The organism is Streptomyces peucetius (assembly GCF_025854275.1).
Lineage (GTDB): Bacteria > Actinomycetota > Actinomycetes > Streptomycetales > Streptomycetaceae > Streptomyces > Streptomyces peucetius_A.
Window position 1 is genome coordinate 5870155 of record NZ_CP107567.1, and the last position, 115343, is coordinate 5985497.

The 115343-nt window shown below is 69.8% G+C and carries 86 protein-coding genes, 1 tRNA gene and 3 rRNA genes (2 of these 90 only partly in view); 55 read left to right on the forward strand and 35 right to left on the reverse strand.

The window, feature by feature from the left end:
- From infB to OGH68_RS26995, 6 genes are all read left to right on the forward strand, one after another.
- Nucleotides 1-1643: the 3' portion of a translation initiation factor IF-2 gene (infB, locus tag OGH68_RS26970; RefSeq protein ID WP_264247581.1), read on the forward strand. It extends 1435 nt beyond the left edge of the window; the window shows 1643 of its 3078 coding nt (coding positions 1436-3078); its start codon lies beyond the left edge, outside the window; its stop codon occupies nucleotides 1641-1643.
- 138 nt (nucleotides 1644-1781) lie between these two features.
- Nucleotides 1782-2075, forward strand: a complete 294-nt coding sequence (locus tag OGH68_RS26975) for a DUF503 domain-containing protein (protein WP_264247582.1) — start codon at nucleotides 1782-1784, stop codon at nucleotides 2073-2075.
- A gap of 27 nt (nucleotides 2076-2102) precedes the next feature.
- Nucleotides 2103-2540 (forward strand): 30S ribosome-binding factor RbfA, encoded by a 438-nt coding sequence (gene rbfA / locus OGH68_RS26980; RefSeq protein WP_264247583.1) that lies wholly within the window; start codon nucleotides 2103-2105, stop codon nucleotides 2538-2540.
- On the forward strand, nucleotides 2537-3436 hold the full coding sequence (gene truB / locus OGH68_RS26985; RefSeq protein ID WP_264247584.1) for a tRNA pseudouridine(55) synthase TruB: 900 nt from the start codon (nucleotides 2537-2539) through the stop codon (nucleotides 3434-3436). The genes rbfA and truB overlap by 4 nt, the downstream gene beginning before the upstream one ends.
- A gap of 213 nt (nucleotides 3437-3649) precedes the next feature.
- Nucleotides 3650-7309: a serine protease gene (locus tag OGH68_RS26990; protein WP_264247586.1), complete on the forward strand. Its 3660-nt coding sequence runs from the start codon at nucleotides 3650-3652 to the stop codon at nucleotides 7307-7309.
- Between the two features lie 41 nt (nucleotides 7310-7350).
- A complete protein-coding gene (locus OGH68_RS26995) occupies nucleotides 7351-8307 on the forward strand; it encodes a bifunctional riboflavin kinase/FAD synthetase (protein ID WP_264247587.1) in 957 nt (318 codons plus the stop codon).
- Nucleotides 8308-8806: 499 nt separating this feature from the next.
- Here the strand turns inward: OGH68_RS26995 and OGH68_RS27000 are convergent, their stop codons facing one another.
- The 9 genes from OGH68_RS27000 to eccE form a co-directional block, all read right to left on the reverse strand.
- Nucleotides 8807-9850, reverse strand: coding sequence for an ABC transporter ATP-binding protein (locus OGH68_RS27000; RefSeq protein ID WP_264247589.1), 1044 nt, complete (start codon nucleotides 9848-9850; stop codon nucleotides 8807-8809).
- On the reverse strand, nucleotides 9805-10788 hold the full coding sequence (locus tag OGH68_RS27005; protein WP_264247590.1) for an ABC transporter ATP-binding protein: 984 nt from the start codon (nucleotides 10786-10788) through the stop codon (nucleotides 9805-9807). The genes OGH68_RS27000 and OGH68_RS27005 overlap by 46 nt, the downstream gene beginning before the upstream one ends.
- Nucleotides 10785-11747, reverse strand: a complete 963-nt coding sequence (locus OGH68_RS27010) for an ABC transporter permease (RefSeq protein WP_264247591.1) — start codon at nucleotides 11745-11747, stop codon at nucleotides 10785-10787. Before OGH68_RS27010 ends, OGH68_RS27005 begins: the two co-directional genes overlap by 4 nt.
- Nucleotides 11744-12796 carry an ABC transporter permease gene (locus tag OGH68_RS27015; protein WP_264247592.1) on the reverse strand — a complete coding sequence of 351 codons (1053 nt, stop codon included), beginning with the start codon at nucleotides 12794-12796 and terminating at the stop codon, nucleotides 11744-11746. Before OGH68_RS27015 ends, OGH68_RS27010 begins: the two co-directional genes overlap by 4 nt.
- Before the next feature lie 3 nt (nucleotides 12797-12799).
- Nucleotides 12800-14677 (reverse strand): ABC transporter substrate-binding protein, encoded by a 1878-nt coding sequence (locus OGH68_RS27020; protein WP_264247593.1) that lies wholly within the window; start codon nucleotides 14675-14677, stop codon nucleotides 12800-12802.
- A 199-nt stretch (nucleotides 14678-14876) separates the two neighbouring features.
- Nucleotides 14877-17984 carry an SCO5717 family growth-regulating ATPase gene (locus tag OGH68_RS27025; RefSeq protein WP_264247594.1) on the reverse strand — a complete coding sequence of 1036 codons (3108 nt, stop codon included), beginning with the start codon at nucleotides 17982-17984 and terminating at the stop codon, nucleotides 14877-14879.
- Between the two features lie 444 nt (nucleotides 17985-18428).
- Nucleotides 18429-18662, reverse strand: coding sequence for a DUF397 domain-containing protein (locus OGH68_RS27030; RefSeq protein ID WP_264247595.1), 234 nt, complete (start codon nucleotides 18660-18662; stop codon nucleotides 18429-18431).
- Nucleotides 18663-18861: 199 nt separating this feature from the next.
- Nucleotides 18862-19578 carry a hypothetical protein gene (locus tag OGH68_RS27035; RefSeq protein ID WP_264247596.1) on the reverse strand — a complete coding sequence of 239 codons (717 nt, stop codon included), beginning with the start codon at nucleotides 19576-19578 and terminating at the stop codon, nucleotides 18862-18864.
- On the reverse strand, nucleotides 19578-20912 hold the full coding sequence (eccE, locus tag OGH68_RS27040; protein WP_264247597.1) for a type VII secretion protein EccE: 1335 nt from the start codon (nucleotides 20910-20912) through the stop codon (nucleotides 19578-19580). The genes OGH68_RS27035 and eccE overlap by 1 nt, the downstream gene beginning before the upstream one ends.
- A 182-nt stretch (nucleotides 20913-21094) precedes the next feature.
- On the opposite strand from eccE, the gene eccB reads away from it, so the two are divergent.
- The 7 genes from eccB (at nucleotide 21095) to OGH68_RS27075 (ending at nucleotide 28443) form a co-directional block, all read left to right on the forward strand.
- Nucleotides 21095-22621 (forward strand): type VII secretion protein EccB, encoded by a 1527-nt coding sequence (gene eccB, locus OGH68_RS27045; protein WP_264247598.1) that lies wholly within the window; start codon nucleotides 21095-21097, stop codon nucleotides 22619-22621.
- 24 nt (nucleotides 22622-22645) lie between these two features.
- A complete protein-coding gene (mycP, locus tag OGH68_RS27050; protein WP_264247599.1) occupies nucleotides 22646-23908 on the forward strand; it encodes a type VII secretion-associated serine protease mycosin in 1263 nt (420 codons plus the stop codon).
- 191 nt (nucleotides 23909-24099) lie between these two features.
- Nucleotides 24100-24534 (forward strand): hypothetical protein, encoded by a 435-nt coding sequence (locus OGH68_RS27055; protein ID WP_264247600.1) that lies wholly within the window; start codon nucleotides 24100-24102, stop codon nucleotides 24532-24534.
- Nucleotides 24535-24540: 6 nt separating this feature from the next.
- Nucleotides 24541-26331: a hypothetical protein gene (locus OGH68_RS27060; RefSeq protein WP_264247601.1), complete on the forward strand. Its 1791-nt coding sequence runs from the start codon at nucleotides 24541-24543 to the stop codon at nucleotides 26329-26331.
- Between the two features lie 25 nt (nucleotides 26332-26356).
- Complete coding sequence (locus tag OGH68_RS27065) at nucleotides 26357-27625, forward strand: S8 family serine peptidase (protein WP_264247602.1); 1269 nt, start codon at nucleotides 26357-26359, stop codon at nucleotides 27623-27625.
- 102 nt (nucleotides 27626-27727) lie between these two features.
- A complete protein-coding gene (locus OGH68_RS27070; RefSeq protein ID WP_264247603.1) occupies nucleotides 27728-28075 on the forward strand; it encodes a WXG100 family type VII secretion target in 348 nt (115 codons plus the stop codon).
- 65 nt (nucleotides 28076-28140) lie between these two features.
- Nucleotides 28141-28443: a WXG100 family type VII secretion target gene (locus tag OGH68_RS27075; RefSeq protein WP_264247604.1), complete on the forward strand. Its 303-nt coding sequence runs from the start codon at nucleotides 28141-28143 to the stop codon at nucleotides 28441-28443.
- 167 nt (nucleotides 28444-28610) lie between these two features.
- Here the strand turns inward: OGH68_RS27075 and OGH68_RS27080 are convergent, their stop codons facing one another.
- The 7 genes from OGH68_RS27080 to eccCa all read right to left on the reverse strand — a co-directional run bounded on the left by OGH68_RS27080 (nucleotide 28611) and on the right by eccCa (nucleotide 41338).
- On the reverse strand, nucleotides 28611-30695 hold the full coding sequence (locus OGH68_RS27080) for a serine/threonine-protein kinase (RefSeq protein ID WP_264247605.1): 2085 nt from the start codon (nucleotides 30693-30695) through the stop codon (nucleotides 28611-28613).
- A 23-nt stretch (nucleotides 30696-30718) separates the two neighbouring features.
- A complete protein-coding gene (locus tag OGH68_RS27085; protein ID WP_264247606.1) occupies nucleotides 30719-32911 on the reverse strand; it encodes a protein kinase domain-containing protein in 2193 nt (730 codons plus the stop codon).
- 345 nt (nucleotides 32912-33256) lie between these two features.
- Entirely contained in the window at nucleotides 33257-33868 is a 612-nt protein-coding gene (locus tag OGH68_RS27090) for a hypothetical protein (protein ID WP_264247607.1), read from the reverse strand.
- Nucleotides 33865-36141, reverse strand: a complete 2277-nt coding sequence (locus OGH68_RS27095) for a DUF6571 family protein (protein ID WP_264247608.1) — start codon at nucleotides 36139-36141, stop codon at nucleotides 33865-33867. The genes OGH68_RS27090 and OGH68_RS27095 overlap by 4 nt, the downstream gene beginning before the upstream one ends.
- 16 nt (nucleotides 36142-36157) lie before the next feature.
- Nucleotides 36158-36652, reverse strand: coding sequence for a hypothetical protein (locus tag OGH68_RS27100; protein ID WP_264250317.1), 495 nt, complete (start codon nucleotides 36650-36652; stop codon nucleotides 36158-36160).
- A 59-nt stretch (nucleotides 36653-36711) separates the two neighbouring features.
- Entirely contained in the window at nucleotides 36712-37293 is a 582-nt protein-coding gene (locus OGH68_RS27105) for a hypothetical protein (RefSeq protein ID WP_264247609.1), read from the reverse strand.
- A 76-nt stretch (nucleotides 37294-37369) separates the two neighbouring features.
- Nucleotides 37370-41338 (reverse strand): type VII secretion protein EccCa, encoded by a 3969-nt coding sequence (eccCa, locus tag OGH68_RS27110; protein ID WP_264247610.1) that lies wholly within the window; start codon nucleotides 41336-41338, stop codon nucleotides 37370-37372.
- A 274-nt stretch (nucleotides 41339-41612) separates the two neighbouring features.
- On the opposite strand from eccCa, the gene eccD reads away from it, so the two are divergent.
- The 6 genes from eccD (at nucleotide 41613) to OGH68_RS27140 (ending at nucleotide 48712) form a co-directional block, all read left to right on the forward strand.
- Entirely contained in the window at nucleotides 41613-43112 is a 1500-nt protein-coding gene (eccD, locus tag OGH68_RS27115; RefSeq protein WP_264247612.1) for a type VII secretion integral membrane protein EccD, read from the forward strand.
- 153 nt (nucleotides 43113-43265) lie between these two features.
- Nucleotides 43266-43553: a 30S ribosomal protein S15 gene (rpsO, locus tag OGH68_RS27120; protein ID WP_189889852.1), complete on the forward strand. Its 288-nt coding sequence runs from the start codon at nucleotides 43266-43268 to the stop codon at nucleotides 43551-43553.
- Nucleotides 43554-43884: 331 nt separating this feature from the next.
- Nucleotides 43885-46101, forward strand: coding sequence for a polyribonucleotide nucleotidyltransferase (locus tag OGH68_RS27125; protein WP_264247613.1), 2217 nt, complete (start codon nucleotides 43885-43887; stop codon nucleotides 46099-46101).
- Entirely contained in the window at nucleotides 46098-47477 is a 1380-nt protein-coding gene (locus tag OGH68_RS27130; protein ID WP_264247614.1) for a M16 family metallopeptidase, read from the forward strand. Before OGH68_RS27125 ends, OGH68_RS27130 begins: the two co-directional genes overlap by 4 nt.
- Before the next feature lie 21 nt (nucleotides 47478-47498).
- Nucleotides 47499-48251, forward strand: a complete 753-nt coding sequence (gene dapB, locus OGH68_RS27135; RefSeq protein WP_264247615.1) for a 4-hydroxy-tetrahydrodipicolinate reductase — start codon at nucleotides 47499-47501, stop codon at nucleotides 48249-48251.
- 8 nt (nucleotides 48252-48259) lie between these two features.
- On the forward strand, nucleotides 48260-48712 hold the full coding sequence (locus OGH68_RS27140; protein ID WP_264247616.1) for a tetratricopeptide repeat protein: 453 nt from the start codon (nucleotides 48260-48262) through the stop codon (nucleotides 48710-48712).
- An 85-nt stretch (nucleotides 48713-48797) separates the two neighbouring features.
- On the opposite strand, the gene OGH68_RS27145 is transcribed toward OGH68_RS27140, so the two are convergent.
- Entirely contained in the window at nucleotides 48798-49343 is a 546-nt protein-coding gene (locus OGH68_RS27145) for a hypothetical protein (RefSeq protein ID WP_264247617.1), read from the reverse strand.
- Between the two features lie 149 nt (nucleotides 49344-49492).
- Nucleotides 49493-49732 carry a hypothetical protein gene (locus OGH68_RS27150; RefSeq protein WP_264247618.1) on the reverse strand — a complete coding sequence of 80 codons (240 nt, stop codon included), beginning with the start codon at nucleotides 49730-49732 and terminating at the stop codon, nucleotides 49493-49495.
- Nucleotides 49733-49998: 266 nt separating this feature from the next.
- Between OGH68_RS27150 and thyX the strand changes: the two genes are divergently transcribed.
- The 7 genes from thyX to OGH68_RS27185 all read left to right on the forward strand — a co-directional run bounded on the left by thyX (nucleotide 49999) and on the right by OGH68_RS27185 (nucleotide 59661).
- Nucleotides 49999-50739: an FAD-dependent thymidylate synthase gene (gene thyX / locus OGH68_RS27155; RefSeq protein WP_264247619.1), complete on the forward strand. Its 741-nt coding sequence runs from the start codon at nucleotides 49999-50001 to the stop codon at nucleotides 50737-50739.
- A gap of 219 nt (nucleotides 50740-50958) precedes the next feature.
- On the forward strand, nucleotides 50959-51858 hold the full coding sequence (gene dapA / locus OGH68_RS27160) for a 4-hydroxy-tetrahydrodipicolinate synthase (protein WP_264247621.1): 900 nt from the start codon (nucleotides 50959-50961) through the stop codon (nucleotides 51856-51858).
- A gap of 163 nt (nucleotides 51859-52021) precedes the next feature.
- Nucleotides 52022-53707 carry a ribonuclease J gene (locus OGH68_RS27165; RefSeq protein WP_264247622.1) on the forward strand — a complete coding sequence of 562 codons (1686 nt, stop codon included), beginning with the start codon at nucleotides 52022-52024 and terminating at the stop codon, nucleotides 53705-53707.
- Between the two features lie 537 nt (nucleotides 53708-54244).
- Nucleotides 54245-55772, forward strand: a 16S ribosomal RNA gene (locus OGH68_RS27170).
- A gap of 288 nt (nucleotides 55773-56060) precedes the next feature.
- Nucleotides 56061-59185: ribosomal RNA gene (locus OGH68_RS27175) — 23S ribosomal RNA — on the forward strand.
- Between the two features lie 96 nt (nucleotides 59186-59281).
- A 5S ribosomal RNA gene (gene rrf / locus OGH68_RS27180) occupies nucleotides 59282-59398 on the forward strand.
- Together the 16S, 23S and 5S rRNA genes with 1 tRNA gene alongside form the textbook arrangement of a ribosomal RNA operon.
- Before the next feature lie 190 nt (nucleotides 59399-59588).
- A tRNA-Thr gene (locus OGH68_RS27185) sits at nucleotides 59589-59661 on the forward strand.
- Between the two features lie 90 nt (nucleotides 59662-59751).
- Here the strand turns inward: OGH68_RS27185 and OGH68_RS27190 are convergent.
- Nucleotides 59752-62406, reverse strand: a complete 2655-nt coding sequence (locus OGH68_RS27190; RefSeq protein ID WP_264247623.1) for a SpoIIE family protein phosphatase — start codon at nucleotides 62404-62406, stop codon at nucleotides 59752-59754.
- Nucleotides 62407-62673: 267 nt separating this feature from the next.
- On the opposite strand from OGH68_RS27190, the gene OGH68_RS27195 reads away from it, so the two are divergent.
- The 10 genes from OGH68_RS27195 (at nucleotide 62674) to OGH68_RS27240 (ending at nucleotide 77171) form a co-directional block, all read left to right on the forward strand.
- Nucleotides 62674-68136: a HAMP domain-containing protein gene (locus tag OGH68_RS27195; RefSeq protein ID WP_264247625.1), complete on the forward strand. Its 5463-nt coding sequence runs from the start codon at nucleotides 62674-62676 to the stop codon at nucleotides 68134-68136.
- A 274-nt stretch (nucleotides 68137-68410) separates the two neighbouring features.
- Nucleotides 68411-69094: a two-component system response regulator gene (locus tag OGH68_RS27200; RefSeq protein WP_264247626.1), complete on the forward strand. Its 684-nt coding sequence runs from the start codon at nucleotides 68411-68413 to the stop codon at nucleotides 69092-69094.
- 129 nt (nucleotides 69095-69223) lie between these two features.
- On the forward strand, nucleotides 69224-71956 hold the full coding sequence (locus OGH68_RS27205; RefSeq protein ID WP_264247627.1) for a DNA translocase FtsK: 2733 nt from the start codon (nucleotides 69224-69226) through the stop codon (nucleotides 71954-71956).
- A 190-nt stretch (nucleotides 71957-72146) separates the two neighbouring features.
- Nucleotides 72147-72965 (forward strand): helix-turn-helix domain-containing protein, encoded by an 819-nt coding sequence (locus OGH68_RS27210; RefSeq protein WP_264247628.1) that lies wholly within the window; start codon nucleotides 72147-72149, stop codon nucleotides 72963-72965.
- Between the two features lie 74 nt (nucleotides 72966-73039).
- A complete protein-coding gene (gene rimO / locus OGH68_RS27215) occupies nucleotides 73040-74536 on the forward strand; it encodes a 30S ribosomal protein S12 methylthiotransferase RimO (RefSeq protein ID WP_264247629.1) in 1497 nt (498 codons plus the stop codon).
- Nucleotides 74533-75198, forward strand: coding sequence for a CDP-diacylglycerol--glycerol-3-phosphate 3-phosphatidyltransferase (gene pgsA, locus OGH68_RS27220; RefSeq protein ID WP_264247630.1), 666 nt, complete (start codon nucleotides 74533-74535; stop codon nucleotides 75196-75198). The genes rimO and pgsA overlap by 4 nt, the downstream gene beginning before the upstream one ends.
- Entirely contained in the window at nucleotides 75195-75704 is a 510-nt protein-coding gene (locus OGH68_RS27225) for a CinA family protein (protein WP_264247631.1), read from the forward strand. The genes pgsA and OGH68_RS27225 overlap by 4 nt, the downstream gene beginning before the upstream one ends.
- 109 nt (nucleotides 75705-75813) lie before the next feature.
- Nucleotides 75814-76197 (forward strand): helix-turn-helix domain-containing protein, encoded by a 384-nt coding sequence (locus OGH68_RS27230; RefSeq protein WP_264247632.1) that lies wholly within the window; start codon nucleotides 75814-75816, stop codon nucleotides 76195-76197.
- 162 nt (nucleotides 76198-76359) lie between these two features.
- A complete protein-coding gene (locus OGH68_RS27235) occupies nucleotides 76360-76830 on the forward strand; it encodes a Dps family protein (RefSeq protein ID WP_264247633.1) in 471 nt (156 codons plus the stop codon).
- 101 nt (nucleotides 76831-76931) lie between these two features.
- Nucleotides 76932-77171: a hypothetical protein gene (locus OGH68_RS27240; protein ID WP_264247634.1), complete on the forward strand. Its 240-nt coding sequence runs from the start codon at nucleotides 76932-76934 to the stop codon at nucleotides 77169-77171.
- Here the strand turns inward: OGH68_RS27240 and OGH68_RS27245 are convergent.
- From OGH68_RS27245 to OGH68_RS27255, 3 genes are all read right to left on the reverse strand, one after another.
- Nucleotides 77119-77883: an SDR family NAD(P)-dependent oxidoreductase gene (locus tag OGH68_RS27245; RefSeq protein ID WP_264247635.1), complete on the reverse strand. Its 765-nt coding sequence runs from the start codon at nucleotides 77881-77883 to the stop codon at nucleotides 77119-77121. The genes OGH68_RS27240 and OGH68_RS27245 overlap by 53 nt on opposite strands.
- 67 nt (nucleotides 77884-77950) lie before the next feature.
- Complete coding sequence (locus tag OGH68_RS27250) at nucleotides 77951-78754, reverse strand: Fpg/Nei family DNA glycosylase (protein ID WP_264247636.1); 804 nt, start codon at nucleotides 78752-78754, stop codon at nucleotides 77951-77953.
- A 49-nt stretch (nucleotides 78755-78803) separates the two neighbouring features.
- Nucleotides 78804-83429, reverse strand: coding sequence for an ATP-dependent helicase (locus OGH68_RS27255; protein WP_264247638.1), 4626 nt, complete (start codon nucleotides 83427-83429; stop codon nucleotides 78804-78806).
- 101 nt (nucleotides 83430-83530) lie between these two features.
- Here OGH68_RS27255 and OGH68_RS27260 point away from each other — a divergent pair, with 101 nt between their 5' ends.
- From OGH68_RS27260 to OGH68_RS27270, 3 genes are read left to right on the forward strand one after another with little or no spacing between them, the layout of a single operon-like run.
- Complete coding sequence (locus OGH68_RS27260) at nucleotides 83531-84403, forward strand: helix-turn-helix domain-containing protein (RefSeq protein WP_264247639.1); 873 nt, start codon at nucleotides 83531-83533, stop codon at nucleotides 84401-84403.
- A 10-nt stretch (nucleotides 84404-84413) separates the two neighbouring features.
- Complete coding sequence (locus OGH68_RS27265) at nucleotides 84414-85379, forward strand: AzlC family ABC transporter permease (RefSeq protein ID WP_264247641.1); 966 nt, start codon at nucleotides 84414-84416, stop codon at nucleotides 85377-85379.
- On the forward strand, nucleotides 85376-85684 hold the full coding sequence (locus OGH68_RS27270) for an AzlD domain-containing protein (protein WP_264247642.1): 309 nt from the start codon (nucleotides 85376-85378) through the stop codon (nucleotides 85682-85684). The genes OGH68_RS27265 and OGH68_RS27270 overlap by 4 nt, the downstream gene beginning before the upstream one ends.
- Nucleotides 85685-85749: 65 nt before the next feature.
- Here the strand turns inward: OGH68_RS27270 and OGH68_RS27275 are convergent, their stop codons facing one another.
- Nucleotides 85750-86691, reverse strand: coding sequence for a hypothetical protein (locus OGH68_RS27275; RefSeq protein WP_264247643.1), 942 nt, complete (start codon nucleotides 86689-86691; stop codon nucleotides 85750-85752).
- An 80-nt stretch (nucleotides 86692-86771) separates the two neighbouring features.
- On the opposite strand from OGH68_RS27275, the gene OGH68_RS27280 reads away from it, so the two are divergent.
- The 3 genes from OGH68_RS27280 (at nucleotide 86772) to OGH68_RS27290 (ending at nucleotide 89345) form a co-directional block, all read left to right on the forward strand.
- Complete coding sequence (locus tag OGH68_RS27280) at nucleotides 86772-86966, forward strand: DUF3046 domain-containing protein (RefSeq protein WP_264247644.1); 195 nt, start codon at nucleotides 86772-86774, stop codon at nucleotides 86964-86966.
- Nucleotides 86967-87451: 485 nt separating this feature from the next.
- Nucleotides 87452-88651 carry an AI-2E family transporter gene (locus OGH68_RS27285; protein WP_264250319.1) on the forward strand — a complete coding sequence of 400 codons (1200 nt, stop codon included), beginning with the start codon at nucleotides 87452-87454 and terminating at the stop codon, nucleotides 88649-88651.
- 247 nt (nucleotides 88652-88898) lie between these two features.
- Nucleotides 88899-89345: an SRPBCC family protein gene (locus OGH68_RS27290; protein ID WP_264247645.1), complete on the forward strand. Its 447-nt coding sequence runs from the start codon at nucleotides 88899-88901 to the stop codon at nucleotides 89343-89345.
- A gap of 238 nt (nucleotides 89346-89583) precedes the next feature.
- Here OGH68_RS27290 and OGH68_RS27295 read toward each other — a convergent pair whose 3' ends face one another.
- Nucleotides 89584-90525 carry an aminoglycoside phosphotransferase family protein gene (locus OGH68_RS27295; RefSeq protein WP_264247646.1) on the reverse strand — a complete coding sequence of 314 codons (942 nt, stop codon included), beginning with the start codon at nucleotides 90523-90525 and terminating at the stop codon, nucleotides 89584-89586.
- 317 nt (nucleotides 90526-90842) lie between these two features.
- Here OGH68_RS27295 and recA point away from each other — a divergent pair, with 317 nt between their 5' ends.
- Nucleotides 90843-91967: a recombinase RecA gene (recA, locus tag OGH68_RS27300; protein WP_264247648.1), complete on the forward strand. Its 1125-nt coding sequence runs from the start codon at nucleotides 90843-90845 to the stop codon at nucleotides 91965-91967.
- Nucleotides 91968-91970: 3 nt separating this feature from the next.
- Nucleotides 91971-92543, forward strand: a complete 573-nt coding sequence (gene recX, locus OGH68_RS27305) for a recombination regulator RecX (RefSeq protein WP_264247649.1) — start codon at nucleotides 91971-91973, stop codon at nucleotides 92541-92543.
- Nucleotides 92544-92563: 20 nt separating this feature from the next.
- Here the strand turns inward: recX and OGH68_RS27310 are convergent, their stop codons facing one another.
- From OGH68_RS27310 to OGH68_RS27330, 5 genes are all read right to left on the reverse strand, one after another.
- Nucleotides 92564-94171, reverse strand: a complete 1608-nt coding sequence (locus tag OGH68_RS27310; protein ID WP_264247651.1) for an FAD-dependent monooxygenase — start codon at nucleotides 94169-94171, stop codon at nucleotides 92564-92566.
- A 186-nt stretch (nucleotides 94172-94357) separates the two neighbouring features.
- On the reverse strand, nucleotides 94358-95263 hold the full coding sequence (locus tag OGH68_RS27315; RefSeq protein ID WP_264247652.1) for an amino acid ABC transporter permease: 906 nt from the start codon (nucleotides 95261-95263) through the stop codon (nucleotides 94358-94360).
- Nucleotides 95260-95928 carry an amino acid ABC transporter permease gene (locus OGH68_RS27320; protein WP_264247654.1) on the reverse strand — a complete coding sequence of 223 codons (669 nt, stop codon included), beginning with the start codon at nucleotides 95926-95928 and terminating at the stop codon, nucleotides 95260-95262. The genes OGH68_RS27315 and OGH68_RS27320 overlap by 4 nt, the downstream gene beginning before the upstream one ends.
- 74 nt (nucleotides 95929-96002) lie before the next feature.
- Entirely contained in the window at nucleotides 96003-96845 is an 843-nt protein-coding gene (locus tag OGH68_RS27325; protein ID WP_264247655.1) for a glutamate ABC transporter substrate-binding protein, read from the reverse strand.
- 70 nt (nucleotides 96846-96915) lie between these two features.
- Nucleotides 96916-97698: an amino acid ABC transporter ATP-binding protein gene (locus OGH68_RS27330; protein WP_264247656.1), complete on the reverse strand. Its 783-nt coding sequence runs from the start codon at nucleotides 97696-97698 to the stop codon at nucleotides 96916-96918.
- A gap of 288 nt (nucleotides 97699-97986) precedes the next feature.
- Between OGH68_RS27330 and OGH68_RS27335 the strand changes: the two genes are divergently transcribed.
- The gene (locus tag OGH68_RS27335) at nucleotides 97987-98691 is read left to right on the forward strand and encodes a response regulator transcription factor (protein ID WP_264247658.1); all 705 of its coding nucleotides are present in this window, start codon (nucleotides 97987-97989) and stop codon (nucleotides 98689-98691) included.
- Nucleotides 98692-98706: 15 nt separating this feature from the next.
- Nucleotides 98707-100104: a sensor histidine kinase gene (locus OGH68_RS27340; RefSeq protein ID WP_264247660.1), complete on the forward strand. Its 1398-nt coding sequence runs from the start codon at nucleotides 98707-98709 to the stop codon at nucleotides 100102-100104.
- A 40-nt stretch (nucleotides 100105-100144) separates the two neighbouring features.
- On the opposite strand, the gene OGH68_RS27345 is transcribed toward OGH68_RS27340, so the two are convergent.
- Complete coding sequence (locus OGH68_RS27345; RefSeq protein WP_264247661.1) at nucleotides 100145-101149, reverse strand: TAXI family TRAP transporter solute-binding subunit; 1005 nt, start codon at nucleotides 101147-101149, stop codon at nucleotides 100145-100147.
- Nucleotides 101150-101425: 276 nt separating this feature from the next.
- On the reverse strand, nucleotides 101426-102097 hold the full coding sequence (locus tag OGH68_RS27350; RefSeq protein WP_264247663.1) for an FMN-dependent NADH-azoreductase: 672 nt from the start codon (nucleotides 102095-102097) through the stop codon (nucleotides 101426-101428).
- A gap of 125 nt (nucleotides 102098-102222) precedes the next feature.
- Between OGH68_RS27350 and OGH68_RS27355 the strand changes: the two genes are divergently transcribed.
- Nucleotides 102223-103173, forward strand: coding sequence for a LysR family transcriptional regulator (locus OGH68_RS27355; RefSeq protein WP_264247664.1), 951 nt, complete (start codon nucleotides 102223-102225; stop codon nucleotides 103171-103173).
- Between the two features lie 39 nt (nucleotides 103174-103212).
- Here OGH68_RS27355 and OGH68_RS27360 read toward each other — a convergent pair whose 3' ends face one another.
- The 4 genes from OGH68_RS27360 to OGH68_RS27375 all read right to left on the reverse strand — a co-directional run bounded on the left by OGH68_RS27360 (nucleotide 103213) and on the right by OGH68_RS27375 (nucleotide 108044).
- A complete protein-coding gene (locus tag OGH68_RS27360; RefSeq protein ID WP_264247665.1) occupies nucleotides 103213-103713 on the reverse strand; it encodes a nuclear transport factor 2 family protein in 501 nt (166 codons plus the stop codon).
- 13 nt (nucleotides 103714-103726) lie between these two features.
- Nucleotides 103727-104671 carry an NAD-dependent epimerase/dehydratase family protein gene (locus OGH68_RS27365; protein ID WP_264247666.1) on the reverse strand — a complete coding sequence of 315 codons (945 nt, stop codon included), beginning with the start codon at nucleotides 104669-104671 and terminating at the stop codon, nucleotides 103727-103729.
- Nucleotides 104668-107493: a non-ribosomal peptide synthetase gene (locus tag OGH68_RS27370; protein ID WP_264247667.1), complete on the reverse strand. Its 2826-nt coding sequence runs from the start codon at nucleotides 107491-107493 to the stop codon at nucleotides 104668-104670. Before OGH68_RS27370 ends, OGH68_RS27365 begins: the two co-directional genes overlap by 4 nt.
- 152 nt (nucleotides 107494-107645) lie before the next feature.
- On the reverse strand, nucleotides 107646-108044 hold the full coding sequence (locus OGH68_RS27375) for a 4'-phosphopantetheinyl transferase family protein (protein WP_264247668.1): 399 nt from the start codon (nucleotides 108042-108044) through the stop codon (nucleotides 107646-107648).
- Between the two features lie 808 nt (nucleotides 108045-108852).
- On the opposite strand from OGH68_RS27375, the gene OGH68_RS27380 reads away from it, so the two are divergent.
- The 8 genes from OGH68_RS27380 to OGH68_RS27415 all read left to right on the forward strand — a co-directional run.
- The gene (locus OGH68_RS27380) at nucleotides 108853-109632 is read left to right on the forward strand and encodes a helix-turn-helix transcriptional regulator (RefSeq protein ID WP_264247669.1); all 780 of its coding nucleotides are present in this window, start codon (nucleotides 108853-108855) and stop codon (nucleotides 109630-109632) included.
- Nucleotides 109633-109721: 89 nt separating this feature from the next.
- Nucleotides 109722-110516, forward strand: coding sequence for a LuxR family transcriptional regulator (locus OGH68_RS27385; protein WP_264247670.1), 795 nt, complete (start codon nucleotides 109722-109724; stop codon nucleotides 110514-110516).
- A gap of 204 nt (nucleotides 110517-110720) precedes the next feature.
- On the forward strand, nucleotides 110721-111644 hold the full coding sequence (locus OGH68_RS27390) for an ACP S-malonyltransferase (protein ID WP_264247671.1): 924 nt from the start codon (nucleotides 110721-110723) through the stop codon (nucleotides 111642-111644).
- Nucleotides 111645-111676: 32 nt separating this feature from the next.
- Entirely contained in the window at nucleotides 111677-112429 is a 753-nt protein-coding gene (locus OGH68_RS27395; protein ID WP_264247672.1) for a thioesterase II family protein, read from the forward strand.
- Nucleotides 112426-113190, forward strand: coding sequence for an IclR family transcriptional regulator (locus tag OGH68_RS27400; RefSeq protein ID WP_264247673.1), 765 nt, complete (start codon nucleotides 112426-112428; stop codon nucleotides 113188-113190). The genes OGH68_RS27395 and OGH68_RS27400 overlap by 4 nt, the downstream gene beginning before the upstream one ends.
- A 121-nt stretch (nucleotides 113191-113311) precedes the next feature.
- The gene (locus OGH68_RS27405) at nucleotides 113312-113566 is read left to right on the forward strand and encodes an acyl carrier protein (protein ID WP_264247674.1); all 255 of its coding nucleotides are present in this window, start codon (nucleotides 113312-113314) and stop codon (nucleotides 113564-113566) included.
- 32 nt (nucleotides 113567-113598) lie between these two features.
- Entirely contained in the window at nucleotides 113599-114861 is a 1263-nt protein-coding gene (locus OGH68_RS27410) for a beta-ketoacyl-[acyl-carrier-protein] synthase family protein (protein ID WP_264247675.1), read from the forward strand.
- Nucleotides 114858-115343: the start of a beta-ketoacyl-[acyl-carrier-protein] synthase family protein gene (locus tag OGH68_RS27415; RefSeq protein ID WP_264247676.1), read on the forward strand. The gene runs 666 nt beyond the window's last position; 486 of the gene's 1152 nt are visible here — the first part of the coding sequence; the start codon lies at nucleotides 114858-114860; the stop codon falls past the right edge of the window. The genes OGH68_RS27410 and OGH68_RS27415 overlap by 4 nt, the downstream gene beginning before the upstream one ends.

The following is a 115343-nucleotide window of genomic DNA, read 5'->3' on the forward strand; positions in this document are numbered from 1 at the left end:
GTGACGAGATGAACTACACCGTCCAGATCGTCAGCCCGGAGGAGGAGGACCGCGAGCTTCTCGAGTCCTTCGACATCGAGTTCGGCGAGGACGAGGGCGGCGACGAGGCCCTGGTCTCGCGTCCGCCGGTGGTGACCGTCATGGGTCACGTCGACCACGGTAAGACCAGGCTGCTGGACGCGATCCGCAAGACGAACGTCGTCGCGGGCGAGGCCGGCGGTATCACGCAGCACATCGGTGCGTACCAGGTCGCGACCGAGGTCAACGGCGAAGAGCGGGCCATCACCTTCATCGACACCCCGGGTCACGAGGCGTTCACCGCCATGCGTGCCCGTGGTGCGAAGTCCACCGACATCGCGATCCTCGTGGTCGCGGCGAACGACGGTGTGATGCCCCAGACGATCGAGGCGCTGAACCACGCCAAGGCGGCCGAGGTGCCGATCGTGGTCGCGGTCAACAAGATCGACGTCGAGGGTGCCGACCCGACCAAGGTGCGTGGTCAGCTCACCGAGTTCGGTCTGGTGGCCGAGGAGTACGGCGGCGACACCATGTTCGTCGACATCTCCGCCAAGCAGGGTCTGAACATCGACTCCCTGCTGGAGGCCGTGGTCCTCACCGCGGACGCCTCGCTCGACCTGCGGGCCAACCCGGAGCAGGACGCGCAGGGCATCGCGATCGAGGCCCACCTGGACAAGGGCCGCGGCGCCGTCGCGACCGTCCTCGTCCAGCGAGGCACGCTGCGCGTCGGTGACACGATGGTCGCCGGTGACGCGTACGGCCGGGTCCGCGCCATGCTCGACGACAAGGGCGAGAACGTGGAGATCGCGGGTCCCTCGACCCCCGTTCTCGTGCTCGGTCTCACCAATGTCCCGGGCGCGGGCGACAACTTCCTGGTCGTCGACGAGGACCGTACGGCCCGTCAGATCGCCGAGAAGCGCGCCGCCCGTGAGCGCAACGCCGCGTTCGCCAAGCGCACCCGCCGGGTGTCCCTCGAGGACCTCGACAAGGTGCTCAAGGCCGGCGAGGTCCAGCAGCTCAACCTCATCATCAAGGGCGACGCGTCCGGTTCGGTGGAGGCTCTCGAGTCCTCGCTGCTCCAGCTCGACGTCGGCGAAGAGGTCGACATCCGCGTGCTGCACCGCGGCGTGGGTGCGGTCACCGAGTCGGACATCGACCTGGCGATGGGCTCCGACGCCATCGTGATCGGCTTCAACGTCCGCGCGGCCGGCCGTGCCTCGCAGATGGCGGACCGTGAGGGCGTCGACGTCCGGTACTACTCGGTGATCTACCAGGCCATCGAGGAGATCGAGGCGGCCCTCAAGGGCATGCTCAAGCCGGAGTACGAAGAGGTCGAGCTCGGCACGGCGGAGATCCGCGAGGTCTTCCGCTCGTCCAAGCTGGGCAACATCGCGGGTGTTCTCATCCGCTCCGGCGAGGTCAAGCGCAACACCAAGGCCCGGCTCATCCGCGACGGCAAGGTCATCGCGGAGAGCCTCAACATCGAGGGTCTGCGTCGCTTCAAGGACGACGTCACCGAGATCCGCGAAGGCTTCGAGGGTGGTATCAACCTCGGAAACTTCAACGACATCAAGGTCGACGACGTCATCGCGACGTACGAGATGCGCGAGAAGCCGCGAGGCTGACGCACAGCACGTCCGGGGCCGGTCGGCGGAAGTATTTCCGTCGATCGGCCCCGGCCGTTGCGTGTACCGTTTGAGTGTCCCTGCCAAGCAGCCGCGGCAGGGCCCCAGACCCCGAACCGGCGGGACATCCGGACATACATGTATGTGGGGACACTGTCCTTCGACCTGCTTCTCGGCGACGTACGGTCGCTGAAGGAGAAGCGTTCCGTGGTCCGCCCCATCGTCGCCGAGCTCCAGCGGAAGTACGCGGTGAGCGTGGCGGAGGTGGGCGGCCAGGATCTCCATCGCCGGGCCGAGATCGGCCTGGCCGTGGTGTCCGGCGACACCGGGCACCTCACTGACGTACTCGACCGGTGCGAGCGCCTCGTCGCCGCCCGGCCCGAGGTGGAACTGCTGTCCGTCAGGCGCAGACTCCACAGCGACGAAGACTGAATGCAAGGCAAAGAAGGAGACGGACCAGTGGCCGACAACGCGCGGGCGAAGAAGCTGGCGGACCTCATCCGGGAGGTGGTCGCCCAGAAGCTGCAGCGCGGCATCAAGGACCCTCGCCTGGGAACGCACGTGACCATCACGGACACCCGCGTCACCGGCGACCTGCGGGAGGCCACGGTCTTCTACACGGTCTACGGCGACGACGAGGACCGGGCCAGTGCCGCGGCGGGTCTGGAGAGCGCCAAGGGCGTCCTCCGCTCCGCGGTCGGTGCGGCGGCGGGCACCAAGTTCACGCCGACCCTCACCTTCGTGGCCGACGCGCTCCCCGAGAACGCCAAGACGATCGAGGACCTCCTCCACAAGGCGCGGGCCTCCGACGCCAAGGTCCGCGAGGCGTCCTCCGGCGCCACGTACGCGGGCGAGGCCGACCCGTACCGCAAGCCCGAGGACGAAGCCTCGGAATGACACAGCGCACCGCACCGCCCGACGGCCTTGTCATCGTCGACAAGCCGTCGGGCTTCACTTCGCACGACGTCGTCGCCAAGATGCGCGGGATCGCCAGGACCCGCCGCGTCGGACACGCGGGGACGCTCGACCCCATGGCCACCGGTGTGCTCGTACTCGGCGTCGAGAGGGCCACCAAGCTGCTCGGACACCTCGCGCTGACCGAGAAGGAGTACCTCGGCACCATCAGGCTGGGGCAGAACACCGTCACGGACGACGCGGAAGGCGAGGTCACCTCCTCCGCCGACGCGTCCGGCGTCACCCGCGAGGCGATCGACGCGGGCGTCGCCGAGCTCACCGGCGACATCATGCAGGTGCCGTCCAAGGTCAGCGCCATCAAGATCGACGGCAAGCGGTCGTACGCGCGGGTCCGCGGCGGCGAGGAGTTCGACATCCCCGCCAGGCCGGTCACCGTCTCCGCGTTCCGCGTCCACGACGTCCGCGCGACGACCACGGACGACGGTCTCGCCGTCGTCGACCTGGTGGTCTCCGTGGTCTGCTCCTCCGGCACCTACATCCGGGCGCTCGCCCGCGACCTCGGTGCCGGTCTGGGCGTCGGCGGCCATCTGACGGCCCTGCGGCGCACCCGGGTCGGCCCGTACGGCCTGGACGCGGCGAAGACGCTCGACCAGCTCCAGGAGGAGTTGACCGTCATGCCCATCGCCGAGGCGGCCGCAGCGGCGTTCCCCCGCTGGGACGTGGACGAGCGGCGGGCCAAGCTGCTCACCAACGGGGTACGGCTCGACATGCCGGCGTACGACCGTGCGCCGGTGGCGGTCTTCGGGCCGGACGACCGTTTCCTGGCGCTCGTGGAGGAGCGGAACGGCAAGGCCAAGAGCCTCGCCGTCTTCGGCTGAGGCGCACCGGCCGCCCCGCTGTGCTCGTCGCGGGACGGCCGGCCCCCACCGGCCGCCCCGCGTCCCCCTCGTTTCCCCCGGAGAGGGTCTATCCATTGCGGACCCTTGATTCACCCCTTCGAGCAGGCGCTCGGAGTGAACGGGGGGTGCACTGGGGGGCGCGTTCGGCATGAGGCTTCTCCCACTGATCATCTTCGACCTAACGTCGTCGGCATGGGACGCGCTGACCTGGCAGGTTTGGTACGGATCTGCGATCCGGCCGGCCGACCGTACGGCACCGGCTTCGTCGCCGACGACATCGGCACGGTCGTGACCGGCCACGACGTGATCCACGCGCTGCCCCGGCCCTTCCTGCTGCCGCTGGACGGCGACGGCCCCGCCGTCGAGGCCGTCACCGTCACCCTGCTGCCCGACCACGGGCTCGCCCTGCTGCACACGGACGGCCTGCGGCTCCCGCCCCTGCCCATCGGGGCGCGCGAACGTGTGGAGCCCGGTACGTATGTGCGCCTCGCGGCGGGCGGCTGGCGCGAGGCGCGGGTGCTCTCCGCCGACCGCGGCGTGCTGGAGCTCGCCATCGGCACCGACGGCAGCGACGCCCTGCGGCTGGCGGGCACCGCCGCCGGCGGGCCGGTGCTCGACGCCGCGACGGGCGCGGCCCTGGCCGTGCTCGCCGCCCCGCCCCCGCCGGGCGCCCCCACGGCAGCCCTCGCACGGCCCCTGGGCACGGCCCGGTCGGCACCGCACACCGCCCTGCTGCGCAGAAACGCCGCGACCGCCCCCGCCTACGGGCAGGACCTGAACCTGGCGGCGGTACTCGAGCTGACCGCCACCTCGCTCGGCCGGGCCGGCGCCCCCGACGACGACTGGCCGCAGCCCGTCCGACGACCCGAGGTGGAGCGGGAGTTCGCGGCCTTCACCGGACCGGGCGGCACCGGCCCCGTGCTCGGCCTCGTCGGCGCACCCGGGACCGGCCGGACGACGGAACTCCGCGCCCTCGCCGCCCGCCGCGCCCACGGCCCCGAACCGGCCCCCACCCTCTGGCTGCGCGGCGCCGACCTGCGCACCGGTGACACGTCCGTCGCCGACGCCGTCGCGCGCGGCCTGCGCGACGCCGCCCGGATCCTCGCCGTACCGGAGCGGCAGACGGGACCCGACCCGGCAGCGCGCCTGGCCGCGGAGGCGGGGCGGCCGCTGCTGGTCGTCCTCGACGGCCTGGAGGAGATCGAGCCGGGGACGGCACGGGCCCTGCCGGAATGGACATCGGCCACGGTGGACTGGCTGCTCCGCACGGGCGCCCGGCTGGTGATCTCATGCCGCCCCGAACACTGGGACAAGGCCGGAGCGCTCTTCCCGCCAGGTGCGCTGCACCGCCCGACGACGCTCGCGGCCGGTTCCGGACGCGCCGGCGCGGTCGGGGCGCCGGGCGGCCTTGCGGCGTCTGCGCCGCGGGGCGCCGGGCACGGCCCGCGGCACGGCGACGGGGGGCGGCGCGCGGGCGCGGGCCCTGGCGGCGGGGGGCCGGACCGGGCCGTGCCGGTGCCGCCGTCGCAGTCGCCCTTGCCGGAGGCCGAGGTGCCCGTCGGCGTCGTCCCCGGGGTCGGCCGGCCGGGGCGGCACGTGACGGCCGGTGCGGCCGGCGTCGCGGAGCCGGAGCAGTCACCGGTCTGCGACAGTCCTCGCAGCCTGCCTCCCCGGACGCCGTCCCCGCCCGCGCTGAGCCTCGGGGACCTCACCGCCGAGCAGGCCCGCCTGGCACGCGAGCGGTACGGCCTCGCGGCCGGCGCCGTCGCGGCCGGCGACGAGCGGCATCCGCTGGTCCTGCGGCTGCTCGCGGAGGTGCGCCGGGCCGCGCCCGGCGCACCTTCCGGCAGGCCGGGCCGCGCGGACGTCTACGGCGCATACCTGGACCTCCTCTGCCTGCGGATCGCGGTCCGCATCACCGCCGCAGGCGGCTGCGCGACCCCGGGCGCCGCCGTCCGCCGGCTCGCCGCCGCGGTCGCCCGGCGGACCCACGAGGCCGCGCGGCGCTGCCTGGGGCCCGGCCACGGGCGGCTCGACCGCGCGGCGTTCGAGGAGCTCTTCCCGTGGGCGGGCGGCTGGGCGTCCGCCGTCCTCACCGAGGGCCTGCTGGTCCCGGCGGGCGACGGCTACCGCTTCGTGCACGAGGAACTGTCCGACTGGCTCCAGGGCGCGCATCTCGACCTCGACGCGGCTCTGCACTCCCTCGTGCAGCGCGCACCCGGCGAGGAAGGCCCGGCCGTGCCCCGCCATCGCATCGGCCCCGTCGTCCAAGGACTACTGCTGCTCGGCCGGGAGCACGGCCCGCACCACCTTGCCTCCAGGCTCTCCCGACTCGTCGACGCGCTCGACGATCCCAGTGCCCCCGAAGCCCACTGGTGGGCCTTCGTACTCCTGCGCGAGGTCCTGTCCCGTGTGCCGGACGCCGAACCGTATCTCGCCGTCCTGCACCGGCTCGCCGAGCGCCCGGACGGCGCGTACCCGCCCGGCTTCTGGGCCCGATTGCCCCTCGGCGACCCGAGCAGACTCGACCTCCTGCGGAGACTCGTCCCCACCGACCCGCCCCCCACCCCGGCCGCCGACGCGCCCGCCGGGCCCCGCCACCTGGAGCTCGCCGACGAACGGCTGACGGCCGCCCCCAGGGCCGTACAGCCGCTGCTGTGCCGGTGGTTCGACGACGAGACACCCCTGGCCGCAGAGGCCGACGCCGCCGTGCGCCCCACCGTGGGAGCCGCCGCCCAGGCACTGCTCTACGCCCGGCACGGGCTCGCCGCCGACGACCTCACCGAGGCCCTCGCCGACACCCCGCACCCCCGGGCCGCCGAACTCCTCTGCGCGCTCGCCGAGGACGCGCCGTCCGCGATGTGCCGGGCCGTCGACCGCTGGGCCCGCGACCCCCGGCCCGGGCGACGGGCGGCAGCCGCCGCCTACGCCGCGCTGATCACGACCTCCGACGCGGCCGACCGGGGCCTGCTCCGGCGCGCCGCACGCGCGCTGCTCGCCGGGACCCGGGACGCCTACGGGCCCGCGCTCACCGTCCTGGTCCGCGACCCGGTCAGCAGGGACCGCCACCTGGAACGCGCCCTGGAGCTCGTCGCGACCGGCGACCCACGCCTGCCCGTCGGCGCGCTCGCCGAAGCGGTGTCCAGCCACCCCGGCCCCGTCCTCGCCGCCCTCCGGACCCGTCTGCTGCGACCGGGGCACGAGGCCGACGCGGAGGAGATCCTCACCACACTCGCCCGGGCCGCCACCACCTCCGCCACCGCCCGCCGGGCCGCCGCCCTCGTGTGCGAGTTCGTCGACCACCGCCCCGACGGCGGGGCCCACGCCGCCGCGTACGTCCACCACCGCCTCGAACACGGACCCGACGGACGGGACGTCCTCTTCCCGCTCGTCACCCACCTCGTACGAGGACGGCCGGCCCGCGTACGCATCTCGCTCGCGACCGTCCTCGCCGCACCGGGCAGCCCGGCCTCCCGCCCGCTGCGGGCCGAGCTGCTCGACGTACTGCTGCGCTACGAGCAGTACGAGGCCCGTGACCTCGCCGTCCTCGACGCCCTGCTGCACGCCGCGGCGCACGGCAGCGGCGCACAGGACGAGGAGTGGACCCGGGCACTGGTGCACCGCACGGGCCTGGTGCTGGTCCGTACCGCCGCAGGCGCGGCCTGCTTCGACCGTCGGCTCACCGAGCTCGCCCGCGAGGTGCCCGCCTTCGCCGTGCTGATGGCCCGCTGGCCGGCCGTGGATCCGCAGGAATGGGCCGCCGTGGCGGCCTGCCGGTCCCTCGGCACACGAGCCGGTCCGGTGCCGATGCCGACCGGGAGCCTGGGGCATGGCAGTCTTAGACCTGCGTAATCGGCAATCACGTACACGGGTTCGGGCGAGGAGCGGTCACAGTGCAGCGCTGGCGTGGCTTGGAGGACATCCCCCAGGACTGGGGACGCAGCGTCGTCACCATCGGCTCCTACGACGGGGTGCACCGCGGGCACCAGCTGATCATCGGACGTGCCGTGGAGCGGGCGCGGGAGCTCGGTGTGCCCTCGGTCGTCGTGACCTTCGACCCGCACCCCAGCGAGGTCGTCCGCCCGGGCAGCCACCCGCCGCTCCTCGCGCCCCACCACCGGCGCGCCGACCTGATGGCCGAGCTCGGCGTGGACGCGGTGCTCGTGCTGCCGTTCACGAGCGAGTTCTCGAAGCTCTCACCGGCCGACTTCATCGTGAAGGTACTGGTCGACAAGCTGCACGCGCGTGCCGTCATCGAAGGCCCCAACTTCCGCTTCGGCCACCGCGCGGCGGGCGACGTCGCCTTCCTCGCCGAACTCGGCTCGACGTACGACTACGACGTCGAGGTCGTCGACCTGTACGTGCGGGGCGAGGCGGGCGGCGGCGAGCCGTTCTCCTCGACCCTGACCCGCCGGCTGATCGCCGAGGGCGACGTCGAGGGCGCCTCCGAGATCCTCGGTCGCCCGCACCGCGTCGAGGGCGTCGTCGTGCGCGGCGCCCAGCGCGGCCGCGAACTCGGCTTCCCGACGGCGAACGTGGAGACCCTGCCGCACACCGCGATCCCGGCGGACGGCGTGTACGCGGGCTGGCTGACGGCGGCCGGCGAACGCATGCCGGCGGCGATCTCGGTCGGCACGAACCCCCAGTTCGACGGCACGGAGCGCACGGTCGAGGCGTACGCGATCGACCGCGTGGGGCTCGATCTGTACGGGCTGCACGTGACGGTGGACTTCCTGGCGTACGTGCGGGGCCAGGAGAAGTTCGACACGATCGAGTCGCTGTTGGTGGCGATGGGGGACGACGTGAAGAAGTGCCGCGAGCTGACTGCGGCGTACGACGCGGGCCGCTGACGCTTTTGGGCGGGGCCCGGTCCGTGTGGGCCTCGAGCGTGACCTGCTCCGGGCGCTTCCCCCGGCCCGTGCGCGCCGTGCGGTCTCGGGCCCGGCGACGCGGTCCGCCGCGCCTGGCACCGTGGGCGGCTGTTCCCCCACCCCGCCCCTTCCCGCTGTACCGATGTGCGGGGCTCCGCCGCGTGGCGGGCTCCGCCCGGCCCCGGCCCCGGCCCCGCGCGGTGCTGACGGGGGCTCCGCCCCCGAACCCCCGCGCCTCAAACGCCGGCGAGGCTGGATTTCGCTCCCGCGTCTCGATCGTCGGCGAGGCTGGAATTGCCCGCCGGGGCTGATGTGCCGCGCATCGGCACATCAGCCCCGGCCGGCGTTTGAGGCCACCGCGCGAAGCGCGGTACCGGGGCACGGGGCGGAGCCCCGAACGGGGTCCGGGGGCCGAGCCCCCGGTTTCGGGAAGGGGCGGGGTGGGGGAACGGCCCCGCGCAACGGGCGGGGCCGGGGGTCAGGGGGAGGCCGTCGCCCAGTGGCACGCGACCTGCGAGGCATGTGCGTTCGGCAGGACCGGCAGGTCGCGGGAGCGGCACAGGTCCGCCACGCCCGCCTCGTCCGCCCGCCCCGACGACAGGACCTGGCAGCGGGCGTGGAAGCGGCAGCCCTCCGGGATACGGGACGGGTCCGGCGGCTCGCCGGTGAGGACCACCGGGGTGCCTTCCGACTCCGGCAGGACCGACAACAGCGCCTGCGTGTACGGGTGCTGCGGCGACGTCAGGACGTCCTCCACGGGCCCCGACTCCACGATCCGCCCCAGGTACATCACCGCCACCCGGTCCGCGATGTTCCACGCCAGGCCCAGGTCGTGCGTCACGACCAGCGCGGACAGGCCCAGTTCGTCCCTCAGCCGCAGCAGCAGTGCCAGGATCTCGCCGCGTACGGACGCGTCGAGCGAGGCCACCGGCTCGTCGGCGACGATGAGCTCCGGCTGGAGGACCAGCGCGCCCGCGATGACGACGCGCTGCCGCTGACCGCCGGAGAGCTCGTGCGGGTAGCGGAGGAAGAAGCGTTCGGGCGGACGCAGACCGGCCCGGGACAGCGCCTCGGCGACCGCCGTCCGCTCGTCACCCGCGTAACCGTGGATCCGCAGGCCCTCCGCGACCGCGTCGTACACGGTGTGCCGCGGGTTGAGTGATCCGCTCGGGTCCTGGAGCACGAGCTGCACCCGCTTGCGGTACGCCTTCAGCGCGCGTGAGCCGTGGCCGAGGGGCTGCCCGCCGAAAGTGACCTGCCCGGAGGTGGGGGTCACCAGGCCGAGGAGCGAGCGCGCGAGTGTGGTCTTGCCGCAGCCGGATTCGCCGACGAGGGCGACGATCTCGCCCGCACCGATGTCGAGGTCGACGCCGTCCACGGCGCGTGCCGGCGCCCCGCCCCTGCGTCCCGGGAAGGTGACGTGGAGGCCGGCGGCGGACAGCAGGGGAGAGGTGGTGGTCACGACGGGCTCCTGTGTCACAGCTGCTTCTCCGTTCCTGCCGCCGCGCCCACCAGCACGCATGCCGCCCGATGTCCCTCGCCCGTGGCGACCAGCGCCTGGTCCTGCTCGGAGCAGGTGTCGAGCGCGACCGGGCAGCGCGGGTGGAACGTGCAGCCCCCGGGCAGCGACGAAGGGTCCGGCGGGTCGCCGGGGAGGCCGCGCGGCGCCCGGCGCGACGCCGGGTCGCCGATACGGGGGAACGCGGCGGACAGTGCCCGCCCGTAGGGGTGTTCGGCTCTGTCGTAGACGGCGCGGGCCGGGCCCTCCTCGACGACCCTCCCCGCGTACATCACCGCGAGCCGGTCGCAGGTGTCGGCCAGCACCCCCAGATCGTGGCTGATCATCAGCAGGCTGATGTCCTGCTCGGCGACCAGCTGCTCGATCAGCCGCAGGATCTGGGCCTGGATCATCACGTCGAGCGCGGTCGTCGGTTCGTCGGCGACGATCAGCCGCGGATCGCAGGCGAGGGCCATCGCGATCATGACGCGCTGCCGCTGCCCGCCGGAGAGTTCGTGCGGGTAGGCGTCGGCGCGGGCCGCCGGCAGCCCCACGTGCTGCAGCAGTTCGCCCACGCGCCGTTTCGCTTCCGCGGGGGTGGAGCCGCGGTGCAGCAGGATCGGCTCGGCGATCTGGTCGCCGACGCGGTGCACCGCGTTGAGCGAGTGCATCGCGCCCTGGAAGACGATGGACGCGCCCGCCCACCGTACGGCTCGCAGTCGCCCCCACTTCATGGTGAGGACGTCCTCGCCGTCGAGCAGGATCTCGCCGGTCAGCTTCGCGGAGGAGGGCAGCAGCCGCAGCAGCGCCAGGGCCAGCGTCGACTTGCCGCAGCCGGACTCACCGGCGACGCCGAGCTTCTGCCCGGCGGCCAGGGACAGGTCGACGCCGCGTACGGCGGGCACGGCTCGTGTCCCGGAGCCGTAGGTCACATGCAGGTCCTTGACCTCGAGCTGACTCAACGCGCCACTCCCAGCTTCGGGTTGAGCACGGACTCGATGGCCCGCCCGCACAGGGTGAAGGCGAGCGCCACGAGCGCGATGGCGATTCCGGGCGGAGCGAGGTACGACCAGTGTCCGGAGGACACCGCGCCCGCTTCCCGAGCGTCCTGGAGCATGCCGCCCCAGGAGACGACGGTGGGGTCACCGAGACCGAGGAAGGCCAGCGTCGCCTCCGTCAGGATCGCGCTGGAGATGCCGAGCGTGGTCTGCGCGAGCACCAGCGGCATCACGTTCGGCAGGACGTGGCGCTTCATGATGTGGCCGTGTCCGCCGCCGAGGGCCTTGGCGCGCTCGATGTAGGGCCGCGACTCGACGGCGATGGTCTGTGCCCGTACGAGCCGCGCGGTGGTGGGCCAGCTGGCGATGCCGATGGCCAGGATGACCGTCCAGATGTTGCGTGACATCACGGTCGCCAGCACGATCGCCAGCACCAGCGAGGGCATGACCAGGAACCAGTCGGTGATCCGCATCAGTACGGTGGAGAACCAGCCGCCGTAGTGGCCCGCGATGATTCCGACCAGCGTGCCGATGGCCACGGACAGTGCGGCGGCCAGCAGCCCCACGGTGAGGGAGATGCGCGCCCCCCACACCAGCAGCCCGAGCAGCGAGCGCCCGAACTGGTCGGTGCCGAGCAAGAATTCGCTGCTCGGTTTCTCCATGGCCGTGCCGGGCGCGTTGGTGACGCTCTGCACGTCGCTGCCGACGAGCAGGGGCGCGGCGAGCGCCGTCAGTGCGATGAGCGCCAGTGCCGCGAGGCCGAACAGCCCGGCGCGGTGCGTGCGGTACGAGCGCCAGAAGCGGGCCACCGAGTGGCGGCGCCGCTCCCGGGCCAGGGACCTCGCGGTGCGAGCGGGCTCGGCGGTGGGCCCGTCCTGGGGCGCGGGCGTCTTCGTCGTCGGCGGCGTCGGTGTCGTCGTCATCGGCCCACCCGGGGATCGAGCAGCGGATACAGCAGGTCGGCGAGGAGGTTCATAATGATCATCGCACCGGCGAAGACCACGAACAGCCCCTGCACGAGAGGCAGGTCGGGCACGCTGAGCGCCTGGTAGAACAGCCCGCCGAGGCCGGGCCAGGAGAAGACCGTCTCGACCAGGATCGAACCGGCGGCGACATGGCCCAGGTTGATGAACACCATGGTGACGGTCGGCAGCAGCGCGTTCGGTACGGCGTGCCGGCGGCGCACCACGTCGTCACGCAGGCCCTTCGCCCGTGCCGTCGTCAGATAGTCGCTGCCCATCTCGTCGAGCAGCGAGGAACGCATGACCAGCAGCGTCTGCGCGTATCCCACCGCGACGAGGGTGAGGACCGGCAGCACCATGTGGTGCGCCACGTCGACCACGTACGCGAAGCCGGTCTCGTTGCCCGACTCCATGCCGCCGGTCGGGAACATCCCGGGGACGGGACCGACGCCGACGGAGAAGGTGATGATGAGCAACAGCCCGAGCCAGAAGCCCGGCACGGACCACAACGTCAGGGCCACGCCCGTGTTCAGCCGGTCGCCCAGGCTTCCGTGCCGCCACGCCGAACGGGTGCCGAGCCAGAGCCCGATGGCCGAGTAGACGACGACCGCCACCCCGGTGAGCAGCAGCGTCGCCGGGACCTTCTGGGCGATCAGGTCGCCGACGGGGGCGTGGAACTGGTACGACATGCCGAGGTCGCCCGTCAGGGCGCTTCCGCAGTAGTCCGTGAACTGCTGCCACATCGGCTTGTCGAGGCCGAACTGCCTTCGCAGCGTGGCCATCTGCTCCGCCGACGTCGGCACGCCATGGGTCATGGCCTTCACCGGGTCGCCGGGGATGATCCGGAAGAGGAAGAAGCTGGTGACGAGGACGGCGAACAGGGAGACCGCCGCACCGCCGAGCTTGCCCGCCACATAGAGGAGATAGGCGCGTACGTTGCCGCCGCCCGCGGCGCGGGCCTCGGAGGCCCGCGCCACGGCGGTCGTGCCGGTCGTGCTTGTGGTGCTCATCGACTATTCACGGTCTTCCGCGGTGGAACGGCGACGCATCGCGACGAACAGCCCGAGAGCGGCGGCGAGGACGACGGCCGCGCCGATCCCGACGACCACACCCATGGAGGAGCCGCTGTCGGAACCGCCGTCGGCCGCGGCCGGCTCGGCCGACCACCAGCTCCAGTAGCCGTCCTGACCGTAGATGTTGCCGGCCGCCTCCGGCATCGTCGTGATGGACTTGATCTGGTCCGTACGGTACGCCTCGACGGCGTTCGGGTACGCGAGGACATTCATGTAGCCCGTGTCGTACAGCCGCGACTGCATCTGCTTGACCAGGTCGGCGCGCTTGGCCGGGTCGTACTCCACGGCCTGCTTCGCGTACAGCTCGTCGAACTGCTTGTCGCAGATGAAGTTGTCCGTCGCGCCGGTGTCCTTGGGCGTGGCGGGCAGGGCCGCGCAGGTGTGGATCGACAGGACGAAGTCCGGGTCCGGGTTGACGGACCAGCCGTCGAAGGCCAGGTCGTAGTCGCCCTTGAGCCACGGGTCGGAGACGTTGTCGAGGCACTCGACCTTCAGCCCGATGCCGAGCTCGCCCCACCACTCCTGGAGGTACTTGCCGATCGCCTTGTCGTTCGGGTCGGTCGCGTGGCACAGGATGCGGAAGTCGAGCGGCTTGCCGTCCTTGCCGACGCGCTTGCCGCTGCCGTTCTTCTTGTAGCCGGCCTCGTCGAGGAACCGGGCGGCCTCCGCCGGGTCGTACGCGATCTTCTGGCTCGCCTCGGGCTTCCAGAAGTACGACTCGAAGCGCGGCGGGATGTAGCCCTCGCCCTCGACGGCGTGGCCCTGGAAGACCTTGTCGACGATCGTCGCCCGGTCGGTGGCGTGGAACAGTGCCTTGCGCACGGCCGGGTCGAGCAGCGCCTTGTGTCCGTTGCCGAACTTCTTGCCGTCCTTGGACTGCGCGCCCGGGTTGGTGGCGAGTGCGAAGAAGCGGCGGCCGGGAGCGTCGTTGACCTTGATGTTCTCGGCGTTCTTCAAGGCATCGGCCTGGGCCGGGGTGAGGCCCTGGACGAACGACACCTCGCCCTTCCGCAGGGCGGCGACCGCGGCGTCACCGTCCTTGTAGTACTTGAAGACCAGCTCGTCGAACTTGGGCGCCCCGCGCCAGAAGGTCTTGTTCGGCTCGAGCTTCAGATACTGGTCGACCTTGAAGTCCGTGATGACGAACGGGCCGTTGCCGACGATGGGGAACTGCTTGTCGTTGTTGAACTTCGAGAAGTCGCCGACCTTCTCCCACACATGCTTCGGCACGATGGGGACGTCGAGCGCCGTCATCGTGGCCTGAGGCTTCTTCAGCTCGATGACCAGTGTCTTCGGGTCCGGCGCGGTGACCTTCTCGAAGTTGGCCGTGAAACTGCCGTTCGCGGTGGCCGCGTTCGGATCGGTCATCATCTTGTTGAACGTCCAGGCCGCGTCCTCGGCGGTGGCCGGCTTGCCGTCCGACCACTTGGAGTTGTCGCGGATGGTGAACGTCCACGTCAGCTTGTCCGGCGACGACTTCCACTCGGTGGCGAGACCCGGGATCGTGTGGCCGTCCTTGGGGTCGTAGGCGGTGAGGTACTCGTAGGCCAGACGGTGGATGGAAGTGCTCACCAGACGCTGGGCCAGGAACGGGCTCAGCGAGTCGATGCTCTGCGACACGGCGACGGTCAGGACCTGCTTGCCGTCGCCCTCTGCGGCCGCTCCCTTCGCCGTCTGCGCCCGCGCCTGTGGCTGCGCCTGGGCCTGGGGGACCACGGAGCCCGCCATCACCAGTGCGGAGGCCACGGCGCCAGTGGCCAGGACCAATCGGAAGCGGGGACGTTGCCGGGTGCTCTGGGGTGTTGCCGTTGTGACCATGGACAGTGACCTCGCGTCATTACTCGCACGGAGAGGGCGGGTTGGTGATCTCAGGTTCGCCAGCTGGTGAAGCGAAGGTTTATCAGGGTGGTCATGCCGCGTCAACGGCCGCTCAAACCCCGTGTGGGCTGCGGGAATGCGACGAGGACCCGCACCGGTGAGCCGGTGCGGGTCCTCATTGGTTCAGACCTCTGTCGCTCTACTGCTGAGGGGCTGGCGGCGCCTGCGGAGGCTGCTGCTGCGGCCAGCCGGCCGGCGGGAAATGACCGGGCGGAACCTGACCCTGCGCATCGGGTCCGCCGGCTCCCGGAGGCGGCGGACCGGCGGGGTTCGCCGGGGGCTGCGCCTGGGAGGGAGGCGGCTGCTGCTGCCATCCCTGCGGCGGGTATCCCTGCTGCGGCCCGCCGTACGGGGGCGGCGGCTGCTGAGGATGCTGCGGGGGATAGGGCTGATGCGGCTGCTGAGGGTGTTGCGGATGCTGAGGCTGAGACGGATACGGCTGCCCCGGCATCGGCTGCCCGGGCTGTTGCTGTCCGTGTTGTGGCTGGCCCTGCCACGGCCCCTGACCGTGGCCCGGCATCGGCGGCGCGGCCTGCGGCGGCGGGTTGCCGTCCGCCGTCCAGAGCCCCTGCTGCTGCTGGGCGCGCACGAAGTCCTCCGCGATCATTGCGGAGAGGTTGAAGTACGCCTCACGGGTCTTGGGCCGCATCATGTCGAGGTCGACCTCCGCGCCCGCCGCGAGGTGCTCGTCGAACGGCACGACCACCACGCCGCGGCAGCGGGTCTGGAAGTGCTGCACGATGTCGTCGACCTTGATCATCTTGCCGGTCTCGCGGACACCGGAGATGACCGTGATCGAACGCTGCACCAACTCCGCGTATCCGTGGGCGGACAGCCAGTCCAGCGTCGTCGACGCGCTGCTCGCGCCGTCGACGGACGGCGTCGAAATGATGATCAGCTGGTCGGCGAGGTCCAGCACCCCGCGCATCGCGCTGTAGAGCAGGCCCGTGCCCGAGTCGGTGAGGATGATCGGGTACTGCTTGCCCAGCACGTCGATCGCGCGCCGGTAGTCCTCGTCGTTGAACGTCGTCGAGACGGCCGGGTCCACGTCGTTGGCGATGATCTCCAGACCGGAGGGCGCCTGCGAGGTGAAGCGGCGGATGTCCATGTACGAGTTGAGATACGGGATCGCCTGGACCAGGTCACGGATGGTGGCCCCGGTCTCGCGGCGCACCCGGCGGCCCAGGGTGCCGGCGTCCGGGTTGGCGTCGATCGCCAGGATCTTGTCCTGCCGCTCCGTGGCCAGCGTCGAGCCCAGCGCCGTGGTCGTCGTCGTCTTGCCGACACCGCCCTTGAGGGAGATGACCGCGATCCGGTAGCAGGACAGCACCGGCGTACGGATCAGGTCGAGCTTCCGCTGCCGCTCGGCCTCCTCCTTCTTGCCGCCGAGCTTGAAGCGGGCGGCGCCGGAGGGGTTACGGCTCGACTTGGGCTTCTGCTTGTTGTTGCGCAGCAGCCGGTCGGAGGACAGCTCGACGGCCGCCGTGTAGCCGAGCGGAGCGCCCGGCACCGAACGCTCGCGCTGGTCGTGCGTGACGGGCGTGGGCCAGGCCCCGCCGGTCCGCGGGTCGACGGGCGGACCGGGCGTCTGGGGCTGCCAGGGCTGTCCCGGCTGCTGCCCGCCCTGCTGTTGAGGGATCTGGGGCGGCTGGCCCTGCGGCGGCTGCCCCTGGGGCGGCTGGGCGGCCTGCGGGGGCAGCGGCGCGGGCGGTGCGCCTGCGCCGGGCTGTCCGGGCTGCTGTCCCGGCTGCGGGAAGCCGTAGCCCCCTTGCGGGGCCGCGGCGCCGGGGACGGGCGCCCCGGGCACGGGCTGTCCGGGCTGCTGCCCGGAGCCGGCCTGCTGCTGCGGGAAGCCGTAACCACCCTGCGGCGCGGGTGCACCGGGGACGGGCGCGGCCGGCGGCAACGGCGCCCCGGGTACGGGCTGTCCGGGTACGGCGGGACCGGCCTGCTGCGGGAAGCCGTAGCCGCCCTGGGGCTGGCCGGGGGCGGCCTGCTGCGGGAACCCGTAACCACCCTGGGGCGCGGGCGCGGGCGCAGTTGCGGCGGGGCCGGTGGGCTGCCCGGGCTGTTGTCCCGGCTGGGGGAAGCCGTAGCCGCCCGGCTGCCCCGGTGCCTGCGCGGCGGGGTCCGCACCCGGCGCTGCGGATGCCGGCCACTGCGGCGCGGCCGTCGGAGCGGCCGGCTGGAACTCCGGCGGGAGCGGCGGCAGTCCGCTGCCCTGCGCGGTCGGCGCCCAGGGCTGACCCGCAGTGGGGGAGTCCTGGGGCTCCGCGGGAGCCGGCGGGACGTCGTGAGGGGCGTCCTCGGAGGCGGGAGCCGCGGCGTCGGCGGGCTCGTCGTCCGCGGCGGGATCCGTGCCCGCAGCGGCGCCCGGGTGAGGCGCGTCGGCGCTGTCGTCGGTGCCGGTGTCGGTGCCGGTGTCCCGGTCGTGTGCCGAGGCCTCGCCGGACGTGCCGAGGGGCGCGGGTCCAGGTGCCGCGTCGCCGCCGGAGCCACCTGAGGTGTCAGAGGTGTCGGAGTCGGCAGAGCCGTCCACGCCGCGGCCGGCGTCACCGGCCTCGCCGTCACCGTCCGCGCTGCCGTCCTCGGACGCGGCGTCGTGCGACCCTTCCGCGGACCCGCGAGTCTCCGTCTCTGCGTCCGTACGGGACTCCGGGGCCGGATCCGTCTCCCCCCGGGCCTGCGTTCCTTCGGTGGAGCCGTCCGCCCCGCCCGCCTCGGCCGCGGTCCGCTCGGCGATCTCACGCTGCAGCGCGCCGGGGGAGAAGCGCATGGTGGCGCCGCTCTCCACGTCACCGCCGCCCCCGAAGGACTGCCACGACAACTCCGGTTCCTCCGGCGCCGCGGACGCGTTCGCGGGCTCCGGAGCCGCGGTCGGCCCGGGGACCTGCTCCGCATCCGGTGCGGGCGCGGGCGCCGGTACGGCCGGAGGCACGGCGGCCGCGGGTTCCTGCGGCGTGGAGGGCGCCGGTGCGGACGGCGCCGGCGTGGGCGTCCAGTTCGGCTCGTAGCCGCTCCCCGCCGGAAGTCCCGGCACGGCCACGGGCGCACCCTGCGGCGGAGGTGGCACAGGCGCCTGCTGTCCGGTGCCCCCGCCGGAGGTGTCGCCCGCCGCGTTCTGCGTGTACCAGGCAGGCGGGGTGTAGTCGATGGTGAACTCACCCGTCATCTCTGCGGGCTCCGCGTCGGACTCGTCGACGGGAATGTTCCAGCCCCCGTGGATGTCGTCCCGATCGCCGTTCACTTTGCCTCCTGGTGTGGTCGAGCACCCTTGTGCCGTCGTGGGTGGGGGCCACCGCCTTCTTCGGATCGGCCCGGCTCTCCCCCTGGGACGCGGCCGGCATGCGCGCAGGTTCTTCCGCCGTGCCCCGACCCACCCTAATCGCCGACCACGCCACTACGGCAGGCCCGTCCGGCCGTCGGCCGCTGTCCCGTACATCACGCCTTGCCCCCAGGTGACCCGCGTACACCGGAGAGTCAGAAGTCCGGCGGGGCAAACCGGCACACACCGAACGGAACCGTCCCGCCCGGTCCGCCCGCCGGGCGCTCCCCAACGATCCGGTCTCGGCGCCGGTGGCCACCTACCGCGCGACGGCATCCGGCCGGGAAACGCCGAGGCCGGAAACCGTGCCCGTGGGCCAACGGCTTCCGGCCTCGCAGAGGGTGGGTCGCGTCACCGGTCGGCGCCTCAGCGCAGATCGAACTCGCCGTCGCGAGCGCCGAGCACGAAAGCGCGCCACTCGGCTTCGGTGTAACGCAGCACCGTGTCGTGGTCCAAGGACGATCGCATGGCGACGGCCCCACCGGGGAGATGGGCGATCTCCACCCGCTCCTCGTCCGGGCTCGTGCCGGGGGCGCCCTGCCACTCGACTCCGGAGATGTCGAGGGCGTACAGCTCGTCCTTCTCCTGCTGGCTCCCCATGGTCCAACTTCCTTTCGGTAAAAGCCGAGATGAACGTGCCCCGTAAGCCGAAGGGGCGGTGGACAGCCGAGTGCCCCAACCCCTCGCCCACGGCATCCTAGGCCAGCTCAGCCACAGGGGACGGGCGTCGGCGGGACTGTCCACCATGGGGGTGACGCGGGGGTCCGGCTGCCCTTGCCCGCGCCGCGGGCAAGGGGCGTCAGTCCATCCGGCGGGCAACTCCCAGAAGACCGGTCTCCACGTCCGTACCGCTCGTCAGCACCCAGTGACGTTCCCGTCCCGAGCACCACAGGGTCACACCGTCCGCGAGAGTCGGCAGAGCGTCGCTCTCGCCCTTGCTCAGCCCGAGGATCCGTCCGATCTGCGCGGCTTCCTGCGGTGAGACCCGCTGGATGCCGACCATGGTCGCGTCGCGCAGGAGCCGGGGTGCCACCGGGCTCAGGTACGGCAGCAGCGTCAGCACGGACTGCCAGGGTGAGGAGACGACGCGACCGCGCGGTGGCCGCATGCCGCAGTCCCTCACGACGACCACCGGACTTCCCACCGTCGCACCCATCGGCGGCACACGGCCCACGTCGTGGAGCGTGATGCACTGCAGGCCGGCGCCCGCCGCCTGCGCCAGGCCGGTCCACTCCTGGGGGCGGCCGGTTTCCACGGCGACCCGAGCGCCCGTGCCCGCCGCGCGCAGCGCCAGCACCTGGGCCGTCCAGAGACCGCCGATCAGCAGCACCTCGTACGGAGTCGAACGGTGGAAGCCCACGATCTGCGGACGGCCCTCCGCGTCGTCACCGATCACGACGCCGTCGTCGCCGACCGGCAGGGAAAGCGCGCCGAGGTGATCAGCGGCCATGGTGTGACCGGCGTGACGGGGGCCGAGAACTCCCCGCAGCGCACGCTTCGTCGCGGACCGGGCCATCAGCGGGCACCTCCCAGCGGCAGCGTCGCCAGCACACCGGGCAGTTGCTCCCGGTCCAGGCGTACGAGTCCGACCTTCGCCGACCGTGCGGCCTGCTCCAACACGCGCCGGACGCCGACCAGTTCGGTGTCGGAGCCGCCCGTGACACGCACGTGCCCACCCACGTCGATGGTTCCCTGGCGGGTGCCGCGGCGCACCGTGAGACTGAAGGTCGTCGCGTAGGCCGGAGCCGCCGTGAGCAGCGACACCAGTTTCGGCAGCGGTGTCGCGCCACGGCCCAGGTCCGGCCAGCGGCCCACCGCGTAGGTGGTGTGCCACCGGTCGTCGCACCGCCAGACGCGCGCCGTCTCCGCGGTACGCCGCTGCTGCGCCGTATCCGGACCGCCGGGACGCGCAGACAGCCGCGGGCTCGCGCATGTGGCAGTCGCCATGGTGGAGTTCAGCTCCTCCTGGTCCAGCACCACGGCCTGGAATCCCGCACCGGTGATACGGCTCGCCACGTGGTCCGCCATGCGGACCAGGCACCGCTGGGCGCCTGCGATGCCGCCGCCACGCGCCTCGACTGCCTCCCGGCAGAGTTCCGGATCGAGCTTGACGGCCACCCACGTCATCCTCAGCGCGGGCGCACCGGTCCGCTCCTGGAGCGGGGCGTAGGACAGCCGGGCCACCGCCTGCTGCGGCAGATGCGGCGCGGGGGCCGAACGCACCTGCTGGACCAGCTGCGCCGACTCCAGGACGATGTCGTCCACTTCCAGGGCGTCACCGAGCAGGGACAGGGACAGCGCGCGGGCTCCGGAGGCAGGGCGCAGTGCGGCCCCGCTCGCCTCCACACGCACCACCGCGGTCAGGAACGTGCCGTCGCCGAGCATTCCTACGGTGCGGCGCTCGCGGTCGACATAGGGGAAGGGCCGGATCCCGGGCACTGCCTCCACGACGGGCGCGAGCGAGGCGTCCACATCTGCTGCGGAGGGCGCGGAGGCGCGCCTGCGTGATCGCAGTGCCACAACTGTGGCGAGCCAGTCCGGCAGGGCATGACCGCGGCGGCGTATCACCGCCAGCAGTACCAGCACGGAGCCGACGGAGCAGGTGGGGATCAGCCAGAGACCGCCGAGCGCGACTCCCACGGCCGCCAGCGCGAGCCCGCCCTCGACGAGCACCAGCTGCCGCAACTCGACGGGTCCCACCCGGCTCGTACGGGAAAGGGTGCGCAGAGTGGTCGACGCCGGGACGGACTGCGGCGCAGCCGACGGGGCTGCGTTGCGGCGTTGCCGTCGGGAATTGCCAGGGGCTTGAGCGGGAGTCCGCCCAGTTCGCGTGCGAGTCGCGGTACTCATCACCGCGTTGCCCCCTCGTGTCCGTAATTACCAGAAATCCAATGGACGTTGACCGGGCGATCACCCTACCTGAGCAGTGGGGCGCAAGCGCCAGCAGGCATAGTAGGGGCTCGGTACGACGGCAGGCCGTCTCGATGAGTGTGGGAACCTGGTCGCCCAGCGGGGAGAGGGACAGCGGACAGATGGCATCACGACGGGACGAACTCAACGCCTACACCTTCGCGAAGCGAAGGCTGATCGCGCAGTTCCTCCAGCCGAATGCGACCGGTTCCGAGGAGAGTGCCCCCCGCCCGCTGCGTGCCGTGGTCCCGGGCGTCATCGTGGGCGTCGTGATTCTGGCGGTATTCGGTGCGTGGGGAATGTTCAAGCCCGTCGCACCGAAGGACTGGAACGCGCCCGGCGAGAACGTCATCATCGCCAGCAAGTCCACCACCCGTTACGTGGTCCTGAAGACGGATGGCAAGACGCAGCTCCATCCGGTGCTGAACATGTCCTCGGCCAAGCTCCTGCTCAACCCCGACAAGGGCAAGGTCATCAACGTCGACGAGTCGGTGCTCGACAGCGGCAAGATCCCCCACGGCGCCACCCTCGGCATTCCGTATGCGCCCGACCGGCTCCCCGACGCGAAGCAGGCGGGCGCCGCGAAGCGTTGGGCGGTGTGCGAGCGGCCGGGCGAGGGCGGCCGGGCCATCCAGAAAGCGGCGTTCGTCTTCGCCGAGCGCGAGCAGAACAAGACCGAGGGGACCAACCGCCTGAGCGGCGGCGAGCTGATCTACGCCGAGGGCCCGGACAAGGTCCGCTACGTGATCGATGCCGCCGGCACCGCCTACCCCGTCGCGGACGACGAACTGCTCCTGCGCCAACTGGTCGGCCAGGGCCGCGTACCCCAGCGGGTCTCCAGGGCGTGGCTGGACACCCTGCACAAGGGCGACAGGATCACCTTCCCGGAGATCCCCGGAGTGCCCGGAGAGGCCGCCGGTGCCCCGGGCGACCTCGCACCCGACGCGAACCGGGTCGGCATGGTCCTCACCGCCACCGACGGCACCAGGAACCAGCAGTACGTCGTACTGCCCGGCCGGGTCGCCCCGGTCTCCGACCTGACCGCGAAACTGCTGCTCAACAGCAAGGACCTCATCGACCTCGGCCAGGCCGGCCGGGCGAAGTCGGTGAGCGCCGCTGCCTTCCAGCCGGGAAAGGCCTTCGGACAGGACAAGAAGTGGCCACAACTCGCCCCGGAACCCGTGAACTCGGCCAGTACCGCAGAGGGCAGCCGTAACACCGTGTGCAACGTCCTGCGCGAGGTGGACGACGACAACGGCGCCACCACGCTCAGCACGTGGGCCGGGACCAGCTTCCCGGCCACTCTCCCTACGGGCTCCAGCAGTGCCTATGTCACCCCCGGGTCGGGTCAGCTCTTCAGGCAGTTCAAGGGTTCCACCACCGACACCGGTTTCCTCTTCCTGGTCACCGACACAGGGCTGCGCTACGCGATGCAGTCCAACGGCGACACCGTGACCGACGACTCCGGCATCGGTTCCTCCGGTTCCAAGGAGGAGAGGCAGCAGCGGCTCCAGGAGGCACAGCAGGCGCAGAGCAGGCTGGGCTACAAGGGCGTGGACCCGGTCCCCGTCCCCGCGGCCTGGTCGTCCTTCCTGCCGACCGGCCCCCGCCTGTCGACCGGCGCCGCCCGCCAGCCGCAGGGCTCGTGAGGACAGCTCGTGAGGACTGAGCTCGTGAGGACTGAGGCAGACGTGACGTTCACCAAAAGGCGCCTGGTCGCGGCCGCGGCCGCCACGGCGATCACCCTCATCGGCCTGCCGAGCGCACCTGCCGTGGCCGATTCGCCCGGTCAGTGCACGTATCCCGGAGAGAAATACGAGGGCCGGCCCTGGGCGCTGCAGCGCGTCCTCCTCGACGAGCTGTGGAAGCAGTCCACGGGCAAGGGCGTCCGGGTCGCCGTCATCGACACCGGGGTCGACGTCAAACACCCGCAGCTCCGCGCCGCAGTAGACGTCAAGGCCGCCGTGAACCTCCTGCCCGAGAACCTGAAGGACGAGAACGGCAACAAGATCGAGCGTGGCAAGGAGGACGGCACCACGGACACCGTCGGCCACGGCACCAAGGTCGCCGGCATCATCGCCGCCCGGCCGGCGAAGGGCACCGGCTTCGTTGGTCTCGCTCCCGACGCCACGATCATCCCGATCCAGCAGAACGACGCCGAGGGCCACGGCAACACCGAGACCCTCGCCCGGGCCATCGACCACGCGGTGGACGAGAACGCCGACGTCATCAACATCTCCCAGGACACGGCCAACGCCGTCGAGCCGACACCTCTGCTCAAGCAGGCCGTCGACCGGGCACTCGCCGAGGAGATAGTGGTCGTCGCCTCGGCCGGCAACGACGGCCTCGGCGGCAACGTCAAGAAGACCTATCCGGCGTCGTACGACGGCGTACTCGCCGTCGCCTCGTCCGATCGCAACAACGAACGCGCCGCCTTCTCCCAGTCCGGAGACTTCGTCGGCATCGCCGCACCAGGTGTGGACATCATCACAACCGTGCCCGGCGGCGGACACTGCGCCGACAACGGCACGAGCTTCTCCGCTCCCTACGTCGCGGCCGTCGCCGCCCTGGTCAAGAGCAAACACAAGGGCTGGGAGCAGGAGCAGATCGTCGCCCAGCTCCAGCAGACGGCGGAGCGCTCCACCGCGGGCCACGACCGGCTCGTGGGCTGGGGCGTCGTCGACCCCGTACGCGCGCTGACCGAGGACGACGAACCCATCGACAAGCCGGTCGCGGGCGGCGGCGTGACCAACGTCGAGGCACCCACCCCGGCCAAGCTCCACCTGGGCGAGACCCCGGAGGAACGCAACGCCCGCCTCGCGACGTACGTGATCGTCGGCGGCGGCGTCCTGGTGGCGGCGATCACCGGCGGCGCGGTGGCCCTGCGCGACTCACGTCGCCGATCGAGGCGGGCGGCCGCGGGCGGAACACCGTGACAGGAACGATGCATGCCGGTTGCAACCGCACAGCGGGAGAGCGACGTCTCACCCAGGAAACGTCGCAGGGGTAAGGCACTTGGGGCTGTCATAGCCAGTGGCTAAGGTGGTTGCAACGCAATCGCCAGGACGGCGAGTCACCACGATCGCAATGCGTAACCAGGTGGAGCAAACGGGGAGGAACGGGCATCGTGCTCGAGGCAGTTGGTGGGGGCGGGGCAGGTGACCTCGAACGCGGGCTGGGGGCGCTTCAGGATTTCCAGAAGAAGGTGCTCGGACTCCTCAACGACCTCGAGGGCGGTGACGCGAGCGGCACCAAGGTTGCGGAAGCCACCGTCACGCGGGCGTCGTTCGGGACCGGTAGTTCGTTCGCAGAAGCCGACGGTTTCTTCGATCAGTACCAGCGCGTGCACCAGGCGGTGCTGTCGCTGTCCAAGCAGCTGAGTGACGAGATCGAGCTGCTGCGTATCGCCGTCCGTGGGGCGGACGTCGGCTTCGACAACCTCGAGGAAGACCTCCGCCTGAAGTTCCATACGATCAAGGCCCGGCTGGACAAGGAACGCGACGGACAGGCGCAGGAGCGGGAGACGAACGACTTCCGGACCGGCACGACGGACCTTGGGTGATCAGCGATGAGCGATGAGAAGCAGCCGACGCCGGAGCTGACCCCGGAGCAGCTTCAGCAGCAGGAGCGGGCGGAACAGCAGCAGGACGTCAGCGAGATCAAGCAGCAGTACGCCGGTACGGACATGATGTACTGGCTGAACGACATATTGCCCTTCGGGCTGAATGTCAGCACGAACTACCTCGGCACCTCGAACTTCGAGGACCGGAAGCTCAACGAGATGCTTGACCTGCTGGACAGCGCCAACCCGGCTGACCTGGAGAACGCCGGAGACACGCTGGAGAAGGCGAAAACTGCCCTCAACAAGGCGGCCAAGGAACTCAGCGACTTCGTCACTTCCACGGACTGGAAGGGCGAAGCGGCCCTGGCCTTCGAGTCGTACGGCCAGTCGCTCGTCACCTACGCCTGGGATGTCGGAAGGTACGCGAACGCCGTCGGCGCCCAGATGAAGGTCGCCAGCACGGGCCTGGCCTCCGTGCGCAACTCCAAGCCGCCGCGTGACGACAGAGCCGACCCGAGGAAGCCCGAGGCCTTCCCGGAGAAGGACAAGACGCCGGACAACCCGGAGTACCAGAAGGCTGTCAAGGCAGAGAAGGACCGCCAGGAGGCCATCAACCTCATGAACCGCCTGGCGTCGTACTACACCGTGTCCCACGCGAGTCTGGCCAGCGAGGAGATGCCGAAGCCGCCGAAGCGGCTGGACGTTGCGGTGCCGGCGCCGAGTGGCGGGATCCAAGACGGCGGAACCTCCGGCACAGGTACGGCCCGGTCCGAGTCCGTGCGGTCCACTTCCCAGCCGGTCGGCACCGAGGCGGAGCTCCAGGGGTACGACCCTGCGTCGCCCGCCAAGGAACTGAGGCCGGTGACTTCGGGCACCCCATCGGACACGTCGATGCAAATCGACACCGTCACGGCTCCGCCAGCCCCGACCACCACACCGAACACCCCGTCTACCTCCCCGGTCACCAGCCCCCCGACCAGCCAGAACGGTCCGCTACCGCCGATGCCGGGCCCAACCGGACCCATACGCAACTCCACCAGTCGCACCGGCGGCCCCCCGGTCGCCAGGGCGACGGGAGGGCCGGGGGTCGACAAGGCAGGACGCCCGCTGACAACCGGCACTCCCGGCCCTGCAACGGGCCGCCCCACTGGTCCGACTGGCGGGCCGCGTGTCAGCGGCGGCGGCACGGGCGAGGGTCGCACGAACAGCCCTGTGGGACGACCGACCGCCACGGGGCCGGGCGGCGGCGGCCAGCCAGGTCGAGGCGGGCAGCCCACGGGACAGCAGCCCATGACAGGCCGGGCCGCTACCACAAACCAGCCCATGGCGGGGCGCGCCACCAGCGCTCCCTCCACCGGCGTGCGAGGTGGCCGCAGCGACGCCATCGTGGGAGGCACTCCGCAGCGCACCACCGCAGGACCTGCTGGGGCCCGCATACCGAGGGGCACGGTCGTCGGCGGTGAAGGAACGGCTCCCGGTCGTTCTCCGGCATCGCGGCCCGGTCAGGCCGGCGTCATCGGGGCGAACCCGGGGAGCGGAGCTCAGCGCACCACCGGGCGCGGCCCGGCCGGTGCCAACGGTGTTGTCGGCACTCCTCGCAATGCTGGACAGGGCCGACCGGGAGTCGGTGGGTACACGACCGGAGGCGCGGCCGTTGTTGGTGGTCGTCGTAGTCGGCGGCCGGCTGGTGACGATGAGCAGGAACGCAGGGCGTCAGCGCGGCCGGATCACCTGGCGGAAGACGAAGAGACATGGGCCGCCAGGCGACGCGAGCCCGCACCCCCGGTCATCGACTAGGCATACGGAAGGTTCGGAAGTCAGGATGACGGCACAATTGAGCGGACGTAACAGGTCACACGTCCTGCGACGCCGACTGCTGGGTACGATGGCTGTGGTTGGCGTGTGGGGTGTCGCTATCGCCGGTCTCGCCCCAGCCGCAGCGGCACAGGACGTGCGGTCGCGACAGTGGTACCTGGACGCCATGGACGCCGAGAAGATTTGGACGTCTGCAACGGGCAAGGGCATCAAGGTCGCCGTCATCGACACTGGCGTCAATCCCGACACTCCGTCGCTGAAGGGTCAGGTCCTGAAGGGAGTGGATTCAGCGGAGGCTGAGGGAGACGAGACGGACGACTACACCGGGCATGGAACGACCATGGCCGAGCTGATCGCCGGTACCGGTGCCAATGGTGGTCTCCGGGGACTCGCACCCGAAGCCAAGATCATTCCGTACCGAATCAGTGACACGGACTTCCAGAACGAGAACAAGGTGAATGCCTTTGATATGCGGGAGGCGATCAGAGGCGCTGCTGACAGTGAAGCGCAGATCATCAATATCTCGTTCGGCAGTGAGTTCTACAGCACGGAGGTCCGCAAAGCGGTGGAGTACGCCCAGGAGAAGGGCAAGCTACTCTTCGCCGGTACAGGAAACAGTGGTGACGAGGGCAATAAGCCGCAGTATCCGGGCAGTTACGTAGCCGCGATCGGTGTCGCCGCCACCAGCCGGGACGGCCGTGTCGGTAAATACTCCCAGCATGGTGATTACGTCGACATCGCCGCACCTGGCAGCGACATTCCGTTCTATTGCGACGAGACTTTGTCGAGCTATTGCGACGGCAATGGCACCAGCGCCGCCACCGCCATCGCCTCCGCTTCCGCCGCTTTGATCTGGTCCGCCCATCCGGACTGGACCGCGAATCAGGTGCTCCGTGTCATGTTCGAGTCCGCCGGTCGTGGCGGGGACTGGAAGGAAGACACGGTCAGCACCTACCTCGGTCACGGCATTGTCCGCCCCGGTGCCCACATCAACCGGGGCCTCGGCAAGCCAGGCGACCCAAATATCAGCCCGCTGACCAACAAGCCGACCGGTAGCGGGTCTTCCGACTCGGCCTCGGCCGCTTCCTCGAAGCCCTCTGCACCAGCCTCGTCACAAGCTCCCGAGGGCAAGCCCGGAGCCGAGGCCGCCGTGGCAGGCTCCGGTACGGAGACCGAGAACGGCAGCCAACTGGGTCTTGTCATCGGTGGGGCCGCAGCGGCCGTCGTCCTTGCAGGAGTCGTGTTCGCCGTCCTCCGGAAGCGTCGAAGCGGCTGACCTGACCAACAGACCTTCGCCTCACGTCCGCTGCCACCCCGCAACACCGGGTGGCGCACAACCCAGCCGGTCACCACGGCAATTCAGAAGGGAAACGCAACTGTGTCACAGGGCCAGCGGCTTTCAGACGAGCAAGTAGGCCGGCTCCAGAGGGAGCTCTTCGAGAAGTTCAACTCTCTCAAGGGTCAGCTCCAGCAGATTCAGGGCACGATCGACAGCCTTGAGGGCCAGTGGAAGGGCATCGGCGCCGGAGCCTTCAACAAGAAGCAAGGGGACATCAACGAGGCCATGGTGGGGCTCGGCAACATCCTTGCGAAGTTCCTCGAGGCGACGAGCCAGTCGAGGAAGATCAAGGACGGTACGGAGGACGACATCCGTGCCGCCGTGCAGAGCATCAACGTTGACCTCGGTGTGGGTACGACGGCGAAGTCGAACCTCAGCGGCCTCTAACGCAACTGGCTGACATGCTTCGGCAAGCAACGGCCGCATGACTACAAAGGTGAGATGAGGAAAACATGGGCATGAACTCGTACGACGAGCTCGTCGTCAAGTACGGAGCTCTCGACGCGACGGCGACTGTGCTCGGTAACCAGGCCAAGAAGCTCGAAGAGGACCTGGCGGCCATCAAGGCGGCCATGGCCAGCGTCGCCGCCGGCTGGGAGGGCGAGGCACACGCTGCCTACGTCCAGGAGCAGGGGAAGTGGGACCAGCAGGCCAGGATCATCCACGATGCCCTCGACGGGATCGGTCGGATCGTCCGCAACGCGGGCGGCGACTACATGGGTGGCGACAAGAAGGCCGCCAGCTACTTCCTCTAGGCGACTGAACGCCGCGAGCAAACACAAGGGGTGGGCATGCGCAAGGGGTGCCCACCCCTTTGCTGTATCGACCAGGCCCCGCCTCGCAGGAAGGCGTGGCGCTGGCCACGAGATGGGATTCTGCCGGTGACAGACCAAACGACGACGTTATGCCGTCAGGGCATCGCTCACTCGAACACCGGCAGAGCCACCACCTCCGCCCCCGCCCTCACGAAGAAGCGGTTGCCGTCCCCGTGCACCCAGTAGGAGCCGGCGTCGGTCGGCAGCGGGCGGCTCCAGACGTGCTTGTCGGCCGTACGCGACATCGCATGGATCTCCCAGCCCTCCCCACCGTCTGCGCCGGGGCTGATGACGGACACGGCGTCGCTCTGTACAGCCACGGAGCTGTCCATGTAGGAGCCCCTTGGTGATCTCCAGACTTCTGTGCCGTCCGTGACGTCGAAGGCCAGTATGTACGAGCCCCGTGCGCAGTACGCGATGTCGTCCTGGACGAGAGGAGGGCCCGAGGCCTGCACTTTGCCGTCGACAGTGTCGGTCTTTGCCCACCGTTCGGCGCCGTCCGTCAGGTTGCGAACGGTCAGCGTGGCACCGTTGATCAGGATCGTGTCCTTGTGCAGCACTGGGGCGAGGCCTGCCCGCCCCATGGGGGACTGGTCGTCGATGTTCCACACCTCATGGCCGTCGACAGTGTCGACGGCCATGACGCGGCCCTTGGCCGTCGCGATCAATAGTCGGCCGCCCCCGGCGACGCTCCGCGGACGGGTCTCGGCATCCAGCAGGACCCTGGGGCGGACGGTCCAGAATATGCTCCCGTCGGAACGGCTGATGCTGCGGAGCCGGTCGTTCGTCGTGATGACGTACAAGGCCGAGTCGTCGGCGGCGAGGACGTACTTCGCGTCTACGGCGACGGACCACCGAGCCTCGCCCGACGCGGCGACGAACGTCACTACATCGCCCTTCTGGTCCACGGCCGCGACGAGAGCGTCCGACAGGGTGACGATGCCGGCGGCCGCTACCGGACCGGAGGCGTGCCAGCGGCGCTTGCCATCGACGACGTCGTGGGCAGCCAGTCCACCCTCCGGTACGCCGATGGCGAGCACGACATCGCGTACAGGTACAAGTCCGCCCGTCGTCTTGTCGAGTAGTTGCACAGGGCCCCACAGCGGCTTGGGCTCCTCTGCCGTCGCTGCGGTCGGATCGGCCGCCGGGGTGTCCGCTGCCGGCGGCAGGGAGTAGGGGCCCGAGTTGCCTTGACGGCCCACCCACCAGGCTGTGGCCCCGACCCCTGCGGCGAGCACTGCGCTCCCCGCCGCGAGTGCGGAGAGCAGGCGCCGTCGTGACATTCCACCGGAACCGGAGGCAGCGACCACCGTGGTCAGGTGGTGGATGGTGCGTTCCCGCTCCTTGATGTCCGCCGCCAGCGGTCCGAGGCGCCAGACCCGTTCCATGCCGCGGGCAGCGGTGAGCACCGCAGCCAACTGATCGGGAGTCGGCCGGTGTGCCGGCTCCTTGGCGAGGCATGGGCCGATGAGCGGCGAGAGAAGCGGCGGAACCCGGTTTAAGCTGGGTTCTCCGTGCACGACCTCGTACTGCACCGCAGCGACGTGGGTTCCGGTGAACGCCTGGGCGCCGGTGATCGCGTAGAACAGCACGGCTCCCAGCGAGAACATGTCCGCTGCCGGCCCGACGCGCTGCCCCAGCACCTGCTCGGGAGCACCGAAGCCGGGGGTGACGGGGACCTGGCCAGTCGTCGTGAGAGTGAGCCCGTGTTCCGGCCGGGCGATGCCGAAGTCGATGATGCGCGGTCCGGCCGAGGTGAGAACGATGTTGGCCGGCTTGAGGTCGCGGTGGATCAGCCCGGCCGCATGGATTTCAGCCAGTGTCCGGGCCAGCGAGGAGGCCATGGCACGCAGTGTCGGCTCGTCGAGTGGTCCGTGATTGCGGATGGCATCGTCCAGCGTCGGACCGGCCAGGAACTCGGTGGCGATCCACGGCCGCCCGCTGTCGGTGTGTGTGCCGAGCACCCGCGCCACACCGGCGCTGGTGACGGATTGCGCCATCTGCGCCTCGCGGACGAAGCGCTGCGCCAGGCTTTGGTCGTGGGCCAGTTCGGGGCGGAGTACCTTCACTGCGGCCCTCCTGCCGGAGGAGTCCTGGCCGAAGTAGACCTTGCCCATTCCGCCCTGCCCGAGAACGCCGAAGAGCCGGTATGGTCCGATCCGGAGGGAGTCGCCGGTGCCGAGTGGTTGCACGAGGCTGCCTTCTGTGAGATTGGTCAGTCGTATGGATAGGCGGCGAGGTAGTCCCCGCCGATGGCGACGATTGCTGCTGGGATGCCGTGGAAGCCATGAAACAAATCTCCCCGGGCCTTGCGGGCCGTGACGGTCTCGCCGGTTTTCACGGAGTATGAGCGCAGCAAGCCGGATTTACTGCTGTACGAGTAGACTTTGCCAACGCCGGGGGCGGGTGGCAGCGTCACATCGAGGTCGGCACCGTTGCGGTCGGGAGCCCGCCGCACCAGTTCGCCCGTAACCCAATCGATGGCGATAAGGCCAAACCCCTCTTCGACAGCGAACAATTCAAGCGAACCTATAACGGGCGGCCCTGTGCGTGCTTTCGCACGTCCCGGTCCGAAGGACCAAGCCTCCTTGCCGTCCTTGAGCGCGAGAGCGCGAAGAGGGCCCGATGGGGGGAAGACGTACCAGTCGTTGGCCTCGAGGACTCCACGGATCGCCTCAGGTTCCGGCACGTCAAGTTCTTGCCGCCACAACTCCCTTCCTCGACGCGAGTCGTGGACAGCCAGGAAGACTGTGCCGTCGGACATTTCCTGCAACACGACCAGATGGTCCTTGACGGCGCGCGCAGCCAGGAAGTGCAACCGGTCCGATGCTGCCGGCCGAGAGGGAAGGAGATGCCGCCACAACACCTTGGCGGTGCGCGCGTCGACAGCTATCAGATGCCACTCTTGGGAATCGCCGTAGCCGATTCCGGTACCGGAATGCTCGCCCTGCCCTGCCGCGACAAAGACTACTTCGGCGTAGGCGCTCAGGAGTTGCGTGGCGGGCAGGGCTCCGTTGTACTCCTTCAGCTCGGCGGTGAACGGATTCGGACTCCGGCCGAAGTTGATCGACGAGATGGTGAGCGGGTGGTTGCCAGCGTGTACAACTTCTGAGGCGTACACGCGGGCCGTGTCCCCGTCGTGAGTGCACCGGTGTGCCGGACCCTTCAGTAGCGAGGGATTGTCGACGCTGCCTGTGTTGATGTCGATGGTCCGCACCCCGTCGTCGTCGGCGATGGCGAGCATCGGGCCGAAATTGAGCGGCACCGGCGGGGCCAGCGAAGCGCCCTCGAGGCGCAGCGGAAGCTCCCACAGCCAGTCGCCCTTCGCGGCCACCGGGGCGGGTGACTTGCTCTTGCCGTCCGCGCGGTCGCCGGCGCCTCCAGCGTTCGCCCACGCCCAGATGCCTGCGCCGACCGCCGCGGCACCGGCAAGACTCGCGCCTCCGATGGTGAGCAGGCCACGCCTGCTGTAGGTGCGAGGTCCAGTGGAAGAGGAGGTCTCGGTGGTGTGGCCGGAGGGCGGGGAGAGTCGCTGCGGGTGGGGTTGCCAGACAGCGGTGGCACGGCGGGCGATGTCGGCGAGTAGCGCGTCGGGAAGGTGGTCGGCGAAGTGCCCGTGCCCGGAGTGAAGTTGACTGATTGCTTCGTCGGTCCTCGGCCGCCTGGCCGGATCCTTGTCGAGGCAACGGCTCAGGAACGGCACGATCCCCGTCGGCACTCCCGACAGGTCGGGGTCGGCGTACCGGACGCGGTAGAGAAGGTCGGCAGCTTGGCCGCCGCCGAAAGGACCGTGTCCGGTTGCGGCGAAGACGAGAACGCCGGCCAGGGCGAAGACGTCGCCGGCGGGAGTGTGCTCCTGGCCGGTGGCCTGCTCCGGCGACATGTAGGCGGGGGTGCCCGCGGCGGTGCCGGTGCGGGTGAGGCGGTCGTCGCCGGCGGCGCGGGCGATGCCGAAGTCGATGATCTTGGGCCCGTAGGCGGTGACCATGATGTTCGACGGCTTGAGGTCACGGTGGACGACCTCGGACGCGTGGAGCTGGGAGAGCGCTCCGAAGAGGGCCGCGCCCAGGGCCCGGACTGTGGTCTCGGGGAGTGGGCCGCACAGTTCGACGGCGTCGTCGAGGGGCGGGCCCAGAACATACTCGGTGGCGAGCCAGGGGGTTTCGGCCGCGGGATCGGCGTCGACGACGGCGGCGCCGTGGTGGTCGCCGATGATGCGCGCGGCGTCCGTCTCCAGGCGGAATCGGGTGCGGGCGGCCGGATCGGCGGCGATCGAGGCATGCATCGTCTTGAGCGCGACCGTGCGCCCCTCGGCGGTGCGCGCAAGGTAGACGGTGCCCATGCCGCCGTGACCGAGGCGGGCGAGGAGCCGGAAGCCGCCGATCTCGCCCGGGTCGTCGTGGGTCAAAGGCGCGAGCATGGTCAGTAGCTCCTGGCTGCGGTCGGGGGGGGCGAGGCGGACGGGCCGAGAAGTCCGCACCGTCGCTGACGGCGCGGACGAGGCCCGAGGGAGGGCCGGCAGCAGCTCGGACGCCGTCGGACGGGCCGCCGCGTCGCCGATTACGCACGCGGGTGCTCCATCTTCGCCCCCTCCGCCGTCGCGGCAACTCGAAGATCTTATCGAGGCGTGGGGACCGCTCCGCGTCCCATTCGCGGTCCTGGGCGCGAAGGCCCCGGGATGCCGGTCGTGCGGCTCTCCAGGGCCCTCTGCCGTCGGCTCAGGTGCGCGGGACGCGGCCTGTTCGCCTGATGTCTAACCCGTGCAGGCCTTCGACCCGGCGACGGACTTCGAGTAGGCGAGCAACAGCTCCTTGGCCGCGTCGGCGTCCGAGAACTCCTTGTTGTAGATGAGGACTCTGACGAAGAGCTGGTTCCGGTCGGTGTGCTCCTTGGTCTTGGCGGCCACCGGGCACGGGAGGCGACGCACGCCGCCCTTGCCGGACCACATGTAGGTCCCGTCCTCACTGGTGTGATCGTCGACGTCGACGAACGGGTTGATGTGGGCCGCCTTTTCCACGGAGGGGTCCGCCTGCCACTCGGAAACGGCGCTGAACACTGTTGTTCCGTCGACGTTGACCCGGCAGTGGGTGTTGCCCACCTCCTGCGACCGTGTTTTCGTCTCCAGGCTCTCGCCACTCTTGGGCAGCACCGGTTCCACTACGGCGCTGGGCACGGGAGTGCCGCAGAGGTCCGACGGCACGGCGAAGGACCGCTTCTCCTCCGGTTGCGAGCAAGCGGTGAGTACCAGGGCGAGGGCAGCCACCGCGACGGCGGCAAGCTGCCGTCGTGCACCCCGCCGCCCCGGCGCCGGAGTCGGCGACAGCGCCGACTGCCCGGGATCAGTGTGCGTGCGAGCAGGTGTCATGCGGCGGGAACCTCCGTGGTGAGGTGGTCCGCCATGCGCTGGGCGTTGGTGGCCGCGTCGTTGAAACCGTCGTCGCGTCCCTCCAGGGCCCAGTCCGCCACCTGGTCCTGGTAGGGAAGCCCGTGCGCCTTGGCCGCGTCGATGGCCGCCATTTGGGAGTGCTCCGCGCTCAGATCCCTGTTCTTCTCCCACAAGGCGCCCGCCTCCTTGCTGGCCTCCGTCAGCACGTCGGTCTCGGACTGCTGGAAGATGTGCTCGAGGACCATCCCGCTGACTGTACCCGCGACTCCGCCGGCGACTGCTCCGCCCACCGGCGTGGCGATGAAGCTCACGCCGACGCCGATGCCGGTTCCGATGGCGCCGGACCACGCGTTCTTCTGCTGCGCGACCGAGTCCGAGAACTCCTTCGCCTCCTTCGAGGCCGGGCCCAGGATGGCTTCCTGCATGCCGATGGCGAGTGACCCGCTGACTTCGCCGGAACGCCGGGAGATCGCCTGGATCGTCTCCTCGGGGGAGTGGGGATAGCGCTGGTCCGCCGGCAGATCCGGATTGAGGTGGTAGTCCATGAGACTGGCCATGTAGGCCTTCTGACCCACTTCGACGGCCGCGTGCCCGTCGGGGCTCTGCCCCACGGTGACCAGCAGAGCCGTCACGTCCTTGTGCTCGAGTTGGGCCTGGGTGCCCGCCAGGGGGAAGAGCTTGTCGGTGTTCCCGTGCGGATCGTCCGCGAGCGCGCGGTTGATGTCCGGCAGGTACTCGGAGGTGATCTGCCCCACGCTGTCGGACATGTGCGCGTGGTCCGTGAGTCGCTTCGGGTCCTCCGAGATCGAGGCGACGAGGTCCGACATGAGGGTGGCCTGACCCTCGTTGTGCGGCTCCGTGTACTGGGTGGGCATTTCGCCCGCCGGATGGCCGGTCGTGGCCGCCTCCAGGGCCAGCGCCATGTTGTTGCGGCCGGCGATGCTCTCGTCGCCCTTGTTGGTTCGGTCCTCGGGCCAGTCCCGCTCCTCGAAGAGGTAGTCGAAGTTGCTGAGTTCCCTCTTCTCGTTCTTGCCGTTGCCGTCGGCGTCCTCTTCGAACTCGTGGTCCTCGTCCTTCGTGACGAAGTCGGCGTTGAAGAACTCCGTGGCGGCGTCGGGACTGTTCGAAAGGGCCTTCATGAAGCCCGTCATCGGGTCGGACCCCGAGTCCGATCCTGTCCGGTTCAGCAGGGGGTCCATGCCCATGTGCTGCCAAGCCAGCGGAGGGTGGCTCCCGTTGTCCGTGAGCTTCTTCTCCGTCTCGATCAGCTTGGTGCCGTAGCTGTTGAGGAACTGGTCGTCGAAGTCGCCCCAGCGCATGAGGTTGCTCATGACCTGGAAGCCCATGGTGGGGCTGTTCTTGGAGATGGGCTGGTCACCGAGGTTGACCATGTCGCCCTTCCACCTCCACATCTCCGGACTGTCCGCCTGCGTCGCCGTGGCGAGGGTGAGACTCAGGTGCTTCTGCAGGTCCCCGTACTGCTCCACACGCTGGGAACCCAACTCGTAGGCGAGATGGGGGTTGTTGATGCCCGCCCAGAAGTTCAGCGTGCCCTGCGCCCCGAGCGTGGTGGCGAAGTGCTCGGCGAACAGCTCGTCACCGGAGTACTTCTTCAGCCCGGCATTGAGTGTGTCGAAGTCCGCCGGGGTGAGGTCCTCCGGCTTCTTCTTCGCCAGGGCGGCGAGCTTCTCCGCCTCCTTCAGCGCGGTGTCCGCCGTGTCGCGGTCCTTGTACTTCGCGTCGGAGAAGCCGTAGTCCGTAAGGTCCACCAACGCCTTGAGCGTTTTCGACGCGGAGTTGTCGATCTCCGTGGCCTGGTTCAGGATGCCCTGCAGTTCTTCACGGAGACCGGTGACGTCCTGCTCTCCGTTGGGGGCCTTCTTGTCGGGGTTCTCCCGTACGGTGAAGCCTCCACCGTTCGCGGTGACCGTCAGGTTCTTGCCCCGGCCCCGCTCGATGGCCTCCTTGAGCAGGCGCTGCTGCGTCTTCAGCTCGTCGCGTGTGTCCCGCAGGATGTTGTGGATCGACGTTGCCTGGGTATGCGCGTCGCCGAATTCACCGGCGGACTTGATTATGAACTCCCGGGAGACTGTCGCGTTGTAGCCTGCCCAGTTCGCCTTGAGCGCCTTGCCCTGCAGGCCGTCCTTGGCGTCCGTCTCGAGCGTCTTCAGTTTGGTGAGCATGCTCGACCAGTCGGTCACCAGGTCGTCGAGCAGCGCGAATTTCGCGGAGTGAAGGTCTTCGAAGTCCATCAGTCGTCCCTAGCCCCTAGTCCTTCTTTTCCTTCTCGCCGTAGATCGGGTTCTTCTCTCCCGGCGGGGCGTACGACTCGTCGAATCCCTTGTCGAGGGTGTGGATGCTGCTCACATGACGCTCGATGAAGATTTCATCGCCGGCGTGCGCGTTCTTTGTGAAGTCCATGTGGTTCGAGATCAGCGCACAGGCATCCATCAGCGAACCGAGTTGCTTCTCCCAGCGCGAGGAGACGTGCGTCAAGGCGCCGCCGAGAGCGAAGCCCTGGCTCGCCAGGTCGCTGCCGGTGGAGTAGGTGTCCGCGACACGCGCTTCCTTCCACAGCCGGTTGTACAGCTTGAACGCCTCGTCCCCGATGGCCGCCAGATCCTTCTGATGGACCTGGAGGTCTCCTGTCGGGCTGCCGGCATTGGGCCGGTCCTCCTCCGGCAAGCCGTTCAGCTGCATCTGCGTCGACGACTGCTGATCAGCCGCCTGTGTCTTGAGCTGTTCCCACTCGTCCCAGGCCATATCTTCGCCTTTCCCCTCGTGGGTCGGCTGCCGGAACGGCACCCGACAAGGCCTTCTTGTCACTCTTCCGTGCAAGTCCCGTCCGCGGCCTCCGCCCGCAGATCGAAGTGGACAGGTCCCATGTGGTCCGGGACCGGCTGGTCGGGGGAGGGTTTGGCCGTCACCGTCAGGCAGACGGTGGTGTCCTCACCGCTCACGTCGTAGCGCTCCTCATTGCCGTCCGGCTTCAGCGGTCCCGAACTCCATGCGAGCCAGGCCGTGGGGTCGTCCTCCTCCGGGCCGCGGAGTTCGGGATCGATGTACGCGCCCCAGGTGCCGCCCTCCTCGGTGCTCAGCACCGAGGCCTTCGTCGTGCCGTCCAGCGTCTGCGCGACCGACCGGACCCGTTCGACCAGCTCGTCGTGGTCGACCCCGTCCGGTGTGACGAGGCGGTACATGTCGAACGAACTCCAGAGGGCCATGGCCGCGACCGCGAAGCACAGCACGCGGTGGACGACGAAGCCGGCGTCGGACGGTTCGTGAGCCGCCGGATCGGCGTACCGCCGGGCCTGGAACCGCCACCAGATCGCCCGGTGGTTCGCCAGCCCCAGGGCCACGAACCCCAGACCGAACACCGCCATGAACACGGCCAGTGCTGTCATGGCGCTTGCCTTGTCGCACGTGCCCGTGGCGTCGGAAAACCGTTCGCAGCCGGGGCTGCGGGGCGCGGCCGGGCGCTCACTCCACGTCTCCCAGCCACCCCGTCTGCACCAGCGGCTTGCCCCTCTGCCGGGAGAGGAAGAAGCCCCGGCCCGCCGGCATCGGCCGCATCCGCGCGCCGAGCACCTCGCCCTCGTGCGGGTCGCCCGAGAGCAGCACACCCTGTGCGCCCAGCTCCGTCATCCGCTGCATGAAGGGCTCGTACGCGGAGCGGCTCGCGCCCGCGCTGTTGCGGGCGATGATGAAGCGGACCCCGACGTCGCGCGCGAACGGCAGATGTTCCGTGAGCCTGGCCAGCGGGTTGCCGCTCGACGTGGACACCAGGTCGTAGTCGTCGACCACCACGTAGACGCAGGGGCCCTGCCACCAGCTCCGGTCGCGCAGCTGCTGGGCGGTGACGTCCGCGGAGGGCGTGCGGCGCTGCATCAGCTCCGCGAGCGCGTCCACGTGATGTTCCATGTTGTTGGACATGGGGACGTACTCCGCCAGGTGAGTGGCGGGAGTGACGTCGAGCAGCGCGCGCCGGTTGTCGATCACGAAGAACTTGGCGGCGTTCCCGTCGTGCCTCTCCGTCAACTGCTTGATGAGAAGCCGCAGAAGGTTCGACTTGCCGGACTCGCTCTCACCGAACACCAGCAGGAACGGGTCGCGCTCGAAGTTGACGAAGACCGGTTCGAGGTTGTCCTCGTCGATGGCGAACGCCACGCCGCGCCGCGGCTCCGCGAACCCTGCGGGAAGGCTCTGCGCCGGCAGTTCGCGGGGCAGCAGCCGTACCTTCGGGGCGGCCGGGCCGGTCCAGTGGCGGTTGATCTCCTGCCCCATCGCGGCCGTGGCCTCGGAAAGGTCGCTGTCGGAGTTGATGCTGTCGATGCGCGGCACAGCCGCCATGAAGTGCAGCTTCTCGGGAGTCAGACCACGACCCGGCACTCCGCTCGGGACGTTGACGGCGATCTTGCGGTCCACCTCCGAGTCCATGGTGTCGCCCAGGCGCAGCTCGAGCCGGTTCATCAGGTGGTCCTTGATGTTGGAGCGGACCTCCATCGAACGGGACGCGGTGAGGATCACGTGGATGCCGTAGCCGAGGCCGCGTGCCGCCATGTCGACCACGGCCGACTCGAGAGCCTCGTAGTCCGCACGGAAGTTGCCCCAGCCGTCGATGACCAGGAAGACGTCGCCGTGGGGCTGGTCCTCGAGGGAGATGTCACCGCGTGCCCGCAGCCTGCGGTACGTGGCGATGGAGTCGATGCCCGCACTGCGGAAGTACTCCTCGCGGCGCGCCATGATGCCGAACACCTCGGCGACGGTGCGCCGCACCTTCTCCGGGTCGAGGCGCGACGCCACCCCGCCGACGTGCGGCAGCTCCGCGATCGCGGACAGGCTGCCGCCGCCGAAGTCCAGCCCGTAGAACTGGACCTCCTGCGGGGTGTGGGTCAGTGCGAAGCCCGCGACGAGAGTACGGAGCAGCGTCGACTTGCCCGACTGCGGACCGCCGACGATCTGCATATGGCCGGCCGCACCGGAGAAGTCCCGGTACAGGGTGTCCCGGCGCTGCTCGAAAGGCTTGTCGACCACGCCCAGCGGTACGACGAGCCGCCCCGCGCCCTCGTAGCCGGGCTGGGTGAGGCCCCGGCCCGCCACCCCGCTGAGCCCGGGCAGGAGCTCGTCCAGCGACGGCGGGTTGTCCAGCGGCGGCAGCCATACCTGGTGGGCCTCCGCGCCGCGGCCCTCCAGCTTGCGGACGATCACGTCGAGGACGGTGTCGGCCAGGGCGTCGTCCCCCGGCGTGCGCGCGTCGGGGACCCGCCCCTGTGTGGCCGGCTCGATGTAACGGACCGGCACGGGCGCCGCGGTGAACGGCACCGGCCTGCGGTCGACCGGCAGCGAGCCCCCGGCGTTCGCGCCGCGGTGGGCGTTGGAGCGGTAGACACCGGAGACGTAGGCCGCCTTGAACCGGACCATCTCGTCCGTTCCGTACTTCAGGAAGCCCGAGCCGGGGACGTTGGGCAGGGTGTACGCGTCCGGCACGCCGATCGCGGCGCGTGACTCCGCCGCGGAGAACGTGCGCAGGCCGACTCGGTACGAAAGATAGGTCTCCAGGCCGCGCAGCCGGCCCTCCTCGAGGCGCTGCGAGGCGAGCAGCAGGTGAACGCCCAGCGACCGGCCGATGCGGCCGATCTGCACGAACATCTCGATGAAGTCGGGCTTGGCGGTGAGCAGTTCACTGAACTCGTCGATGACGAGGACCAGAGAGGGGATGGGCTGCAGAGCGGCGCCCGCGGCACGCGCCTTCTCGTAGTCGTGGATGTTGGCGTAGTTGCCCGCGTCGCGGAGCATCTCCTGCCGCCGGTTGAGTTCGCCACGGATCGAGTCGCCCATGCGGTCGACCAGCGTCAGGTCGTCCGCGAGGTTGGTGATCACGGCTGCGACGTGCGGCATCTGTGACATGCCGGCGAAGGTGGCGCCACCCTTGAAGTCCGCGAGTACGAAGTTGAGCGTCTCCGACGAGTGCGTCACGGCAAGGCCGAGGACGAGGGTGCGCAGCAGTTCCGACTTGCCGGAACCGGTGGCGCCCACGCACAGCCCGTGCGGGCCCATGCCTTCCTGGGCCGCCTCCTTGAGGTCGAGCATGACCGGCATGCCGTCCTCGCCGACGCCGATCGGCACACGGAGCCGCTCCGACTGCGAGCGGGGGCGCCAGGTGCGGCTGACGTCGACGGAGGCGGCGTCGCCGAGGTTCAGGAGATCGGTGAACTCGAGGTTGGCCAGCAGGGGCTCGTCGTCGTCCCCGCCGGTGGCCACGCGCAGCGGAGCGAGTTGGCGGGCGAGTGCTTCCGCTGCTTCGAGACTCAGCCGGTCGGGGGAGCCGTCGTAGACGTGGCCGTGGCCGGACACCAGTTGCAGGGAGTCGGGGTGGGCGACCACGGACAGGCCGCCGCGTGATCCGGTGAGTTCCCCGGGCACGACCTCGATGAGAGTGACCCCCTGAAGGCCCTCGGCCGCGGCGAGCGCCGACATGGCCGGGACCGACTGGCCGTCGAGCACGACGACGATGTGGGGCTGGTCCAGGAGCGGGTGGTTGCCCCCCTGGAAGCGGGGGCGGCCCTCCAGACGCGCCGCGAGCATGTCCTGCAGGTCGCGTGAGTCGGTGGTGATGAATCGCCTGCTTCCGGCGCCGTCCCCCGGTCCGGGCGCCTGGACGTGCGGCAGCCACTTCGCCCATTCCCAGTGCGAGGCCTCGCTGCGGCCCGCCGCGATGGCGATGACCAGGTCTTCGGGGGAGTGCAGCGAGGCGAGCGAGCCGATCATCGATCGCGTGACCGACCGAACGGACTCCGCCTCGCCGCTGACCGTCAGGTGGTAGAAGGCACGCAGCGACACGGCCATCGGCAGGCCGTCCAGGGTGCTGTGCGCCGAGAGGAACTGCTGCATCGCGCCCGCCGTGAGCGGTTCCAAGTCGTCGACCGGCGCGGTCTCGGCGGCGATCAGCGGGGTGGCGAGTTGCTGACTGCCGAGGCCGATGCGCACCTGCGCGAAGTCGTCATCGGCGATACGGCGTTCCCACACGCGGCTTCCCTCGGCGACGAGGGCCCACAACTGCTCGGGGGACGGATGCAGATAGAACTGGGCGTCCCGCTGGAGGTGCGCGGTCTTCAGCACGTTGCGGCGGGTCTGGTTCAGATACTTCAGGTAGTCACGCCGCAGGTCCGCGAGCTGGCCCTGCGTACCGCGCCGGTAACGGACCAGCATGGCGATGGCCATGGCGACCGTCGACGCGATCATCACCATGCCCATGATCCGCATGATCGGATTCGGAGTCATGAAGAAGAAGACGACAGAACCGCCCATACCGAGCATCGGCAGCAGCTGCATCAGTGCGCCCTCCTGCTGACCCCGCGGCAGCTCGGGCGGGGGTTGCAGTTGCACCTGCTCGCCGGGCACTTCGGACGGCAGGGCCCGTGGTGGGCGCTTGACGACGATCTGACTCACAGCTCACCAATTCCCTTGCCGGACGGAAATGTTCCTATCGGCGCCCCCGTGGCGACGGGTTCCATCCGCGGGGAGGGATCCTACTTGCGTAGGGGCTGACGGGTGGGCGGTAGGGTGGCGCGATGTGTTTGCGTATCGATGAACTACCGCAAAAAATGGTTCATTCGGAGCGCAATGCCAGTGCCTGCGATCCGACTGCCTGGCCTACGATCCGTACGATTCACCTCCCAGGCCCAGGATCGACGAGAACCACGAGGGGAAGCAGCAGGTGAGTATGACGGCCCCAGCCGCGGCCACCGGAAACGGCCAGCCCGCTCCCGCGGCTCCGTCCGGCGGCGGAACCGGTTTCTGCCGGGTCACGGTCGTCGCACCGGACGGTCGCGTCGACGTGGCGTTGCCCGAGGACATTCCTGTCGCCGACCTCTACCCGGAGATCCTGCGTCTTTCCGGGCAGAGCCCCGCGCCGGGCGCCCCCGTCGGATACCACCTCGTGCGTCGCGACGGCAGTGTGCTGGAAGGGTCCCGCTCGCTGGCCGCCCAGCGCATCCTCGACGGTGAGCTGCTGTCCCTGCGTCCCTTCTCCGAGTCCCTGCCGCCGGCTGTCTTCGACGATGTCGCGGATGCCGTGGCGTCCGCCGTCGCCCGCGACCGGACACTGTGGACCGACGGTCTGATGCGTGCCTCCGGCCTGGTCGGCGGGTCGGTGCTGCTGGCGCTGCTGGCCTTCGTGCTGTGGACGGCCGACCCCCGGCACGACATGCACGGGCTGCCCGGCATCCTGGCCGCCGTCGCCGGTGTCCTGCTGCTGGCGCTCGCGGGGGTACGGGCCCGGGTCTACGACGACCGCGGCTCGGCCGTCGCCCTCGGCGCCGGTGCCATGGCGAACGCGGCTGTCGCGGGAGCGGGGCTCCTCCCGCTCGCCGAGGGCCAGGGCATCGGGAAGCTGCAGTTCCTGCTCGCGTGCGCGGCGGTCCTGGTCGTCTCCGTGATCCTCATGATCGTCTCGCCCGGCGGGGACGGACCCTTCGTGGCATTCGTCTTCGCGTCCGCCGTCGGGCTGCTGGTGACCTTCATTGCGATCATGACGGGGATGACCCCGAGCGAGACGGCCGCGGTGTGCGCGCCGCTGTCCGTGGGCGCACTCGCCTTCCTGCCCGGTCTGTCGACCCGCTTCGCCCGGCTTCCCATCGGTTTCGAACCGCCCCGGACGTCGGTCGGTGACTACGGGGACGATCCGACGCCCCCGGGGCCCGTCGACGCCCGGCGTATCGCCGCCCAGGCCCGGCGCGGCCACGAGCTGCTGCTCGGCCTCGTGGGCGGCTGCGCGCTCGTGGCCGTGGGCTCCGCCGCGGTGCTCGGCTTCTCCGACGATGTCTGGGGCCAGCTGCTGGCACTGGCCACCGGCGTCGCCATGCTGATGCGGGCCCACCTGTTCCGCTACACGACCCAGGTCGGCTGCGCTCTCGCGGCCGGGCTCGGCGCGCTCGTGCTGCTCGGACTGGGCCTCACGCTGAACCCGCCGACAGCCCTGTTCCGCGATGCGCTCGGAGGCGACTCCGCGGCGCTCGACATCCGTACGGTCTGGCTCACCGCCGCGATCGCCGGGGTCGCCGCGCTGATGGTCGCGATCGGGCTGATCGTGCCGCGCAAGGGGGTCACCCCGTTCTGGGGGCGCTTCCTGGAGATCGCGGAGACCGTTGTGCTGCTGACGCTCGTGCCGCTGTGTCTCGCCGTCTTCGACGTCTACCACTCCATCCGTGCGCTGACGTCTTAAACGGACTGGTACGCTGTGTGACGGCCGTCTGTGTACGCGCCCCGGAATACCGGGTGCAGCGCCCATCGGCCTTCGCCTCCGAGTCACGGAAGCTCCCCTGAGACAGAGACCAGGGGCACTCGCGGGCGCATCGAACACCATGAGGAGTACCGAGTGTCTCTCGACGCCGCTACGAAGAAGCAGATCATCGACGAGTTCGGCACCAAGGAGGGCGACACCGGCTCCCCCGAGGTCCAGGTCGCGATGCTCTCCCGCCGCATCTCGGACCTGACCGAGCACCTCAAGACCCACAAGCACGACCACCACTCCCGTCGTGGTCTGCTGATCCTGGTCGGCCAGCGCCGCCGGCTGCTGCAGTACCTGGCCAAGAAGGACATCCAGCGCTTCCGTGCGCTGGTCGACCGGCTCGGTATCCGCCGCGGTGCGGCCGGCGCCAAGTAAGTCGCCGTGAAGGGAGCGGTTCCCGCGCTGACGGGGCCGCTCCCTTTGCTGTACTCGCCGCACGCACGCTGCCTGCCGTGCCCGGCGTACCTGCGCACGTGCTGCTGTACGTGCGCGATGTGCCGGACGCCAATTAGTCTGGTCACACAACGACACACCTCATGAGCGAGAAGCCGCCTCCTCGCCGCCGGTCCTCGGTAGTGGCCCCCGGACATCATCCCCGGGTGCTTCGATCGAAGACCGGCCCGCACCCAAGGCGCTTCTCCTCCACCACCGTCCCCGGCCACACGGGCCGGCGGACGAAAAGACGAACACGTAGGAGAAACCCATAGTGGAGAACGAGACCCACTACGCCGAGGCCGTCATCGACAACGGCACCTTCGGCACCCGCACCATCCGCTTCGAGACGGGCCGCCTGGCCAAGCAGGCCGCCGGCTCCGCCGTGGCGTACCTGGACGACGACACCATGGTGCTGTCGGCCACCACCGCCTCCAAGAAGCCCAAGGACCAGCTCGACTTCTTCCCGCTCACGGTGGACGTCGAGGAGCGGATGTACGCAGCCGGCAAGATCCCCGGCTCCTTCTTCCGCCGTGAGGGCCGGCCCTCCGAGGACGCGATCCTCACCTGCCGCCTGATCGACCGGCCGCTGCGCCCGTCCTTCAAGAAGGGCCTGCGCAACGAGATCCAGATCGTCGAGACGATCATGGCTCTCAACCCCGACCACCTGTACGACGTGGTCGCCATCAACGCCGCCTCCTGCTCCACGCAGCTGGCCGGCCTGCCCTTCTCCGGCCCGATCGGCGGCACCCGTGTCGCGCTGATCCGCGGCCAGTGGGTCGCCTTCCCGACGCACACCGAGCTCGAGGACGCCGTCTTCGACATGGTGGTCGCCGGCCGCGTCCTGGAGGACGGCGACGTCGCGATCATGATGGTCGAGGCCGAGGCCACCGAGAAGACGATCGAGCTCGTCAAGGGCGGCGCGGAAGCGCCGACCGAGGAGGTCGTCGCCGCCGGTCTCGAGGCCGCGAAGCCCTTCATCAAGGTCCTGTGCAAGGCACAGTCGGACCTCGCCGCCAAGGCCGCCAAGCCCACCGGCGAGTTCCCGGTCTACCTCGACTACCAGGACGACGTCCTGGAGGCGCTCACCGCCGCCGTCAAGAGCGAGCTGGCCCAGGCGCTCACGATCGCCGGCAAGCAGGAGCGCGAGACCGAGCTCGACCGCATCAAGGAGCTCGCCGCCGAGAAGCTCCTCCCGGCCTTCGAAGGCCGCGAGAAGGAGATCTCGGGCGCCTACCGCGCGCTGACCAAGAAGCTGGTCCGCGAGCGCATCATCAAGGACAAGGTCCGCATCGACGGCCGCGGCATCACGGACATCCGTACGCTCGCCGCCGAGGTCGAGGCCATCCCGCGCGTGCACGGCTCCGCGCTGTTCGAGCGTGGCGAGACGCAGATCCTGGGCGTCACCACCCTGAACATGCTGCGCATGGAGCAGCAGCTGGACACCCTCTCCCCGGTGACCCGCAAGCGCTACATGCACAACTACAACTTCCCGCCGTACTCCGTCGGTGAGACCGGCCGCGTGGGCTCGCCCAAGCGCCGCGAGATCGGCCACGGCGCGCTCGCCGAGCGCGCCATCGTGCCGGTGCTGCCGACGCGCGAGGAGTTCCCGTACGCGATCCGCCAGGTGTCCGAGGCGCTGGGCTCCAACGGCTCGACGTCCATGGGCTCGGTCTGCGCCTCCACCATGTCGCTGCTGAACGCCGGTGTGCCGCTGAAGGCCCCCGTCGCCGGCATCGCCATGGGTCTGATCTCCGAGGAGGTCGACGGCCAGACGCACTACGTCGCCCTCACCGACATCCTCGGTGCCGAGGACGCGTTCGGCGACATGGACTTCAAGGTCGCCGGTACGAAGACCTTCGTCACCGCGCTCCAGCTCGACACCAAGCTCGACGGCATCCCCGCCTCGGTTCTGGCCGCCGCGCTGAAGCAGGCCCGTGACGCCCGCCTCCACATCCTCGACGTGATGAACGAGGCGATCGACGTTCCGGACGAGATGTCCCCGAACGCCCCGCGGATCATCACCGTCAAGATCCCGGTGGACAAGATCGGTGAAGTCATCGGCCCCAAGGGCAAGATGATCAACCAGATCCAGGAGGACACCGGCGCCGACATCACGATCGAGGACGACGGCACCATCTACATCGGTGCCGCCGACGGTCCGGCCGCCGAGGCCGCCCGCGCCACGATCAACGGCATCGCCAACCCGACCATGCCGGAGGTCGGCGAGCGCTACCTGGGCACCGTCGTGAAGACGACGACCTTCGGTGCGTTCGTGTCCCTGCTCCCGGGCAAGGACGGCCTGCTGCACATCTCGCAGATCCGCAAGCTCGCCGGCGGCAAGCGCGTGGAGAACGTCGAGGACGTGCTCGCCGTGGGCTCCAAGGTCCAGGTCGAGATCGCCGAGATCGACTCGCGCGGCAAGCTCTCCCTCATCCCCGTGGTCGAGGGCGAAGAGGGCGACGAGACGAAGGACGACGCTGCCAAGTGACGTCCCGCAGTTCGCAGGCGACGGCCCGCACCTCCTCGGAGGCGCGGGCCGTCGCCCGTACCCAAACACTCCTCAAGGGCAAGGACGGCATCGGCACCGTCCGGCGCACCACCCTCCCCGGTGGGCTGCGCGTCGTCACAGAGACCCTGCCCTCCGTACGTTCCGCCACCTTCGGCATCTGGGCGAACGTCGGTTCACGCGACGAGACGCCGTCGCTCGGCGGCGCGACGCACTACCTCGAGCACCTGCTGTTCAAGGGCACGAAGAAGCGTTCCGCGCTCGACATCTCCGCCGCCCTCGACGCGGTCGGCGGCGAGATGAACGCCTTCACCGCCAAGGAGTACACCTGCTACTACGCACGTGTGCTCGACACCGACCTGCCGCTGGCCATCGACGTGGTCTGCGACATGCTCACCGGCTCACTGATCCTTCAGGAGGACGTCGACGCCGAGCGCGGCGTCATCCTCGAAGAGATCGCGATGACCGAGGACGACCCCGGCGACTGCGTGCACGACCTGTTCGCGCACACCATGTTCGGCGACACGCCCCTGGGCCGCCCGGTCCTCGGCACCGTCGACACGGTGAACGCGCTGACCGCCGACCGCGTCCGGCGCTTCTACAAGAAGCACTACGACCCGACGCACCTCGTCGTCGCTGCGGCCGGCAACATCGACCACGCCACGGTCGTACGCCAGGTCCGCCGCGCCTTCGAGAAGGCCGGCGCCCTGTCCCGTACGGACGCCGTCCCCACGCCGCCCCGCGACGGGAGCCGCGCGCTGCGCACGGCGGGCAAGGTCGATCTGCTCAGCCGCAGGACCGAGCAGGCCCACGTGGTGCTCGGCATGCCGGGCCTCGCCCGCACCGACGACCGCCGCTGGGCGCTCGGCGTACTGAACACGGCCCTCGGCGGCGGCATGTCCTCGCGCCTCTTCCAGGAGGTCCGGGAGAAGCGCGGCCTCGCCTACAGCGTGTACTCGTACACCTCGGGCTTCGCCGACACCGGCCTGTTCGGTGTGTATGCGGGCTGCCGGCCCAGCCAGGTCCACGACGTGCTCAAGATCTGCCGCGGCGAGCTCGACCGGGTGGCCTCGGAAGGGCTGCCCGACGAGGAGATCGGCCGTGCGATCGGCCAGCTCTCCGGCTCCACGGTCCTCGGCCTGGAGGACACGGGTGCGCTGATGAACCGCATCGGCAAGAGCGAGCTGTGCTGGGGCTCCCAGATGTCGGTCGACGAGATGCTCGCCCGGATATCGGCGGTCACCCCCGACGAGGTACGCGAGGTGGCCGCGGACGTACTGGGACAGCGCCCGTCGCTGTCGGTCATCGGCCCGCTCAAGGACAAGCAGGCGGACCGCCTCCACGAAGCGGTCTCCTAACCCCCGTAAGGAAACGAAGCGATGAGCAAGCTGCGTGTGGCCGTCCTCGGCGCCAAGGGCCGTATCGGCTCCGAGGCCGTACGAGCGGTCGAGGCCGCCGAGGACATGGAGCTCGTCGCGGCGCTCGGCCGCGGCGACACGCTGGACACCCTCGTGGAGTCCGGCACCCAGGTCGTCGTCGAGCTGACCACCCCGGCGTCCGTCATGGACAACCTGGACTTCTGCGTACGCCACGGCATGCACGCGGTCGTCGGGACGACGGGCTGGACCGACGACCGGCTCGCGCAGCTGAACACCGCGCTCTCGGCCTCTCCCGGGACCGGTGTGCTGATCGCGCCCAACTTCTCCATCGGCGCGGTCCTCACCATGAAGTTCGCCCAGCAGGCCGCTCGTTACTACGAGTCGGTCGAGGTCGTCGAGCTGCACCACCCGAACAAGGCGGACGCCCCCTCCGGCACCGCCACGCGCACGGCGCAGCTCATCGCGGCCGCCCGCGCGGAAGCCGGCTGCGCGCCGCAGCCCGACGCGACGGTCACCGCCCTGGACGGCGCGCGCGGCGCGGACGTCGACGGGGTCCCGGTGCACGCGGTGCGGCTGCGCGGCCTGCTGGCCCACCAGGAGGTCCTGCTCGGCGGTGAGGGCGAGACGCTCACGATCCGCCACGATTCCCTGCACCACAGCAGCTTCATGCCGGGCATCCTGCTCGGTGTCCGCCGTGTGGTGTCCGCTCCCGGCCTCACGTTCGGCCTGGAGAACTTCCTCGACCTCGGCTGAGGCGGACCATGCGCGCAAAGATCACATACTTCGTCACGGCTGCCGTCCTGGTCGTCTACTTCGTCCTGGTCGGCAGCCGGGGCGTGATGCTGCTCAAGCAGGGCACCGCGCTGACGGTCACGTTCGGGGTCGCGGTGCTGATCCTGCCGGTGATCGGTGTCTGGTTCCTGTGGAAGAACACCCAGTTCGTCAGCCGGGCCAACCGGCTGGCGGTGGAACTGGAGGCGGAGGGCGGGCTGCCGGTCGACGAGCTCGTCCGGACGCCGGGCGGCCGTATCGACCGCGAGTCGGCGGATGCCGTGTTCGCGAAGCGGCGTGCCGAGACGGAGGATTCCCCCGACGACTGGCGCTGCTGGTTCCGACTGGCCGTCGCCTATCACGACGCGCGTGACACCCCGCGGGCCCGGAGGGCGATGCAGCGGGCGATCGCCCTGCACGACGGCAGGCCGGTCCCGAGCTGACGCGCGACTGATCCGGCGCGCCTGGGCAGAGCGCGCTCCGGGCCGGCCGGGACGTCGCCGGCTCATGGCGCTCCGGGGACGTCGGTCAGGCGGTGCGGTACTCGGCGCCCCACGCCTCGATCGTGTCCGCGGCGCGGTCGAAGGCCTCGGGGCGCGACAGGAAGTCCGCGTTGTGGTCCGTGAGCAGTATGAGCAGCTCGCCCTGGCGGCCCACCACCAGCGCCTGCCCCTGCACCGTCCGGGGCAGACCCAGCCAGCGCACCGGCTGCTGCACCGTGCGCAGCTCCGAGGTACGACGCCACTGCACCGTGCTGGTCCTGAAGAAGGCCACGCGCCGAAGGCCGTTCCGGCTGACCCAGACGCCCATGCGCAGCAGCCTCAGGGCCGCCCCGATCACGCCGAGACCGAGCAGGAAGCACGACCCGGCAGCGGGCAGCGCGCCGGCGAAGGCGATGATCATCCCCGCGATCAGCACGAACGAGGCGAGCAGCAGCAGCAGGGCTGCGACCCCGACGCGCCACGGCCCGGGGCGGTACGGTCGCCGCCACTGGTCGTGATCGTCGAAAGGCAGCGCGACGTCGTCCGTTTGCGTGTCAAAAGCACGGTCGGCCGTCAGAAAGGGCAGGGGCACGACGGATCCTCACTCACCAGCACACTCGATTGGGCTGTGCCCGGGTGAGGCTACCGAGGCCGCTCGGCGCCGACCACCCCAGGGTGGGCCATGGGGGTGCCACCCGCGCCGACGGACGGCGCGTGGTGGCGCGCAGGGGGAGGGGGAAGTCAGCGGCCCTGGGAGGCTTCGGACTTCTGGGAATGTGCCGGAGTCCGGTCCGTCTCCAGAGCGGGAAGCCCGAAGAGCAGGGACCCGACCAGTCCGCCCACGACGGTCAGCCCGACGAGCACCCGGCCCGCGAGCTGTGAGCGGCTGGGACGGACGCGCGGCGGCGGAGTGACGTTACTGCGGAAGGCATCGGCCTCGGCGACGAATGCGAAGGGGACGGCTTCCCGCCGGTGGAACATCGGTGACTCTCCAAGCAACTCGTGAGGGACGCTGTGCGGTTGGCCGCTGCGCTGCGGTCCAGGCGCGGCCGGTCGCTCGCGGCTGGACCTGTGCGATTCGGCACGGCCACTGGTACAGACGAACGCGAGCGTCATTCGGTGCCCGAATTCCCCGAATTGACCGGACGACACCTGGAGTGGCTGCTCGGCTGCCGTGGTCGGCGCTGTCGGTGCCGCGCCGTAGAGTGGGCGCCGCCCCGAGCGATGCACATGGAAGGACCCCGCCGGTGAGTGAGACCCCCGCAGAGATGGCCGAGCCCAGCTTCCGCAGCGATGTGACCGTCGAACTGGTGAAGCACACCGCCGGAGACTCCGACGTGCTGTGGGCCGCCCGCGTCTCCACCGCGGGTGAGCAGTCGCTCGAGGAGCTCTCGAAGGACCCCGAGCGGTCCAAGGGGCTGATCAACTACCTGATGCGGGACCGGCACGGCAGCCCCTTCGAGCACAACTCGATGACCTTCTTCATCAGTGCCCCGATCTTCGTCTTCCGCGAGTTCATGCGGCACCGTGCCGGCTGGTCGTACAACGAGGAGTCGGGCCGCTACCGCCGCCTGGAGCCGGTCTTCTACATCCCGGACGCCGAGCGGAAGCTCGTGCAGGAGGGCCGCCCCGGCAAGTACGTCTTCGTCGAGGGCACCCAGGCCCAGCAGGAGCTGACCGGCCGCGTGATGGCCGACTCGTACCGCCAGGCGTACGAGGCGTACGTGGAGATGCTCGACGCCGGCGTCGCCCGCGAGGTGGCCCGTTCCGTCCTCCCCGTCGGCATGTACTCGTCGATGTACGCGACGTGCAACGCCCGGTCGCTGATGCACTTCCTCGGTCTGCGCACCCAGCACGAGCAGGCGAAGGTGCCGTCCTTCCCCCAACGTGAGATCGAGATGGTCGGCGAAAAGATGGAGCAGCACTGGGCGAAGCTCATGCCGCTCACGTACGCCGCGTTCAATGCCAACGGGCGGATCGCCCCATAGGGCAGGGCACGGACATATCGGGCCCGGCAGGGCACAGATGTACGGCAGGCGCGGCGAAGTGTCCGTATTGCGGCGTTTCGAGAAGTTCATCTAGGCTGATCAAACGGACCCGGCACTGCTTGAACCCCCGAGCAGGCAGTGCCGGGCTCCGCATGCCACGTCGTACGTCACGTCCCCCAAGGGGACCCCCGGCGCTGAGCAGCGAGTAGCGTGTTACCCATGGCTCCGATCTCCACTCCGCAGACCCCCTTCGGGCGGGTCCTCACCGCCATGGTCACGCCCTTCACGGCGGACGGCGCACTTGATGTCGCAGGCGCCCAGCAGCTGGCCGGCCATCTGGTGGACGCAGGCAACGACGGCCTGATCGTCAACGGCACCACCGGCGAGTCGCCCACCACCAGCGACGCGGAGAAAGACCAGCTCGTACGGGCAGTACTGGAAGCGGTCGGAGACCGGGCCCACGTCGTCGCCGGAATCGGCACCAACGACACCCGCCACAGTGTCGAGCTCGCCCGCGCCGCCGAGCGCGCCGGCGCGCACGGCCTGCTCGCGGTGACCCCGTACTACAACAAGCCCCCTCAGGAGGGCCTGCTCCGCCACTTCACGGCCATCGCCGACGCGACCGGGCTGCCCGTGATGCTCTACGACATCCCCGGCCGCAGCGGCGTGCCGATCGACACCGAGACGATCGTCCGCCTGGCCGACCACCCGCGGGTCGTCGCCAACAAGGACGCCAAGGGCGACCTCGGCCGCGCCAGCTGGGCCATCGCCCGCAGCGGTCTCGCCTGGTACTCCGGCGACGACATGCTCAACCTGCCGCTGCTCTCCGTCGGCGCCTGCGGCTTCGTCTCCGTCGTGGGCCACGTCGTCACCCCGGAGCTGCGCGCCCTGCTGGACGCCTACCGGGGCGGAGACGTCCAGAAGGCGACCGAGATCCACCAGAAGCTGCTTCCGGTGTTCACCGGCATGTTCCGCACCCAGGGCGTCATCACCACCAAGGCGGCACTGACCCTCCAGGGCCTGCCCGCCGGCCCGCTGCGGCTGCCGCTCGTCGAGCTCTCTCCGGAGGAAACCGCGCAGCTCAAGCTCGACCTCGCGGCCGGTGGGGTACAGCTCTGAATCGGACTTCACAACTGAATAAGCGAAGCCCGGCCGACGCGACACGGGCCGACCCGCAGCGGTCGGCCGACGGACCCGGCCGGAACAGACAACAGCAAGTGCACGAATGTCATGTACGCCACGTGCCTCACCGGCAGGTGGCGTACATGGTGAGGAGAGTCTTTTGAGTCATCCGCATCCTGAACTCGGCGCGCCGCCCAAGCTGGCGAAGGGCGGCCTGCGCGTCACTCCGCTCGGCGGTCTCGGTGAGATCGGCCGGAACATGACCGTCTTCGAATACGACGGCCGGCTGCTCATCGTCGACTGCGGTGTCCTCTTCCCCGAGGAGGAGCAGCCCGGGATCGACCTGATCCTTCCGGACTTCACCACCATCAGGGACCGCCTCGACGACATCGACGGCATCGTGCTCACGCACGGCCACGAGGACCACATCGGTGGCGTCCCGTTCCTGCTCCGCCTGAAGCCGGACATCCCGCTGATCGGCTCAAAGCTGACCCTCGCCCTGATCGAGGCCAAGCTCCAGGAGCACCGGATCCGCCCGTACACGCTCGAGGTCACCGAAGGCCACCGCGAGCGCATCGGTCCGTTCGACTGCGAGTTCATCGCCGTCAACCACTCCATCCCGGACGCGCTGGCCGTCGCCATCCGCACCCCCGCGGGCCTGGCCGTCCACACCGGCGACTTCAAGATGGACCAGCTGCCGCTGGACCGGCGCCTCACCGACCTGCACGCCTTCGCGCGGCTCAGCGAGGAGGGCATCGATCTGCTGCTCTCCGACTCGACGAACGCCGAGGTACCGGGGTTCGTGCCGCCCGAGCGCGACATCTCCAACGTGCTGCGCACCGTCTTCGCCAACGCCCAGAAGCGCATCATCGTGGCCAGTTTCGCGAGCCACGTCCACCGCATCCAGCAGATCCTCGACGCGGCGCACGAGTACGGAAGGCGTGTCGCCTTCGTGGGGCGTTCGATGGTCCGCAACATGGGCATCGCCCGTGACCTGGGGTACCTGCGCGTCCCGGCCGGGCTGGTCGTCGACGTCAAGACCCTCGACGACCTGCCGGACCACGAGGTCGTGCTCGTCTGCACCGGCTCGCAGGGCGAGCCGATGGCCGCCCTCTCCCGGATGGCGAACCGCGACCACCAGATCCGGATCGTCCAGGGTGACACGGTCATCCTGGCCTCGTCCCTCATCCCGGGTAACGAGAACGCGGTCTACCGCGTGATCAACGGCCTCACCCGCTGGGGGGCCAACGTCGTGCACAAGGGCAACGCCAAGGTGCACGTCTCGGGCCATGCCTCGGCCGGAGAGCTGCTGTACTTCTACAACATCTGCAAGCCGAGGAACCTGATGCCGGTCCACGGCGAGTGGCGTCATCTGCGCGCCAACGCCGAGCTCGGCGCCCTGACGGGTGTCCCCAAGGACCACATCGTGATCGCCGAGGACGGCGTCGTCGTCGACCTCGTCGACGGCAAGGCCAGGATCGTCGGCAAGGTCCAGGCCGGTTACGTGTACGTCGACGGTCTGTCCGTCGGCGACGTCACGGAGCCCGCACTCAAGGACCGCCGCATCCTCGGCGAAGAGGGCATCATCTCGGTGTTCCTCGTCGTCGACAGCACGACGGGCAAGGTCGTCGGCGGACCCAACATCCACGCGAGGGGGTCCGGTATCGACGACGCGGTGTTCGCCGCGGTCACGCCCAAGATCGAGGAGGCGGTCGCCCGGGCGGCATCCGACGGCGTCGCCGAGCCCCATCAGCTGCAGCAACTCGTCCGCCGCACGGTGGGCAAGTGGGTCTCCGACACCTACCGCCGGCGCCCGATGATCCTCCCTGTCGTCGTCGAGGTCTGACGAGCCCCGACGGCGCCAACACCGGAGCGGGGCCCCCGATTTGCATCGGGGCGCCCCGCTCCAGTACGTTTACGGCTCCGCCTGAACGGGAACCCCGCACACCCATGTGTGCTTCGGGATGCCCGGAGGGGGCGGGGAATTCCGACTCAGAATCTCTGATAAAGTCGGAACCGCCGGAAAGGGAAACGCGAAAGCGAGGAACTGGAAGGCAGGTGAAAAACCCGCCGGCCGGGAATCGGACACGAAAGAGTCTGATAGAGTCGGAAACGCAAGACCGAAGGGAAGCGCCCGGAGGAAAGCCTCAGAGGAATCTGGGGTGAGTACAAAGGAAGCGTCCGTTCCTTGAGAACTCAACAGTGTGCCAAAAATCAACGCCAGATATGTTGATACCCCGTCCATCTTCGGATGGTCGAGGTTCCTTTGAAAAAGTCCGTCCCGCTTGCGGGGCGGCAATCACAGCGAGGACGCTGTGAACGACCGGTCCTATTCCGACCGGTTGTTCCGCTCTTCGGATGTGCACCCGATCACGGGTAAACATTCATGGAGAGTTTGATCCTGGCTCAGGACGAACGCTGGCGGCGTGCTTAACACATGCAAGTCGAACGATGAACCTCCTTCGGGAGGGGATTAGTGGCGAACGGGTGAGTAACACGTGGGCAATCTGCCCTTCACTCTGGGACAAGCCCTGGAAACGGGGTCTAATACCGGATAACACTGCGGATCGCATGGTCTGCGGTTGAAAGCTCCGGCGGTGAAGGATGAGCCCGCGGCCTATCAGCTTGTTGGTGGGGTGATGGCCTACCAAGGCGACGACGGGTAGCCGGCCTGAGAGGGCGACCGGCCACACTGGGACTGAGACACGGCCCAGACTCCTACGGGAGGCAGCAGTGGGGAATATTGCACAATGGGCGAAAGCCTGATGCAGCGACGCCGCGTGAGGGATGACGGCCTTCGGGTTGTAAACCTCTTTCAGCAGGGAAGAAGCGAAAGTGACGGTACCTGCAGAAGAAGCGCCGGCTAACTACGTGCCAGCAGCCGCGGTAATACGTAGGGCGCAAGCGTTGTCCGGAATTATTGGGCGTAAAGAGCTCGTAGGCGGCTTGTCGCGTCGGATGTGAAAGCCCGGGGCTTAACCCCGGGTCTGCATTCGATACGGGCAGGCTAGAGTGTGGTAGGGGAGATCGGAATTCCTGGTGTAGCGGTGAAATGCGCAGATATCAGGAGGAACACCGGTGGCGAAGGCGGATCTCTGGGCCATTACTGACGCTGAGGAGCGAAAGCGTGGGGAGCGAACAGGATTAGATACCCTGGTAGTCCACGCCGTAAACGTTGGGAACTAGGTGTTGGCGACATTCCACGTCGTCGGTGCCGCAGCTAACGCATTAAGTTCCCCGCCTGGGGAGTACGGCCGCAAGGCTAAAACTCAAAGGAATTGACGGGGGCCCGCACAAGCAGCGGAGCATGTGGCTTAATTCGACGCAACGCGAAGAACCTTACCAAGGCTTGACATATACCGGAAAGCATCAGAGATGGTGCCCCCCTTGTGGTCGGTATACAGGTGGTGCATGGCTGTCGTCAGCTCGTGTCGTGAGATGTTGGGTTAAGTCCCGCAACGAGCGCAACCCTTGTTCTGTGTTGCCAGCATGCCCTTCGGGGTGATGGGGACTCACAGGAGACTGCCGGGGTCAACTCGGAGGAAGGTGGGGACGACGTCAAGTCATCATGCCCCTTATGTCTTGGGCTGCACACGTGCTACAATGGCCGGTACAAAGAGCTGCGAAGCCGCGAGGCGGAGCGAATCTCAAAAAGCCGGTCTCAGTTCGGATTGGGGTCTGCAACTCGACCCCATGAAGTCGGAGTTGCTAGTAATCGCAGATCAGCATTGCTGCGGTGAATACGTTCCCGGGCCTTGTACACACCGCCCGTCACGTCACGAAAGTCGGTAACACCCGAAGCCGGTGGCCCAACCCCTTGTGGGAGGGAGCTGTCGAAGGTGGGACTGGCGATTGGGACGAAGTCGTAACAAGGTAGCCGTACCGGAAGGTGCGGCTGGATCACCTCCTTTCTAAGGAGCACATGGCCGACTGCGAGCGAATGACTCGCACGGTTGCTCATGGGTGGAACGTTGATTATTCGGCAGGGACTTGCTCGCCTGCTGCTTCCAGTACTGCTCTTCGGAGCGTGGAACGAGGCGGCTGGTGGGAGATTCTGCCGGGCACACTGTTGGGTGTCTGAGGGTGCGAGCGTTGCTCGTCCTTCGGGATGCCGGCCCCAGTGAACTCGTCGCGGTTGCGGCGGGGTGGTGGGTGGCTGGTCGTTGCTTGAGAACTACACAGTGGACGCGAGCATCTGTGGCCAAGTTTTTAAGGGCGCACGGTGGATGCCTTGGCACCAGGAACCGATGAAGGACGTGGGAGGCCACGATAGTCCCCGGGGAGTCGTCAACCAGGCTTTGATCCGGGGGTTTCCGAATGGGGAAACCCGGCAGTCGTCATGGGCTGTCACCCGCTGCTGAACACATAGGCAGTGTGGAGGGAACGAGGGGAAGTGAAACATCTCAGTACCCTCAGGAAGAGAAAACAACCGTGATTCCGGGAGTAGTGGCGAGCGAAACCGGATGAGGCCAAACCGTATGCGTGTGATACCCGGCAGGGGTTGCGCATACGGGGTTGTGGGATCTCTCTTGATCAGTCTGCCGGCTGGTCGACGAGTCAGAAACCGTATGGGTAGGCGAAGGACATGCGAAAGGTCCGGCGTAGAGGGTAAGACCCCCGTAGCTGAAATTCATACGGCTCGTTTGAGAGACACCCAAGTAGCACGGGGCCCGAGAAATCCCGTGTGAATCTGGCGGGACCACCCGTTAAGCCTAAATATTCCCTGGTGACCGATAGCGGATAGTACCGTGAGGGAATGGTGAAAAGTACCGCGGGAGCGGAGTGAAATAGTACCTGAAACCGTGTGCCTACAAGCCGTGGGAGCGTCGCTGGCAGCACTTGTGCTGTCAGTCGTGACTGCGTGCCTTTTGAAGAATGAGCCTGCGAGTTAGCGGTGTGTAGCGAGGTTAACCCGTGTGGGGAAGCCGTAGCGAAAGCGAGTCCGAACAGGGCGTTTGAGTTGCACGCTCTAGACCCGAAGCGGAGTGATCTAGCCATGGGCAGGTTGAAGCGGAGGTAAGACTTCGTGGAGGACCGAACCCACCAGGGTTGAAAACCTGGGGGATGACCTGTGGTTAGGGGTGAAAGGCCAATCAAACTCCGTGATAGCTGGTTCTCCCCGAAATGCATTTAGGTGCAGCGTCGTGTGTTTCTTGCCGGAGGTAGAGCACTGGATAGGCGATGGGCCCTACCGGGTTACTGACCTTAGCCAAACTCCGAATGCCGGTAAGTGAGAGCGCGGCAGTGAGACTGTGGGGGATAAGCTCCATGGTCGAGAGGGAAACAGCCCAGAGCATCGACTAAGGCCCCTAAGCGTACGCTAAGTGGGAAAGGATGTGGAGTCGCAGAGACAACCAGGAGGTTGGCTTAGAAGCAGCCACCCTTGAAAGAGTGCGTAATAGCTCACTGGTCAAGTGATTCCGCGCCGACAATGTAGCGGGGCTCAAGCGTACCGCCGAAGTCGTGTCATTCCAGCATGAGGGCCAACGCCCGCTGGGATGGGTAGGGGAGCGTCGTGTGCCGGGTGAAGCAGCCGCGGAAGCGAGTTGTGGACGGTTCACGAGTGAGAATGCAGGCATGAGTAGCGATACACACGTGAGAAACGTGTGCGCCGATTGACTAAGGGTTCCTGGGTCAAGCTGATCTGCCCAGGGTAAGTCGGGACCTAAGGCGAGGCCGACAGGCGTAGTCGATGGACAACCGGTTGATATTCCGGTACCCGCTTTGAAACGCCCAATATCGAATCAGGCGATGCTAAGTCCGTGAAGCCGCCGGCTGAGTCTTCGGACGAGGTCGGAGTGGTGGAGCCGACGAACCAGACTTGTAGTAGGTAAGCGATGGGGTGACGCAGGAAGGTAGTCCAGCCCGGGCGGTGGTTGTCCCGGGGTAAGGGTGTAGGCCGTGTGATAGGCAAATCCGTCACACATTGAGGCTGAGACCTGATGCCGAGCCGATTGTGGTGAAGTGGATGATCCTATGCTGTCGAGAAAAGCCTCTAGCGAGTTTCATGGCGGCCCGTACCCTAAACCGACTCAGGTGGTCAGGTAGAGAATACCGAGGCGTTCGGGTGAACTATGGTTAAGGAACTCGGCAAAATGCCCCCGTAACTTCGGGAGAAGGGGGGCCATTCCTGGTGATAGCACTTGCTGCTTGAGCTGGGGGTGGCCGCAGAGACCAGCGAGAAGCGACTGTTTACTAAAAACACAGGTCCGTGCGAAGCCGTAAGGCGATGTATACGGACTGACGCCTGCCCGGTGCTGGAACGTTAAGGGGACCGGTTAGCTCCATTTCGGTGGGGCGAAGCTGAGAACTTAAGCGCCAGTAAACGGCGGTGGTAACTATAACCATCCTAAGGTAGCGAAATTCCTTGTCGGGTAAGTTCCGACCTGCACGAATGGCGTAACGACTTCTCGACTGTCTCAACCATAGGCCCGGTGAAATTGCACTACGAGTAAAGATGCTCGTTTCGCGCAGCAGGACGGAAAGACCCCGGGACCTTTACTACAGTTTGATATTGGTGTTCGGTTCGGCTTGTGTAGGATAGGTGGGAGACTGTGAAGCTTGGACGCCAGTTCAGGTGGAGTCGTCGTTGAAATACCACTCTGGTCGTGCTGGATGTCTAACCTGGGTCCGTGATCCGGATCAGGGACAGTGTCTGATGGGTAGTTTAACTGGGGCGGTTGCCTCCCAAAGGGTAACGGAGGCGCCCAAAGGTTCCCTCAGCCTGGTTGGCAATCAGGTGTTGAGTGTAAGTGCACAAGGGAGCTTGACTGTGAGACCGACGGGTCGAGCAGGGACGAAAGTCGGGACTAGTGATCCGGCGGTGGCTTGTGGAAGCGCCGTCGCTCAACGGATAAAAGGTACCCCGGGGATAACAGGCTGATCTTCCCCAAGAGTCCATATCGACGGGATGGTTTGGCACCTCGATGTCGGCTCGTCGCATCCTGGGGCTGGAGTCGGTCCCAAGGGTTGGGCTGTTCGCCCATTAAAGCGGTACGCGAGCTGGGTTTAGAACGTCGTGAGACAGTTCGGTCCCTATCCGCTGTGCGCGTAGGAGTCTTGAGAAGGGCTGTCCCTAGTACGAGAGGACCGGGACGGACGAACCTCTGGTGTGCCAGTTGTCCTGCCAAGGGCATGGCTGGTTGGCTACGTTCGGAAAGGATAACCGCTGAAAGCATCTAAGCGGGAAGCCTGCTTCGAGATGAGGACTCCCACCTCCTTGAGAGGGTAAGGCTCCCAGTAGACGACTGGGTTGATAGGCCGGATATGGAAGCCCTGTAAGGGGTGGAGTTGACCGGTACTAATAGGCCGAGGGCTTGTCCTCAGTTGCTCGCGTCCACTGTGTTAGTTCTGAAGTAACGAACTCGCCCGACCCCTGTTGCGGGGTTGCCGGCTGGTAGTTCGGACATCTTCATAGTGTTTCGGTGGTCATTGCGTTAGGGAAACGCCCGGTTACATTCCGAACCCGGAAGCTAAGCCTTTCAGCGCCGATGGTACTGCAGGGGGGACCCTGTGGGAGAGTAGGACGCCGCCGAACAATCTTTGTGGGGAAGCCCCGCACCCTTGTGGTGCGGGGCTTTTCCGCGTTCATAACCCGGAAGAGTGCCGGCAAGTCCCGGCCCCACGCATCAGCCCCACGGGCCGGCTGTTCGTATTTTCGTCGGCAGGATGGTTCGAAGCACTCCCCGATCCGGGGTATGCTTTATCCCGTTGCCGCAGCGCAGCAGGCCCCTATAGCTCAGTCGGTAGAGCGTCTCCATGGTAAGGAGAAGGTCAACGGTTCGATTCCGTTTGGGGGCTCCGGAAAAGAAGCAAATGAAGAAGGCCCCCGCCGAAAGGCGGGGGCCTTCTTCATGTTTCCGGGCGGGACCCCTTCGGCCCCTGCCCGTATCAGCCGTTGTGGGGCTCCGGGACACGCAACGCCAGAATGGCCATGTCGTCCGAGGCCGGTTCCGCCGCAAAGCGCTCCACGGCCCTGAGGACCCGCGCGGCGACCGCACCCGCCGTCAGTCCCGTGCAGTGCGTCAGCACGTCGCTCAGGCCGTCGTCGCCCAGCATGCGCGTGCCCTCACGGCGCTCGGTGACCCCGTCCGTCACGCACAGGAGGACGTCGCCCGGGTCGAGCGTCACCATCTGCTCGTACAGCTCCAGATCCTCCATGACGCCGAGGAGCGGCTGCGGTTCGGCGGCCGGCTCCACGGTGCCGTCCTGGCGGAGCCGCAGCGGCAGCGGATGTCCGGCGCAGACGACCTTGAGGACGGCGCTGCCGTCCTCCTGCGGCCACAGCTCCCCGTACAGGAGCGTGAGGAAGCGGCTGCGGGCGCCCTCGTCGAGGATGGCCGCGTTCAGCCGCTCCAGGACGGCCGGGCCGCCGAAGCCCTCGCGGGCCAGCAGCCGGAGTGCGTGGCGGGCGAGGCCGGTGACCGCCGCGGCCTCGGGGCCCGTGCCGCAGACGTCGCCGATGGCGAAGCCGTACGCGCCGTCACGGATGGGGAAGAGATCGTAGAAGTCGCCGCCGACCTCGTTGCCCTCTCCTGCGGCGCGGTAGATGACCTCGACCTCGACGCCCGGGATCTGCGGCAGCTCCGGGGGCAGCAGGCTGCGCTGCAGGGACTGGCTGATCGCCATGCGCTCGGAGTAGAGGCGCGAGTTGTCCAGTGCGAGGGCCGCGCGGCGGGAGAGGTCCTCGGCGAGTTCGAGGATCTCCTGGCGGAAGTGGTCGTCGGACGGCTTGCCGAGCGTCAGCATCCCGATCACGCGGTTGCGGGCGACGAGCGGCAGTACGACGGTCTCGCCGCCGACGGTGGCCGCCGTGGCGAGCGTCGTCCCGATGCCCGAGGAAACCGGCGGTGTGGAGCCCAGGCCCAGTTCGCGCTTCGAGGCGAGCAGCGCCGCGTGCTGGGCGGCCTCGCCGGGTGCGTTCCACACCCGGGCGCCGGGCGTCGGTACCGGATCGGGCGGGTCGATCCTCGACAGCAGGGCCTTGAGGCCGTCGATGCGCTCCTCGTCCTCGTGCAGCACATAGCTGAGGTACGGCTCGGAGGACTGGTCGGCGATCGTGTAGACCGCGCACCAGGCGGCGAGTGTGGGAACCGTCATCTGTGCCATCAGCGCCAGCGTCTGGTCCCGGTCCAGCGTGCCGGCCAGCAGGTCGGAGGCTTCGACGAGGAAGGACAGCGAGCCGCGGCGCAGCCGTTCCAACTCACCGAGCCGTGCCGATTCGACGGCCAGCGCGATGCGGTCCGCCGCGAACTGCAGACGCAGTGCCTCCTCGTTGGAGTAGCGGCCGGCGGACTCCGCGGCCACGCCGAGGGAGCCGGTGAGCCGGCCCTCGACCTTCAGCGGCACCGTGACCACCGAGCGCATGCCGGTGGAGTTGAGGAGCGGAACGGCTCCGGGGACTGCCGTGAGGTCCTCGTGGACCGCGGGCATCCGCGCGGAGCCGTAGCGCCCTGAGCCGGCCTCCACCGGGACGCGGGCGAAGCGCTGGCGGGCGGAAGGGAGCCCCGTCGTGGCCCGGACTTCCAGCTCCGTCTCGTCGTCGGTGGCCAGGAGCAGGAAGGCGGCGTCGCCGTCGAGCATGTCCCTGGCGCGTTCGACGGTGCGCTGGAGCAGACCGTCGAGATCGTCGGGCGCGGGGGAGCCGATGAAGACCTCGAACGGGTCCGTGGTGCGGTGCTCGGCGCCGCTGTCCCTGCCGGAGGCCCGCTGCGGGGACTGCAGTACGGCGCGCTCGTCGTCGCGCACCAGCAGACAGACCGTGGACGGTTCGCCGTTCGCGTCACGTACGCGCAGGTGGGAGGCGTAGACCGGGATCACCCGGCCGTCGTGGCCGCGAATGCCGTAGCTGCCCTCCCAGCGGGACAGCTGAAGGGCCTCCGCGATGCCGGTTCCGATTCCCGGGGTGTGGGGCCAGGCGGCGAAGTCGGTGAGCGGCTTGCCGACGACCTGGTCCGCCGCGTATCCGAAGAGGTGCTCGGCGTCCTCGTTCCACACGGAGATCGTGCCGGTGCGGTCGATCTGTGTCACCGCGACCCGGACCCGGTCCTGGGTGGGCGGCAGCATGGCGGTGGGCAGGACCGGGCCGGCGGACCGGGTGCCGACCGCCCGCTGCGGCAGGTCGAGTTGGAACCACACCGTCTTGTGCGTCGGTGTGTACTCCACGCCCCAGCGGGAGGCGAGCGCCGCACAGAGGAGCAGCCCGCGTCCGTTCTCGCTGTCGAGGTCGGCGATGGTGCGGCCGGAGCCCTGTATCGGCACCTCCCGCTCCGGGTAGCGGTCGGCGACCTCGACGCGGACGCCGTCCTCGGAGCGCAGACACAGCACGTCCGCGGAGGTTCCCGCGTGGATGACGGCGTTGGTGACGAGCTCGCTGGTGAGGACCACCGCGTCGTCCACCACGTCGGAGTGTCCCCACCCCTGGAGGGTGTCGCGGACGAAGGCACGGGCGGTCGCGACGGACCGCCCGACTGGGTCGAAGCTGGCAGCCGCCCGCGCGGTGATCACAGAACTCCTCGTACGCGTCTCGACGCCCGGCTCTGCCATGATCGGCCTGCCCCTCCCGGTGCCCGGTGATGTCGAGCACCACACCGCCCCCGCCGGGCGGACCGGGGCGGTTGGACAGCCGGATGCCAGGTTACTTACCTTCGCTGTCCGAGCGGATGCCGGTTACCGCTGTTTCCGCCCTCCGGGGGTGGGGACGCTATGCGAAGCTGCCGAACTGTTATCGCCTGGTTCCGGCATGGTGAAACACTGGGCAGGCTTCCTGAGACGGCCCAGGCAGTAACGGTCAACCCCTGCGGGAGGGACACGGTGGAGTCTGGCGTGACGGCGCGGACCAAGGATACGCGCGCGAAAGGCGGACGGTCCCGGAGCAATGGGACAACGGAGGTCGACACCGCAGCCCTGAACAGGCTGCTGGCGGCCCTCGTGACGATGCGCGACGGCAACTTCCGTCGCCGTCTGACGGTGTCGGGCGACGGCGTGATGGCCGAGATCGCGGCCGTCTTCAACGAGGTCGCCGACCGCAATCTCCACCTCACGGGTGAGATCGCCCGGGTCCGCAGGATGGTCGGCCGTGAGGGAAAACTCACGGAGCGGCTGGAGACGGGGGCCTGCGAGGGGTCCTGGGCGGCGGCTGTCGACGCCGCGAACGAGCTGGTGGACGACCTGGCCCGGCCGGTGTCCGAGGTCGGGCGGGTGCTGTCCGCGGTCGCGGACGGTGATCTGGAGCAGCGCATGGAGCTGCGCTCGCCTGCCACGGACGGCCAGGACGGGGCGGCGGTGCGTCCGCTGCGCGGCGAGTTCCTGAAGGTCGCCCGTACGGTCAACAGCCTCGTCGACCAGCTGTCGGCGTTCACCGACGAGGTGACGCGGGTCGCGCTCGAGGTGGGCACGGAGGGCAAACTGGGCGGCCAGGCCCAGGTGCGCGGCATGTCCGGTTCGTGGAAGGACCTCACGGATTCGGTCAACACCATGGCGTACCGGCTGACGGCGCAGGTGCGTGACATCGCTCTCGTCACGACGGCCGTCGCGAAGGGCGATCTGTCCCGCAAGGTCACCGTTCATGTGGCCGGCGAGATGCTGCAGCTGAAGGACACCGTCAACACGATGGTCGACCAGCTGTCGTCGTTCTCCTCCGAGGTGACCCGGGTGGCCCGGGAAGTGGGCACGGAGGGTGAACTGGGCGGTCAGGCGACCGTTCCCGGTGTGGCCGGTGTGTGGAAGGACCTCACCGACTCGGTGAACACGATGGCCGGGAACCTGACGTCCCAGGTGCGTGGCATCGCCGAGGTGACGACGGCGGTGGCCAACGGCGACCTGTCGCAGAAGGTCACGGTCAACGCGCGGGGCGAGGTGGCCCAGCTCGCGGAGACGATCAACCAGATGACCGAGACGCTGCGGACGTTCGCGGACGAGGTCACGCGGGTGGCCAGCGAGGTCGGCGCGGAGGGTCTGCTCGGCGGTCAGGCGCAGGTGCCGGGTGCGGCGGGGACGTGGAAGGACCTCACCGATTCGGTGAACACCGCGTTCCGTAACCTCACGGGTCAGGTGCGTGACATCGCGCAGGTGACGACGGCGGTGGCCAACGGTGATCTGTCGCAGAAGGTCACGGTCGACGTCGCCGGCGAGATGCTGGAACTGAAGAACACCGTCAACACGATGGTGGCCCAGCTTCAGTCCTTCGGTTCCGAAGTGACACGGGTGGCCCGCGAGGTCGGTGTCGAGGGCCGGCTCGGCGGTCAGGCGGAGGTCCCGGGTGCGGCGGGGACGTGGAAGGACCTCACCGATTCGGTGAACACCGCGTTCCGTAACCTCACGGGTCAGGTGCGTGACATCGCGCAGGTGACGACGGCGGTGGCCAACGGTGATCTGTCGCAGAAGGTCACGGTCGACGTCGCCGGCGAGATGCTGGAACTGAAGAACACCGTCAACACGATGGTGGCCCAGCTGTCGTCGTTCGCCGACCAGGTCACGCGCATGGCACGGGACGTGGGCACGGAGGGCCGCCTCGGCGGCCAGGCGCGGGTCGACGGCGTCAGCGGTACGTGGAAGGAACTGACGGACTCCGTCAACTTCATGGCCGGGAATCTGACGTCCCAGGTGCGTCAGATCGCGCAGGTGACGACGGCGGTGGCGCGCGGCGACCTGTCGCAGAAGATCGATGTCGACGCGCGCGGCGAGATCCTCGAGCTGAAGAACACCATCAACACCATGGTCGACCAGCTGTCCGCCTTCGCGGAGCAGGTCACCAGGGTGGCCCGCGAGGTGGGCACCGACGGCCGCCTCGGTGGTCAGGCGCAGGTTCCGGGTGTGGCCGGCGTGTGGCGTGACCTGACGGACTCCGTGAACGGCATGGCCGGGAACCTCACGGCGCAGGTGCGAAACATCGCGCAGGTCGCGACGGCGGTGGCCCGGGGTGACCTGTCGCAGAAGATCGACGTGGACGCGCGGGGCGAGATCCTCGAGCTGAAGAACACCCTCAACACGATGGTCGACCAGCTGTCGAACTTCGCCGAGCAGGTCACCAGGGTGGCCCGTGAGGTGGGCACCGAGGGCATCCTCGGCGGCCAGGCCGAGGTCCAGGGTGTGTCCGGTACGTGGAAGGACCTCACCCAGTCCGTCAACTTCATGGCGAACAACCTCACCAGCCAGGTGCGCAACATCGCGGAGGTGACGACGGCGGTCGCCAAGGGCGATCTGTCGAAGAAGATCACCGTCGACGCGAAGGGCGAGATCCTGGAGCTGGTGACGACCGTCAACACGATGGTCGACCAGCTGTCCGACTTCGCGGACGAAGTGACCAGGGTCGCCCGTGAGGTGGGTACGGAAGGTGTGCTGGGCGGCCAGGCGCGGGTGCGCGGCGTCACCGGCATCTGGAAGGACCTGAGCGACAACGTCAACCTGATGGCGAACAACCTCACCAGCCAGGTGCGGAACATCTCCCGGGTCTCGGCGGCGGTCGCCAACGGTGACCTGACGAAGAAGGTGACGGTCGAGGCGCGCGGCGAGGTCGCGGAGCTCGCCGACACCGTCAACACGATGGTGCGGACGCTGTCGTCGTTCGCCGACGAGGTGACCCGGGTGGCCCGCGAGGTGGGCACGGACGGCCGCCTCGGCGGTCAGGCGCGGGTGCCGGGCGTCTCCGGTACGTGGAAGGACCTGACCGAGTCGGTGAACTCGATGGCGTCCAACCTGACCGGTCAGGTGCGGCAGATCGCGACCGTCACCACCGCCATCGCCAAGGGCGATCTGACCCGCAAGATCGACATCGACGCGCGGGGCGAGATCCTCGAGCTGAAGACCACCATCAACACCATGGTCGACCAGCTCTCCTCGTTCGCCGAGGAGGTCACCCGGGTGGCCCGCGAGGTGGGCACCGACGGGCAGCTGGGCGGTCAGGCCCGGGTGCGGGACGTCGACGGCACCTGGCGCGACCTGACGGAGTCGGTGAACGAGATGGCCGGGAACCTGACCCGGCAGGTGCGGGCCATCGCGGCCGTCGCGACCGCGGTGACCCGCGGCGACCTGAATCTGAAGATCGATGTGGACGCCGCCGGTGAGATCCAGGTCCTCCAGGACAACATCAACACCATGATCGCGAACCTCCGCGACACCACCCTCGCCAATGAGGAACAGGACTGGCTGAAGGGCAATCTGGCCCGTATCTCCGGTCTGATGCAGGGTCGGCGCGACCTGGAGGACGTCGCGTCGCTGATCATGAGCGAGCTCACCCCGGTCGTCTCCGCCCAGCACGGAGCCTTCTTCCTGGCCGTGCCCACGGGCGGCCCCGAGACGGGCGGTGAGTCGTACGAGCTGTGCATGCGCGGCAGTTACGGCTACTCGGCCGGTCTGATGCCGACCTCGTTCCGGCCGGGGGAGACCCTGATCGGGACGGCGGCGGAGGAGAAGCGGACGATCCAGGTCAATGTGCCGCCGGGTTATCTGAAGATCTCGTCGGGGCTCGGCGAGGCCTCGCCGGCCTATGTGATCGTGCTGCCGGTGCTGTTCGAGGGGAAGGTCCTCGGTGTGATCGAGCTGGCGTCGTTCCAGCCGTTCACCCAGATCCAGCGGGACTTCCTGAACCAGATCGCCGAGATGATCGCGACGAGCGTCAACACGATCAGCGTCAACACCAAGACCGAGGTGCTGCTCAAGCAGTCGCAGGAGCTGACCGAGCAGCTGCGTGAGCGCTCCGCCGAGCTGGAGAACCGGCAGAAGGCGCTCCAGGCGTCCAACGCGGAACTGGAGGAGAAGGCCGAGCTGCTGGCACAGCAGAACCGCGACATCGAGGTGAAGAACACCGAGATCGAGGAGGCCCGGCAGGTGCTGGAGGAGCGTGCGGAACAGCTCGCCGTCTCCATGCGCTACAAGTCGGAGTTCCTGGCGAACATGTCGCACGAGCTGCGCACGCCGCTCAACTCCCTGCTGATTCTGGCCAAGCTGCTCGCGGACAACGCGGACGCCAACCTCTCACCGAAGCAGGTGGAGTTCGCCGAGACGATCCACGGCGCGGGTTCCGATCTGCTCCAGCTGATCAACGACATCCTCGACCTGTCGAAGGTCGAGGCGGGCAAGATGGACGTCAGCCCGACCCGTATCGCGCTGGTGCAGCTGGTCGACTACGTCGAGGCGACGTTCCGGCCGCTGACGGCGGAGAAGGGGCTCGACTTCTCGGTCCGTGTCTCGCCGGAGCTGCCCGCGACGCTGCACACCGACGAGCAGCGGCTGCTGCAGGTGCTGCGCAACCTGCTGTCGAACGCGGTGAAGTTCACTGACAGCGGCGCGGTCGAGCTGGTGATCAGGCCGGCCGGCGCGGATGTGCCGCAGTCGATCCGGGAGCAGCTGCTGGAGGCCGGTTCGCTGCGGGACGCGGACGCGGATCTGATCGCCTTCTCCGTGACGGACACGGGCATCGGGATCGCGGCGGGCAAGATGCGGGTCATCTTCGAGGCGTTCAAGCAGGCGGACGGGACGACCAGCCGCAAGTACGGCGGCACGGGGCTCGGTTTGTCGATCAGCCGGGAGATCGCGCGCCTGCTGGGCGGCGAGATCCATGCGGCGAGCGAGCCGGGGCGCGGTTCGACGTTCACGCTGTATCTGCCGCTGCAGCCGAGCGAACTGCCGCCGCAGGGCTATCCGCAGCTGGTGCCCGGTATCGGCGGCAGCAAGGTTCTGGAGCGCCTCGCGGAGGACGAGAGCGAAACGCAGGGGCGGCCCCAGCCGGCCGCCGCCGCTCCGGCGGGTACCGCGGCGCTGCTGCGGCGGCGCCGGAAGGCGCAGGCCACCCTGGAGGCCCAGCGGAACGCGGGGCAGCTCGGGGAGGTGCCGGGCCAGGAGCCGTGGGCGGCGGGCGCGGACGAGCAGGAGGGTGCCGAGCAGGGACGGTTGTTCGCCTTCGACGGCGAGAAGGTCCTGATCGTCGACGACGACATCCGTAACGTCTTCGCGCTCACCAGCGTGCTGGAGCAGCACGGACTGTCGGTGCTCTACGCGGAGAACGGCCGGGAGGGCATCGAGGTCCTGGAGCAGCACGACGATGTGACGGTCGTACTGATGGACATCATGATGCCGGAGATGGACGGCTATGCGACGACGACGGCGATCCGCAGGATGCCGCAGTTCGCGGGGCTGCCGATCATCGCGCTCACGGCGAAGGCAATGAAGGGCGACCGGGAGAAGGCGATCGAGTCCGGAGCATCCGATTACGTGACGAAGCCGGTGGATCCGGACCATCTTCTGTCGGTGATGGAGCAGTGGATGCGTCAGAAGTGAGTGTCGGGCGTGCGATTGTGCGCGAGTTGCTGATCGAATATGGCCGATGGCGTGTGGGACCGCGGGATCCGGGGAACTATCCGATCTCCCCCCACGTTTGCGGTACGTGCACAGTGACATCGTGGTGACAGGGTGTGGCGACGGGCGGGGTGCGGCTACCATGACCGGCACAAGGACGGGCGGCGCAAGGGAGTCGTCCCCTGGGGCGGCGCCCGGTGCGTCCCCCGGCTCTTCGAGCTGGGGAGACCCCATGCCGGGGCGAGGAGGACGGGGCATGGTGCAGAAGGCCAAGATCCTCCTGGTCGATGACAGGCCGGAGAATCTGCTTGCGCTGGAGGCCATCCTCTCCGCGCTCGATCAGACGCTGGTGAGGGCATCGTCAGGGGAGGAGGCGCTCAAGGCGCTGCTGACGGATGACTTCGCGGTCATTCTGCTGGACGTCCAGATGCCGGGGATGGACGGGTTCGAGACCGCTGCGCACATCAAGCGGCGGGAGCGGACCAGGGATATCCCGATCATCTTCCTGACGGCGATCAACCACGGCCCCCACCACACCTTCCGCGGTTACGCCGCCGGCGCGGTGGACTACATCTCCAAGCCCTTCGACCCGTGGGTGCTGCGGGCCAAGGTGTCGGTCTTCGTCGAGCTCTACATGAAGAACTGCCAACTGCGTGAGCAGGCCGCACTGCTGCGGCTCCAGCTCGAGGGCGGCAACCAGGCCGAAGCCGGTGCCGGCCGCGAGCCCGCGGGCCTCCTCGCCGAGCTGTCCGCGCGTCTCGCCGCCGTCGAGGAGCAGGCGGAGGCGCTCTCCAAGCAGCTCGACGATGATGCGGCGGACGCGGCTGCCGTGGCGACGGCCGCCCACCTCGAGCGCAAACTCACCGGACTGCGCAGGGCCCTTGACGCGCTGGAGCCCGGCACGGGCGGCGGCTCGCAGACGCTCCCGTCACAGAGCTAGACTGGTACGTCCGGGGCCCGGCCCGTCGCTTGAGGGCGCGTCAGTTTCGTGGCACATCAGCCACGACACGAACGGGTGAAGCAGTGGGCACACGTGTCCGCAGCCGTCGACACCGGTAACCTCACCACCATGGCCTCACGTACGTCCGGCAAGGGTTCCCAGGGCACGGCGGGCACCGCGAAGCCGCGCGCCGGCCGTACGACCGGTGCCGCGAAGAAGGCGGCGCCCGCGAAGAAGGCCGCCCCCAGGAAGACGGCGCCCGCCAAGAAGGCGGCCGCGCCGAAGCCCGCACCGTCCCCCACCGGGGGCGTGTACCGCCTGGTGCGCGCCGTCTGGCTGGGTCTCGCGCACGCCGTCGGGGCGATGTTCCGCGGCATAGGGCGTGGCGCCAAGGGACTGGACCCGGCGCACCGCAAGGACGGCCTGGCCCTGCTGCTCCTCGGGCTGGCGCTGATCGTCGCGGCGGGTACCTGGTCGAATCTGCGCGGCCCGGTCGGCGATCTCGTCGAGATGCTGATCACCGGCGCCTTCGGCCGGCTCGATCTGCTCGCGCCGATACTGCTGGGCGCGATCGCCGTACGACTCATCCTCTATCCCGAGCGGCCGGAGGCCAACGGCCGCGTCGTCATCGGCCTTTCCGCGCTCGTCATCGGCGTACTCGGCCAGGTCCACATGGCGTGCGGGTCGCCCGGCCGGGGCGAGGGCACGGAAGCGATCCAGGACGCGGGCGGCCTGATCGGCTGGGCCGTGTCCAAACCGCTGATCTTCGCCATGGGCGAGGTGCTCGCGGTACCGCTGCTCGTGCTGCTCACCGTCTTCGGCCTCCTCGTCGTCACCGCCACGCCCGTCAACGCCATTCCGCAGCGCCTGCGGCTGCTCGGCTCCAAGCTCGGCATCGTCGAGCCGCGGCACGAGGGCGGGGCCGGGGACGACGACGAGCGGTACGAGGAGCAGTGGCGCGAAGCCTTGCCGACCGCGCCGCGCCGTTCGCCGCGCCGCGCAGCGGCGGCGCCCGCGGACGCCGATCCGGACACCGCGGAGGAGGAGGCCATCGCCCGGCGCCGCCGGCCGCGACGCCCGTCGGCGCAGCCGGCCGTCGGCCGGGAGATGGACGCGGTGGACGTCGCCGCGGCGGCGGCAGCCGCCCTGGACGGCGCCGTGCTGAACGGTATGCCGCCCTCTCCGCTGGTCGCGGACCTGACGCGGGACGTCACCGCCGACCGGCAGCGCGCCGCCACACCCGTGCCGACCGCACGGGAACCCGAGGCCGCGGACCGTGAAAGGCCGGCCCCGGCGACACAGGGTGTCGTGCCCGACCTGACCAAGCCGGTGCGCGAACAGCCCCAGGAGCTGCCCCCGAGGGCCGAGCAGCTCCAGCTCTCCGGCGACATCACCTACTCGCTGCCGTCGCTCGACCTGCTCGAGCGCGGCGGGCCCGGAAAGACCCGCAGTGCCGCCAATGACGCGGTCGTCGCCTCGCTGACCAACGTGTTCACGGAGTTCAAGGTCGACGCGGCCGTCACCGGCTTCACCCGCGGCCCCACGGTCACCCGTTACGAGGTGGAACTCGGCCCGGCCGTGAAGGTCGAACGCATCACGGCCCTGACCAAGAACATCGCGTACGCGGTCGCCAGCCCGGACGTGCGGATCATCTCGCCGATCCCCGGCAAGTCCGCCGTCGGCATCGAGATCCCGAACACCGACCGCGAGATGGTCAACCTCGGCGACGTCCTGCGCCTCGCGGACGCGGCGGAGGACGACCACCCGATGCTGGTCGCGCTCGGCAAGGACGTCGAGGGCGGCTATGTGATGGCCAACCTGGCGAAGATGCCGCACGTCCTGGTCGCCGGCGCCACCGGCTCCGGCAAGTCGTCATGCATCAACTGCCTGATCACCTCCGTGATGATAAGAGCGACGCCGGAGGACGTGCGGATGGTGCTGGTCGACCCGAAGCGGGTCGAGCTCACCGCCTACGAGGGCATCCCGCACCTCATCACGCCGATCATCACCAACCCCAAGCGGGCCGCCGAGGCCCTGCAGTGGGTCGTGCGCGAGATGGACCTGCGCTACGACGACCTCGCCGCATACGGCTACCGGCACATCGACGACTTCAACCAGGCCGTTCGAGGCGGCAAGGTCAAGCCGCCGGAGGGCAGCGAACGCGAGCTCCAGCCGTACCCGTACCTGCTGGTCATCGTCGACGAGCTGGCCGACCTCATGATGGTCGCGCCGCGTGACGTCGAGGACGCGATCGTGCGCATCACACAGCTGGCGCGCGCGGCGGGCATCCATCTGGTACTGGCGACCCAGCGGCCCTCGGTCGACGTCGTCACCGGCCTGATCAAGGCGAACGTGCCCTCCCGCCTGGCGTTCGCCACGTCGTCCCTCGCCGACAGCCGGGTCATCCTCGACCAGCCGGGTGCGGAGAAACTGATCGGCAAGGGCGACGGCCTGTTCCTGCCGATGGGCGCCAACAAACCCACCCGTATGCAGGGCGCCTTCGTGACGGAGGACGAGGTCGCCGCCGTCGTCCGGCACTGCAAGGATCAGATGGCCCCGGTCTTCCGGGAAGACGTGGTCGTCGGCACCAAGCAGAAGAAGGAGATCGACGAGGACATCGGCGACGACCTCGATCTGCTCTGCCAGGCCGCCGAGCTGGTCGTCTCCACCCAGTTCGGCTCGACGTCGATGCTGCAGCGCAAGCTGCGCGTGGGCTTCGCGAAGGCCGGCCGGCTGATGGACCTCATGGAGTCGCGGAACATCGTCGGCCCGAGCGAGGGGTCCAAGGCACGTGACGTTCTGGTGAAACCCGACGAACTTGATGGAGTGCTCGCCGTGATTCGCGGAGAGACTCACTCGTAAGGGTTCGGGGAGCAACCGTTTCCCTTGGTCGTACGTCAAGTTGGAGGGAGGGATGTACAGATGTCCCGCCCCCGGGATCACAGGTCCATTCCGATGGCGTACAAAGCCCCACCGCCCGGTTGCCCCACCCTTTCGTACCACCCATAGACTGAACCTCCAGCAGGTGGCTACACGCTCGAAAGGCGCCCCCGTGTCCATCGGCAACTCCCCCGAAGACGACCGGCCTTCAGTCGAAGACGACCGGCCTTCGATCGGTCACGTGCTCCAGCAGGCGCGTGTCGGCGCAGGCCTCACCGTCGACGAGGTCAGTACCTCCACCCGGGTGCGCATCCCCATCGTGCACGCGATCGAGGAGGACGACTTCTCCCGCTCCGGCGGCGAGGTGTACGCCCGCGGGCACATCCGCATGCTCGCCCGCGCCGTAGGACTCGATCCCGAGCCGCTCGTCGCCCAGTACGACAGCGAGCACGGCGGCCGCCCCGCGCCGACACCTGCCGCACCGCTGTTCGAGGCCGAGCGCATCCGTCCCGAGCGGCGCCGCCCCAACTGGACGGCGGCCATGGTCGCCGCGATCGTCGCCGTGGTCGGCTTCGCCGGCTTCACGCTCTTCAGTGACGGCGAGAGCGGCGGCGGCAACGTCGCGGAGGGACCCGCCGCGAACGAGCCCACCCCGACCGAGGCCCCGACGACCAAGCCCTCCGACCCGAAGCCCGACCCGTCCGAGAGCGCCATCGCGGCCGTCCCGAAGGACAAGGTCACGGTGAAGCTGTCCGCCACCAGCGACAAGAGCTGGATCTCGGCCAAGTCGCACAACGGCAAGCTGCTCTTCGACGGACTGCTGCTCAAGGGTGAGACCAAGACCTTCCAGGACGACGAGCGCGTCGACCTGATCCTCGGCAACGCCGGGGCGATCGAGCTGTTCGTGAACGGCAAGAAGGTCGAGGACGAATTCAAGATGGGCGGCGTCGAACGGCTCTCCTACACGAAGGGTGACCCGGAGGTCGGCTGACCCCCGCGGAGCGTACGGGCGGCCCCGCCCCCTCGCGGCCGGGGTCCGGGCCGGGACAAAGTAGTCTTGAGCCCATGCCCGAACGCCGTACCGTCGCCCTTGTCACTCTCGGATGCGCCCGTAACGAGGTGGACTCGGAGGAGCTTGCAGGCCGCTTGGCAGCGGACGGCTGGGAGCTCGTCGAGGAAGCCTCCGACGCCGACGTCGCCGTGGTCAACACCTGCGGGTTCGTCGAAGCCGCCAAGAAGGACTCCGTCGACGCCCTGCTGGAAGCCAACGACCTCAAGGATCATGGCAGAACCCAGGCCGTCGTGGCCGTGGGCTGCATGGCCGAGCGGTACGGCAAGGACCTCGCCGAGGCACTGCCGGAGGCCGACGGCGTGCTCGGTTTCGACGACTACGCCGACATCTCCGACCGTCTGCAGACCATCCTCAGCGGTGGCACGCACGCCCCCCACACCCCGCGTGACCGGCGCAAACTGCTGCCGCTGAGCCCCGTCGAGCGCCAGCAGGCGACCGAGGTGGCGCTCCCGGGGCACGGGGATGTCGCGCCGGCCCCCGAGGACCTGCCCGAAGGCGTCGCTCCGGTCTCCGGACCGCGTGCGCCGCTGCGCCGCCGCCTCGGTACGAGCCCCGTGGCCTCCGTGAAGCTCGCCTCGGGCTGCGACCGGCGCTGCACGTTCTGTGCCATCCCCTCCTTCCGCGGCTCGTTCATCTCACGACGCCCGGGGGACGTGCTGGGGGAGACGCGCTGGCTGGCCGAGCAGGGCGTCAAGGAGATCATGCTGGTCTCCGAGAACAACACCTCGTACGGCAAGGACCTCGGTGACATCCGCCTGCTGGAGACGCTGCTGCCCGACCTGGCGGCCGTCGACGGCATCGAGCGGGTCCGGGTCAGCTACCTGCAGCCCGCCGAGATGCGCCCCGGCCTGATCGACGTCCTCACCTCCACCCCGAAGGTCGCCCCCTACTTCGACCTGTCGTTCCAGCACTCCGCTCCCGGCGTGCTGCGGGCGATGCGGCGCTTCGGCGACACCGAGCGGTTCCTGGAGCTGCTGGAGACCATCCGCAGCAAGGCACCGCAGGCCGGTGTCCGCTCCAACTTCATCGTCGGATTCCCCGGCGAGAGCGATGCGGACTTCGCCGAACTCGAACGCTTCCTTTCCGCGGCGCGCCTGGATGCGATCGGCGTCTTCGGGTACAGCGACGAGGAGGGCACCGAGGCCGTCACCTACGAGAACAAGCTGGACGCCGACGTCGTCGCGGAGCGCCTGGAGCATCTGTCGCGGATCGCCGACGAGCTCACCGCGCAGCGCGCGGAGGAGCGCCTGGGCGAGCGCCTCGAGGTGCTGGTGGAGTCCGTGGACGACGAGGACGGCGCGGTGGGACGGGCCGCCCACCAGGCGCCGGAGACCGACGGACAGGTCGTGTTCACCTCCGGTGAGGGCCTGGAACCCGGCCGTATGGTCGTGGCGAAGGTCGTGGGCACCGAAGGCGTCGACCTGGTGGCCGAGTACTGCGAGGTCCTGGGGGCCGGCTCCCGGACCCCTGACGAGGAGGCGGGCAGATGACCGGAGTGCCGGCATCCGCGGCGGGCGGGACCGGAAGGCCGGCGCCCGGCGGCAAGCTGGGCGCTGCGGCCGTGAATCAGGCCAGCCTGTGGAACATCGCCAACATTCTCACCATGATGCGGCTCGTGCTCGTACCGGCCTTCGTGGTGCTGCTGCTGCAGGACGGCGGCTACGACCCGGCCTGGCGGGCCTGGGCATGGGCGGCCTTCGCCGTCGCCATGATCACGGACATCTTCGACGGGCACCTGGCCCGCACGTACAACCTGGTCACGGACTTCGGGAAGATCGCGGACCCGATCGCCGACAAGGCGATCATGGCGGCGGGGCTGATCAGTCTCTCCGCGCTCGGTGACCTTCCGTGGTGGGTGACCGGAGTCATCCTCTTCCGTGAACTGGGGATCACCCTGATGCGGTTCTGGGTGATCAGGCACGGAGTGATTCCGGCCAGTCGCGGCGGCAAGATGAAGACGCTCGCCCAGGGCACCGCGGTCGGCATGTACGTGCTGGCCCTGACCGGTCCCCTGGCGACCCTGCGGTTCTGGGTGATGGCTCTTGCCGTGGTCCTCACGGTGGTCACCGGCCTCGACTACGTGCGACAGGCGATCGTGCTGAGGCGCCAGGGGCTCGCGTCGGAGCGGACGGCGACGGGTTCCGCGAAGTGACCGGCGCGGCGAGAGTGCTCAACCTGCTCGCGGAGCGTGGCCAGACGCTGGCCGTCGCGGAGTCCCTCACGGGCGGTCTGGTGGCCGCGGAGCTCACCTCGGTGCCTGGAGCCTCGAAATCCTTCCGCGGGTCCGTCACGGCCTACGCAACCACCCTCAAGAGGGATGTTCTGGGTGTCGACGCGGGCCTTCTCGCGGCGCGCGGAGCGGTGGACCCGCAGGTCGCCGCGCAGATGGCGGCGGGGGTACGGGACGTGCTCGGCGCGGACTGGGGCGTCGCCACCACAGGGGTGGCCGGACCGGAACCGCAGGACGGACAGGCCGTCGGCACGGTATATGTGGCTGTCGCGGGTCCCGCTGGTGCCGGGAAAGTGACGGCATTGCGGTTGAACGGCGACCGCGGGGAAATCCGTAGAGAGAGCGTACGGAGCGTGCTCGAACTGCTCCGTGACGAACTGCACGGGAACGCGCGCGCACAGGATACGGAACAGAACGGGGGGAATTGATGTTTGCAGCCCTGAGTGAACACGACATCGCTCCCCGCACGGCCGCAGCGCAAGGCGGTACGGTGGGGCGTGAAGGATGCGGCTACGCGGTCCGAGGAGGGAGCCACCGATGATTCTGCTCCGTCGCCTGCTTGGTGACGTGCTGCGTCGGCAGCGCCAGCGCCAGGGCCGTACTCTGCGCGAAGTCTCCTCGTCCGCCCGAGTTTCGCTCGGCTATCTCTCCGAGGTGGAGCGGGGGCAGAAGGAGGCATCCTCCGAGCTGCTCTCCGCCATCTGCGACGCGCTTGACGTACGGATGTCCGAGCTCATGCGGGAAGTGAGCGACGAGCTGTCGCTGGCCGAACTGGCCGCGTCGGCAGCCGCCGGCGAACCGGTGTCCGCGCCGGTACGTCCGATGCTGGGCTCCGTCTCCGTGACGTCGGTGGCAGGTGTGCCGACGGAGCGGGTGACGATCAAGGCGCCCGCGGAAGCGGTCGACGTCGTCGCCGCCTGACCCGCAGGCACTGCACGATTCCGCACGGCTTGGTTTGCGAAAGGCCCTGCCCGGTACCCGAGTACCGGACGGGGCCTTTTGCTTGCGCTTCTGTCCCCGGATGACCCTTTTCGGTACTTGTGTAATCGTGGACGGTAGTCGCGAACCGAGTGGAGGACGTGGATGTCTGTCGTGAAGAGCACTCTCTCCGATGCGGACCTCAAGACGGTCGGTGAAGCACTCAAGGGCGCTCTGGTCGATCTGGTGGACCTCGCTCTGGTGGCCAAGCAGGTGCACTGGAACGTCGTGGGTCCTCGCTTCAGGTCCGTGCACCTCCAGCTGGACGAGGTCGTCGACACCGCGCGACAGCACTCCGACACGGTCGCCGAGCGTTGCTCCGCGATCGGTGTGACGCCCGACGGGCGGGCCGCGACGGTGGCGGCGCAGAGCGCGATGGGTCCCGTGCCCGAGGGCTGGATCAAGGACGTCGACGTCGTACGGACGATGGTCGACGGCCTGGGAGCGGTCATCGGGCGGATGCGGGAGCGCATCGAGGCCACCGACGAGCCGGATCCGGTGAGCCAGGACATCCTGATCCAGCTCACGGCCGACCTCGAGAAGCACGCCTGGATGTTCCAGGCGGAGAGCGCATGACACCGAGCGCGCAACGGAAGTCGGCGCGCGCCGGATCACCCGACCGTGCGCCCTCCCCGCGGCCGGTCACGTCGCACTAGCGTGGGCCGGAGGAGGCAGCCATGGCGGTACGCGGGGCGGTCCTCGTGCCTGTGGTCGTATGCGGGCTCGTGGTGGGCGGATTGTGGTGGTGGGCCGTTCTGCGGCTCGTCCTCGTCCCGGAGCACTCGGGCATCGTCGAAGGGGCAGTTGCCGCGGGAGGATGGGGCCTGAGTCTTCTTCCGGTGCACGCGACGGCGGCCCGTGGCGCTACCAGGGCATCACGACGCCCCCGTTCGGACGGAATATCTGACCCGTCGTGAAGGCCGAGGCGTCGCAGGCCAGATGGAGCACGGTGTGGGCGATGTCCTCCGGCTCGCCGACGCGACGCAGCGGGGACGCCCGCATCATGGTGGCCTCCGCCCGCTGTTGCAGTCCGGGGTCGTGACGGTCGGTCATCGGCGTGCGGACCCAGCCCGGGGCGACGGCGTTCACCCGGATCCCGTGCGGGCCGAGTTCGGTCGCGAGGGTACGGGTGAGCTGGACCACGGCCGCCTTCGAGACGCTGTAACAGAGCAGACCGGCGCCCGCCGCGTCGACGGCGCCGGACGCCATGGTGACGATCGAACCGCCGCCGCCCCGGGCGATCATGGCGCGGGCCGCTTCCTGGCACGCGTACAGCACGCCTTTGAAATTGACCGTCATGAGGCGGTCCAGATCCTCGTCCCGGGTCTCGAGGACCGGGCTCGTATGCATGATGCCGGCGACGGCGGCCAGCACGTCGAGCCGGTCCGCGGCCAGGACCGCCGCGGCGAGGGCGGGCCGGTCGGTGACGTCCACGGTGTGGGTGAGGGCCTTTCCGCCGGCTGCCTCGATCAGGGACCGGGTCCCGTGGAGGCCGGCCCCGTCCACGTCGGCGCAGTGGACCACGGCGCCCACCTCGGCGAGCAGGACCGCGCAGGCGCGGCCGATGCCGCCGGCCGCGCCGGTGACGAAGGCGGTGCGGCCGGTGAGGTCGTACGCCGTGAGGGCCATAGGGGGACCGTACGACCGTATCTGACGGGGCGTCAATCGCGGGTGCGGTGCTGGGTGAGCGCGGTGGTCAGCCGGTGGGGCCGGGCTGACAGCGCGGACACCAGTAGGTGGGGCGCTCGCGGCTGCCGTCGCCCTGGTCGGCCCTGCGGACGGGGGCGCCGCAGCGGGGGCACGGACGGCCCTCGCGGCCGTAGACGTACAGCTTCTGGGCCGGATTGCGGCCGCTGGTCATCGTGCGGCGGTCGAAGCGCCGCTTGTTCGCCTCGAGCAGGCGCTGTGCGGTGGCCACCAGCCGCTCGGGGACACCGGCCGGCAGCTCGCCGACCGGCAGCCAGGGCGTGACGCGGGCGAGGAAGGCCAGCTCCGACTTGTAGACATTGCCGATGCCGGCGAGGTTGCGCTGGTCGAGCAGGGCTTCGCCGAGCGGACGGGCCGGGTCGGCGAGCAGATTCGCCACCGCTGTGGCGGGGTCCCAGTCGGGACCGAGCAGATCCGGACCGAGATGACCGACCGCCTGCTCCTCGTCGGCGGTCCGGAGCAGTTCGACGACGGGGAGGCGATAGCCGACGGCGGTGTGATCGGCGTTGCCGAGGATCGCGCGGATCTGATGGGACGGCCCGCCGTCCCATCGGGCCCCGGAGTCGTACACCCGCCATGAGCCGTCCATCCTCAGATGCGAGTGCAGGGTCAGGCCGCCCTCGAAACGGGTGAGGAGATGCTTGCCGCGCGGCGTCACGTCCAGGACGGTGCGGCCCGTGAGGTCCGCCGTGGCGAAGCGGGGGACGCGAAGGTCGGCACGGGTCAGGACCTGCCCCGCCAGCGCCGCGTGCAGCCGGTGGGCGGTCAGCCAGACGGTGTCTCCTTCGGGCATGGCATCCATGATGCCGCGACCGTGGCGGCCGGTGGTGGTGCCCGACCGGTCACGGGCGCAGGCGCAGCCCCCTCGGCGTGGCGTGGAACCCGGCCGTCTCCAGGGCGCGGGCGAACGGTGCCGTCAGGGCCGGCGCCCCGTTGGCGCGCTCCACCGTGACCGTACCGAGCGAGCCGTCTCGGGCCGCGGCGGCGAGGGCGTCCGCCGCCGCGTGCAGCGCGGGCGAATCGGGGTCGGTGGCCCACGCCAGCAGCGTCTTGCCGCCGCGCTCCATGTACAGCGTCAGCTCGCCGTCGACGAGGACCACGAGAGAGCCCGCCTTGCGGCCGGGCTTGTGCCCGGCGCCCTCCGGCGGCTCCGGCCAGGGCAGCGCGGCCCCGTAGGCGTTGGCCGGGTCGGCGGCGGCCAGCACCACCGCGCGGGGCGCCGCCTGGTCCTGGGACCGGTCCCGTGCCGTGGACGCCGCGCGCAGGCGGTCGACCGCGCCGTCCATCGCGAACTGCGCGGCACCCAGCCCCTCGACCACGTAACCCCGGCGCGCCTGGCCGCTGTCCTCGAAGGCGGAGAGGATCCGGTACGTCGCGGAGAAGCCGCCCTCGACGCCTTCCGCCGCGACCGCGCCCCGTGTCACCACGCCGTGGCGGTCCAGCAGGGTCCGGGCCAGCGCGTGCGCCCGGTGGGTCGGCTCCGGCTCCAGGGCCGGCAGCAGCGACCAGCGGCCGCTCACCGTGGGAGGACCCGTGCGGGACGCGGGGCGGGCGGCGGCGGTCAGGCCGCCGTAGCGGCCGCGGGGCACGGTACGCCGGGCGCGGTGGGCGGTGGACCCGGCGGTACGGCCCGAGCCGAGCAGGGCCCGCAGCGGCGCCAGGGTGTCATTGGTGAGTCGGCCCGACCAGGCGAGATCCCAGATGACGTCGGCCAGCTGCGGATCGGTGGCGTCCGGATGCGTGGTCGCGCGCACCTGGTCGGCGATCTGGCGGAAGAACAGGCCGTAGCCGCCGGAGAGCGCGGTGAGCACCGATTCGTGCAGCGCCGTCAGCTCCAGCGGGTGCGGGGGCGGCAGCAGCAGGGGCGCGGCGTCCGCCAGGTACAGGGACACCCAGCCGTCCTTGCCGGGCAGGGCGCCGGCACCGGCCCACACCACCTCGCCGGTCGTGGTCAGTTCGTCGAGCAGGGTGCTGCTGTAGTGCGCGACGCGGGACGGCAGGATCAGCTTCTCCAGGGCCGAGGCCGGCACCGAGGCGCCCTGGAGCTGCTCCACGGCGCGGGCCAGGCCGTCGATGCCGCGCAGGCTGTTGCTGCCCAGGTGCTGCCACTGGGGCAGGAACGAGGCCAGCGCGGCGGGCGGCACCGGCTCCAGCTCATGGCGGAGCGCGGCCAGGGAGCGCCTGCGCAGGCGGCGCAGCACCCCCGCGTCGCACCACTCCTGGCCGATGCCCGCCGGATGGAACTCGCCCTGCACGACCCGGCCGCTCGCGGCGAGACGCTGGAGCCCTCCCTCGGTGACCGCCGTGCCGAGACCGAAGCGGGCGGCCGCCCGGTCGGAGGTGAACGGGCCGTGCGTCCGCGCGAACCGGGCGAGGAGGTCGCCGAACGGGTCCTTCACCGGCTCGGTGAACGCCTCCGGGACGCCCACGGGCAGCGCCGTGCCCAGCGCGTCGCGCAGCCGTCCGGCGTCCTCGACCGCCGCCCAGTGGTCGGCGCCCGCGATGCGGACCCGGATCGCGCGGCGGGACCGGGCGAGCTCCCCGGGCCAGGCCGGATCACTGCCGCGCTCGACGAGCTCCGCGTCCGTCAGCGGACCGAGTACGCGCAGTACGTCCGCCACGCCCTCCACGTCCTTGATGCGGCGGTCTTCGGTCAGCCACTGGAGCTCCCGCTCCAGCTCGGTGAGCACCTCGGCGTCCAGCAACTCCCTCAGCTCCGCCTGGCCGAGCAGCTCGGACAGCAGCCGGGAGTCCAGAGACAGGGCGGCCGCCCGCCGCTCGGCGAGGGGGGAGTCGCCCTCGTACAGGAACTGGGCGACGTAGCCGAACAGCAGCGAGCGGGCGAAGGGGGACGGCTCGGGGGTGGTGACCTCCACCAGGCGGACACGGCGCGACTCGATGTCCCCCATCAGTTCGGTGAGGCCGGGGACGTCGAAGACGTCCTGGAGGCATTCGCGGACCGCCTCGAGGACGATCGGGAACGAGCCGAACTCACTGGCGACCTGAAGCAGTTGGGACGCCCGCTGGCGCTGCTGCCACAGCGGCGTGCGCTTGCCGGGGCTGCGGCGCGGCAGCAGCAGCGCCCGGGCGGCGCACTCGCGGAACCGGGAGGCGAACAGGGCGGAGCCGCCCACCTGATCGGTCACGATCTGACTGATCTCACCCTTGTCGAAGACCGCGTCCGCGGCGCCGACGGGAGCCTGATCGCTGTCGAACGACGCATCGACGTGAACCGGGTCCTGGTCGAGCAGGTCCAGACCCATCAGGTCCGCGTCGGGCAGCCGCAGCACGATGCCGTCGTCGGCGTGCATCACCTGCGCGTCCATGCCGTACCGCTCGGCGAGACGGGCGCCCAGCGCCAGCGCCCAGGGCGCGTGCACCTGGGCGCCGAACGGCGAGTGGATCACGACCCGCCAGTCGCCCAGCTCGTCGCGGAAGCGCTCCACCAGGATCGTGCGGTCGTCGGGCACATGGCCGCAGGCCCGGCGCTGCTCGTCCAGATAGGCCAGCACGTTGTCCGCCGCCCAGGCGTCGAGGCCGGCGGCGAGCAGGCGCAGCCGGCCGTCCTCGGCGGACAGACCGCCGACCTCGCGCAGGAAGGCGCCGACCGCGCGACCGAGCTCCAGGGGGCGCCCCAGCTGGTCGCCCTTCCAGAACGGGAGGCGCCCGGGGACCCCGGGGGCGGGGGACACCAGCACCCGGTCGCGGGTGATGTCCTCGATCCGCCACGAGGTGGTGCCCAGCGTGAACACGTCGCCCACCCGGGACTCGTAGACCATCTCCTCGTCGAGCTCGCCCACCCGGCCGCCACCCTTCTTGGGGTCGGCCCCGGCGAGGAAGACGCCGAAGAGGCCGCGGTCCGGGATGGTGCCTCCTGACGTGACGGCGAGGCGCTGCGCCCCCGGACGGCCCGTGACCGTGCCCGCAACCCGGTCCCAGACGACGCGGGGACGCAGCTCGGCGAACGCGTCGGACGGATAGCGGCCAGCGAGCATGTCGAGGACGGCCGTGAAGGCCGACTCCGGCAGTGAGGCGAAGGGCGCGGCCCGGCGCACCAGCGCCAGCAGGTCGTCGAACTGCCAGCTGTCCAGGGCGACCATCGCGACCAGCTGCTGGGCGAGCACGTCCAGCGGGTTCGACGGGATGCGCAGCGATTCGATGGAGCCCGTGCGCATCCGCTCGGTGACCACCGCCGCCTGCACCAGGTCGCCCCGGTACTTGGGGAAGACGACGCCCGTGGAGACCGCGCCCACCTGATGGCCCGCGCGGCCCACCCGCTGCAGGCCGGAGGCGACGGACGGCGGGGACTCGACCTGCACGACCAGGTCCACCGCACCCATGTCGATGCCCAGCTCGAGGCTGGAGGTGGCGACGACCGCGGGCAGCCGGCCGGCCTTCAGGTCCTCCTCCACGAGAGCCCGCTGCTCCTTGGAGACCGAACCGTGGTGGGCGCGGGCAAGCAGCGGAGGGGCGCCCTGAGCCGCACCGGACTGAGCCATGATCTCCGCCGGCGCTGCGTCCTCGGGCATGGGGGCGCCGGTGGCCCGTTCGTACGCGATCTCGTTGAGGCGGTTGCAGAGACGCTCGGCCAGGCGGCGGGAGTTGACGAAGACGATCGTGGAGCGGTGGGCCTGGACGAGGTCGGCGATGCGCTCCTCGACATGCGGCCAGATCGACGGCTTCTCGGCGACACCGTCGCCGGTGTCGGAGGCGGGGGAGCCCCCGAGCTCACCCAGGTCCTCCACCGGGACGACGACCGACAGGTCGAACTCCTTCCCCGAAGGCGGCTGGACGATCTCGGCCCGGCGCTGCGGCGACAGATAGCGGGCCACCTCGTCCACCGGACGGACCGTCGCCGACAGGCCGATCCTGCGGGCAGGGCGGGGGAGCAGCCCGTCGAGCCGCTCCAGGGAGACGGCGAGGTGGGCGCCCCGCTTGGTGCCGGCGACGGCGTGGACCTCGTCGAGGATCACCGTCTCGACGCCCGACAACGCGTCCCTGGCCGACGAGGTGAGCATCAGGAACAGCGACTCGGGGGTGGTGATCAGAATGTCCGGCGGCCTGGTGACCAGCGAGCGCCGCTCCGCGGCGGGGGTGTCGCCCGAGCGGATGCCCACCCGCACCTCCGGCTCGGGCAGGCCCAGGCGCACCGCCTCCTGCCGGATCCCGGTGAGCGGGCTGCGGAGATTGCGCTCCACGTCCACCGCGAGGGCCTTCAGCGGTGACACGTACAGCACGCGGCAGCGCTTCTTCGCCTCCGCCGGCGGGGGAGTGGACGCCAGCCGGTCGAGGGCGGCCAGGAACGCGGCCAGGGTCTTGCCCGAGCCCGTCGGAGCCACCACCAGCACGTCCGAGTCCTCGCCGATGGCCTTCCAGGCCCCCTCCTGCGCAGCGGTGGGCGCGCTGAACGCCCCCGAGAACCATCCACGGGTCGCGGGGGAGAAGGAGTCGAGCGCAGTCCGGGCCATGCCCACCATCGTGCACCCGAGCACTGACAACGCGGGTCCGCGGCGTGTCCAGGACCCGGACGGGCCGTCGTGCCCGGCAGGGGCGGTAGCAGAATGGCCGTATGGAGAAGGACCCGGCGCCGGACAGGAAGGGCGAGTGGGCACGGCACTGGCAGTACCCGGGCGTGCCCGGCCTCGACCTGCTGCAGGCCCGTTATGTGCGCCATTCATTCCCCCCGCACAGTCATGAGGGGTACGTCTTCGGCGCCGTCCGGCGCGGTATCGAGGACGTGGCGATGCCCGAGGGCGTCGTCCGGGCCAGGCCCGGCACCGTCGTCATGATCAACCCGGAGGTCCCGCACTCCGCCAGGGCCGGTGTCCCCGAGGGCTGGGTGTACTCGACCCTCTACCCGTCCTCCCGGCTCGTCGGCACGATCGCGGAGGAGACGACGAACCTGCGGGGAACCGCCGGATTCGCCGAGACGATCGTCGAGGACCCGGACACCGCCCGGCTCGTGCACGAGGTGCACCGTGCGGCGGAGGCGGGCAACGCCCTCGCCGCGGACAGCGTTCTGCGCATCGCCGTCGCCACACTGCTGCGGCGCCACGGGCGCTCCCTCCCCGCCCGTACGCCCCTCGCCGCCGGCGCCCGGACAGCGGCGGCCGCGAAGCAGGTCCTGGAGGAGCGGATGGCGGCCCCGCCGTCCCTGGAGGAACTGGCGCAGCAGCTCGGCGTCAGCCCCTTCGCGCTGCTGCGTGCCTTCAAGGCCTCCTACGGGCTGCCGCCGCACACCTGGCTCACGGACGCGCGCGTCCGGCGCGCCCGGCACCTCCTCGACGTCGGCACGGCCCCCGCCGAAGCCGCCGTCACCGTCGGCTTCACCGACCAGCCGCACCTGAACCGTCACTTCACCCGGATCGTCGGCGTCCCACCCGGGGCGTACCGGCGAGAGCGCGCAAGAACGTACAAGACCGCAGGCAGGAGCCCTGCGTAGCGTCCCTGGCGTGGCAGAACAGACAGCTCGACCAGACATGGCCGCCGGGGAGGGCCCCGGGGGCGCGGCGCCGTTCGCGACCCTCGCGGCGGCCGCCCCCGGACCGCCGCCGGAGCCGGGGGACGCGTCCGCGGCCCCGCAGGGAACCGCGCCCGGGGACGGGCCGTCCGCACGCGGGGGCGCCTCGGGAGGGGGGCCCGGCGACGCGTCACCCGGACGCGGACACGGGGACGCGGACGGGACCGTGGCGCAGCCGGACGCGAAACCCGACTCGGCCGTCGTCCGAGACGCACTCGGTGTCGGAATCGCCGTCGGCCTGTCCGGCTTCGCCTTCGGCGTGACCTCGGCCGGGGCCGGTCTGACCCTGCTGCAGACCTGCGCGCTCAGCCTGCTCGTGTTCACCGGGGCGTCGCAGTTCGCACTCGTCGGCGCGATAGCCGCCGGTGGCAACCCGCTCGCCGCCGCGGCCGGCGCCTTCTTCCTCGGGGTGCGTAACGCCTTCTACGGGCTGCGGCTGTCGCAACTGCTCGCACTGCCCCGCTTCGTACGGCCGTTCGCCGCGCACTGGGTCATCGACGAGACCACCGCCGTCGCCCTCGCACAGCCCACGCGGCGAAGCGTGCGGATCGGCTTTACCCTCACCGGCCTGACGCTCTACGTGCTGTGGAACCTGACCACGCTCCTCGGGGCGCTCGGCGCCGAGGCCCTCGGCGACACGAACGCCTGGGGGCTGGACGCGGCGGGCCCGGCGGTCTTCCTGGCACTGCTCGCGCCGATGCTGCGCACGGCCACGGAAAGGGCGGTGGCCGGGCTCGCGGTGCTGCTGGGGCTCGGCTTCCTGCCGGTGCTGCCCGCCGGGGTGCCGGTGCTCGTCGCGGCGTTCGCGGCCCCCGCGGTGCTGTGGCTCAAGGGGCGCGCGATCGGCGACGGCAGCGGCGGGACACGGCGTATGTACAGGAAGGACCGGAACCGGTGAGCATCTGGATCGCGATCGCCGCCACGGCGGTCGGCTGCTACCTCGTCAAGCTGGCCGGGCTGCTGGTGCCGGCCGACACACTCGAGCGGCCCCTCGTGCAGCGGCTGGCGGCCCTGCTGCCTGTCGCCCTGCTGGCAGCGCTGACCGCACAGCAGACCTTCAGCACCGGCCAGTCCCTCGTCCTCGACGCGCGGGCAGCGGGGCTCGGGGCCGCGGCCGTGGCGCTGATGCTGCGGGCGCCGTTCCTCGTGATCGTGGGGGCCGCCGTGGCTGTGACGGCGGGGGTACGGGCGCTGGGCGGCTGACCGGGCCGCGTGCCGCCTCCGGCCGGTTCGTCGCGGGGCGGTGCTGCGGCGGCCCGGTACCGGTGTCACCCGATGGGGTGGCCGTGCGCCCGGAGCGTCCGCAGCGCCTCGATCGTCACGATCGGCCGTGCCTCCAGCGCGGTGCCGGGAGCCCATTCGCGCCAGCTGATGGGCCATCCGCCGTCCTGCTGCTGCTCACCCGCGAGGTGCTCCAGGGAACGGGCCATCTCCTCGTCGCTGAACCAGCGGCGGGCCAGCGAGCCGGGCGTGCGGGCGTAGTCGTGTGCGAAGTGGTGCTCGCCCGGTGCATAGCCCGGGGCCACGGGCTGGTCGTCGAGCCGCTCCGGGTCCAGGGCGACGAGCCGCTGCTCGCGCACGATCCGGCCGAGCCGGTCCGCCGCCGCCTGCGCGCGTGGCCGGTCCGGCACGCCGTCCAGGAAGGCGATCGCCGCCTCGATCTCGTAAGGATGCGACGTCTCGATCGCGTCGACCGCGGACCAGCAGAAGTCGGTGGCCCGGAAGAGCCACGCGTGCCACACCTCGTTGCGGTGCAGCAGACCGACCACCGGGCCCGTCGCCAGCAGCTCGCTCGGCGGGTCGTCGACGATCATCAGGAACGGAGCGGCCGGATAGGCCCGCTGCGAGGGGTGAACAGCGGGCAGCGCGCCCTCTTTTGTGGACACCTCCGTGAGGTAGCGGCACATCCGCTCCACCCGCAGGCCGCCGCAGCGGCCGATGGAGTCGAGCACGCGCAGCGCGTGGCCCGTGTGCAGGGGCTGACTGACCGGGCCGCGCAGATCCGGTTCGAGGGCGTGGCCGTAGCCCCCGTCCTCGTTGAGGTAGGCGGTCAGCGCCGTTTCCACCGCGTCGGAGCCGCCGCCGAGGAAGTGGTAGGCGAACCGCCGCTGCTCGAGCACCCGGGCCGTCAGCCAGATGAAGCGCTCGGCGCGCTCCAGCGCGGACGCGGACGCGAGGGAAGGGTCGGGGGTTGCTCCGTTTCCAGCCATGTCACCGACGGTAGAGCGGAAAGGGCTTTCGACAAGGCGGAGGGGCACGGCTGCACTCTCAGGAGCGGGATACTGAGGGCATGCGGTTGACGATTTTCTGGCAGCACATGGCGGACCACTTCGGTGCGGCGTACGCGGACTCCTTCGCACGGGACCATGTGATGGCCGAACTCGGCGGCCGTACGATCCATGAGGCACTGGCCGCCGGCTGGGAGGCGAAGGACGTGTGGCGGGCCGTCTGCGCCGCCATGGACATCCCTCCGGACAAGCGGTGAGACACCGGCACGAGCGGTGAGACACCGGAAAGACGGCCCGCGGCCACGGTGGTGAGCCACACTGGGCCGGTGGCCGGCCCGTGCTGCGTGCTTCGAGGGGCCTGTTCCGGGAATCGGGCGTACTTCGGGCGGCGCGGCGTGTTCCGGGACCGGGCCTGCTTCGGACGGGGCCGCCCGCCTCGGGCGGAACGGCCGGCTTGGGCACCTCGGACGCTGAACACGGGGACGGCTGCCTGCTCCGGGCCGGCCTTCCCCGTACGGGGCAGACCGCTCCGGACCCGGCCGACCCGCGCCACCGCGCACCACGACACCCCCACAGGACGGGAACCGCTGACGACATGACCGCTGACGAGAGGGCCACCCAGGACGCGGTCGCGTCGGACGGGGCCGCCGTGGGGATTCCCTCACAGGGCACCACGGCGCCCGATGCCCCGCCGGCCGCGCCGCCTCCCGGTTCGGAGGCGGGCGGCGGAAGTCCGGCCCGGATGCCTCGCTGGCTGCCGCGTGCTCTGATCCTGGCGCTGGCGCTCTACGCCTGCTTCCAGCTCGGCAGCTGGGCCTTCCACCAGCTCATCGGCCTTTTGATCAATATCCTGATCGCCTTCTTCCTGGCGCTCGCGATCGAGCCCGCGGTGGGGCGGATGGCGGCCCGCGGCATGCGCCGGGGCCTCGCCACCTTCCTGGTCTTCTTCGCGGTGCTGGCCGCCGGCATCGGATTCGTCGTGCTGCTCGGCTCGATGCTGGCCGGCCAGATCGTCGAGATGGTCGAGGAGTTCCCGAAGTACCTCGACTCGGTCATCCGCTGGATCAACAGCACCTTCCACACGGAGCTGTCACGCGTGGAGGTCCAGGACAGCCTGCTGCGCTCGGACTGGCTGCGGAACTACGTCGAGAACAGTGCCAGCGGGGTGCTGGACGTGTCGGCCACCGTGCTGGGCGGACTGTTCAAGCTGCTGACGATCTTCCTGTTCTCGTTCTACTTCGCGGCCGACGGGCCCCGGCTGCGCCGCGCGCTGTGCTCCGTCCTGCCCCCGGCCAAGCAGACCGAGGTGCTGCGGGCCTGGGAGATCGCTGTCGACAAGACGGGCGGGTATCTCTACTCGCGCGGGCTGATGGCACTGATCTCAGGGGGCGCGCACTACATCCTGCTGGAGATCCTCGAGGTGCCGTACGCCCCGGCGCTGGCGGTGTGGGTCGGGCTCGTCTCGCAGTTCATCCCGACCATCGGCACCTATCTGGCGGGTGCGCTGCCGATGCTGATCGCGTTCACCATCGACCCCTGGTACGCGGTGTGGGTGCTGGGCTTCGTCGTGATCTACCAGCAGTTCGAGAACTACCTGCTGCAGCCGAAGCTCACCGCCAGGACCGTCGACATCCACCCGGCGGTGGCCTTCGGCTCGGTCGTCGCGGGTACCGCCCTGCTGGGGGCGGTCGGCGCGCTGATCGCGATCCCGGCGGTCGCGACGCTCCAGGCGTTCCTCGGCGCATACGTGAAGCGGTACGCCGTGACCGACGACCCCCGGGTCCACGGTCACCGGAGGCACGGTGGCAGCCGGGCGCTCGCCCGCGTGCGCAGTGCGCTCCAGGGCGGCCCGGGTCTGCCGTCCGCTCGGTCCGGCACGTCTGCTCCGCCCGGTCCCGCCACCCCTTCCGGGCCGGAGAACGCGGACGGCGCGGGCGCCTGAGCCGACGCCCGGCCCGGGCCCGGAGCACGCTGTCCTGTGCCATCGAACCTTGAGCGTTTGTCATCGAAGTCCGAGCGTGTGCTGCGAACCCAATGATCACCAACTTTCGGTGGCAATGATCAAGATTCGGTGGCACAGAACACCTGAGGCCCTGAGGGGAGCCTGAGTGCCCCGGAGGTCAGATGGCTCTGGTGGCCCGGTGGGCATGGTGGGATCATGGCTGTAGGAACATGACAAAGGGGGCAATATGTCCGCGATCAAGGAAAGCGTCGAGATCGACTGCCGCCCCGAAGAGGTCTTCTCGTACGTCACCGTCCCTTCCCACCTGCCGGAGTGGCAGGAGAGCGCCGTATCCGCGCGTCTGGTCGGTGACGTCCCGCTGGGCGTCGGCTCCAAGATCGAGGTGACCCGGCGCATGGGGCGCGAGTTCACCACGACCCTGGAGGTCACCGAGTTCGATCCGCCGAGAAGCTGGCACTACCACGGCATCGAAGGTCCCGTCCGGCCCGACGTCCACGGCACGATCGAGCCGCTCGACGATGGCAGGCGCTCACGCCTGACACTCGACATCGACTACGAGGGGCACGGCCTGGGCAGGGCGCTCATTCCGATGGCAGTCCGCCCCCGCGCCCGCAAGGAGTTCCCGAGGAACGAACAGACGCTCAAGAGCCTGCTGGAGAGCGGTACCGGCTAGAAGGCTGATGAAGAACTTGCTCCGGCCGCCCGACTTACCCTGTCGGGTGGCCTCTCGCAGTGAAGGTTGAGCGTTGTCGTCGAAGGTTGGGGTGCCGGTAAGAACTCTGGCACCAGCCGCAAATGGCTGGCCTACTCCGCCGATGGCACCGCTCTTGGGTCCGGCTGATCGACCAGCACGACATCGTCCTCCGGCCCCCGCTCCAGTTCCCCCGCTGGACCACCAGCTGTGAGCCAGGTCACTTCCATGGCGCTGGGGAGCTGGAGCGGTGGATCGTCGTGGTGAGGCGTCGCAGCGCGGCGTGGGCGGGTGGGCCCCAGGTGGGCTTGCCGCCCGGACGGCCGTGGACGCCTGCCTCTCCAATGAAGATGCAGGCGAGGGCTTTCAACACCGCCCAACCACGGGCGCGGCGTAGGGTCGCTGTGTCCGCGGCCGGCTGATAGGCGTCGTAGAAGCGGTCGACGGCGCCGTCCGGCAGCAATACCCAAGGGGCAGCGAGATCGCAGGCCGGATCGCCCGCAAAGAGGTCACCGAAGTCGATCACGCCGCAGAAGGTGCCGTCCGCGGTGAGGATGTTGGCCGGATGCAGGTCGCCGTGGAGCCACAGCGCCGGGCCCGCCCACCCGGGCGCGGCAACGGCGTCTTCCCAGACCGCGCGGACGGCGTCCGGGTCAGGGAGCAGCCCCAGCTCGGTAACCGAGGCAAGCTGCTCGGCGAACTGCTCGGCGTGGTCGGCCAGCGGCCCCCCGCGTCCACGGCCGGCGGGCGCCCCCTCGGGGGCAGGTCGGTGAAGAGCAGTCAGGAAGGCGGCCAAGCTGTCGGCCGCCTCCGCGGCGCGCGTGGCAGGGGCGCGGTCGGCAGGCGAGCCCGGCACCCAGGTGGTGACGATCCAAGGCCGCGGAAACCGCTCGGAGGGCTCGCCAAGGCGCTGCGGGACGGGGACCGGCAGGGGAAGATGCGGAGCGAGAACGGGAAGCCAAGCATGCTCCTTGCGCAGCAGCGCGTCCGCAGACAGCGTCGCCCAGGGCAACCGGACGGCGAGATCATCGCCGAGCCGCCACAGCTGGTTGTCCCAGCCGCGCGCACCGAGCCTCAACGGATGATCGGCCAGGTCGGGATGCTGGTCGCGCAACAGATCCCGGACCAGTTCCGCGGTGATCTCGATCTCGGTGCGGGCCATGCGGAGCCACGGTAGTGGCAGTGGGCCGCCCGCTTCCTGACGTCCAGCATTCCGTACCGATCAAACTTCGACGGCACGAACTCACCGATCACCAATCTTCGCTGGCAAAGATCAAGCTTCGGTGGCACGGGACACACGCGGTTCCGGGCGTCGCGTGGTGCGCTTGACAGTAAAATCGAACATCCATTCTTATGGGATCCCGGCCCTCGTTCCCACGAGTTATCCACAGGCCGGCCGGACGTCGGGGCCCATTGTCAGTGGCAGGGGTTAGCGTCTTTGACGTGAAGCGATCGACACAAGCAAATCGGGTGGAACCCATGGCAGGAACCGACCGCGAGAAGGCGCTCGACGCCGCGCTCGCACAGATTGAACGGCAATTCGGCAAGGGTGCCGTGATGCGACTGGGCGAGCGGCCGAACGAGCCCGTCGAGGTCATCCCCACCGGGTCGACCGCCCTCGACGTCGCCCTCGGCGTCGGCGGCCTGCCGCGCGGGCGTGTGGTGGAGGTGTACGGGCCGGAGTCCTCCGGTAAGACGACCCTCACGCTGCACGCCGTGGCCAACGCCCAGAAGGCGGGCGGCGCGGTGGCCTTCGTGGACGCGGAGCACGCCCTCGACCCGGAGTACGCGAAGAAGCTCGGCGTCGACATCGACAACCTGATCCTGTCGCAGCCGGACAACGGCGAGCAGGCGCTCGAGATCGTTGACATGCTCGTCCGCTCGGGCGCGCTCGACCTGATCGTCATCGACTCCGTCGCGGCCCTGGTGCCCAAGGCGGAGATCGAGGGCGAGATGGGAGACTCGCACGTCGGTCTGCAGGCGCGGCTGATGAGCCAGGCGCTCCGGAAGATCACCAGCGCGCTCAACCAGTCCAAGACCACCGCGATCTTCATCAACCAGCTCCGCGAGAAGATCGGTGTGATGTTCGGCTCCCCGGAGACCACGACCGGTGGCCGGGCACTGAAGTTCTACGCCTCCGTGCGTCTGGACATCCGCCGTATCGAGACCCTCAAGGACGGCACGGACGCGGTCGGCAACCGCACCCGCGTCAAGGTCGTCAAGAACAAGGTCGCGCCGCCCTTCAAGCAGGCCGAGTTCGACATCCTCTACGGCCAGGGCATCAGCCGCGAGGGCGGCCTGATCGACATGGGCGTGGAGCACGGCTTCGTCCGCAAGGCCGGCGCCTGGTACACGTACGAGGGCGACCAGCTCGGCCAGGGCAAGGAGAACGCCCGTAACTTCCTGAAGGACAACCCCGATCTCGCCAACGAGATCGAGAAGAAGATCAAGGAGAAGCTCGGCGTCGGCGTCAGGCCCGAGACCCCCGCGGCGGAGCCGGGAACGGACGCGGCCGTCGCGGCGCCTGCCGAGGACGCGGCGAAGTCGGTGCCCGCGCCCGCCTCCAAGGCGAAGGCGGCCAAGACGGCGGCGGCCAAGGGGTAGCACATGGCCGCCCGGCGTACCGAATGGCCGGGTGACAGCCCTGACTCGTCGAGGGCCGAGAAGGAGCTGTCGCCCCGGGATCCGGCGGAGCGGGCGCGGGCGATCTGCCTGCGCCTGCTCACCGGGACCCCGCGTACCCGCAAACAGCTCGCGGACGCGCTGCACAAGCGGGAGATCCCCTCGGAGGCGGCCGAGGAGGTCCTCTCCCGCTTCGAGGACGTGGGACTGATCAACGACGCCGCCTTCGCCGACGCGTGGGTGGAGTCCCGGCACCACGGCCGGGGCCTCGCCCGGCGTGCCCTGGCACGGGAGCTGCGGACCAAGGGCGTGGACTCCACGCTGATCGACGAGGCCGTGGGGCAGCTCGACTCCGACCAGGAAGAGGCGACCGCGCGCGAGCTGGTGGCGCGCAAGCTGCGCTCCACCAGAGGCCTCGACCGCGACCGGCGCCTGCGCCGCCTGGCCGGAATGCTCGCCCGCAAGGGCTACCCGGAGGGCATGGCCCTGCGAGTGGTCAGGCGCGCCCTGGAGGAGGAGGGCGAGGACACGACGGACCTGGACGAGGCGGGCTGCTGAAGGGCAGGAGCGCGACGCGGTCAGATGCCGGTGTCCGCGGTGCGGTCGGAGTCCTGCGGGTCCTGCGCGCCTCCTCGTGCGATGTCCGCGGCGGCGTGCAATTCCGCGGGCCGCACCCCCGCGAAGGCGGCCACCAGATGCCCGTCGGGCCGCACCAGCAGCACGGTGTGTGCGGACGCGCCCGGGTAGCTCTCCGTCACCAGCAGCTCGGCCTGGACCGGCAAGCCGGACACGGCCGCCGCCAGCCTCGGCATGACGCCCGCCCCGACCCAGTGCCGCCGGTCCCACACCCCGGTGCCCGGGGCCACCAGTACGACGAGCAGACGTCCCTGCCCCAGCCGGTCCCGCAACAGGGCCGTGGTGCCGTCGGGAGCCGTGACCTGTACGTCGGCGACCGGTGAGCCCGGCCCCGCGCCGGTGAGGGCCGGCGGGCCGGAGGGTTCCGGCGTGAGGGGGGAGTGCGCGTAGACGGGCGGAGCGCCGAGTGCGCCCTGCCCGAGATGTGCGTCGGTGAGCATGGCGTCGTGCCCACGGGCCGCCCCTGGGAGGTACATGCGCAGCCCGCCGCCGCTGCGGAGTATCGGCAGCGATTGGTCGGCGGCGCGCAGCCGCGCGGCGACGGCGGTGCGCCGTTCCGTCTGGTAGCTGTCCAGGAGCGTTTCCGACGCGCCGTGGTGCCACGCCTGGGCCAGCTTCCAGGCCAGGTTGTCCACGTCCCGCAGCCCCTCGTCGAGCCCCTGGGTGCCGACGGCCCCCATCAGATGGGCCGCGTCACCGGCAAGGAATGCGCGGTCCACGCGCCAGCGTCGGGCGAGCCGGTGGTGGAGGGTGTGGACGCCGGTGTCGAGCAGTTCGTACGGCGGGGCCTGGCCGCACCAGCCGGTCAGGGTGTCGCGGATCCGCGCCACCAGCGCCTCGGGGGTGACCAGTTCGCCGCGGGGGGCGAGGAGCCAGTCCAGCCGCCAGACGCCGTCCGGGAGCGGGCGCGCGGTGATCTCGGCACCACCCGAGCTCCACGGCGGCTGACGGTGCAGCAACGCTTCGCCGGGCCAGGGCAGTTCGGTGCGCAGCGCGGCCACGGCGTGACGTTCCACCGCCGTACGGCCCGGGAAGCGGATGCCGAGGAGCTTGCGGACCGTCGACCTTGCGCCGTCGCACCCCACAAGGTGACTCCCGCGCCACCAAGTGGCCGAAGGACCCTTGGTGTGCACGCCCACCCCTCCGGCGTCCTGTTCGAGCGAGTCGAGGCGGCTGTCAGTGACCAGCCGTACGAGCCGGTGCTCCATGGCGGCCTCGCGCAGTCCGAGGGCGAGGCTGTGCTGAGGGATGTGCAGCGGTGCGGCGGGACCTTCACTGTCGTCGTCGCCGAGGGGCAGCTGCCGCAGGTCCTGCTTGCGCAGCATCGACCGCCAACCGGTCCACCGGACACCTGCGTCGTGCACGGTGCCGCAGCCGAGCCGCTCCACCAGGGCCGCTGTGTCGGGGCGGAGCACGACGGTGCGGGCGGGACGCGGTTCGGGTTTCCCGTTGGTCTCGTCGAGTACGACGGAGGGGACGCCCTGTGCTGCGAGGGCGAGGGAGAGCGAGAGTCCGACCGGGCCGGCGCCGACCACGATCACCGGGTCCACGGCGTGACTCCTCGGGCCCGGAGGGTCGTGCGGGAAAGTGCTGTTGGAGCCCGGTGCGCGATCACAGAACGTATGCAACCGACTGCCGGTGCCTGCGTCAAGCTGCCTCAAGCGACACCGTGGACGCGGTGAGGGGCGGTGGCCGTACGGCCACCGCCCCTCACCGGTCGAACATCGGATGAACCGTCAGCCGGCCCGTCCGTCATCGGTCTTGGCGACTCCAGGCTCCCCGACGGGCTCCTCCGCGCCGCCGGGTGCGGTCAGTACCGCGCCCGTGCTCCTCTTGGCCTGTCGCAGCCTGCGTTCCAGCCAGGAAGCGAAGGTGGTGAGGATCAGGTTAAGGACGATGAAGATCAGTGCGACGACGATGAAGCTGGGGATGGTGTTCGCGTAGTTCGCGGACAGGGTGCCCTGCGCGCTGAGCAGCTCGGCGAAGGCCAGCAGCGCGCCGCCGAGTGCGGTGTCCTTGACGATCACGACAAGCTGGCTGACCAGAGCCGGCAGCATCGCGGTGACGGACTGCGGGAGCAGCACGTTCGTCATCGTCTGGCCCTTGCGCAGGCCGATGGCCTTCGCCGCTTCCGACTGGCCCTTGGGCAGCGACAGGATGCCGGCCCGGACGACCTCGGCGAGGACCGACGCGTTGTAGAGGACGAGGCCGGTGACCACCGCGTACAACGGGCGGACGTCGCTGCTGATGTTGGTGTAGCTCGAGTAGAACTCGTTCGCGAACAGCATCAGGAGCAGGACGGGAATGGCGCGGAAGAACTCCACGACCACGCCCGACGGGACGCGGACCCAACGGTGGTCGGAGAGCCTGGCGATGCCGAAGATCGCGCCCAGCGGCAGGGCGATCACCATGGCGAGGGCCGCTGCCTTCAGTGTGTTGGCGAGGCCGGGCAGCAGGTAGGTCGTCCAGGCCGGAGCCTCGGTGAACGGCTTCCACAGGGACCACTCGAGCTGTCCGTTGTCGGCCATGGTGCCCAGTACCCACCAGATGCCCAGTGCCAGCGCGGTGAGGAAGACGGCCGTGTAGACGATATTGCGACGCTTGGCGCGGGGGCCGGGAGCGTCGTAGAGGACCGATGTCATCGCTTCACCGCCATGCGCTTGCCGACCCAGCCGAGGATGAGGCCGGTGGGGAGGGTGAGGACCACGAAGCCGAACGCGAAGATCGCCGAGATGAGGACGAGCTGTGCCTCGTTCTCGATCATCTCCTTCATCAGCAGAGCCGCTTCCGCGACGCCGATGGCCGCAGCGACCGTGGTGTTCTTGGTGAGGGCGATCAGCACATTCGTGAGCGGGGCGATGACCGAGCGGAACGCCTGCGGAAGCACGATGGTCGTCAGGACCTGCGTGAAGCTCAGACCGAGGGCGCGTGCCGCCTCCGCCTGGCCGACCGGCACCGTGTTGATGCCGGAGCGCACGGCCTCGCAGACGAAGGCAGCGGTGTAGGCCGAGAGGCTGAGGACCGCCAGCCGGAACGACAGCGCGTTGAAGTCGTCGGCCACCCCGAGCGTCATACCGAAGACATCGGCGAGGCCGATCGAGGAGAAGACGATGATCAGGGTCAGCGGGATGTTCCGGACCACGTTCACATAGACCGTGCCGAACGCCCGCATCAGAGGCACTGGGCTCACCCGCATCGCGGCGAGGACGGTGCCGAGCACCAGGGAGCCGATTCCGGAGAGGACGGTGAGTTTCACCGTCATCCAGAACGCCCCGAGCAAGTCGTAACCTTCAAGAAAGTCGAACACGATCTCCCGCGCTTCCGCGTGTGGGAGGGCCGGGCGCGCCGCCCTCAGGGGCGGCGCGCTGTCTCAGCCCTGCTTCACTTGACGATGTTGCCGATCTTCGGGGCGGGCTCGTTCTTGTAGTTGGCCGGGCCGAAGTTGTCCTTGACGGCCTGCTCCCAGGCACTGTCCTGGACCATCTTCTCGAGGGCGGCGTTGATCTTGTCGACCATCTCCTTGTCGCCCTTCTTGACGCCGATGCCGTAGTTCTCGTTGCTCAGCTTGAGGCCGGCGAGCTTGAACTTTCCCTTGTACTGCGGCTGCGCGGCGTAACCGGCGAGGATCGAGTCGTCGGTGGTCAGCGCATCGACCCGGCCGCTCTGGAGGGCACCGAGGCACTGGGAGTACGTGGGGTACTCCTGCAGTTGGGCCTTCGGGGCGAAGTCCTTCTTCACGTTCTGCGCGGACGTGGAGCCGACGACCGAGCAGAGCTTCTTGCCGTTGAGGTCGTCGCCCTTGGTGACGTTGTCGTCGGCGCGGATCAGCAGGTCCTGGTGGGCGAGCAGGTACGGGCCGGCGAAGTCGACCTTCTCCGCGCGCTCGTCGGTGATCGAGTACGTGGCGGCGATGAAGTCCACGTCGCCGCGGGCCAGGGCGGTCTCGCGGTCGGCGCTCTTCGTCTCCTTGAACTCGATGTCGCCCTCTTTGTAGCCGAGCTCCTTGGCGACGTACTTGGCGACGTCGACGTCGAAGCCGGTGAAAGAGCCGTCCGGGGTCTTCAGGCCGAGGCCCGGCTGGTCGTACTTGATGCCGACCGTGATCTTCTTGTTGCCGCCGTCGGAGCCGGAGCCGCCGTCCCCGCCGTCGGAGCCACAGGCGGTGGCGGTCAGGGCGAGCGCGAAGACGGTGGCCGAAGCGGCGGTGACCTTACGAAGCTTCATGATGACTTCCCTAAAGTTTGACGCGAAGTGTCGGATCAGATGCGAAGTATGGAATCAGCTGATCCGGGACTCAGTGGTGAAGGATCTTCGACAGGAAGTCCTTGGCCCGGTCGCTGCGCGGGTTGCTGAAGAACTCCTCGGGCGTCGCCTCTTCGACGATCTTGCCGTCCGCCATGAACACGACCCGGTTCGCGGCGGATCGGGCGAAGCCCATCTCGTGTGTGACGACCACCATTGTCATCCCGTCGCGCGCGAGCTGCTGCATGACTTCGAGGACCTCGTTGATCATCTCGGGGTCGAGGGCCGATGTCGGCTCGTCGAAGAGCATGACCTTCGGGTCCATGGCCAGCGCCCGCGCGATCGCCACCCGCTGCTGCTGGCCGCCGGAGAGCTGTGCGGGGTACTTGTCGGCCTGCGCGGCGACGCCCACCCGGTCGAGCAGTGCCCGGGCCTTGGTCTCCGCCGCCTTCTTGTCGGCCTTGCGGACCTTGATCTGCCCCAGCGTCACGTTCTCCAGCACGGTCTTGTGCGCGAAGAGGTTGAACGACTGGAAGACCATGCCGACGTCCGCGCGCAGCCGGGCGAGTTCCTTGCCCTCGTGCGGCAGCGGCTTGCCGTCGATCGTGATCGAGCCGGAGTCGACCGTCTCCAGGCGGTTGATGGTGCGGCACAGCGTGGACTTTCCGGACCCGGAAGGTCCGATGACGACCACGACCTCGCCCCGGGCGATGGTCAGGTCGATGTCCTGGAGCACATGCAGCGCGCCGAAGTGCTTGTTCACGTTGCTCAGCACGACCAGATCGGCCGTGGGCACCGCGTCCTCGGCGTCCTTGGTCACTGACACTCCGCTCATCGGCTTCTTGCTCCGTCCTCCTCGGTTGGGAGGGACCTTAGTCACGCGCTGCGACCAGCGTCATTACATCTGAGGGGAAATTGAGCATAACGATCCGGCCTCATCCGGACACTATGCGTGAACGGGGTGCTGCACTGCGATACCGGGTGGATAACGGAACCGTCCGAGGCCCTGGTGCCTCTTGACTGTGCGCCGGGAAATCCGACTTGATGCCCTGTGGTGTGTCGCGGAACAGCCGGACAACGCCACACGACCGCACTACGAACGCCATTAGACCGGAGGGGGGCCATGAGGCTGCTGCTCGTCGAGGACGACGACCATGTCGCCGCCGCCCTGTCGGCGGTGCTCGCCCGGCACGGCTTCGAGGTGGTGCACGCCCGTAACGGCGAGGAGGCCCTGCGGGCCGTCCTGCCGGCCACGGAACCGGCCAAGCCGCCCTTCGGCGTCGTCCTGCTGGACCTCGGCCTGCCCGACCAGGACGGTTACCAGGTGTGCGGCAAGATAAGGAAGCTGACCTCCACGCCCGTGATCATGGTGACGGCCCGCTCCGACGTCCGCTCCCGCATCCACGGTCTCAACCTGGGCGCGGACGACTACGTGGTCAAGCCGTACGACACCGGCGAGCTGCTGGCCCGGATCCATGCCGTCAGCCGGCGCACCACGACCGACGACGCCGCCGCGCCCGTCGCCGACGAGGCCCTGCGGCTGGGACCGGTCACCATCGAGCTGCCCACCCGCAGAGTGAGCGTGGACGGCACGGCCGTACAGCTCACCCGCAAGGAGTTCGACCTCCTGGCCCTGCTCGCCCAGCGCCCCGGCGTGGTCTTCCGGCGCGAGCAGATCATCAGTGAGGTGTGGCGTACCAGCTGGGAGGGCACCGGTCGCACCCTCGAGGTGCACGTGGCGTCCCTGCGCTCCAAGCTCCGGATGCCTGCCCTGATCGAGACCGTGCGGGGCGTCGGCTACCGGCTCGTCGCGCCCACCGGGGTGTAAGGCCCTCCGGCTCCGGTGCGTACCCGACTCCTTCCGCTGCTCATCGTGCTCATGGCCGGTGTGCTTCTGGCGCTCGGCTTTCCGCTGGCCGTGAGCGTCGCGGCGGCACAGCAGCAGCGGGTCGTCGTCGACCGCATCGACGACACCGTGCGGTTCGCGGCGCTCGCCCAGTTCGTCACCGACCAGGGGACCGCGCCGGACGAGCGCCGCTCGACGCTCCAGGAGCAGCTCGACCGCTACCACGACACGTACGGGATCAGGGCGGGGGTCTTCTACCGCAGCGGCGACGCGATGGCGCGCGCGCCGCGCGACTGGTACCTGCCCACGGAGGGGGAGGGCCGCGGGGCGTTCCAGGAGGCACTCACCGGCCGGCGCAGCCAGGACCCGCCGCAGGTGTGGCCGTGGCAGCGCGGCGAACGGCTGGTCGTCGCCTCCCCGGTCGTGCGGGACGGGGACGTCGTCGCCGTGGTGTTCACCGACTCACCGACCGACCAGCTGCGTTCGCGCGTCCTGCGGGGCTGGCTGCTGATCGCGGCCGGTGAAAGCGCCGCGATGCTCCTCGCGGTCGGCGCGGCCTTCCGTCTCACCGGGTGGGTGCTCAGGCCCGTTCGCATCCTGGACGCGGCCACCCACGACATCGCGACCGGGCGGATGAACTCACGGGTCGCGGCCGCGAGCGGGCCGCCGGAGCTCCGGCGGCTGGCCCGCTCGTTCAACGAGATGGCCGACAACGTCGAGGAGGTCCTCGAACAGCAACGGGCCTTCGTCGCGGACGCTTCCCATCAGTTGCGCAACCCGCTCGCCGCGCTGCTGCTGCGGATCGAGCTGCTCGCGCTCGAGCTCCCCGAGGGGAACGCGGAGGTCGCCTCCGTCCGTACCGAGGGCAAGCGCCTCGCCCGGGTCCTGGACGATCTGCTGGACCTGGCCCTGGCCGAGCACGCCTCCGCGGAGCTGCGGCTCACCGACATCGGGGAGCTGACCGCCGAGCGGTTGACCGCGTGGCGGCCGCTGGCCGACGAGAAGGGCGTGCGGCTGTCGTCCAGGGCCGCCGCCGTCACCGCCTGGGTCGACCCCGTCGCGCTGTCCAGCGCACTCGACGCGGTGATCGACAACGCGCTGAAGTTCACTCCGCAGGGTGAGGAGGTGACTGTCGCGACCGCGTCGCAGGGCAACACGTCGACCATCGTCGTCGCCGACCGGGGGCCGGGTCTGACCGACGAGGAGCTGTCCCGGATCGGCGACCGCTTCTGGCGCAGCGGCCACCACCAGAACGTGAAGGGCTCGGGGCTGGGCCTGTCGATCTCGAGGGCGCTGCTGGCGGCGGGCGGCGGGTCCATCGCCTACGCGCACCACGAGCCGCACGGTCTGAAGGTGACGCTCACCGTTCCGCGCCAGCGCCCCGAGGACGCCTGACCGCATCCCGCGGAGCGGAAGCGGTCCGACCCGGCAGGGTTCAGGGCTTGACCGAGCGGTAGTAGCGTCGCGCGCCCTCGTGCAGCGGCAGCGGGTCCGTGTAGACGGCCGTGCGCAGGTCCACCCGTTGCGCGGGGTGGACCGTGTTGCCGATGCGGTCCCGGCTCCTGATCACCGTGCGGGTGAAGCCCTCGGTCTGCGCCGCGCTCATGCTGTCCGTGGTGACCAGCAGGTTCGCCACCGCGACGGTCCCGACGGGTCCGCCCTGTGCCCGCGGGTAGGCGTCGGCCGGCATCACGGCGGAACGGTAGTAACTGGTCGGGTCGCCCGACGCGTGGAGCTTCGCGACGAGCTCCGGCCCCAGTGCGACCAGGCGGACGGGGAAGCGCTCCGACAGCTTCTGCACGGTGCCGGTGGGCAGGCCCCCGGACCAGAAGAACGCGTCGATGGTGCCCTTCTCCAGCTGGCCGGGCGCCGCATTGATGCCCGAGGGAAACGCCGTGATGTCCTGCTCGGGATCGAGGCCGGCCGCCTTCATCAGCCGGTCCGCCACCAGCCGTATGCCGGAGCCGTCCTGGCCGACGCCCACCGCTCTGCCCCGCAGGTCGCTCACCGACCGGACCGGTGAGTCCTTCGGCACGACGAGCTGGACGTAGTCGTCGTACAGCCGGGCGCAGCCGCGCAGCTGGTCGGCTCCCGGGAGCCGCTGCCGCTTGTACGTCGCGACCGCGTCGGCGGTGGCGATGGTGAAGTCGGCCTCTCCGGACGCCAGGCGCGCCAGGTTCTGCTGGGAGCCCTCGCTGGTGCGCAGGTCTATTTCCAGGTCCGGCATGTCCCGTGCAAGGGCGTCCTTCAGGAGCACCCCGTAGCGCTGGTAGACGCCGCTGTGCGACCCCGTGCTGAGCGTCAGCTTCCCGCTTGGTGACGACTGCCCGAACGGCAGCAGCCACCACAGCAGCAGCCCGAGGACCACCAGGGCGGCCGCGGCACCCTGCAGGGCGCGGCGGCGGCCGAGGCGGGAGAGGACCGCGGGTGCCGGGAGCATGGCGCGATCCTGCCAGCTTCCTCCCCGGGATGGCCAGACAGGGCCCTGGCCCCGGCGTCCGCGCTGATCAGCCGCCCCGTTGCCCGGGACGGCTGCGCCCATCGCGTCGGCCGAGCCCCGCCGCTTCGGCCCACCGCGTCCCGGCGGGCCGGTCGCTCCGGCAGGCCGCGCCGGTCGGCCGCGACGGCCGGTGGGATCAGCCGCGGCCGGCAGCCCGGTCATCGCGGCCTGCCTGGTCAGCGGCAGCCCGCAGCCCGGTCGGCGCGGCCGGCCCGCTCAGCGGCGGGCCGCCGCGCGGGCGCTCTCCACCGCGTCCTTCAGCGAGCCCGCGGCGGTCTCGCGGAACTCCGCCAGCCTGGGCACATGACCTGACTTCGTCATCTCCGAGTGCAGGAAGAGCAGGGCGTCGCAGAGCCCCACCATGGCGAAGGCGGCCCGCAGATACGGCTCCTGGAAGTCCGAGCCGTGGCGGGGCGTCCCCGGGCCGTAGGCCCCGCCTCTCGCCGTCACCACGATCGTCCGCTTGCCCGAGAGCGGCCCCGTCCCGGTCAGGGGGTCCACGATCACCGGCGGGATGGCGATGCGGTCGAACCATGCCTTGAAGGCGGACGGCACGGAGAAGTTGTACATGGGCAGGCCGATCACCAGGGTGTCGGCCGCCAGCACCTCCTCGATGAGCTCCCAGCTGAGGGCCCAGCTTCCCTTCTCCTCCGCCGTCAGGGCCGCGTCCCGCGCCTCGCCGAGATCGCGGATGCCGGCGGTCTCCAGGCGTGTCACGACCTCGATCTGGGCGGCGTCCACGTGCGGAACCGGAACCGCGGTGAGATCGCGGTGGATGTGCGTACCCCTGGGGTTGGCCGTCCGCCAGGCCGCAGCGAATTCGGCCGAGACCTGGCGCGAGACGGACTCCGGGCGGGCGCTGGAGTCAAGGTGGAGCAGCGTTGGCATACGAGAACCCCATCTAGGAGGAATCGGACCGGGGGCCTTGTTATTCAACCGGTAAATGGCCTGCGAATCCCGTATGTTGGCGTGACGGTCGATGACAGCCGGCGTTAGAAGAAGTGACGGTGCGGATGGTGCTCGACATACGGAAACTGGTGCTGCTGCGTGAGGTGGAGGCGTCCGGTTCCATCGCGGCGGCGGCGCAGGCGCTGAACTACACCCGCTCCGCCGTCTCGCAGCAGCTGTCCGCCCTGGAGGCCGAGACAGGCGTGGCGCTGGTCGACCGGGGTAGCCGGCGGGCCGGCCTCACCGTGGCGGGCAGGGCCCTCGTGGAACACACGGAGCGGATCCTCGAACGGGTCGAGGCGGCCGAGGCGGTGCTGCTGGCCGTGACCGGCGGTGTCTCCGGTGAACTTCGGGTCGGAGTGCCGTTCCACGAAGGGCCCGCGCTCCTCGTGCCCGTCCTCACCGGACTCCAGGCCCAACACCCGGACCTGCGGATCACCCTGCACGGCGTCGCGGCCTCCGAGGGCCGGGAGGCGGTCCGGCTCGGCCGGCTCGACGTGGTCATGGCGGCCCGCTACGACCAGGTGCCTCAGAAGCCAGTGCCGGGACTGCACGAGGAGCCGCTGGCGGACGACCGGGTCAGGATTGCGGTCGCCCCTGACGACGTGACCGTCGCCGGCGGCTGCGGACCGGTGGCCCTCGGCGAGTTCGCCCACCGGCCGTGGATCCTCGACCCCGACTCCGGAATCGGCAAGCTGGCGCTGCACGCCTGCGCGGCGGCCGGGTTCGCCCCCGATGTGGTGGCCGACACCGGGGACATGCACGCCGCTCTCGGGCTGGTGTCGCTCGGCTGGGGGGTGGCCCTGGTGCCCGATCTCGTACCGGACCGCCCCGGCTATCCGGTCCGCCGGGTCCCCCTCGCCGAGCCCGAGCTCACGCGGCGGCTGTCCCTGGTGGCCAGGCGCGGGGCACTGGAGCGGCCGGCGGTCGCGGCCGTGCTGGCGGCGGTACGGGTGGCGGCCGACGCGCTCGTGAACGACAGTGCCGGGGCACAGCCGGAGGCCGGGGCCGGCTGACGAGCGCGCCCAAGGGGACCCGGGGAACGGCGGGCGGCGTCAGCTCTCGATCAGCCGGTGGAGCGCCGCTGTGTCGAAGATGTCCTCCATGCGAACGGCCTTGCCGCCGCTCAGCGTCCAGGAGTGCACGAACGACAGGGTTTCCGTACGGCCGCGTCTCGACGTCACCTGACGCGTTCCGAAGACCACCACCCGGTCCCCGGACTCCACGAACTCCTCCGGCTCCAGTCGCATCCCGCCGAGCACGTTCGGCACGTGCGAGAGGAACTCCCGGACGCCCGCGTGCCCGTGCTTCGTGCCGCCCAGCCCGTACACGGCCATCCCGTCGGGGTGGATCCACTCCACGTCGGGCGCCAGGGTCTCCAGCAGCGCCGCCACGTCCCGGGAACCGAAGGCCCGGTACGCGCGCCGGACGAGGTCGAGGTGGGCGCTGTGCCCGGGAAGCCCGGGCGCGCCGTCCGTGGCGGGTGAGGCCGGGGCGGAGTCCGCCGGGCGTGGCCGGGCACCTGTCTGCGTAAGAGGCAGGGAGGCGGTCTGCATGGGTTTCCTCTCGTCAGCGGGAGACATGCTCGGGGTACAGGCTCTCGAGGGTGCGGCGGATGCCGTCGCGCCAGCCGACCGTGCAGGGACCCGTCAGCTCGCGGCGCAGCGTGGGATCGAACTGGTAGGTTTCGCGGGTCACTTCGCTCGGTGCGAGCTTCGCCTCGACGCCCGTGAGTGACTCCATGTGGCGGATGCAGTCGGTGATGCCGACGGGTTCGTCGCCGCCCCAGTTCACCAGCCTCGCCGGTGACGTGGCGGCGCTCCAGAGAGCGGGCACCTGGGCCACCAGGTCGTCGGTGTGCAGCAGGGAGCACCAGTTCTGCCCCTCGAGGGGTACCGGGATGGGCTCGCCGGCGAGCATGCGCTTGAAGTACAGCATCGGCACGCCGCCGTAACCGCCGGGCCCGTACGCGATGTTCAGGCGGGCGATCGTGGTGGGCAGGTCCAGCACCCGGGCGAAGGCCCGTACGGCGCCCTCGGTGGCGATCTTGCCGACGGGGTAGGCGGGCAGCCAGTCGGCCACGCCGTCGACCGGATCGGTCTCCGTGTACCGGTGGTCCAGTGTCTGCCGTGCGTACAGGGCGCCCGTCGAGACGAACAGGAACGCCTCCGCGGTGCGGCAGTGCGTCATCAGGCGGCCGGCGGCCACGGCGTTGACCTCGACGGCGGCGTTGAAGTCGCCGTCCTCGCCGCGGCGTACGGCAGAGTGGATGACGTGGGTGAAGTCCTCGGGGACGCCCTTCAGGCCGTCGCTCGAGAGGTCGTCCATGTCCCAGCGCCAGGTGGTGATGCCCCGCGCCGCGAGCTCTCCTTCGACGCCGGGGGTGCCGAAGCGGCCCAGGCACCAGACCTCGTTGTGCTCGGCCAGCGCCTCGGCGACCGGCCGGGCGACCTGCCCGGTACCGCCGGTGACCAGGATCTTCTTGCCCTTCAGCGGGGCGGTCGGCCCGTTCATCGAAGGCTCTCCTCCTGCGCGGCGGCGGCACGCGCGGTCGCCGTACGGTCGGCGTCCACGAGGGCGCGGTCCAGTTCCCTGCGGAGGATCGACTGGAAGGCGGCCACATGCTGGGGGCTCATCAGCGTGTAGTGCTCGCCGGGCACCCTGATGTATCGGTTCTCCCCGGTGGTGTACTCGTCCCAGCGGCGCAGTTCGTTCTCCAGCCAGTCGTCGATGGTGCCGCGCAGCGGGACGGCGTAGAAGACGTTCATCGACGGCACCGTGCCGCTCGGCCGGTACGAGCGGCCCAGGTCGGTCAGCCGGTTCGCCAGTTCCGCCCACGCGCCGAACCGGTCGGCGTCCAGGTCGAGCTGGGCGAGACGTTCCTGCGGGGCGAGGGCCATGAGCCGGGCCACCTGCTCCTCCGGGGCGAGTCCGCGCAGACGGCCGGGCAGCTCCCGTGACTGCTTCCTGTCGATCAGCGACAGGAAGAACGCCAGATTGGCCGCGGTCTCCGCGAAGTCCAGTTCGTCCATGCGGTACTTGATGTGCGGCGGCAGGTTGAAACTGCCGACGAAGTCGACGCGCTCGCCCTGCGAGCGGAGCACCTTGGCGATCTCGAAGGCCACCACACCGCCGTACGAGTAGCCGGCGACGGCGTACGGTCCGTGCGGCTGCCGCGCCCGGACGGCATCCACGTAGCAGTCCACCATCTGCTCGAACGTCGCGAACGGCTTCTCGTCCTCGTTGAAGCCACGGGCCCGCAGCGCGTAGAACGGCCGGTCGCCGACGAAGTACTTGGCGAGGTTGACGAAGACCAGGACCTCGCCGACGCCGGGGTGGACACAGAACAGCGGGGTCTTGGTCCCGCCGGTCTGCATCGGCACGATCGGGTCGTACACCTGCTCCGCACCGCCCGGCCCCTGCGCGGCGGCTGCGCCGGGCTCCCCGGCGAGGCGGGCGGCGAGCGCGCGGACGGTCGGCGCCGTCATCAGGGTGATGATCTGCAGCCCGGTGACGCCGAGCCGCTGGCTGACCTTGCTGCGCAGCCGCAGGATGTCCAGGGAGGTGCCGCCCAGGTCGAAGAAGTTGGCGGTGGCGCTGACGGTGCCGGGGTCGATGTCGAACATCTCGGCGTAGATCTCCGCCAGGATCCGTTCGGCCCTGCCCTCGGGAGCGGTGTAGCCGCCGAGCATGCGCAGAGTGAGGTCGGCGACGTGACGCTGCTGCGTCTCGTACGCGCCCGACTCCAGGCGCCGCCGCATCAGGGCGCGCTGGATCTTGCCGAGGCTGGTCTTGGGGAAGGCGTCCTTGGGCAGCGGCAGGATGAGGGAGGGGCGGAAGCCCCAGTGCATCACCACACTGCTGCGAACGGCGGTGAGCACCCGGTACAGCGCCGCGTCGTCACCCGGAGGGAGGTCGGGGTGGAAGGCGATCACCAGCTGTTCGGTGTCGCTGCCCGCGGGCCGGATCGGGAACGCGGCGACGTACGACGCGGCCACGGAGTCGAGCTGCTCCAGAGCGGTCTCGATGTCGTGGCTGAAGTAGTTGACACCGTTGACGATGACACTGTCCTTGCTGCGTCCCACGAGGGTCAGCCGGCCCTCGTCGAGGCGGCCCAGGTCGCCGCTGCGGAACCAGCCGTCGGCCGTGAACGCGTCGGCGGTGGCCTGCGCATTGTTGTGGTAGCCGGGAGTGATCACCGGGCCGGTGAGCTGAAGTTCGCCCACCTCGCCCTCGGGCAGCGGCCGGTCGTCCGGGTCGGCGATCCGGATCCGCAGCCCCTCGACGGGGGTGCCCAGATTGGCGAACTCCCTGCCGCGGTCGACGTCGGGGAAGGCGGCGCGGGAGTAGACGCTGCCCGCGCACGTCTCCGTCATGCCGAAGGCCGGCCAGAGCGCGTTTTGGGCGAGGCCGTACGGGGCCAGCAGGTCGAGGAACGCCTCGCCGGTGGCGCAGACGACCGCCTCGCCGCCGCTGATGATGTGCCGCAGGCGGCTCAGGTCGAGCCGCTCCTCCGCGTCGGCGATCCGGTCGGCGGAACCGTTGATCAGCCCCAGCAGGAAGTTGGGCGTGAAGGTCATGGTCACGCCGTGCCGTGAGACGAGCCTCAGGAACTCCAGCGGCTCGCCGAGGACGACCGGGGCCTCGACGTGGAGCTGCCTGGCGCCGGTGGACAGCGGCAGCAGATGGCACTCCAGCAGGGCGGCCACATGGTCGAAGGAGACCCAGTTCAGGGTGGTGTCGCCGGCGCCGAGGCGGTGATGGCCGTTCTTGGCGGCCATGGAGGCCAGCAGATTGGCGTGGGTGAGCATGACCGCCTTGGAGTTGCCCGTCGAGCCGGAGGTCAGCACCAGGACCGCGGTGTCGTCGGGCGCGGCCCGGTGGACCTCGGCCGGCCCGGTGCCGTGCAGCCGGCCGAGCGGTGTGACGGCGAGGCCCGGCACCGGCGGCAGTTCGGCGGCGAGGGAGTCGCTCGTGACGATCAGGGGCCGGTCCAGAGCTGCGTCGACATGCTCGAGCTGTGCGGCCCACCGCTCCGGATCGCTGCGCAGCGGCGCCATCGGGCACGGGACGTATCCGCCGAGCACGGCGCCCCAGAACGCGGTGAGGAAGTCCTGCGGGCGTTCGAGGATCAGGACGACCTTGTCCTGCGGCCGGAGTCCTTGTGCGCGCAGCCCGGCCAGCACACGGGTGGCGTCGGCCAGCAGTTCCGCGTGGGTCTGGTCGACGAACGCCGCGTCCGCCCCGCCCAGGCAGTAGCGGACGCCCGAATCGGGGTGCTGTTCAGCGGCGCGCAGGAGGAGGCCGGCGATGCTCTGCGAAGGTGCGGTGTCCACGTTGGTCTGTCTCCGTTGCCTCAGGGCACGGCAGGGAACGGGTCCCCGCGTGGCGTCGTAAGGATGTGAAGGATGAAGGACCTGACGAGAAGTCATACGGTGCTGTGGGGTGCGCGGGTGCTGCGGGCGGCGCGAGTGTGGGGGCGTGGCCCTCAGCCGCGGGACGCGAGCTGCCGCACGGTGACGTCGCCGCCGAAGCCCGCGGGTACCGCCACGGCCGCTGTCCAGCCGTCCGGCACCGGCGTGTCGGCCACATGCCAGGTGGTCGGGCCCGAGAGGGCGTCGGTCGTCACCTCGGCCGGACCCGGGGCCCACGCACGGGTCTCCAGCCGGGTCAGATCGGTGACGATCCCGACGCCTGCGGCCTTGAGGACCGCCTCCTTGCGGGTCCAGCAGCGCAGGAACGCCCGGGCGCGGCCCGGACCTTCCGGTGCGGCGAGGACGGCATCGTGCTCACGGTGGGTCAGTACGTTGTCCGTGAGCTCGTCGACGGGGAGGTCCCTGACCGCCTCGGCGTCCACTCCGACCAGGAACGGGGCGACGGCCAGCATGCCGAGACCGGACGAGTGGGAAACGCTGATATACGAATTGGTTTCAGGATGAACGACTGACGGTGGCCCGTGGTTCTCGCTCCCGCACCCCGGACACGGGTTTCGGCCAAATGAAATCTCAGTCGCCGGCACGTCGAAGAAATCGGCCAATATGCGCCTGACCGTGGCGCGGCAAGAGATGTATTCGGCTGCCGCCGCGGCTGATTTGAGCTGCTTCAGGCGGACGTGCTCAGCGCTGTCGAGCAGGTCGAGATCGGCTCGGGTGTACGTACCCGTCGGCATGTGCCACCACCACACCAGGGCGCCGGTCGTGGAGGGGCCGGACGAGGTGGCACTGATGGAGTGAGGGATCGGTGCGCAGTGTGTGGTCACCCCGTGACCGTAGGCGTGAAGCCCGGTGCGGGGGTGGCCGGTTGACAGCAAGCGGTCACCGCTCTGACGTTCCGTGCCGGTCCGGCTGCGTCCGGTGACTCAAGTGGGAGTCGAGTCCTTCGCTTCCGGGGCGCGAGTGCAGCTTGTTGACAGCCGGGGCGCACGGGGTCGCCTTTGGCTTGAAACAAGGGGGTTCCATGAGCGGTACCCGAGCCTGCCGCGTCCGATCTTGTTGACTGGTTCCGAGCCAGCGAACTAGTGTTCTTGACGGCAATCCAAGGCTTTCTCAAGTCATGCTCATGGCGTGAAGGTGCCGGATTGAACAGGTGTATCGAGCAATCTTCCGCCGGTGACCCCGGGGGTATGCCGATGGCCAATACTGAGGGTCGGCGCGGACCGGTGAAGAAGATCCTGAGTAGTCAAGGGGGCGCAAGTGATGGATACGGTTGTTGATCCACCAGATGCGGACGGGGCCGAGCGGACCGTGCCGGAGGAGCACGCAGCACACCTCGAGCAGACGCTGCTGCAGGCCCAGGCGCTGATCGAGTCCACCATGTCGCTGTACCGCAGACAGCCGGTCACCTCTCTCGTGGCGGAACCCACCGACGTGGCCGTGCTCGGCAGCGCGCTCGACCAGCTCATCGGAGGGGTCCGCCACTCCCTGAGCGTCGCGCTGACACTGGCGGGGGACTTCACCGACGGCGTCCTGCGGCTGCTCGCCCGTGTGGAGCCCTCGGCGGCGGTGCGGGTGCTGTGCAGCGCCGAGGTGGCGGACGTCTCGCTCGCGGCTCTGCGCAGACTCCCGCAGTCCCGTCTGGAGATCCGGGTCGTCGAGCGCGAGCTGCGCGAGATCGTCGTCGTCGACGGTGTCGGCGCCCTGGTGCGTGGCATCTCGACCGAGCAGGGCACCCAGGCGACCGTCGTCAACGACGCCGCGGCCGTACGCGCCCTCGAGCTGATGTTCGCCGGCACGTGGTCCCGCGGGCGCAGGCTCGCCGACCACCTCGAACTGGGACCGCGGCTGCGCACGGAGCTCGCCCGCGACATCCTCGAGCGACTGCGGACCGGCCACACCGACGACGTGGCCGCACGTGAACTGAACGTGTCGCTGCGCACCTATCGCCGCCATGTCGCGGAGATCATGCGGGAACTCGATGCCAACTCCCGCTTCCAGGCCGGTGCACGCGCCGTGGAACTCGGGCTGCTCACGGAGTAGCGGTCCGTAGGAGTGACCGAACGGACGACGCGGCCCGTCAGATGGGTCGGGCGTCGGCAGAACACCAACGGGGGATGGTGGAAGACCACTTGTCCAGAGAACCAGGGGACGAACTCGAGCATGCCCTGCTGGAGGTCCGGGCGCTGATCGAATCGACTGTGGCCATTCATCGCGGCCGCAACGTCCGGAAACAGCAGATCGCCACCGTCGAGGGCGGCTACGGCGCCGTGCTCGACGCCGCGGAGGAACTGATCGCCACGGCGACCAGGACGATAGACATCGTGCACGCCCGGATGCCGGGCGTCAGCGAGCAGCCCGACCGTTCGGAGCGCTCGGAACGGGAACTGATCTACGAGGCGCACGAGTCGGTGTCGGTCCGGCTGCTGGCCAGCCCGGCCCTGCTCGACGAATCGTTCGTCCGCGAACAGCTCGGCAGACCCAGACCGGTGGCGATCAGAGTGGCCCGGGTGCCACCGCTCCAGGCGCTCCTGGTCGACGGCACCACCGGTCTGGTGGTGGCCGAGTCGGCGGTCGGCCGCCGAGCCTCCCTGATCAGGGCCCCCGACGTCCTGCACACGCTGCACACCCTCTTCGAGAGCGTGTGGAGCAACGCGGTGCCCGCCGGCGAGCGCATCGTCTTCGGGGACCGTGACCGGGCCACGCTCGCGCGGCAGATACTGGGCGCCCTGCGCGCCGGCGTCACGGACGAGGTCGCCGCCCGCGAACTGACCGTCTCCGTCCGCACCTACCGGCGCTACGTCGCCGAGATCATGACGCTGCTCGGTGCCAATTCCCGCTTCCAGGCCGGGGTCAGAGCGGCCGAACTGGGGCTTCTCCCCACTCCTTCGGGGGCAACTCCGGGCGGCTTCGGCCCCCGGCCCTGAATGCCCGCTGGCAGCTTCCTGAAACGATCGTTGCCGCCTTGCCTGCCGGGCAGTTGTATAGCCCCGAGGCGCGGTTATCCGGCTCTGACGGACAACCCGTCCCGGCGGTCGTGCAATCCCCCGTGTGCGCCGCCGTTGCACGGGGGCCCGTGACAATACGGGCCCCCGTGCCGACCCCGGTTGACACCGCGCGGAAGGCGGGCCATGGATCAATTGCCGATCGGTCTTGTGTTTCCCGGCCAGGGAACCCAGAAACAGGGAATGGGCGAACCCTGGCAGAAAACCCCGTCCTGGCAGCTCACTGCCGAAATCTCGGAAGCCACCGGCGAGGACGTACCGGAACTCCTGCTGCGCACCGGTGCCGAAGAACTCCGCCGCACCGACCTCGCGCAGATCGCCGTCTTCTCGGTCGCCGTCGTCGCCCACGCGGAGGCCGTACGGCGCGGGGCGCTAGGCGGACGGGTGGTCGCCTGCGCCGGCCACAGCCTCGGCGAGTACGCGGCCCTCACCGCGGCCGGCGCCCTGTCGGTCGGTGCCGCCGCCGCTCTGGTCGCCGCCCGCGGGCGGGCCATGCGCGACGCCGCCGAAGGATGCGAGGGCACCATGGGCGTCCTGGTCTCCGCACCGCCGTCCGAGGTCGACGCCCTCGTGGGCGAGTTGCGCGCATCCGGCCACGAGGTGTGGATCGCCAACTTCAACGGTCCCGGCCAGACCGTCGTGTCGGGCTCCCCGGAGGGGATCGACCGGCTCGGTGAGCAGGCGCCGTCCATCGGCGCCAAGATGATCCGGCTCCAGGTCGGCGGCGCCTTCCACAGCCCGTACATGGCCCCCGCCGCCGACGCGCTGCGCGCGGCCTGGAAGAACACCGCGTACGCCCCCGCCCACCTGGCCGTGGTCGCAGGCGTCGACGCCACGGCGTACACGGGCGACTGCGACTGGCCCGAGATCGGGACCCGTCAGCTCACCTCGCCCGTGCTGTGGGAGCAGAGCGTACGGACCCTCACCGGCACGCTCGGCTGCCGCCGGCTGGTCGAGCTCGGACCGGGGCGGACCCTCGCCGGACTGATCCGCCGGATCGACCCGGACCTCGAGGTCGTGTCCGTCGACGGACCCGGCGCCCTCAACTGACGTACCCATGTGAGCGAGGAGACCGACCCACCATGGCACTTGGTACCGACAGTATCTGGCTGCGCAGATACGCCACCCGGGACGAGCCGCGGCTCCGGCTGGTCTGTCTCCCGCACGCCGGCGGCTCGGCCAGCTTCTTCCACAGCTGGGGGCACGCCTTCGGCAGCGACGTGGAGGTCATGGCCGTCCGCTACCCGGGCCGCCAGGAGCGCATCGCCGAGGACCTCTTCACCGAGATGGAGCCGCTCGCCGACGCCGTCACCGAGGAACTGCTGCCGTACACGGACACCCCGCTGGCCCTCTTCGGGCACAGCATGGGCGCCTCGCTCGGCTACGAGGTCGCCCTGCGGCTCCAGCAGCGGCACGGCGTCGCCCCGGCCGCGCTGATGGTCTCCTGCCGCAAGGCCCCGCATCTGCTCACGCCCCGCACGGCGGCCCTCGGCGACGACGACGAACTGGTCGCGGAGGTGAAGCGGCTGGGCGGCACCGACACCGCGCTCCTCGACGACACGGATCTGCGCGAGCTCATCCTCCCCGCCATCCGCGCCGACTTCTCGATCGTCGCACGGTACGCCGCCCGGCCCGGCACACCACTTGCCTGCCCGGTCGTCGGCTACGTCGGCGACAGCGACCCCGACGTCGACGTCGAGAGCGTCAAGAGATGGGCGGGCGTGGCGCCCGCCGGCTTCGCCCTGAAGGTGCTGCCCGGTGACCACTTCTACCTGGTGGACCGTCGCGACGAACTCGTCGAGGACATCCGCGCACGGCTGGCGCACCGGCGATGAACACCGCGACCCGGCCGCTTCCCACGAGCGGGGTCGGTGTGCTCGACAAGGCCTCGGTCGTGCTCAGCGTGGTCGAGAGCGACCCGGTGACGCTGGCGGAACTCGTCGCCCGCAGCGGACTCGCCCGGCCCACCGCGCACCGGATCGCGGTCGCCCTGGAGCGGCTCGGTCTGCTGGCCCGCGACTTCGAGGGCCGGTTCGTGCTCGGACCCCGCCTCGGCAACCTGTCGGTCGAGGCACAGCGCGACCGGCTGGTCCAGGCCGCCCTGCCGGTGCTCGACGAGCTGAGTGCCCAAACCGGGCTGGACGCACGGCTCTTCCGGCGCCGCGACGGCCGGCAGGTCTGCGTCGCCACCTCGCCCGTGCGGTCCGCCGGTCAGGACCCCGTCCCGGTCGGCACGTCCCGGCCGGTCAAGGCCGGACCGGTCGCCCAGGTGCTGCTGGCCTGGGAGGAGCCGGAGGAGTTGTACGAGGGACTGCGCGGCGCCCGGTTCAACGCCGCACAACTCGCCCTGGTACGCCGGCGCGGCTGGGCCTACGGCCCCGACGCCATGGTGCCCGACGCCCTCTCCTGCGCCGTGCCCGTGCTGCGGACCGGCCGGGTGACGGCCGCGCTGACACTGTCGCGGTCACCCGCCCAGGCCCCCGCATCTCCCGGCCGCACCCTCAGCCGTGTATTGATCGATTCCGCTGTCGTGCTGAGCGACGCATTGCTGCGCGCCCACGGTGAATTCGTCCCGGCCGGCTCTTCCGGGACATGAATCGAGGCCCCGGTGGCAGCTTGTTGCAGCCGCCGTTGTGGCCGAAAGAGCGCCTCGACAGTATTTATTCCGAGTCCTGCCGCGAACCGATGGAGCGGCACATCAGAAAAGGGGTAAAGGCGTGTCCACTGCAACGCGCGACGACCGTCTCGTCACCATCAAGGAAATCGTCTGCGACATTCTCGAGATCGAAGAGGACGAGGTAACTGAGGTCAGCCTTTTCAAGGAGGACCACAACGCCGATTCCCTGCGCGCCATCGAAATTCTGGCCGCGCTCGAGAAGGAGTTCAAGGTCGTCATCAACCAGAGCGAGCTGCCGCGCATGGTGAACCTCAAGGGCGTCTACGAGGTCGTCTCGGAGCCGGCCGGCTGGTAGTCGGTCCGACCGCGGTGGATTGGGAGGTTGGCATGACGGCAGTGCGCGGCACCGGCCAGGCCGGGCCGGAACGGCACCGGGTCGTCCTCACCGGACTCGGTGTGGTCTCCAGCATCGGGCTGGGGGCGAAGGAGTTCCTCCGGGGGCTCAGGGAAGGGCGCAGCGGGGCACGGCCCATCACGGTGTTCGACACCGAGGGCTTCGCCCACGCGAACGGGTGCGAGATCACCGATTTCGACCCGCGCGACTGGATCAGCACGCTCGACGTGGAACAGCTCGGCCGGGCCGCGCAGTTCTCGGCGGCGGCCGCCCGGATGGCCCTGGAGGACTCCGGTCTCGACCTGACGGTGCTGCGCGGCCGTCGTGGACTGATCTCCATCGGCACCACCGACGGCGAGAGTTACGACCTCGACCAGCTGGTCGAGAGCGAACTGGCCGACGGCACCGGCATGTTCGACCCCCTGGCCGCACGGCGGGTGCCGGCCGGCCGGCTCTCGGTGGCCATCGCCCAGGAGCTCGGTCTCACCGACGTGGAGGCGCTCACCATTCCAACGGCCTGCTCGGCCGGCAACTACGCCATCGGCTACGGCTTCGACGCCGTCAGCTCGGGCGAGGCCGAGTTCGCCTTCTGCGGCGGAGCGGACGCGATGTGCCGCAAGACCTTCACCGGTTTCTACCGGCTCGGCACCATCGCCCCCGACCGCTGCCAGCCCTTCGACGTGGACCGCAAGGGCATCCTCACCGGCGAGGGCGCCGGCGTCCTCGTACTGGAGCGTCTCGACTCCGCCCTGGAGCGCGGCGCCACCATCTACGCCGAGGTGCTGGGCTACGGCCTCAACTGCGACGCACACCACCAGGTGGCGCCCGACCGGGACAGCGTCGCCGAACTGATGCGGCTGGCCCTCGACAACGCCGGCGTCAAACCGCACGAGGTGGACCTCATCTCCGCGCACGGCACCGGCACCAAGGCCAACGACATCACGGAGGCGGGCGCCATCCGCCAGGTCTTCGGAGACGCGCCTCCCCGCACCGTCTCCATGAAGTCGATGCTCGGGCACTCCATGGGCGCCGCCAGCGCCCTGGGGGCCATCGGCTGCGCCCTCGCCATCCAGAACCGATTCATCCCGCCCACCATCAACCATGTCACCACCGACCCCGAGTGCGACGTCGACTGTGTCCCGAACGAGGCGGTCGAGGCCGACCTGAGGATCGTGCAGAACAACGGTCTCGCGTTCGGCGGCAACAACGCGGCGGTCCTCCTCGGCCGGTACGACGCGATCAAGGAGGCGTCATGACGATCCGCCCCATCATCGGGATGGGCGCCGTCGCCGCCACCGGCTCCGGGGTCGACGAACTCTTCGAGAGCCTGTGCCAGGGCCGCAGCGGCCGGGCCGAGCTCCGCGGGTTCGACCGCACCCGGTTCCGGGCCCAGCACGCGTACGAGGTCGACAACCGGCCGGTCGCCGGCCAGGACGTACCCGGCCGGGCGACGGAGCTGCTGCTCGACGCCGTCGGCCAGGCCGCTGCCGACGCGGGCCTCGGCGAGGACCTCAGCGGCATCCCCGTGCTGGTCGGCACCGGCCTGCGGGAGCTGCGCTCCCTCGAACTGTGGTGGCGCGACGGCTCGCCGTTCGCGGACTCCGGACTGCACTTCGGCACCGGACTGCGCGAGCGCTTCAACGCCGATGTCACCCACACCTTCTCCAACGCCTGCTCCGCCTCGCTGTACGCCCTGGCCCTCGGCTCCGACCTGCTGAACCAGGAGGGCGACGACGCA

Excerpts from the sequence above, each read along its gene's own strand:
- eccD (WP_264247612.1), top strand. The coding sequence starts at position 41,613 with ATGACGGCCCCAGCCGCGGCCACCGGAAACGGCCAGCCCGCTCCCGCG.
- OGH68_RS27410 (WP_264247675.1), top strand. The coding sequence starts at position 113,599 with ATGACGGCAGTGCGCGGCACCGGCCAGGCCGGGCCGGAACGGCACCGG.
- OGH68_RS27260 (WP_264247639.1), top strand. The coding sequence starts at position 83,531 with ATGGAGAAGGACCCGGCGCCGGACAGGAAGGGCGAGTGGGCACGGCAC.
- OGH68_RS27240 (WP_264247634.1), top strand. The coding sequence starts at position 76,932 with ATGGCGGTACGCGGGGCGGTCCTCGTGCCTGTGGTCGTATGCGGGCTC.
- OGH68_RS27015 (WP_264247592.1), bottom strand. The coding sequence starts at position 12,796 with ATGAGCACCACAAGCACGACCGGCACGACCGCCGTGGCGCGGGCCTCC.
- OGH68_RS27035 (WP_264247596.1), bottom strand. The coding sequence starts at position 19,578 with ATGGCCCGGTCCGCGACGAAGCGTGCGCTGCGGGGAGTTCTCGGCCCC.
- dapA (WP_264247621.1), top strand. The coding sequence starts at position 50,959 with ATGGCTCCGATCTCCACTCCGCAGACCCCCTTCGGGCGGGTCCTCACC.
- pgsA (WP_264247630.1), top strand. The coding sequence starts at position 74,533 with ATGACCGGAGTGCCGGCATCCGCGGCGGGCGGGACCGGAAGGCCGGCG.
- OGH68_RS27030 (WP_264247595.1), bottom strand. The coding sequence starts at position 18,662 with ATGGGGAGCCAGCAGGAGAAGGACGAGCTGTACGCCCTCGACATCTCC.
- OGH68_RS27355 (WP_264247664.1), top strand. The coding sequence starts at position 102,223 with ATGGTGCTCGACATACGGAAACTGGTGCTGCTGCGTGAGGTGGAGGCG.
- OGH68_RS26975 (WP_264247582.1), top strand. The coding sequence starts at position 1,782 with ATGTATGTGGGGACACTGTCCTTCGACCTGCTTCTCGGCGACGTACGG.
- recA (WP_264247648.1), top strand. The coding sequence starts at position 90,843 with ATGGCAGGAACCGACCGCGAGAAGGCGCTCGACGCCGCGCTCGCACAG.
- truB (WP_264247584.1), top strand. The coding sequence starts at position 2,537 with ATGACACAGCGCACCGCACCGCCCGACGGCCTTGTCATCGTCGACAAG.
- OGH68_RS27285 (WP_264250319.1), top strand. The coding sequence starts at position 87,452 with ATGCCTCGCTGGCTGCCGCGTGCTCTGATCCTGGCGCTGGCGCTCTAC.
- OGH68_RS27360 (WP_264247665.1), bottom strand. The coding sequence starts at position 103,713 with ATGCAGACCGCCTCCCTGCCTCTTACGCAGACAGGTGCCCGGCCACGC.
- OGH68_RS27105 (WP_264247609.1), bottom strand. The coding sequence starts at position 37,293 with ATGACAGCACTGGCCGTGTTCATGGCGGTGTTCGGTCTGGGGTTCGTG.
- OGH68_RS27350 (WP_264247663.1), bottom strand. The coding sequence starts at position 102,097 with ATGCCAACGCTGCTCCACCTTGACTCCAGCGCCCGCCCGGAGTCCGTC.
- OGH68_RS27250 (WP_264247636.1), bottom strand. The coding sequence starts at position 78,754 with ATGCCCGAAGGAGACACCGTCTGGCTGACCGCCCACCGGCTGCACGCG.
- OGH68_RS27325 (WP_264247655.1), bottom strand. The coding sequence starts at position 96,845 with ATGAAGCTTCGTAAGGTCACCGCCGCTTCGGCCACCGTCTTCGCGCTC.
- OGH68_RS27200 (WP_264247626.1), top strand. The coding sequence starts at position 68,411 with ATGGTGCAGAAGGCCAAGATCCTCCTGGTCGATGACAGGCCGGAGAAT.
- eccE (WP_264247597.1), bottom strand. The coding sequence starts at position 20,912 with ATGAGTACCGCGACTCGCACGCGAACTGGGCGGACTCCCGCTCAAGCC.
- OGH68_RS27095 (WP_264247608.1), bottom strand. The coding sequence starts at position 36,141 with ATGGACTTCGAAGACCTTCACTCCGCGAAATTCGCGCTGCTCGACGAC.
- OGH68_RS27000 (WP_264247589.1), bottom strand. The coding sequence starts at position 9,850 with ATGCGTGCTGGTGGGCGCGGCGGCAGGAACGGAGAAGCAGCTGTGACA.
- OGH68_RS27365 (WP_264247666.1), bottom strand. The coding sequence starts at position 104,671 with ATGAACGGGCCGACCGCCCCGCTGAAGGGCAAGAAGATCCTGGTCACC.
- OGH68_RS27295 (WP_264247646.1), bottom strand. The coding sequence starts at position 90,525 with ATGGCCCGCACCGAGATCGAGATCACCGCGGAACTGGTCCGGGATCTG.
- OGH68_RS27375 (WP_264247668.1), bottom strand. The coding sequence starts at position 108,044 with ATGCTGGCCGTCGCCCCGTTCCTGGTCGGAGTGGACGCCGAGGCGGTC.
- OGH68_RS27060 (WP_264247601.1), top strand. The coding sequence starts at position 24,541 with ATGAGCGATGAGAAGCAGCCGACGCCGGAGCTGACCCCGGAGCAGCTT.
- OGH68_RS27230 (WP_264247632.1), top strand. The coding sequence starts at position 75,814 with ATGATTCTGCTCCGTCGCCTGCTTGGTGACGTGCTGCGTCGGCAGCGC.
- OGH68_RS27395 (WP_264247672.1), top strand. The coding sequence starts at position 111,677 with ATGGCACTTGGTACCGACAGTATCTGGCTGCGCAGATACGCCACCCGG.
- OGH68_RS27075 (WP_264247604.1), top strand. The coding sequence starts at position 28,141 with ATGGGCATGAACTCGTACGACGAGCTCGTCGTCAAGTACGGAGCTCTC.
- OGH68_RS27150 (WP_264247618.1), bottom strand. The coding sequence starts at position 49,732 with ATGTTCCACCGGCGGGAAGCCGTCCCCTTCGCATTCGTCGCCGAGGCC.
- OGH68_RS27330 (WP_264247656.1), bottom strand. The coding sequence starts at position 97,698 with ATGAGCGGAGTGTCAGTGACCAAGGACGCCGAGGACGCGGTGCCCACG.
- OGH68_RS27390 (WP_264247671.1), top strand. The coding sequence starts at position 110,721 with ATGGATCAATTGCCGATCGGTCTTGTGTTTCCCGGCCAGGGAACCCAG.
- OGH68_RS27100 (WP_264250317.1), bottom strand. The coding sequence starts at position 36,652 with ATGGCCTGGGACGAGTGGGAACAGCTCAAGACACAGGCGGCTGATCAG.
- eccB (WP_264247598.1), top strand. The coding sequence starts at position 21,095 with ATGGCATCACGACGGGACGAACTCAACGCCTACACCTTCGCGAAGCGA.
- OGH68_RS27280 (WP_264247644.1), top strand. The coding sequence starts at position 86,772 with ATGCGGTTGACGATTTTCTGGCAGCACATGGCGGACCACTTCGGTGCG.
- OGH68_RS27190 (WP_264247623.1), bottom strand. The coding sequence starts at position 62,406 with ATGGCAGAGCCGGGCGTCGAGACGCGTACGAGGAGTTCTGTGATCACC.
- rimO (WP_264247629.1), top strand. The coding sequence starts at position 73,040 with ATGCCCGAACGCCGTACCGTCGCCCTTGTCACTCTCGGATGCGCCCGT.
- dapB (WP_264247615.1), top strand. The coding sequence starts at position 47,499 with ATGAGCAAGCTGCGTGTGGCCGTCCTCGGCGCCAAGGGCCGTATCGGC.
- OGH68_RS27345 (WP_264247661.1), bottom strand. The coding sequence starts at position 101,149 with ATGCTCCCGGCACCCGCGGTCCTCTCCCGCCTCGGCCGCCGCCGCGCC.
- OGH68_RS27315 (WP_264247652.1), bottom strand. The coding sequence starts at position 95,263 with ATGACATCGGTCCTCTACGACGCTCCCGGCCCCCGCGCCAAGCGTCGC.
- OGH68_RS27010 (WP_264247591.1), bottom strand. The coding sequence starts at position 11,747 with ATGACGACGACACCGACGCCGCCGACGACGAAGACGCCCGCGCCCCAG.
- OGH68_RS26990 (WP_264247586.1), top strand. The coding sequence starts at position 3,650 with ATGGGACGCGCTGACCTGGCAGGTTTGGTACGGATCTGCGATCCGGCC.
- OGH68_RS27400 (WP_264247673.1), top strand. The coding sequence starts at position 112,426 with ATGAACACCGCGACCCGGCCGCTTCCCACGAGCGGGGTCGGTGTGCTC.
- OGH68_RS27090 (WP_264247607.1), bottom strand. The coding sequence starts at position 33,868 with ATGACACCTGCTCGCACGCACACTGATCCCGGGCAGTCGGCGCTGTCG.
- OGH68_RS27245 (WP_264247635.1), bottom strand. The coding sequence starts at position 77,883 with ATGGCCCTCACGGCGTACGACCTCACCGGCCGCACCGCCTTCGTCACC.
- OGH68_RS27335 (WP_264247658.1), top strand. The coding sequence starts at position 97,987 with ATGAGGCTGCTGCTCGTCGAGGACGACGACCATGTCGCCGCCGCCCTG.
- OGH68_RS27065 (WP_264247602.1), top strand. The coding sequence starts at position 26,357 with ATGACGGCACAATTGAGCGGACGTAACAGGTCACACGTCCTGCGACGC.
- OGH68_RS27380 (WP_264247669.1), top strand. The coding sequence starts at position 108,853 with ATGGATACGGTTGTTGATCCACCAGATGCGGACGGGGCCGAGCGGACC.
- OGH68_RS27235 (WP_264247633.1), top strand. The coding sequence starts at position 76,360 with ATGTCTGTCGTGAAGAGCACTCTCTCCGATGCGGACCTCAAGACGGTC.
- OGH68_RS27140 (WP_264247616.1), top strand. The coding sequence starts at position 48,260 with ATGCGCGCAAAGATCACATACTTCGTCACGGCTGCCGTCCTGGTCGTC.
- OGH68_RS27020 (WP_264247593.1), bottom strand. The coding sequence starts at position 14,677 with ATGGTCACAACGGCAACACCCCAGAGCACCCGGCAACGTCCCCGCTTC.
- OGH68_RS27255 (WP_264247638.1), bottom strand. The coding sequence starts at position 83,429 with ATGGCCCGGACTGCGCTCGACTCCTTCTCCCCCGCGACCCGTGGATGG.
- OGH68_RS27205 (WP_264247627.1), top strand. The coding sequence starts at position 69,224 with ATGGCCTCACGTACGTCCGGCAAGGGTTCCCAGGGCACGGCGGGCACC.
- recX (WP_264247649.1), top strand. The coding sequence starts at position 91,971 with ATGGCCGCCCGGCGTACCGAATGGCCGGGTGACAGCCCTGACTCGTCG.
- OGH68_RS27290 (WP_264247645.1), top strand. The coding sequence starts at position 88,899 with ATGTCCGCGATCAAGGAAAGCGTCGAGATCGACTGCCGCCCCGAAGAG.
- OGH68_RS27275 (WP_264247643.1), bottom strand. The coding sequence starts at position 86,691 with ATGGCTGGAAACGGAGCAACCCCCGACCCTTCCCTCGCGTCCGCGTCC.